Source organism: Burkholderia sp. Bp8986 (assembly GCF_003854225.1).
Taxonomy (GTDB): domain Bacteria; phylum Pseudomonadota; class Gammaproteobacteria; order Burkholderiales; family Burkholderiaceae; genus Burkholderia.
Genome location: NZ_QTQM01000003.1, coordinates 1 through 112331, shown reverse-complemented (window position 1 = coordinate 112331; position 112331 = coordinate 1). Strand labels below are relative to the sequence as shown.

The window sequence follows — 112331 nt, the reverse complement described above, 5'->3', positions numbered from 1 at the left end:
GCGGGCTGCGCGCCGCCCGGTGATCCGGTACCGCCTGCCGACACGCCACCCGTCGATGCAGTCCTCGCGTATGTCGCGCGCAGCCCGTCGCCGCTCGCGATCGTGCCGCTCGAGGATCTGCTCGCACTGGACGCCCAACCGAATCTCCCCGGCCCGCCCCGCGGCCATCCGAACTGGCTGCGCCGGCTGCCGCGCGCGGTCGACGCGCTGTTCGACGCCGACGTACGCAGACGCATCGCGGCGCTCGAGCGCGCACGCCGCGCCCGGGAGCAGGACGTATGATTCCGCGCGCGACCCTGCGACTGCAACTGCACGCCGGCTTCACGTTCGACGACGCGGCCGCGCACACCGACTATTTCGCGCGGCTCGGCGTGAGCCACCTGTACCTGTCGCCGATCACGACGGCCGAGCCCGGTTCGCTGCACGGCTACGACACCGTCGACCATCACACGATCAGCGCGGAACTCGGCGGCGCAGCCGGCTTCCGCCGCCTCGTCGACGCGTTGCACGCGCGCGGCCTCGGCGTGATCGCCGACATCGTGCCGAACCACATGGGCGTCGGCGGCGCATCGAACGGCTGGTGGAACGACGTGCTCGAATGGGGTCCGGCGAGCCCGTACGCGCGCTACTTCGACATCGACTGGCATCCGCCTGACGCGGCGCTCCACGGCAAGGTGCTGCTGCCCTGCCTCGGCGCGCCCTACGGCGACGCGCTCGCCGCCGGCGACGTCGCGCTCGGCGCCGAGCCGTCGAGCGGGCGTTTCTTCATCGCATGCGCGGGCAGGACGCTGCCGGTCGCCGCCGCGGCCTATGCCGAGATCCTGCGCATCGCCAACCGTGCGGACCTGAACGCGCTCGCCGAACGGTTCGCCGCCGCGCCGGTGCGCGGCAGCGCGCGGCTCGCGGACGCGCACACGGCACTGCGCGACTACGCCGCGGCACAGGGCCCGCATGCGTTCGACGCGATACTGCGCGGCGCCGATCCGCGCCGCGCACGCTCGCGCGCGTGCCTGCATCGATTGCTCGAACGCCAGCACTACCGGCTCGCGTGGTGGCGCACGGCCGCCGACGAGCTGAACTGGCGGCGCTTCTTCGACATCGCGACCCTCGCGGCCGTGCGCGTCGAGGACGAAGCGGTGTTCGACGCGGTGCACGCGCTGCCGCTGGCGCTTCATGCGGCCGGCTGCCTCGACGGCCTGCGCGTCGATCACGTCGACGGCCTCGCCGACCCGGGCGCGTACTGCCGCCGCCTGCAGGCGCGGCTCGCCGCGCAGCGCGACGAGCGGCCCTATCTCGTCGTCGAGAAGATCCTCGCGCCGGGCGAGACGCTGCGTGAAGACTGGCGCGTCGACGGCACGACCGGCTACGACTTCATGAACGACGTCGCCGCGCTGCTGCACGATCCGGCTGGCGCGGCGCCGCTCGCCGCGCACTGGGCGGCCGTGTCGGGCTCGGCGCGGTCGTTCGCGCAGGAGGCGGCGGCCGGCAAGCGGCGCGTGCTGAAGCGGCAGCTCGCCGGCGAGCACGAACGTGTCGCGCGGGCGTTGCACCGCATTGCGCGCGCGGCACCCGCGACGCGCGACCTCAGCCGGATCGCGATCCAGCGCGTGCTGGGCGAACTCGCGGTGCACCTTCCCGTGTACCGGATGTACCCGACACCCGGCAACGAGCCGACCGGCGCCGATCGTCGCGTGCTGGCGCACGCGTACGACGCGGCGTGCGCGACGATCGATCCGTCCGACCGCTACGCGCTCGATCGCGTCGCCGGCTGGCTCGGGCTGCCGGGCCTGCGCGCGCCGCGCGCGGATGCCGCGGCGCTGCACGCGGCGCGCGTCGCGTTCGCGCAGCTCACCGCGCCGCTCGCCGCGAAGGGCGTCGAGGATACCGCCAACTATCGCTACGGCCGGCTGCTGTCGCGCAACGAGGTCGGTGCCGATGCGGGCGATTTCAGCCTGTCGCGCGGGGCGTTCCATGCGCGCAACCGCCGTCGCGCGCGCACCGTTCCGCATACGCTCGTCGCGACCGCGACCCACGATCACAAGCGCGGCGAAGATGCGCGCGCGCGGCTCGCGGTGCTCAGTGAAGTGCCGGACCCGTGGCGCGCGGTGTCGCTCGACTGGTCCGCGCTGAACCAGCCGCGGCGCGGCGGCGCGCATCGCGATCTCGCGTGGGCGCCGGGGCCGGCTGCGGAAGCGCTGCTGTACCAGACGCTCGTCGGCTGCTGGCCGCCGGCGCTCGCGCCCGACGATGCGGCCGGGCTGGCTGCGCTTGCCGAGCGCGTGGTGCGCTGGCAGACGAAGGCGCTGCGCGAAGCGAAACAGCATACGGACTGGCTCGCACCCGACGCGGACTACGAGCGCGACTGCGAACGGTTCGTCGGCGCGATCCTGACGCCGCATGGCGCGGGCGATTTCGTGCACCGGCTGCATGGGTTCGTCGCACGGATCGCACCGGCCGGTGTCGTCAACAGCCTCGCGCAGGCGGCGCTGCGGATGGCGTCGCCGGGTGTGCCCGATCTGTATCAAGGTACGGAGTCGTGGGATCACTCGCTCGTCGATCCGGACAACCGGCGCGACGTGCCGTTCGCGCAGCTCGCGGCCGAGCGGGTCGACGAACCGGTCGCCGCGTACCTGCGGGACTGGCCCGACGCACGCGTGAAGCGCGCGCTTGTCGAGCGGATGCTCGCGCTGCGCGCCCGCTGGCCGGCGACGTTCTCGGATGGTGCGTATGTGCCGCTGCGCGTGCGCGGCAGGCTCGGGCGGCATGCGCTCGCGTTCGCACGCTGCGACGCGACGGCGACGGTCGTGGTCGTCGTGACGCGGCTCGCGTGCCGGTTGCTCGGCGAAGTGCCGGGGTTGCCGCGCATCGCGCCTGAGGAATGGGGCGATACCGCGATCGTGTTGCCGCGCGGCGCGAGCGAGCGGTGGATCGACTGGCTGAACGACGGGAGCGAAATCGAGGCGCCGGACGGCATGCTGCGGCTCGATCGCTGTCTTGCCGCGTTGCCGGTCGCGGCGCTGGTGGCAGCCGATACGATGAGCCGGTAGCGGTAATCGGATTTGTGCAAAGACGGTCGGCGCCCCGAGGCAAACCATCTCACCGCGTTCCAGCATTTCCGCTCAACACGCCAACAACATGGCAGTGGCAGCGTCCGGACACACGCCTTGAAACTGGCTGGGCGCCAGCAACGGGCGCGGTACATCCTCGCGGCCGACGCGCACGAAACCAAAACCGTCGAAATAGTCCTCCGCGGTCGTCGTCAGCAACCCGATCGCATGGACCGAGCGTGCGCGGTACGTCGCGATCAGCCGCGCAACGATCGCGCGGCCGACGCCGCTCCCTTGCGCGCGCGGTGCGACGGCGATCGACCGGATCAGCGCGAAGTCTCCGTGGAATTCCATACCGCCGCATCCGGTCAACGCGGGCGGATCGGCGAGCACGATGAAGTTTTCCAGATGCTCCGCGACACCCGTAGTCGGCAGGTTCGACGCGCGAAGCAATGCCTCGATCGCGGCCAGGTCGGATAACGCTGCAGAACGAAGTTGCATGACATCGATTCCCGATTGGATGAGCGGTACCCGTACGGTTCAAATCCCCCGCTGATTCACCCGCTTCGACAACGCCTCCGCGCTTTCCTTCCGTTCGCTGTACCGGTCGACCAGATACGGGCCGATGTCGCGCGTCAGCAGCGTGAACTTCACCAGTTCCTCCATCACGTCGACGACGCGATCGAAATAGGCCGACGGCTTCATCCGCCCCGCTTCGTCGAATTCCATGAACGCCTTGGCCACCGACGACTGGTTCGGGATCGTCAGCATGCGCATCCAGCGTCCGAGCACACGCATCTGGTTCACCGCATTGAACGACTGCGATCCGCCGCTGACCTGCATCACCGCGAGCGTCTTGCCCTGCGTCGGCCGCACCGCGCCGACCGACAGCGGAATCCAGTCGATCTGCGACTTCATGATGCCGGTCATCGCGCCATGTCGTTCCGGCGAGCACCAGACCATCCCCTCCGACCACATCACCAGCTCGCGCAATTCGACCACCTTCGGGTGCCTTTCGGGCGCATCGTCGGGCAGCGGCAGGCCGCTCGGATTGAACACGCGCACCTCGGCGCCCATCGCCGTGAGCAAGCGCTCGGCCTCCTCGACCAGCAGGCGGCTGAACGAACGCTCGCGCAGCGAGCCGTACAGCAGCAGGAAACGCGGCGGATGCGTCGACGGCGACGCCGGCCGCAAGCGGCTCGCGTCCGGCACGCGGAAGAGTTCGGCGTCGAGCTGCGGCAGGTCGGTCAGTCGGTCGGTCATGGATGGATTCCGTGGTTTGCTCAAGCGCGCTCGTACCAGCCCTTCGACCGGTTCACGATGCGCACCACCAGCAGCATGACCGGCACTTCGATCAGCACGCCGACGACGGTCGCGAGCGCCGCGCCGGAGTGGAAACCGAACAGGCTGATCGCGGCCGCGACGGCCAGCTCGAAGAAGTTGGACGCGCCGATCAGCGCGGACGGGCATGCAATGTTGTGCTTCTCGCCCACGGCGCGATTGAGCCAGTATGCGAGCGCGGCGTTGAAGAACACCTGGATCAGGATCGGCACCGCGAGCAGCGCGATCACCAGCGGCTGCTTCAGGATCGCTTCGCCCTGGAACGCGAACAGCAGCACGAGCGTGGCCAGCAGCGCGGCGATCGACCACGGGCCGATTTTCGTCATCGCGGCGTCGAACGCAGCTTGCCCGTTCGCGAGCAACACCTTGCGCCAGATCTGCGCGAGGATCACCGGAATCACGATGTAGAGCACGACCGACGTGAGCAGCGTCGCCCACGGCACGGTAATCGCGGACATCCCCAGCAGCAGCCCGACCAGCGGCGCGAACGCGATCACCATGATGCTGTCGTTCAGCGCGACCTGCGACAGCGTGAACAGCGGATCGCCGCCGGTCAGCCGGCTCCACACGAACACCATCGCCGTGCACGGCGCGGCGGCCAGCAGGATCAAACCGGCGATGTAGCTGTCGAGCTGGTCCGCCGGCAGCATCGGCGCGAACAGATGCCGGATGAACAGCCAGCCGAGAAACGCCATCGAGAACGGCTTGACCAGCCAGTTCACGACGAGCGTGACGCCGATGCCTTTGACGTGCTGACGCACTTCATGCAACGCCCCGAAGTCGACCTTGACCAGCATCGGGATGATCATCACCCAGATCAGCAGCCCGACCGGCAGGTTGACCTGCGCGTACTCCATGCGGCCGATCTGCTGGAACACGCCGGGCAGCACCTGGCCGAGCGCAATGCCGGCGACGATGCACAGCGCGACCCAGACCGTCAGGTAGCGTTCGAAGAAATTGATCGCGGGCTTCGCAATGGCATAGCGAGGCGGGATCGCGTTGGACGTGTTCATCGAAGAGGATTCCGTGCGGGAGCAACGCACGCGGCACGCCGTTTCACGCGCGCCGCCGTGCGAGCATTCAGTTTCGCGAGATGGCGGTCAACGCCGCCTGCAGTTCGGCGTCGCTCATGCGCTCGAGCGGCAGCGCCAGCAGTTGCAGCATCCGGTAGCCGAGCGCCTCGCGCGTCAGTTCGAACGCGAGCCGCTTGCCGGCATCGCCGCCCTCGGCGTTCGACGGGTCGGCGTAGCCCCAATGCACTCGCACCGGGCTGCCCGGCCAGTACGGGCAAGCCTCCGCGGCCGCGCTGTCGCATACCGTGATGACGACGCGCAGGCGCGGCGCGCCGTCGCCGACGAATTCGTCCCAGCTCTTGCTGCGGTATCCGGTGACGTCGACACCGGCGCGCGTGAGCGCATCCAGCGCGAACGGATTGAGCCGGCCGCTCGGCGCGCTGCCGGCGCTGTAGGCGCGCACGTCGCGGCCGAGTTTCCCGGCCCAGTGGTTGAGCATTCCCTCCGCGAGCACGCTGCGCGCGGAGTTGTGGGTACAGAGAATCAGGACGTTGGTGGTCATGGGCGGGCGGGTGAATGCGTGCTCAGGTTTGGCCGGAGCAGGACGTCGAACAGGCGGACACCGGCGTGCACGGATTGCCGCCGCAGCAGTTCTCGGTGAGGTAGCCGATCAGCCCGTTCATCGTCGCGAAGTTCGCGCAATAGAACACGAAGCGGCCTTCCTGGCGGCTCGTGACGAGCTGCGCATGGGCCAGTTCCTTCAGATGAAACGACAGCGACGACGGCGGCACGTCGAGCAGCGTCGCGATTTGCCCGGCCGGCAAGCCCGACGGGCCGGCCTGCACGAGCGCGCGAAAGACGGCGAGGCGCGACTCATGCGCGAGTGCCGCCAGCGCGGCGATGGTCTGGTTCGTTTCCATATTTCGATAATACTCGAAATATGGAAACGATGGCAGTAATGCATCGCTTCCCGCCGCCGCGCGTCACACCGTCACGACCATTCTTCGGGCGGCATCGCGCCGCCGTCATCCTCCCACTGCGGCTCGCCGGCCCCTTCCTTGCGGGTCGGCGCCACCGGCCCGTTCCCGCTGCTGCGTTCGTTTCGCCGCGTGCCGTCGCGGGACGTCGCCGCGCGCACGCGCGCCCGCGTGCGGGTCGGCGCGACGGTCCGCTGTTCGCTGCCGCGGCGCTCGTCGGTCGACGACGCGCCCTGGGTCTGTCGCGCATTCGAAGCTGCGTTCATGTGTGCCCTCCCGGCTCATTGAAAGAGACCTTCGTTGAAACGCGCAGCAATTCGGGTGCCGCCTGTCGGGCAAGCGCCTTGCTCCCCCGTTTCGTACCGCAACCCTTTCCGGAGCCGACCATGCCGATCGACCGCAGCACGCCGCCCGCAACGCGTCACCGTCTCGGCGAATGGATGGCCCGCGAGGAATCGCAGATGGCCGGGTACCGCGCGAACATCGCGAACGCAGCGCGCGCGCAGGCCGGCGAACAGCTGCGCACGCCGGCCGTGCAGGCGCTCGCGCGGCTGTTCGACGACAACGCGGTGCTGCGCATGAGCCTCACCCGCGCGATCGACGAGGCGCTCGAATCGGGCCGCATGCTCGGCTACGCATCGATCGGCGAACTGATGACCGTGATCGACCACCTGATGACCTACACGCCGCCGTTCAGCGAAACGAGCCTGGTCGTGTGCCCGCTGAACGCGTTTCTCGACTGGCCGATGTGCATGCCGTCGGGCCACGCGGTGTTTCGCGACGCGGCGGTCAACGCGCACCTGAAGCAGGTGCTGAACGTGTGGTGCGACTTCCTCGGCGGCCCGCATTCGCGCGCGCATCTCGATACGTCGTCGCCCGACGGCTGGTTCTGCGATGCAGCGCGCACGCGCCTCGGCCTGTCGCAGTTCCAGTATCGCGAGGACCAGCCGCACTGGGGCTTCGACTCGTGGAACGACTTCTTCACGCGGCGCTTTCGCGCGGGTGCGCGGCCGGTCGCGGCGCCGGACGATCCGCACGTGATCGTCAGCGCGTGCGAGGCCGCGCCGTATCACACCGAATCCAGCGTGAAGATCCGCGACAGGTTCTGGATCAAGGGGCAGCCGTATTCGCTGCGCGACATCTTCACGCCCGCGCGGCTGCCGCTTGCCGAGCGCTTCGTCGGCGGCGACCTCTACCAGGCGTATCTGAGCGCGTACAACTATCACCGCTGGCACGCGCCGGTGCGCGGCACCGTCACGCACGCGTACCGGGTCGACGGCACCTACTACTCGGTCGCGGAAGCGGAAGGCCCGGACCCGGCCGGGCTCAACGACTCGCAGGGCTACATGACGGCCGTCGCCGCGCGCGCGGTGGTCGCGATCGACTGCGACGACCCGGGGATCGGGACGGTAGCCGCGGTGTTCGTCGGGATGGGCGACGTGTCGTCGTGCGTGATCGAGGTCGTGCCGGGGCAGCGGATCGACAAGGGCGACGAGATCGGCTATTTCCAGTACGGCGGCTCGACCTGCTGCCTGCTGTTCGAACCGGGCGTGATCGACCGCTTCCAGTGCGCGCCGCCGTTCGACGGCGATACGCCGGCCGTGCAGGTCAACGCACCGGTCGCGATCGCGCACTGAGCCGCGCGGTTCGGCATCACGCGTCGGCACTGCCGAACCCGCGCCCGGCGTGCCGCAGCATGCGCTGCACGATCGACAGCCCGTCCGGCGTCAGGGCGAGCCGGCTCGCGCCCGATGCGTCGGCGCGCATCTCGATCAGGTGTTGTTCCACCAACGCGACGATATCTTCGCGGTCGGCCTGGATCTGTTCCGGCGCGCGATGGACCAGGAATAGTGCGGCAAATTCATGTGCGGTCAGCATGTTGTCTCCCCCATTTGACGGCTTGGCGCGATACGACGATGGCATCGCGCCGGCGCAGGCGCGAATCGTGCGCCGCGATTTGAGGAGACATGCAGGGAGTGTGCCAGTATCTGGGACGGAGCGGCCCGGCGCCCGGCCGGCGCGCGGCGTGATGTGTCACTTCAAGGCGCTCGGGGGCCGCTGCAAACTTTTCAACGGCGTGTAATGGCGCCCAATGGTGCGAATGGAACGGCACGGGCGCACTGCGGCACGCGCCGCATGCCCCACGGACTCACGACTTCCGCGAACGGAACATCCCGGCGCGGGCGGTTTTGCCCGCCGCCTTGTCGCGCACGCGGAAGTAGCCGCTGTGGAGTTCCACGCCGCCCTTGCCGTCGACCAGCACGTCCGCGCACGCGGCCTCGATGCGCGCACGGCCGCGCTCGAACGCGTCGCGCAAGTCGGCTTCGAGCGCGGAGCGCGCGCCGAAATGATCCTCGAGCGCTTCGACCGTGATCGTGCAGGTTTGCGGCTTCCCGTCGACCTCGACGACGAAACGCATCAGCAGCGCCGCGCCGTCGAACTCGGGCGGCGCGTCGGTCAGCATCACGTGGCGAACGGGTTCGGCCGGCATCGCTCAGGGCCCCCGCGACGCGAGGCACTGCACCAGCGCGCCGTTGAATGCAGGCAGGTCGGCCGGCTTGCGGCTCGTGATCAGGTTGCCGTCGCGCACGACCTCCTGGTCGACCCACTTGCCGCCCGCATTGCGGATGTCGTCCTGCAGGCTGGGCCAGCTCGTCATCGTGCGGCCGTCCACCAGCCCGGACGACACGAGCAGCCAGCCGCCGTGACAGATCGCGGCAATCGGCTTGCCCGCGCCGACGGCCGCGGTCACGAATTCGCGCGCGGCCGGCAGCATCCGGATCGCGTCGCCGTTGACCACGCCGCCCGGCAGCACGACCGCGTCGTAATCGCCTTCGCGCGCATCGTCGAACGTGCGGTCGACCTTCACGCGATCGCCCTTGTCGACGTGCCTGAACCCCTGGATCTCGCCGCGCTTCTGCGAAATCACGTCGACCTGCGCGCCCTCTGCCGTCAGCGCGCGCTGCGGTTCGACGAGCTCGGCTTCCTCGAAGCCGTCGACCGCGAGTATCGCTACCTTGCAATGATCCAGCTTGCCGATCATGAATCGCTCCCTTTCGTGTTGTGGCACCGGGTGTGCCGTACCCTGCCGTATCCATCGACGCAGCAACGGGCGTGCCGCACCCGTCGGGATGGCGGCCGGCGCGGTGCCGCCTTGATGGGGCGCGACCCGCGATCGGCGATCGGCGATCGGCGATCGGCGGTTGGCGGCGCGCACGCGCGTCGCGGCGTGATGCGTGCCACCATTGGATAGCGCCGCGCGGCGCCTGCAAAGATTTCAACGGGATGTAACGTGACGCCGGCAATACCCGCGACTATCGGCGGCAGCCGCCCGGTGGCCTGCATGCGGGGCCGTACCCGCCGCCGGCCGGTGCCGGCCCGCCGCGCTCACTGCAGGTGACGCGCGGCGTCGAGCATCGCGTCGGTCAACTCGATCGTCAGCGTCAGGTCCTCGGTGACGTCGGGCAGCGCGTCGAGCGTGGCCTGCACGCTGTCGTGCAGCATCGCGTGCACGCGCATCCGCGCGGGCTCGTCGAGGTCCGCATAGCGCTCCATCGTGTCGCAGTCGAGCGCGAGCACGACCGCGTGCCGCGCGGTATCGCGCGGCGCATCGGGCGCGAGCGCCCACGCCGCATGAAACATGATCCTGCCGGTCGCGACGTCGACATGAACCGTCGTATCGAGACCCTCGGTCTCGGCGGCGTCGGCGTCCAGCGCATCGTCGTCGAGCGAGATCCGGGAATTCGATTGCATGTTGTCCTCCTGCGTGGTGGCGACCGGCCGGCCTCGCGCGCGGCGTCCGCCAGCGCGCCGCGCCGGGGCGCCGGCGCGACGCCGAGATCGTCAATAGCTGCTGGAACCCGCGCTGCCCGTGCCACCGCCCGAGCCGGTCGCCCCCGGCAAGCGGCTAGTGCCGGCGCCCGCGCCGGTTCCGCCCGGGGCCGCACCGGCACCGCCCATGCCCGCGCTGCCGCCGGCACCGCTCGTACCGGTGCTGCCCGTACCGGGGGTGCCCATTCCGGTGCTACCGGTACCGCTGCCTGTGCTACCCATTCCGGTGCCGCCCGTCGCGCCGCCGCCCATGCTGCCGGTCCCGGCACCAGTCATGCCGCCGGGCTTGCTGCGCACGTCCGGTTGACCGCGCGGACCCGTGCCGCGCGGCGCCTGCATGCGGGTCGCGGGCGGCGGCGCCGCCGTGTTGCCGTTCGACAGGTTGCCGCCGCTGCCCTGCGCCGACGTGTCCGGCGGCGACAGGATCGGCGCGCCGGTGCCCTCGTCGGAACGTTGCGAATTCTGTGCCCATGCGGCCGGTGCGGCCGCGACGAGCGCGACGGCCGCGCACGCGAGGATCCGGCGCGCGGCAGATTTCGATTCGGATGCTGGCTTCATGGAGCGCTCTCCCTCAATGGAACCGCCGTAGTGGAATGGCCTGCGCCTTCGATTCAGCAAGGCCCGTGCCGCCACCGACAGGCGGCACGCGAATTGCGGCACCACCCGGACACCCGAGACCCGCGATCCATCCCGATTCGATAGGGAGAGCCCTGCCATGCCTTCAGCTTCCGCTTCCCATCCGCACGGCAAACGCGCGACGCGCCGCCCGGGCCGTGCGCGCAGCAACGATCCGCAGCACCGCAAGCGCTGGTCCGCCGACGTCATGCAAAGAAGCGATGCGCTCGACATCGAGCCCGAGATCTTCAAGTCCGACGACCCGGGCAAGATCGCCGCGTCGCTCAAGCGCTCGGCCGAACACAGCCGCCGACGCAAGGGGACGCCGTTCCAGTCGGCGATGTCGATGCTGAACTTCTACGTGAACCGCGCGGGCCGCAACCTGCCGAAAACGCGCCGCGCGACGCTCGAACGCGCGAAGCGCAAACTGCGCGAGGCGTTCGGCCGCAAGCCGTGACGGCCCCCGCCGGTTCACCGTCGACCTGCCCGGCCTGCCCGTATGCATGAAACGCTGTGGTATCTGATCATCGGCGCGGTGCTGATGGGCATGGGCATCGTGACGTCGGCGCTGCGTCATCTGCCGTGCAGCAGCGCGATGATCTATCTTGCACTCGGTGTCGCGCTCGGCCCGTCCGGCGCCGGGCTCCTGCATCTCGACATTCAGCGCGACGCGCCGCTGCTGCGCGAGATCGTCGAGGTCGCGCTGCTGGTATCGCTGTTCGCGATCGGGCTGCGGCTGCGCGTGCCGCTGTCCGACCCGCTGTGGCGCGTGCCGTGCCGGCTCGGCCTGCTCGCGATGATCGTCACGGTGCCGCTGCTCGCCGGCTGCGCGGTACTGACGCTCGGGCTCGGCTGGGGCCCCGCGCTGCTGCTCGCGGCGATCCTCGCGCCGACCGACCCGGTGCTCGCGCACGACGTGCAGGTGCATGATCCCGGCGACCGCGACCTGGTGCGCTTCGCGCTGTCCGGCGAAGGCGGGCTGAACGACGGCATCGCGCTGCCGTTCGCGCTCGCGGGCCTCGCGCTGTGCGGCGCGTCCGATGCGCCGCACGGGCCGCCACCGCTGTCGGGCACGTTTGCACTGGCCGCGCTGTGGGGCATCGCGGGCGCCGCCGCGATCGGCGGCATGCTCGGCGCGGCGACCACCACCGCGATCGGCTGGCTGCGCACCCGTCATGCGCAGGCACTCGGCTTCGAAGGCTTCTTCGCGCTCGCGTTGATCGTGCTGTCGTTCGGTGCCGCGCAGCTCGCGCATACGTTCGGCTTCATCGCGACGTTCGCCGCGGGCGTCGCGATGCGCCGCGTCGAGCATCGCGCGAGCGGTGACCGCCGGCCGCGCGAAGTGATCGGCCGGGTCGATTCGGAAGACGTGGTCGCGACCGAGAAGCACCCGGAGAAAGCGCACGCGTTCATGACCGAATCGGTGCTCGACTTCACGATCGAGCTCGAGCGGATCGCCGAGGCGCTCGTGATGACGATGATCGGCGGCGTGCTCGCCACGCTGACGACGCCGCTCTTCACGTGGGGCTCGGCCGCGCTCGCCGTCGCGCTGTTCGTCGCCGTGCGGCCGCTCGCGGTGCTGCCGGCGCTCGCCGGCTCGCGCGCGACGCCGGCGCAGCGCCGGCTGCTGGCATGGTTCGGGATACGCGGGATCGGCTCGTTCTACTACCTGCTGTTCGCGCTCGAGCACGGGCCGTCGAGCGCCGTGCGGCCGCTCGCGGCGCCGGTGCTGGCCGTCGTGTCGGCGTCGGTGATCGTGCACGGCGTGTCCGCGACGCCGCTGATGGACTGGTATCACCGTCTGCAGCAGCGTCGGCGCTGACGGCGCCGTCACGACATGCCGAGACGCGCACGCATCTGCGCGGTGATCCGCTGCCGCGTGCCGGCATAGTCTTCCCAAGGGTCGCGCTTCAGCCGGTCGAGCCGCTCGTGCAGCGTGTCGATCGTCCATTGCGCGCCGCCCGTGGTGGTTGGCACCTCGTCCCAGCGCAGCGGCACCGACACGCCCAGCCCGGGCCGCGCACGCACCGAATACGCGGCGATTGTGCTCGCACCGCGGCCGTTGCGCAGGTAGTCGATGAAGATCTTGCCGCGCCGGTGACGCGCGCCCATCGTCGCGGTGAAACGGTCGGGCAGCGCGCCCGCGACATGCCGCGCGAGCGCGCGCGAGAAGTCCTTCGCGTCGTCCCAGCCCAGGTGCCGCGCGATCGGCACGACGACGTGCAGCCCCTTGCCGCCGCTCGTCTTGCAGAACGACGCGAGGCCCAGTTCATCGAGCAGCCCGCGCACGAGCTGCGCGGCGTCGGTCATCGCGCGCCACGGCAGCGCCGGATCGGGATCGAGGTCGAACACGATCCGGTCCGGCCGCTCGATGTTCGACGCGTGCGCGTTCCATGTATGCAGCTCGATCGTGCCCATCTGCGCGGCGCCGAGCAGCGCGTCGACGCTGTCGAGCGACAGCAGCGGACCGTGGCCCGGATCGAGTCCTGCGTGCTGCGTGACGAACGGGATTTCGCGGCGCTCCGCGTGCTTCTGGAAGAACAGCTCGCCCGCGATGTCGCCGGGCGCGCGCACGAGCGCCACGGGCCGGCCCTTCAGGTCCGGCAGCAGCCACGGCGCGACCCATTGCCAGTAATGCGCGAGATCGATCTTGCGCGTGCCGCTCTGCGGATCGAGCACGCGCTCGGGATGGGTGATGCGCACGCGGCCGAGCATGTCGGAACCGATATCGTCGCGTGCTGCGTGGGGGGACGGGCGCGAACGTGCGTGGTGCTTGCGAGCGCTTGGATCGTGCTTGGCGCGATCTGCGCGATCTGCGTGATCGGCATGCTCGGCGTGCTCGGCGTGCTCGGCATGCGACGTATGCGACGTATGCGACGTGCGATCGACGTGCGCCGCGTGCTTGCGTTCGTGCTTTTCGTGATGCGTGGTCTGGCGTCGCTCCATCACCCCCTCCGTTTCCGGTTGCTTCGGCACTTCGCGGACGATCTGCGACGCCGGCTTGTCCTCGCGCAGCGCGATGAACGCGGCCTGCCGCACGATGCCGTCGCCGGTCCACTCGGCGAATTCGCATTCGGCGACGAGCGTCGGCTCGATCCAGTGCACGCGCGTGCGCGAGCGTTCGCGCGGCGGCGGATCGAACGGCGTCGTGTCGCGTTGCTGCTTGCGCAGGATCGGTGCGAGCCGGTCGAGCATCCGCGTGTCGAAGCCGGTGCCGACGCGGCCGACGTAGCGCAGCGGCGCAGGCCCGCGCCGCCGCTTGCCGGCCGCTGCCGGTTCGTGCACGCCGAGCAGCAGCGCACCGAAGCCGTGCCGGCTGCCCGACGGCTCGGTGTAACCGCCGATCACGAACTCCTGCCGGCGCCGGCATTTGAGCTTGATCCACGCGGGCGAGCGACCGCCGCAATAGCGCGATTCCGCGCGCTTGCCGATCAGCCCTTCGAGGCCGGTATCGCAGGCGCTCGCGATCAGCGATGCGACGTCGTCGCCGAGATCCGGCGAAAAGCGCAGCCGCGCGGGGTCGCTGTCGGCGAGCAGCGCTTCGAGCAGGCCGCGGCGCGCGGTGAGCGGTGCGTCGCGCAAGTCGTAACCGTCGAGACAAGGCAGGTCGAACACGAACAGCGTGATCGCATCCGAGTGTCCGGCGCCGATCGCGTTCTGCAGCGCCTGGAAGTCGGGGAGACCGTTCCTGCCGAGCACGACGGCCTCGCCGTCGAGCCAGGCGTCGTCGACGTCGAGCGCCGCGAGCGCGTCGCGCTGCGCGCGCAGCTTCGCGGTCCAGTCGCGGCCTTCGCGCGTCATCAGCTTCACATGCCGGCGGGCGCGCTTGCCCGCAATGCGCGCGAGGATCCGGTAGCCGTCGAATTTCAGTTCGTAGCGCCAGTCGCCCTGCGTCGGCGGGCCGTCGACCAGCGTCGCGAGTTGCGGCGCGACGCGCTCGGGCAGCGGCGCGCGTACCGCACCGTCGATCTCGGACGGATCGGCGGGCCGGCGGGCGCGGCTTTCTCTGCTTTCTCTGCTGTCTCGGCTGTCTCGGCCATGATCGTCATGCGCTGCGGCGCGCGTGTCGGTCGAGTCGCGCCGGCCGCGTTGCGCTCCGCGCGCGCGCGTCGAGCGGCCCGCGGCATCCGCACGCGTCGCCGACGCCGCCCCGTCATGCACACTCCCCGGCAGTTCGCCGACGACGTCGAATTCGGCCTCGCTGCGCGCGTCGTCGTCGCGCTCCTTGATCAGCAGCCACTGTACCTGCCGCCCCTCCTGCCGTCCGCTGCGCACGAGCGCCCAGCCGCCGTGCAGCTTTTCGCCGTCGAGCCGGAACGTCAGCTTGCCCGCGCGATAGCCGTCGCGTGCCTGCGCGAGGCCGCCGTCGGGCGTCCACGTGCCTTCGTCCCATACGATGACCGCCCCCGCGCCGTAATGCCCGGCCGGAATCTCGCCTTCGAACGACGCGTATTCGAGCGGATGATCCTCGACCTGCACGGCGAGGCGCTTCACCGACGGATCGACGCTCGGCCCCTTCGGCACGGCCCACGACTTCAGCGTGCCGTCGAGTTCGAGCCGGAAGTCGTAATGCAGGCGCCGCGCGTGGTGCTCCTGGATCACGAAGCGCAGCGGGTGGCCGGCACGCCGGGTCGCCCGCCCGGAAGGTGTCGCGTTCGCCTTCGCGCGCCGCCGCCCGTGCGCGCCTTCGGGTTCCGGCGTCGCGTCGAAGCGGCGTTTGCGGCGATAGGGATCGAGCTTGCCGGCCATCGTGTCACCTCGCGTCGCCGCGCATCATGCGGCGTGCTTGCGGCGCGCGGCGGTTTTCTTCGCCGCATGCTCGCCGGTCGCGGCACGTTTCGCGGCCGGCCGCTTCGCCGCCGGCGTCTTCTCGGCGGAGCCTTTCGGCGCGGCCTTCGAAGCCGGCTTGCGGCGCGCGCCGCCGCGCGACGACGCAGAAGAAGACGACGCGGAGGAAGACGACGCGTCCGCCTCCGCGCCCTCGTCGTCGCCCGCATTGCGCGGGCCCGCCGCGCGCGCGCCACCGCCGCCGCCCTTCAGGCTGCGTTTCAGCAGCTCGGTCAGGTCGACCACGTTGGTCGCCGCGCGGCCCGTCTGCGGTGGCCGCTCCTCGATCTCCTCGATCTTGCCCGCGCGCACCTTGCGCTCGACCAGCTCGAGAATGTCGTCGCGAAACGTGTCGTGATACTCGTCCGGCGTCCACTTGCCCGCCATCTCGTCGATCAGCTTCTTCGCCATCCCGAGCTCGCGCGCGGTCACGCCCGCGTGTTTCGCGTCGTCGGCCGGCACCGTCAGTTCGTCGAGCGGCCGCAGTTCTTCCTGCCAGCGCAGCGTGTCGAGCGCGAGTAGCGGCCCGACCGGAATCAGCGCGCCGAGATGCTGGCGGTCGCGCATCACCACGAGCGCGATGCCGATCTTGCCGCTGTCCTTAAGCGCGTCGCGCAGCAGCGCATAGACCTTCTCGCCCTTGCGGTCCGGCACGAGGTAGTACGGCGTGTCGAGATACAGGAACGATACCGCGTCCGCGTCGACGAACGTCAGGATGTCGACGGTTTGCGTCGATTCCGGATTGGCCGCGCGAATCTCCTCGTCGGTCAGCACGACGTAGCGTTCCTTCTCGTACTCGTAGCCGCGCACGATGTCCTCGCGCGCGACCTCCTTGCCGGTGCGCTTGTTGATCTGCCGATAGCCGACCGGGTCCATCGAGCGCTTGTCGAGCAGCCGGAACGACGGCTTCACGGTGCGCGTCGCGGGAAACAGCTGCACGGGCACGTGAACGAGCCCGAAGCTGATCGCGCCTTTCCAGATCATCCGCGATGCCATGCGTGTTCTCCTTTGCCGGGTGCGCGGGCGCGTGGCGGCACACACCAGAAGCCGTCACGGGCATGGATGCGCCGCACGGCGCGTGTCGCGACGGCGGCCAAAGCGTCGATGCGGGCTGCGTCGGTCAGGGCGCGCGCAACGCGCGGTCGAGTTCGGCGCGCGTCACGTCGAGCGCGACGCTGCATTCGATCTCGGCGTCCTCGACGCGCGGCTTGTGCTCGTCGACCGCGCGCCGCGCGAGGTCGCACAGCTGCGTGCGCACGCGCAGGCGATCGGCCGCGCCGAGCGACGCATAGCGCGTGAGCACGTCGGGATCGAAACGCAGGTCGACCGCGCAGCGCCATTGACGCGCGTCCTCATCGGACGGCACGCGCACCCACGACACCTGGATCGTCAGCCGCCCGGACGCGTCGTCCGCATGCACGACGACGGTCGACTGCGACGGAAAGCCGTTCGCGAGCGCATGCTCGATTTCCGCGATGCGCTGCGAACGGTCGGGGGCGGTCGTCATCGCCTGACAACCCCCAGCAGCAGCGTGACCAGGAAGATCACGACGAAGATGTAGAACAGGATCTTCGCGATCTCGGCCGCGCCGGCCGCGATGCCGCCGAAGCCGAACAAGGCGGCGACGAGCGCGATGATGAGGAAGATGATGGCGTAACGAAGCATGAATGCCTCCTGGAGTCCTGAAGAACGGTGATCGCCGATGCGTGTCGCCGTCGATCACGAATCGTGCTTGTGCCTGGGTTTGCCGTGGACCGGCGTCGAAGCCATTTTTTCGAGTTCCTTTTCGCTCATCGACTTGGCCATCGACTTCGCAGGCGGCTTCAGGTCCTTCATTTTCGTGTCGCCGCGCTTGGCCGACAGGGCGGCTCCTGCGGCGCGTTGCTGTGCCTGGGACTTGGCTGGCATGGCTTTCCTCCTCTCGGTGGCGCGCGACGTCCGTGCGGCTCACGGGCGAGCCGCGCGCGGTTCGGACGGTATCGTCATGCGGCGTCGCGCCGGCGCAGGTCGGCCGGCGGAATCTTCATCGCCTGGCGATACTTCGTGACGGTACGACGCGCAAGAAGGATGCCGCGGCCCGCGAGGTTCTGCGCGAGCGCGACGTCGGACAGCGGATCGTTATGGCGCTCGGCGGCGATCATGTCGCGGATCAGCACCTTCGCGGCGGACGCCGAGCACACGCCCTTGCCGGCCGCCTCCAGCTTGCGCGGGAAGAAATGCTTGAACTCGAACGTGCCGTGCGGCGTGGCCATGTACTTGTTGCCCGTCGCGCGCGAGACCGTCGATTCGTGCAGATCGAGCTCCTCGGCGATGTCGCGCAGCACGAGCGGCTTCATCGCGATCTCGCCGTAGCGGAAGAAGTCGCGCTGCCGGGCGACGATGCACTCGCCGACCCGCTGGATCGTGTCGAAGCGCTTCTGCACGTTGCGGATCAGCCAGCGCGCTTCCTGCAGCTGCTGGCCCAGCGGCGAATCGCGCTCGCCGCTCGACTGCGCGAACAGCGTCGCGTAGCGCTCGTGCAGCCGCGCGCGCGGCAGCACGGCCGGGTTGATCGTCACGATCCATTCGTCGCGCACCTGGCGCACGATCACGTCGGGTATCACGTAGTCGCCGCGCGTGCTGCCGTAGTGATTGCCGGGGCGCGGATCGAGCGCGCGCACCAGCGCGCAGGCGGCCTGCATCGTCGCCTGGTTGCAGCCGAGGCGCCGCTGGATCTCCGCCGTCTCGCGGCGCGCGAGCCGTTCGAGATGGTCGCGCGCGATGGCCTTCGCTTCCGCGAGCGCCGGCGTGCCGGCCGGAATCGCGTTGAGCTGCAGCAGCAGGCATTCGGACAGCGAGCGCGCGGCGATGCCCGGCCGGTCCAGCATCTGCACGAGCCGCAGCGCGACCGTGAGATCCTGTTCCGACAGCAGCCGCGCCGGATCGGCCGCGATCAGCAGCTCGCCCAGCTCCTGACGCAGGTAGCCGTCTTCGTCGAGCGCGTCGATCACGATGCGCGCGGCCTCGCGGTCGCGCCGGTTCAGCGGATAGAGCCGCAACGCGTCGTGCAGCTGCTGGTGCAGCGACGGCTCGGCGGCCATCCACTCGCCGGGCGACTGGTCGCCCGCGTCGTCGGCCTGTCGCCCGGTGCCTCGCGTGGTCGGCGCGGCCGTGTACGACACGTCGCCGTCCGGCGGGCGCACTTCCTCGTGCTCGGGTGGCGGCTCGGGCGGTGCGGCTTCGGCCTCGGGTTCGGGCGCGTCGGCGGCTTCTTCGTCGCCCTGCCCGTCTTCGAGAAACGGATTCGAGTCGAGCGCCTGTCGCAATTCCTGCTGGAATTCGAGCGAAGACAACTGCAGCAGGCGAAGCGACTGCTGAAGCCTCGGCGTGAGTGCCAGATGCTGTCGCATCTGGAGCGCAAGCGTGACGGACATCGATGCCCTCCTGACGGTGTGCGGAATGCGTTTATGCGAATCCATGCAGCTACCGTGCCAGGAAGGTGAAGCGCCGTCCGGCGGGGCTCTCGCGGGTTCGTACCCCGTCGGCCGCGGCCCCGGGCGCCCCCTTTTTTACAAGCGCCCGCAAGTTAGGGGGCACGGCATTCGCTCCGCGCGGATATGCCGTCGCCGTCGCGCGAATATGTCCTCGCAGGCAGTATCGTTGCGCGGCATCCGTGCAGGGTGCCGCGGTCAGTACTGCATCGGCGGCGGCGTGCCCGGCAGCGTTTGACCGCCCTGCACGCCGTTCGGCCCCGGCGGCGGCACGTCGACCGGCTCGCCGCCGGTCGCGCCCGGCGGCAGCGTGTTGTACGGCGACGGGCGCGTGTCGTAACGCGTATTCGCGTCCGGCATCGTCGTGGTCGGCGACGCGCCGTGGCCGTCCGGTGGCGCCGGCGGTGCGCCACGCGTGCCGTAGGGGCCCTGCGGTTGCGTGCATGCGCCCAGCGCGCACGCAGCGGCGAACGCACAGGCGCACACGCGTATCGTCTGGATCGGTTTCATCGGAACCTCCTCCGTGAAGTGCGCTGCGCGGCACCGGGCCGGCCGTGACGGCGCGGCTCAGAGCCGGTTGAAATGGAAATCGCCCGCATACGCGTTCGGTGCGCGACGGGCCATCATCGTGTCGAATTCGGCCGCGACGCGCATCAGTGCGCCGCGTTGCCGCTCGATACCGGCCTGCTCGAGCGCCGCGAACGCGTCGGCGTCGAAGGTCACGGTCAGCGACGCCGGATGACCGTCGACGCGAAAGCCGAAATGCAGCGCGCCGGCCGGCTGCTCCTCGGCATGGAACGGCATCGCGCGCGCCTCGAAATGACGGCCGAGCGTCTCGGCCACGTCGCGCAGCATGCCGGGTTTCACGCTGATGCTCATCGTGGGCTCTCCGTGGGTGGGATGGACGCAATCGGCGGCCCGCCGGTCGACGGCGTGTGGACCGGCGGCGCGTGAATGGGCCGCACAGGAATCGGCAGCCCGTGGTTCGGCCGCGCGTGAATCGGCGGCGCCCGCGTCGGCGGCTCACGCTCCGGCGGCGGATGCCCGGGCGGGTCGCCTTCCGGATCCTGATAAGGCTCCGGCGTGCCGGGCGGCAGGTCATCCGGCGCGGGCGGCTCGGGGTCCGGTTCGACGTCGGGGATCGGCGGTTCGGGCCGGTGCAGCGACTGGGCGGGGTCTCGGTTCATCGGGGGGCATTCGATCGTTGCGTCGTCCTCGCGGGGCCTGATCGATTGGCGCGGCGTGCGCCGCCCGATCGTCCACGAAAGGCAGGGCCGCAAGCTGCGTGCCGTCTGCGTGCCGGCGTGCACGCCGCCTCGCACGCCGCCTTTCCGCGCGCCGGCGCGCGGCCGCGCGCGCCACCCCGCCGTACGCCGTGCCTTCGCTACACCGCGCGCTGCAATTCTTTCAAGGGCAGCGCGCTACGCGTCGTACGCGGCCATCACGAGCCACAGCTCGTGGTCGTCGTCGCGCACCCGCGCGGCGAGCGCATACGGATCGGCCGGCTCGCACGCGCGCTGCAGCGCAAACCGCGCCGGCTCGGTCGAGCCGAACGTCTCGTCGCCGAGCGGCCGCACGTCGGCCTTGCCTTCGAACATCCGGCGATCGGGCCGGTAGATCAGCGGCTCCTGTTTCCACGCGCTGAAATGGCTCTTCACCGACTCGAACCCGCCGCCGCATACGTTGATCTCATAGCGCACCCCTGGCCGCCGTTTGGGAATCGTCATCGTGCCTCCCGCTTGATTTGCGTGTGTGTGTGCGGAGCATTGCACCGCGCGTTGTGGCCGGCATCCTGCGTCGTCGTCCTGCGTGGTCATCCATCGAAGAAGCGGCAAGTCCCGTGCCGCGCGGTCGCGACAGGCACGGCCGTTGCGCGATCACCGCGTCATCGTCACCGCCTCGGAGCCCCGCCATGAAGGAATCGACCCGAACCGGCCGCGACGCGCCGCACCAACCCCAGCGCGATCCGTCGCCGCCGTTGAAGGACCAGGATCAAACGAAGACGCGCCACTCGGAGCGCCATATCGACAAGCAACTCGAGGACACGTTCCCCGCGAGCGATCCGCCCGCGACCGGCGGCGTCACGCGCATCGAGCCCGACACGCCGCCGGGCACGCACGACGACGGCCCGTGGCAGGACCCCGCCCGACGCCGCGACGAATGACGGCCGGCACTCGACGGACACCGCTGCCGAACGGCACGCCGCTTGCTGCCCGCTTGTTGCCCCGCACGGCCCGGATTCAACCCGCAAGGAGGACTTCATGCAACGCGTCAACGAAATCATGTCGCAGGACGTCGTGCGCATCGCGCCGACCGACTCGATCCGTCATGCGGCGCAATTGATGGAGCGCTATGACATCGGCGCGCTGCCCGTATGTGACAACAACCGGCTGATCGGCATGGTCACGGACCGCGATCTCGCGGTGCGCGCGATCTCGGCCGGCAAGCCGCTGGAAACGCGGATCCACGAAGTCGCGTCGGGTCCGATCGAATGGTGTTTCGAGGACGATTCGCTGGAAGAGATCCAGCACTACATGGCCGACGCGCAACTGCGCCGCCTGCCCGTCGTCGATCACGACAAGCGGCTCGTCGGCATGCTGTCGCTCGCGGACATCGCGACGCGCACGGCCGGCCCCGCACGCGACGACGTCGCGAACACGCTCGAAGGCGTGTCGCAACCGAAGCAGACGTGACGGGGCCATTCGCGCCCCGCCCCGACTACCCGCGCGACCCGCAGGGCCCATCCCGGGCACGGTCGCGCTCCACGCAGCCAGGAGGACAACCATGCAGACTCAAGGACAGACCCGCATCGTCGGCAAGGGGGCCGCAACCGCGGCCGGGCCCGGCCCGGACGTGATGGCAGCCGACACGCTGGAAGGCGACAAGGTCTATACGACCGATGGCGACGACGTCGGCAAGATCAAGGACATCATGCTCGATGTGCGCTCGGGCCGCGTCGCGTACGCCGTGCTGTCGAGCGGCGGCCTGCTCGGCATCGGCGACAAGCTGCTTGCGATTCCGTGGAGCGCGCTCACGCTCGATACCGAGCGCAAGTGTTTCCTGCTGTCGGTCTCATCCGAGCGAGTCCGCAACGCGCCGGGCTTCGACAAGGATCACTGGCCGGCGATGGCCGACCCGCAATGGGCCGAGCCGCTGCACGAGTACTACGGCAGCACGCCGTACTGGAGCGCGGGCGACGAGCTCGGGCTGACCGATCCGACCGAGGACCTGAACGATCCGCGCGCGCGCGACCAGCATTGATCGCTCTCGATTTGCCGGTGTATTAGCCGACGTGCCCCGCGAAAGCGGGGCATTTTTTTGGGCTTTCTTCGTGACGGATCGCCGGGCCGGCCCGGTGCTGTGAAGCCGGCGTCGCGGCCACCTGCCGGACGCGCGACAGTCGTGGCGCGCGCCGCCCGATTGATAACCAAACAACATCAATCCTTCCAAAATTCGCACTTAACGTTTCCCCGTCTCCGGGCGAACATTGCCAAAACGACAATCGGTCGCGCCCCGCGCCATTCCCGCATTCTCTGGAGACACCCTGATGCACCCCTCGCCCAGCCTTTCGACCGGACGTTCGAAGGCCGCCGCGGTATTCCGCGTGACGGCCGGCAACTTCCTCGAGCAGTTCGACTTCTTCCTGTTCGGCTTCTACGCGACGCAGATCGCCGCCGTGTTCTTTCCCACCGCGAACGAGTTCGCCTCGCTGATGATGACCTTCGCGGTCTTCGGCGCCGGCTTCCTGATGCGGCCGCTGGGCGCGATCGTGCTGGGCGCGTACATCGACGACGTCGGCCGCCGCAAGGGCCTGATCGTCACGCTCGCGATCATGGCGAGCGGCACCATCCTGATCGCGTTCGTCCCCGGTTATGCGACGATCGGCCTGCTCGCGCCCGCGCTCGTGCTGATCGGGCGACTGCTGCAGGGCTTTTCGGCAGGCGCGGAACTGGGCGGCGTGTCGGTCTATCTCGCCGAAATGGCCACGCCCGGCCGCAAGGGCTTCTTCACGAGCTGGCAGTCGGCCAGCCAGCAGGTCGCGATCGTCGTCGCGGCCGGCCTCGGCTTCGCGCTCAATCAATGGCTGAGCGCATCGGCGATCGCCGCGTGGGGATGGCGCGTGCCGTTCTTCGTCGGCTGCATGATCGTGCCGTTCATCTTCATGCTGCGCCGCAACCTCGAGGAAACGCAGGAGTTCAAGGCGCGCCGGCACCGCCCGAGCATGAAGGAAGTGTTCGGCACGCTGGCGCACAACTGGGGTGTCGTGGTCGCCGGCATGATGCTGGTCGCGATGACGACCACGAGCTTCTACCTGATCACCGTCTACGCGCCGACGTTCGGCAAGACGGTCCTGCACCTGAGCACCGCCGACAGCCTGCTCGTCACGCTGTGCGTCGGCGTGTCGAACTTCGTGTGGCTGCCGATCGGCGGCGCGCTGTCCGATCGCATCGGCCGCCGGCCGCTGCTGGTCGGCATGACGCTGCTCGCGATCGCCACCGCGTACCCCGCGCTGTCGCTGCTCGCGCATGCGCCGTCGTTCATCAACATGCTGCTCGTGCTGCTGTGGCTGTCGTTCATGTACGGGATCTACAACGGCGCGATGGTTGTCGCGCTGACGGAAGTGATGCCGGTCGAGGTGCGCGTGGCTGGCTTCTCGCTCGCCTACAGCCTCGCGACGGCCGTGTTCGGCGGCTTCACGCCTGCCATCTCCACGGCGCTGATTCACATGACCGGCGACAAGGCCGCACCCGGTTACTGGATGAGCCTCGCCGCGGTGTGCGCGCTGCTCGCGACGTTCGTACTCTATCGCCGCCATCCGGCGACGCTGACACCGGCGCACTGACGCCGCATTCCGAACCCCTGCCCCGACTTCGCACGACCCAGGCCACGACCCGACCATGAAGAACCTGCTCCTGAAACTGTGCGCGACCGCACTCGTCGCCACCTCCGCAATCGCCGCGAACGTGCAGGCCGCCGAGCTGCACGTGATGAGCTCGGGCGGCTTCACCGCCGCCTACAAGCGGCTCGGCCCGCAGTTCGCGGCCCGCACGGGCAACACGCTCGACACCGCGCTCGGCCCGTCGATGGGCAAGTCGCCCGAAGCGATTCCGAACCGGCTGGCGCGCGGCGAGCCGGCCGACGCGGTGATCATGGTCGGCTACGCGCTCGACGACCTGATCAAGCAAGGCAAGGTGATCCCCGGATCGCGCGTCGAGCTGGCCGATTCGCGGATCGGCATGGTCGTGCGCGACGGCGCGGCGAAACCCGACATCAGCTCGGCCGACGGCCTCAGGGAAGCGCTGCTGCATGCGAAGTCGATTGCCTACTCGGACAGCGCGAGCGGCGTCTACATCGAGCGGGAATTGTTCAAGAAGCTCGGCATCGAAGACCAGGTGAAATCGAAGGCGAAGATGATCCCGCGGATCCCGGTCGCCTCCGTGGTCGCGAACGGCGACTACGAAATCGGCTTTCAGCAGGTGAGCGAACTGCTGCCCGTGAAGGGCGCGACCTTCGTCGGCAAGATTCCCGAAGCGCTGCAGTCCGTCACGCGCTTCGCGGCCGGCATCCCGGTCGGCGCGCAGCATCCGGAGGAAGCGAAGGCGCTCCTCGACTATCTCGCGTCGCCCGACGTGCAGGCGGAAGTCAAATCGACCGGGCTGGATTCCGTCTCCGCGCATTGAGCCCGCAACCCGGGAAGGCGCGCGTCAGACCGCCTTCCCGTCGCGCCCGGCGCCGGCCCCGGCATCGTCGGCGCCATTCGGGCCTTCCGGCCCGGCCGCGTTCAGCACCCGCACGAGACGCGCACGATCGCACGCCCCTTCCCACGACGATACGAAGATCACCGCGCACGCATTGCTGATCACGCTCGTCAGCGCACGCGCCTCGGACATGAAGCGATCGATGCCGACCAGCAGCGCGACCCCGGCAACCGGCAGGTCGGGCATCACGGCAAGCGTCGCGACGAGCGCCACGAGCCCGCTGCCGGACACGCCGGCCGCGCCCTTCGACGTCAGCAGCATGACGGCCAGCATCGCCGCGATCTGCGGCGCGGACAGCGGCACGTCGCACGCCTGCGCAATGAACAATGCCGCGAGCGTCAGATAGATCGCGGTGCCGTCCAGGTTGAACGAATAGCCGGCCGGCAACACGAGCCCCACCACGCCCTTGTCGCAACCGAGCGACTCCAGCTTGACGATCAGCCGCGGCAATACCGGCTCCGTCGACGAGGTCGCGAGGACGATCAGCAGCTCCTCGCGCAGGTAGCGCAGCAGCCGCCACAACGCGAATCCGTGCAACCGCGCGAGCGGTGCGAGCACCAGCGCGACGAACAGCCCGCAGGCCATGTAGAACGACATCATCAGCCGCGCGAGCGAGCCGACCGAGCCGATGCCGAAGCGGCCCACCGTGAAGGCCATCGCGCCGAATGCGCCGAGCGGGGCGAGCCGCATGATCATCGCCAGCACGCGAAAGACGATCTGCGCGACGCCGTCGATCAGCGCCAGCACGGGGCGGCCGGCCTGCGGAGCCGCATTGAGCGAAAAGCCGAACAGCAGCGCCAGCAGCAGCACCGGCAGCACCTCGCCCTGCTGGAACGCGCCGAGCATCGTGTCCGGGATCACGCTCAACGCAAACTCGACCAACCCGCGCGGCGGCGCATGCCGCGTATAGGGCGCAAGGACGCTCGCGTCGAGATGGCGAACGTCCACGTGCATGCCGGCGCCCGGCTGCAGCACGAACGCGGCGACGAGCCCGAAGGCGAGCGCGGCGGCGGTCAGCAGATAGAACAGCACCAGCGCGCGGACGATCGTGCGCCCGATGGCGGTCCCGTTCGCCAGCGACGTGATGCCCGACACGATCGTGCAGAACACGACCGGCGCGATCATCATCCGCACGAGGCCGACGAAGGCATCGCCGAGCGGCTTGAGCATCGCGCCCGCCGACGGCCAGAAATGGCCGACGCTCACGCCGAGCACCATCGCCAGCAGAACCTGCACGTAGAGCGAACGAAGCGGTCTTGCCAGCGTCACGATGCGGTCTTGCACGATGTTCCGGCCGCATTCGCCGCATGCGCCACCTGTTTCGATCCATCGCCGCGCTTCGCATCGACGACCGCCTGGTGGAACGCTTCCGCGGCCGGTGTGAGCGGGCGTCCGCGCCGTTTCACGATGCCCACGCGGCGCTTGACCGCCGGCTCGACGAGCGGCACGCTCGTGAGCAGCGGATGGTCGTGCCCGGGCATCGCCATCGACGGTACCGCGGCGACGCCGAGCCCTGCCTCGACCAGCCCGAGCATGGTCGTCACGTGGCGCGTCTCGCACACGCTCGGCGCCCGCGGCGCGACGCTCGTCAGCGCCTGGTCGAGCAACAGGCGGTTGCCGGACGTCTTGTCCACCGACACATACTCGTACTCGTAAAGCTCGTTCCAGGTCACGCGCTTCTTGCGCGCGAGCGGATGGTCGCGCCGGCACGCGGCGACGAACCGCTCCTGCAGCAGCAGCTTGAACTCGACCTCGGGCTCCTGGCTGCCCATGAAGCTCACGCCGAAATCGGCCTCGCCGCTGATGACGGCGCTCAGCACCTCGTTCGCGCTCGCGTCCAGCAGCTTGACCCGGATGCGCGGAAAGCGGCGGTGATAGCTTGCGATCACGTTCGGCAGAAAGTAGTAGGCGACCGACGGCACGCACGCGATCGTCACGTGACCGAGCCGGCTCGACGAAACGTCGCGGATGCCGAGCAGCGCGACGTCGAGATCGTCCAGCAACTGCTCGGCGCTCGGCGCGAACACGCGGCCGACGGTGGTCAGCGAGACGCTGCGCGTGGTGCGCTCGAACAGACGCACGCCGAGCGCTTCCTCCAGTTTGTCGATCCGGCGGCTCAACGCGGGCTGCGAAATGCTGATCGCCTCGGCGGCCTTCCGGAAGCTGCCCAGCTCCACCACCGCGCGAAACGCCTGCAAATCGGTCAAATCGAAGTTGATTCCCACGGGCCGTGTCTCCGCATCTCGAATGCCCGGTATTTTGCATGATTCGGGCAGCCACACCCAGCCCGGAGATGCCCGGCTCCGCCGCCCCGCTACGCGCGATGCCGCAACGCATCGATCACGATCGAAAACGCGCGCGACGCCTGGCGGCGGCTCGGGTAGTACGCGTGATAGCCGGGAAAGACCGGGCACCAGTCCGGCATCACGATGCGCAGCCTGCCGGCGTGCACGTGGTCGAGCACGATGTCCTCGGTGACGAACGCGATGCCGAATCCGTCGAGCGCCGCCTGCAGCATCTGCGGCTGCGTGTTGCAGGTGATCCGCCCGTTCACGCGCGCCTGGATCTCGTTCCTGCCCTTCTTCAGCTCCCATGCGTAGATGCCCTTCGCGGTCGCGAGCCGCAGCGTCACGCAATCGTGATCGAGCAGGTCCTGCGGCGTCTTCGGCGGCTTGCGGCCGTCGAAATAGGCCGGCGACGCAACCATCGCCATCCGGATGTCCGGGCTGATGCGCACCGCGATCATGTCCTTCGCGACCTGGTTGCCGTAGCGCACGCCGATGTCGTAGCGCTCCTCGACGATGTTCGACAGCCCGTAGTCGACCGAGAACTCGACGCGGATGTCGGGGTAGTCGGGCAGCACCTTCCTGAGCTTCGGCCAGATGATCGTGTCGATCGGATGCTCGGTGGCCGTGATCCGCACGACGCCGGCCGGCTTGTCGCGGAAATCGGCCACCGCGGCGAGCTTCGTTTCGATCTCGTCGATGCGCGGCGCGACGGTCCGGAACAGTTCCTCGCCCGCTTCGGTCGTCGCCACGCTGCGCGTCGTGCGCGTCAGCAGCCGCACGCCGAGCCGCGCTTCGAAATCGCGCACCGTCTGGCTCAGCGCCGATTGCGACACACCGAGGCGCGCCGCCGCGCGCGTGAAGCTCCGGTCGCGCGCCACCGCGAGAAACGCCAGCAGATCGTTGAGGTTTTCGCGCGGCATGTCGGACGGCTCCTGTCGAAACGGACGCCCATCCTAGCACCGACGCCGCCGCGCGCCACGCGGTACGGCCTCCGTCGATTCATTAGACTGACTTATAAGTCCAAGCGCAGTGCGCTACTTAATCGATCGATCGTGGGTCGATAGACTGCGAAGCCTTCGGGTCCCCATGCGGCCGTAGCCGCCTTTGGGGATCTCCCCTGCATTCCTTTCCGGAGTCCGTCTCGTGAAATCCGCTCTTCGCCTTCTCGTCGCCGCACTCGCCGTGTCCGGCCCGTTGTTCGCCCATGCGCAGGGCCTGACGCGCGAGCAGGTGCGCGAAGACATGATTCGCTACGAAGCCGCCGGCTTCAATCCGGCACGCGCGAATCCGCGCACGTGGGTGGACGATGCCCAAGCCGCGTCCGTACGCGTCATGGCCGCGCACGATGCCGGCGCCCGCACGCATCTGGCCGATCGCGGCGCGGCCGCCGCGCGCTGCGACTGACCGACGCCGCCCCTTCGCCCACGATCCGCACCGCTTCAACGATGCAAGCCGTTGCCACTTCCGACCGGCGCCCCGCGCCCGTTCAAACCGCCGCATGGGGCGCCGTCCTCGCGATGGCGCTCGGCGCGTTCGCGCTCGTCGCGTCCGAATTCATGCCGGTCAGCCTGCTGACGCCGATCGCCACCGACTTGCACGTCAGCGAAGGCCAGGCGGGCCAGGCCATTTCCGTGTCCGGCGCCTTCGCGCTCGTGACGAGCCTGTTCATCGCGTCGCTGGCCGGGCGGCGCGATCGCAAGCGGCTGCTGCTCGTGCTGACGCTGCTGACGATCGTCTCCGGCACGATCGTTGCGTTCGCACCGAATTACGTTGCCTTCATCGCGGGGCGCGCACTGATCGGTGTTGCGATCGGCGGGTTCTGGTCGATGTCGGCCGCGACCGCGATGCGGCTGGTGCCCGATGGCGAGGTGCCGCGCGCGCTGGCGATCGTGAACGGCGGCAACGCGCTCGCGACCGTCGTCGCGGCGCCGCTCGGCAGCTTTCTCGGCGGCATCGTCGGCTGGCGCTGGGCATTCTTCTGCGTCGTGCCGGTCGCGGCGCTCGCGTTCGGCTGGAAACTCGTCAGCCTGCCGCCGATGAAAGCCGCATCGCACGCGGCGCCCGCCAATGCGCTCGCACTGCTCGGCCGCGTGCCGGTCGCGCTCGGCATGGCGGCCGTCAGCCTGCTGTTCATGGGACAGTTCGCGCTGTTCACGTACCTGCGGCCGTTCCTCGAAACGGTGACGCACGTCGGCAATGCCACGCTGTCGCTGATGCTGCTCGCGATCGGCGTGGCCGGGGTCGCGGGGACGATCCTGATCGGTGCGCGCCTGAAGAACGGGCTGTACCGCACGCTCGGCGTCATCCCGCTGCTGATGGCCGCGATCGCCGTCGCGCTCGTGTGGTGCGGCGCGTCGACCGCCGCCACCGCGGGCCTGCTTGCCCTGTGGGGACTGACCGGCACGGCCGCGCCCGTCGGCTGGTGGACGTGGCTCGCGCGCACGCTGCCGCATGACGCGGAAGCCGGCGGCGGCCTGATGGTCGCGGTCGTGCAGCTCGCGATCGCGCTCGGCGCGACGACGGGCGGCCTGCTGTACGACCTGCACGGCTATCGCGCGACCTTCGCGATGAGTGCGGCGCTGCTCGTTTGCGCCGGCGTGGCGGCGTTCGCGGCGGGACGCGCCGCCGCGGCGCGCACGGCAGGCGGCTGAGCACCGCACGACGGCGCTCTAGGCCGCTCCGGGCCGCTCGATGCCGTTTTGCAAGTCGTACCGTGCAAGGCGGCTGGAGCATCGCCTGGGGCTGCTTGGATCCCCTGTCCCCTGCCATCACCGGATGCGGCTCCGACACACGACGCGTCCATCTCGACCGCACGCGGCATGCCGGTTGCTGCATGTCGTCGATATCGTCGATACGGGAGCCGCCGATGCACACACTGCCGATGTTCCGCCCCGGCAACGCCTTCGATCGGCCTGTCGCGCGCGCCCGAGCATGCCGCTTCGCGCGCGCGGCGTCGGCCTGCACCGGAGGACTGGCATGAAGCGCGACGCGAGCACGAAACCGGCGGCGGTCCCGGCCGCCGCCGACACACCGGCCACGCTCGACGCATGCCGCCGCTGCGGGCTGTGGGAACATGCGACACAGCCGGTGCCCGGCGCCGGGCCCGCCGACGCGCGCATCATGCTGGTCGGCGAACAGCCGGGCGACCAGGAGGACCGCGCGGGCATCCCGTTCGTCGGCGCGGCGGGCCGCATGCTCGACCGCGCGCTCGACGAGGCCGGTATCGCACGCACGAGCGTCTACCTGACCAACGCGGTCAAGCACTTCAAATGGGAACCGCGCGGCAAGCGGCGGCTGCACAAGACGCCCGCGCAGCGCGAGGTCGCCGCCTGCCGCTACTGGCTCGAACGCGAGCTCGACGCGGTGAGCCCGCGCGTGATCGTCGCGCTCGGCGCGACGGCGCTGCGCGCGGTGCTGCAGGACAACGACGCGACGGTGGAGCGCACGCGCAAGCCGGTGCGCTCGCCGGACGGCTGTCTCGTCGTCGCGACCTATCACCCGTCCTACGTGCTGCGCACGCGCGGCGCCGATTCGCGCGAGCATGCGTACCGGACGCTCGTCGACGCGCTGCGCACCGCGTCGCGCCTCGCGCGCGGCAACGGCGGCGCGCACGAGGCATCCGGAGACGCCGAATGAGCAACCTGCGCGGCGGCGCGTCGCGCGACACCCCGGCCGCCACCACCGCCGCGAAGCCCTGGTACCGTCGGCTCGGCCCCGGCCTGCTCGCGGGCGCGTCCGACGCCGATCCGAGCAACGTCGCCGTCTATGCGCAGGCCGGCAGCCAGTTCGGCTTCCACATGCTATGGATGATCGTGATCACGCTGCCGATGATGGTGGCCGTGCAGCTCGCGGCGGCATTCATCGGGCGCGCCAACCGCGAAGGCCTCGTGGCCGGCATCCGCGAGCAGTTCTCCGTCCGCCTCGCCAAGGCCCTGATCGTCATGGTGGTGATCGTCAATGTCGTGAACGTCGGCGCCGACCTCGCCGCGATGGGTGATGCGACCGCGCTCGTCGCCGGCGGCCGCAGCTACTGGTATGCGCCCGTCTACGGCATCGCGTCGCTCGCGCTGCAGGTGCTGCTGTCCTACGAACGCTACGCGCGCTGGCTCAAATGGATGACGTTCGGCCTGCTCGCCTACGTGCTCGAACTCGGCTTCGTGCACATCGACTGGCGCGGCCTGCTGCACGCGATCGTCCTGCCGCACATCGCGTTCACGCACGACTATGCGACGACGGCGGTCGCGGTGCTCGGCACGACACTGAGCCCGTACCTGTTCGTATGGCAGGCCGCGCTCGAAGTCGAGGAAACCCAGGCCGAGCGCCGCAACGGCGACACCGCGTGCACGCCCGGCGCGCGCCGTGAAACCGGGCGGCGCATCACGTTCGACACCTGGACCGGGATGATCGTCACCAACGCGGTGTCGTTCTGCATCATGGTGATCGGCGCGGCGGTGTTCTTCTCGCACGGCAAGCACGACATCGGCTCCACTGCGCAGGCTGCCGAGGCGCTGCGCCCGATCGCCGGCGAGGCGGCATTCGTCGTGTTCGCGTTCGGCATCGTCGGCTGCGGGCTGCTCGCGATCCCCGCGTTCGCGGGCAGCGCCGCATACGGCTGCGCGGAGGCGTGGCGGTTCCGTGAAGGGCTGAACGAGCCGGTGCGGCGCGCACCCGCGTTCTATGCGGTACTGGCCGGCTGCGTGATCGTCGGCATCGCGATCTGCTTCAGCCCGGTCGATCCGATCAAGGCGTTGTACTGGAGCGCGGTGCTCAACGGCGTCGCGGCGGTGCCGATGCTGGTGCTCGTGATGCTGCTGTCGCAGCGGCGCGATGCGGCCGGCCAGCCGGGCAGCGGCATCGCGTCGAAGGTATTCGGGTGGCTGGCGGTCGCGCTGATGGCGGCATCGGTGGTCGTGATGGCCGCGAACATGCTGAGCTGACCAGGGCGGCATGGTTGCGCCTGCAACCGTTCACGCGTGACGGACGGCGTGGAAAGCGAACGACCCTGACGATCGGGTGACAACCGGGCACGCCGCGCGAGCGGCGTCGCCCGGTTGCCCGACCGGCAGCGTCACATCATCTTGCCGCGCGACTTTTCGGCCCGCGCCGCATCGGCCGCCGACTCGACCTTCTTCACTTCCTCCGGCGGCGGCAGCACCGCCTTGAAGCCCATCGAGTCGATCCACATCTCGCGCGCCCAGCCGCGGGTGTGATACAGGTGATGGTCCTCGTCCGCCTCCACCTCGTCGTGCGCGGCCTTCAGCGCCTTCGCCGCGTCGCGATCGCGCAGCTGGTCGGCCGCATAGCCGATCAGCTCCCAGTTCAGGTGGTCCTTCGTCTCGGCGAGGACCACGCACTCGGCCGCGACGATCTGCGCGACCGCCGGGTCGGCCTGCTTCTTCGCCTGCTCGATCACCTGGACGAGCGACTTGCCGGTCGCCGCCACGGCGGCGCGCCCCGGCGACTGCGTATCCGGATCGAGGCCGAGCGTGTCGAATACCTTGCGCAGCACTTCCTGGTGATGCATCGTTTCGCGGTGGTACTTCTCCCATTCCTTGTGCAGGTCCTCGTCGGTCGCACACTTGAGCGCGGCCTCGTAGATCTTCGCGCCGCCGAGCTCGGTTTCGTATGCCTGGCACAGCAACGCCAGGATGCCTTCGTGCTTCGATTGCCGTTGGCCCATGACTGCTTCTCCGAAAAAACGGGCCGCCCGCGCGGCCCTGGGGTTGAACCGGGCACGCGTTACTGCGCGCCCACCTTGCGCTGGAGTGCTTCCGCCATGCTCAGGTGATGCCTGAGCGTCGGCAGCGCCGCGGTCGCGAACGCCCGCAGCTGCGCGTCCTGGCCGCCGCGCGCCTCGTCTTCGAACAGCGCGACCGCCTTCTTGTGCGCGTCCGGGCCGGCCGCGGCCACATACGCCGTGTCGAAGTCGTGTCCGCTCTTGCCGCGCAGCGCTTCGACGTCCGGGTCGTGGATCTGCTCGACCTGCGGCTTCATGCCCGCGCGCGCGGCGACCTCGTCGAGCTTCGCGTTCGCCTTGCCGTGGTCGGCCACCATGCGTTGCGCGAACGCGCGCACGTCCGGCGACCGCGCCTGCTTCAACGCGAGCTGGCTCGCCTGCACTTCGGCCTTGCCGGCCAGCGCGGCCTTGTCGACGAATTCCGCATCGCCGCGCTGCGGCGCCTTCGCGATGCCCGGATCGCCCGCGCCGGCGGCGCCCGACGACGGGTTGATCACGCCGCCCGGCACATGCGAATTCGACGCGGGCGGCTCGCTCGGCGCCTGTGCCTGCGCGAGCCCCGCCATGGCGAGTACGCCCGCGGCGAGCGCCGCGATCGTCCAGTTGGGTTGTTTCATGCGCTTTCTCCTGGTGTGGCGGGAGTCGTCACCCGCCGACGATCGAGCCGCCGTTCGGATGCAAGGTCTGTCCCGTCATGTAGCTCGCGCCGTCCGACGCGAGCAGCACATAGCAGCCGATCAGCTCGTCCGGCTGCCCCGGCCGCTTGAGCGGCACGTTCGAGCCGAACGTCGCGACCTGTTCGGCGGTGAAGGTCGACGGGATCAGCGGCGTCCAGATCGGCCCCGGCGCGACGGCGTTCACGCGAATGTCGCGCTCGGCCAGCTCGATCGACAGAGAACGCGTGAACGCGACGATCGCGCCCTTGGTCGCCGAGTAGTCGGGCAGCTTCGGGCTGCCGTGATACGCGGTCACCGACGCGGTGTTGACGATGCGCCCGCCCGCTTTCATGTGCGGCAGCGCGGCCTGCGTGCAGAAGAACATGCCGTACACGTTCGTGCGGAACGTGCGCTCGAGCTGCTCCTCGGTCACGTCCTCGATGCCCGGCTGCGGGTGCTGTTCGCCCGCGTTGTTGACCAGCACGTCGAGGCGCCCCAGCCGCTCGACCGTGCGCGCGACGGCGTCGCGCGCCTGCCGGCGGTCGCCGACGTCGCAAGCGATGGCCTCGCAGCGCCGACCCGCCTGCTCGATCAGGCGCTTCGTGTGCGCGGCATCGTCGGATTCGTTCAGGTAGACGATCGCGACGTCCGCGCCTTCCTTCGCGAAACCGATCGCGACCGCGCGGCCGATCCCGCTGTCGCCGCCCGTCACGAGCGCGACCTTGCCGGCGAGCCTGCCGCTGCCGACGTAGTCGGCCGCCTCGTCGCGCGGCTTCGGATGCATGTCCCGCTCGGTGCCCGGCTGCCGGGCCTGTTCCTGGGGTGGCAGGGTCTTTGCCGTCGTCATGGGTTCCTCCTTGAACGGGTGTCGGCGAGACGTCGCAAGCGGCATGCCGCGCGGCGGCCCGGCCCGGTGCACGCGCGATGCCCGCGCGCCGCGCGCCGCGTTGCAAGCGCGTGCAGAAACGGCATGCTCAGCGCGGCGTGCCCTGCGTCGTGCCGTCCGGCCGGCGCACCGGATCGAAGTCGCGCCATTCGCCGTCCTGCCAGTCGCCTTCGACACGTTCGATCGCTTGCGCACCGGTCGCACGCAGCACGTCTTCCGCGGTGGCCGCGGTCGTCGACGTCACGCGCGCGGCCAGGATCACGCCGGTTTCGGTCTTCGCGAGCGCGCCCTTGCCTTCGGCCTGCTCGCCGCGCATCCGGCCGAGCGCGCCGCCGAACGCACCGAGATAGGCACCGGCGAGCGCACCGGCGGCCGGCACGAACCAGTAGCGCACGCCGAACGCATAGACGATCAGCCCGACGATCGCGCCGATCAGCAGCCCGCGCAGCGCGCCGACCAGCGCGCCGCGCCCGCCGGGCTTCGCGGCCGTATCGGCATACACGTCGCCGCCGATCGGAAAGCGCGCGTGCTGGCCGCCCGGGTTCAGGAAGAAGATCGACACGTCGTCCGGGCCGAACGCGCGCTCGTAAAGGTGGCGCGCCCCACCTTCCGCTTCATCGAACGTCGTGAAGCGGCCTGCGACGATCATCGCCATGGTCGTGCTCCTCGTGGCCGTAGGGTGCCGCGCACGCGAGCGCGGGCGCGACGCGACGCGGGCGCGCTCACATCAGCCGCCCGAGCTCCTTGGATACCGATGCCGGCGTGCCGTATTCGCGATCGGGGATCTGCCTGAGCATGTCGAGTACGCGCGGATCGGCATGCGAGCGCTCCGCGCACTCGACCACCTCCGCCTTGCTCGCCGGATAGTCCATCCCCTTCAGCGCCTTCTGCACGTCGACCGGGCTCGGCGCCTTGCCGTGCCCGCTCTGGTGGCCGCCCTTGTCGTGATCCTGCTGCTCGCGCTCGCCTTCATGCGCACGCGCGTGGCTGTATTCGTGGCCCGTATGTTGTCGGGATGACATGGAAACCTCCTTCGAATGAAAAACGGAAAGGCACGCCATTACGTCGGGGTGCGCCGCGACCGCGCGAACGCGGCCACCATCAGCGCCGCCGCGCCCAGCGCGACCGCGCCCGCGACCTTCGGCCGCTGCACCACCGCGTTGTATGCGCAAGCGCGCAGCACGGGCCCGTCCATCCCTTCGCGCTCGTGCAGCGCATGGCGGGACTCGTATAGCGCGTTGTCGTCGCGCGGCCGCGCGGGGCGCACCGTGCGCTGGCCGCGCGAGAACAGCGTGGCCGCGATGCGATCGAACAGGCGCGGCGCGTGATACGCGCCGGCCGACGTGAGCTTCGCGGCACCGCCGACGAACAGCGCGCGGCGCGGGTGCGCCGCCGCGAACAGGATCGCGTCGGCGACGAGCTCCGGGTCGTAGATCGGCGGCGGCAGCCGCGCCTCGACATTCATGTAGTTCTTCGCGTGCATCACGAACATCGTGTCGATCGCGGCCGGCTTGATCAGCGTGACGGACACCGGCAGGCGATCGGACTCGAGCTCGAGGCGCAGCGAATCGGTGAAACCCTTCACCGCGTGCTTCGATGCCGCATACGCGCTCTGCAGCGGCACCGGCGCGTCGGACGCCTCGCTGCCCATGTTGATGATCGCGCCGCCGTGGAAATCGCTCTTGCGCCGGAAATGATCCGACGCGACGAGCGAGCCGTGCACGACACCCCAGTAGTTGGTGTCGAACAGCCTGCGCTGATCCTCGAGCGGCACCGCCGCCGCCGTGCCGAAGATCGACACGCCCGCGTTGTTGACCCAGGTGTCGAAGCCGCCATAGGTATCGGCCGCCGTCGCGGCCGCGCGCTGCAGATCCTCGAGAATGCCGACGTCGCCGGCGACCGGCACCGCGAGGCCGCCGTGCTGGCGGATTTCCTCGCACAGCGTGTTCAGCGCGTCTGCGTTGCGCGCGAACAGCACCAGCTTCGCCCCGCGCCGTGCCGCCTTGCGCGCGGTGACGAGGCCGATGCCGCTGGTGGCGCCCGTGATCACGATCGTCTGCTCGCCGACCGGTTTGAGCATGCAGTTCATCACTGGACTCCTTCTGCGGGGCCGGTTATTTCGGGCGGATGGTCAGCTGGTCGCGCACGTCCTGCACGCCGTCGATCTGCCTGACGACACCGACGGCCTGCGTGCGCTGCTGCTCGTCCGGCACGCTGCCGGTCAGCATCACGACGCCGTGACGCGTCTTCACGTGAATGTCGCCGGCCGACAGGCCGCTCGTGCCGACCAGCTCGGCCTTCGCCTTGGTCGTGATGGTCGCGTCGCGGATCTTCGTGCCGGTGCTCGAATGCGTCATCGACGACGATGACGACGACGACATGGATGACGATGCCGAGCCGTCGTCTCCGGCGGCGAACACGTTCGGCGCGACGGCGATACAGGCGGTGGCCGCGGCGATCGCGACCGCCATGCCGAGACGGCTGGCGGGATGACGGCGGAATCGCGGTGCGCGGGCTTGCAGCGGGAATACCTTCATCGTGACCTCCTATCGTGAGGCCGGCGTGGCCGGCGGACGTCCGGGTGTCGCAAATCGCGTGCCGCGCGCAACCGGCCGCATCCACGCGCGGCCCGCCGATCGGACGCCCTTTCATCCAACCCGTTGTAATTTTTTCGGCACCTGGGCGGGGCGTGCCGCCCGCAAAGTGACGGGCATGGCGATTGCCGCAGAGGGACGCAACGGGGCTCGCCGGCGCGGCCCCGACCTCGGGAGCAATACCATGCAAAGAATCGCGTTGATCAGTGAACATGCGTCACCGCTGGGGGTGATCGGCGGCGTGGACGCGGGCGGCCAGAACATCTACGTCGCGAACGTCGCGAAGCAGCTGGCCGAGCGCGACCTCGACGTCGACGTCTACACCCGCTGCGACGATCCGCACCTGCCGGAAGTCGTGCAGATCGGCCCGCGCATGCGCGTGATCCACGTACCGGCCGGGCCGCCCGCCGCCGTGCCGAAGGAACGGCTGCTGCCGTACATGGGTGCGTTCGCGGACTACATGACCGCGCGCATGCGGCGCGAGCCCGACCCGGTCGACGTGATGCACGCGAACTTCTTCATGTCGGGCGAGGCCGCGCTGCGCGTGAAGCAGCGTCTCGGGATTCCGCTCGTCATGACGTTCCATGCGCTCGGCCGCGTGCGCCGGCTGCATCAGGGCGCGGCCGACGGTTTCCCCGACGAACGCTTCGCGATCGAGGACACGCTCGCGCGCCGCTCGGACCGGCTGATCGCCGAGTGCCCGCAGGATGCGCTCGACCTGACCACGCACTATCGCGCCGATGCCGCGCGCATCGAGATCGTGCCCTGCGGGTTCGATGCGGGTGAATTCCGGCCGGTGCCGCGCGTCGATGCGCGTGCGCGGCTCGGCTGGCCCCACGATGCATTCGTCGTGCTGCAGCTCGGGCGGCTCGTGCCGCGCAAGGGCATCGACACCGTGATCGACGCGCTCGCGCGGATGCCACGTGACCCGAACCGGCCGACGCGGCTCTACATCGTCGGCGGCAGCCACGCGACGCCCGACCCGGCGCGCGATCCGGAACTCGCACGCCTCGCCGCGCTCGCGCACGACGCCGGCATCGCGGAACGCGTGACGTTCGTGGGCCGGCGCGAGCGCGACGCGCTGCACCTGTACTACAGCGCGGCGGACGTCTTCGTGACGACGCCGTGGTACGAGCCGTTCGGCATCACGCCGGTCGAGGCGATGGCATGCGCCGCGCCGGTGATCGGCAGCGACGTCGGCGGCATTCGTACGACGGTCGACGACGGCGTCACCGGCTACCTGGTGCCGCCGCGCGACCCGGCCGCGCTCGCCGGGCGGCTCGTGCAGCTGCGCGCGCAACCGGCGCTGTGCGATGCGCTCGGCCGGGCCGGTTATCTGCGCGCCCACCGCTTCTACACATGGCGCGGCGTGACCGATCGCCTCGTCGACATCTACCGCGACGTCGCGCATCCGCAACGTGCCGGCACGGCGGCCGGCAGCCGCCGCACGCCCGTCGCGACCACGCCGGGCGTACTCGCCCACCGCAAGGAGAATGCATGATGAAGGGCTACGATCGCAAACGGGTACTCGTCACCGGCGGCGCCGGGTTTCTCGGTTCGCATCTGTGCGAACGCCTCGTGACGGCCGGGCACGACGTGCTGTGCGCCGACAATTTCTACACGGGGGCGAAGGACAACATCGCGCACCTGCGCGATGCGCCGAACTTCGAGCTGATGCGGCACGACGTGACGTTTCCGCTGTACGTCGAGGTCGATGAAATCTACAACCTCGCATGCCCTGCGTCCCCCGTGCACTATCAGCGCGACCCGGTGCAGACGACCAAGACCAGCGTGCATGGCGCGATCAACCTGCTCGGCCTCGCGAAGCGCGTGAAGGCGCGCATCCTGCAGGCATCGACGAGCGAAGTGTACGGCGACCCCGACGTGCATCCGCAGGACGAGCGCTACTGCGGCCGCGTGAACCCGATCGGCATCCGCGCGTGCTACGACGAAGGCAAGCGCTGCGCGGAAACGCTGTTCATGGACTATCACCGCCAGTACGGCGTCGACGTGCGGATCGCGCGGATCTTCAACACGTACGGGCCGCGCATGCATCCGGCCGACGGGCGCGTCGTGTCGAACTTCATCACGCAGGCGCTGGCCGGCGAAGCGTTGACCGTCTACGGCGACGGCAAGCAGACGCGCTCGTTCTGCTATGTCGACGACATGGTCGATGCGCTGATCCGGCTGATGGACGAACCCGGCGACGCCTGCGAGCCGGTGAACCTCGGCAGCGACGACGAGATCGCGATGATCGACGTCGCGCGCGAGGTCGTGAGGATCGTCGGCGCGACGGTCGCGATCGAGTTCCGTCCGTTGCCGTCCGACGATCCGCGTCAGCGCCGGCCCGATCTCGACGCCGCGCACCGGCGCCTCGGCTGGCGCGCGACGACGCCGCTCGCGAGCGGGCTCGCGCATACCGCGCGGTATTTCATCCATCGGCAGGTCGCGAATCACACGCCGGGCGATCTCGTGCGCAGCACGCGGATCGCGTCGCACATGCTCGCGCAGATCAGCACACAGAACCGGCCGGGGGCGGCGACGTGAACGGCACGACGTGACACGACGCTGCGTCGTCGCGTGCCCGGGGCGACGGGCGCCGCGCATCAGCCGACGCGCATCAGCCGTCGCGCGTCGTCACGCGCGCGATCCGGCGGGCCAGCTCGCGCACGTCGACCGGCTTGCACAGATAGCCGTCGAAGCCCGCTTCGAGCGCGCGGCGTTCGTCGCCGAGGCCCGCGTGCGCGGTGACCGCGAGCACGCGCAGGTTGGGCGGGCTGCCGCCGTTCGCGCCGCCGCGGCGCAATGCATCGAGCAGCCAGAAGCCGTCGCCGTCGGACATCGCCAGATCGGACAGCACGACGGTCGGCTTCACCTCCGCGACGATGGCGAGCGCGTCACGGCCCGACGACGCGACCGCGACGACCGCACCGAGCGTCGCCAGCGCGGCGGTCAGGCTCGCACGCGTGGTCGGGTCGTCGTCGACGATCAGGATGCGCTGCGACTCGAGCATCGGCGTACCGCGCGCGACGTCATCCGGCGTGACGCTCCACGCCATCGCCCCCGCCGGCTGCCAGCCGGCCGGCAACGTCACGGTGAACGTGGCGCCGCGATTGCGGCCCGGGCTTGCGACGCTGACCGTGCCGCCGTGCAGCTCGGCGATATGCCGCACGATCGACAGGCCGAGCCCGAGCCCGCGCCGCGACGAGGCAGGCGACTCTTCCGCGCGGCGGAACATGTCGAACACGTACGGGATGAAATCCGGCGCGATGCCTTGCCCGGTATCGGCGACGGTCAGCATCGCGTGCCCGGCGTCGCGCGACAGCGTGACCGTCACCGCGCCGCCGGCCGGCGTGAATTTCAGCGCGTTCGACACGAGGTTCGACAGCATCTGCCGCAAGCGCTCCGCGTCGCCCGACACCACGCATGCGGACGTGGCGCAGTCGAATTCGAGCGCGATGCCGGCCGACGACGCGGCCGTCTGGAACGTGCCCGTCGCATCGGCGAACAGCCGCACCACGTCCACCGGCATCGAATCGATCCGCAGCTTGCCGGTCGCGAGCGACGATGCGTCGAGGATGTCGCCGACCATGCGCGTGAGCGAACGCGCGCTGCGATCGATCGCGTCGATCGCCTGCTGCTGCAATCCGTCTTCGCGCGAATTGCGCAGCACCTCGACCCAGCCGTAGATCACGTTCAGCGGCGTGCGCAGTTCGTGCGACACGGTCGCGAGCAATTCGTCCTTCAGGCGGTTCGACGTATCGGCCTGGTCGCGCGCGCCCTGCAGCGAGCGGTGCGCGCGAAGGTCGCGGCGGCGCTGCGCGCCGGTCTCGCGCAGCGTCAGCGACAGCGCGACGCTGGCGCGCAGGTCGCCGCGCACCGGGCATGCGGACACCGTTGCGCGAAAGCGCCGGCCGTCGCGGCGCACGCACAGCAGTTCGAGCGGGCCGACCGGTTCGCGCATCGCGTCGAACGTTTCGGCCAACGGATTGCGCTGCAGCCAGCGCATCGCGACGAGCGATTCGAACGGGCGCCCGTAGGCCTCGGACTCGTCGTACCCGAAGATCTGCTGCGCGGCCGGGTTCCAGCTGACGATGCGGCCCTGGCCGTCGACCCCGACGATCGCGTCCGGCGATGCCTCGACGACCGCGAGCTGCAGCCGCGACTTGTCGGCGCGTGCGCGCGCCACGCCGGCATCGCAGAACAGCAGCACCGCGCCGTCGATGTTGCCGTGCGCATCGGCGATCGGCGCCGCCGCCTCGGCGATCGGCACCGGCGTGCTGCCGGCGGCGCCGTGCAGCCAGTGCCGGTCGGACAACGCATGCACGCCGCCGAGCGCCCGCTCGAGCGGCGTCGCCTGCACGCGCCGGCCGTCGTGATCGAACAGGCGCAGCACGTCGCTCACGGGCCGGCCCGTCGCCTCGTCCACGCCGCAGCCTGCCAGCTCGGCCGCCACCGCATTCAGGTAAGTCACCCGGCCTTTCCCGTCGGTCGCGATCACACCGTGCGGCAGCGACTGCAGCACGGCTTCGAGCTGCCGCCGCGCGGCCGCGTCACGCCGGCGCGCGACGTCGTTCGTGAGCCGCGCGTGGTGCAGCATCGCCGCGCCCGCGCAGACCAGCATGCCGACCAGCAGGAAGACGAAGAGCTGCACGAGCCGGGCCGACAGCGGCCCGGTGTACGCGGCCGGATCGGACAGGAACAGCGTCCAGATCAGCAGCCCGCTGACCACGGTCGACACGATCCCGAACAGGAACGACGTCACCCAGGCCGCGCCGGCCAGCATCGGGTAGTACAGGATCAGCGACAGGTTCACGCCGCCGAAGCGGATCGCCAGCGCCTGCAGCACGGTGGCGATCGCGACGAACATCACGGCGGTTGCGTAATTTCCGACCTGCGGCCGTGCAAATTCAAACATCGGACACGCTCCTGCCGGCCCGCCGGCGGCGGCCGGCCACGCGCAGCCGGACGGGCACGTCACCTGCTCGGCCGCCTGTGCTGACCTGGGAGACCTTCATACCATGACCGCTCCGACACGCTGGCTCGTCGTCTCGCCGCACCTCGACGACGCCGTATTCAGTTGCGGGCAGCTGCTCGCGCAGGCACCGGGCTCGGTCGTCGTCACGGTGTTCGCGGGCATTCCGGAACACGGTACGGCCGCGCCGCCGTGGGACCGTCGCGCGGGATTCCGCACGGCCGACGACGCGATGCGCAGGCGCCGCGACGAGGACCGTCATGCGCTCGCGCTGCTCGATGCGCGGCCCGTCTGGCTCGACTTCCTCGACGACCAGTACGGCACGCCGGCCGCGTCGGCGGCAATCGCCGCGCGCGTGGCCGACGTGATCGACGCGCACCCGGGCTTCGGCGTGCTGGCGCCGGCCGGCCTGTTCCATCGCGATCACCTGCAGGTTCAGCAGACCGTGCTGGCGCTGCTGCGCGATCACGACCGGGCCGGCGACGCAGCGCGCGTGTGGCGCTTCTACGAGGATGTGCCGTACCGGCGGATCGACGGGTTGATGGCCCGGCGCGTGACCGGCTGGCGCGAGCACGGCTGGATCGGCCACCCGGTCGGCGCGCCGGCCGGCAACGGCATGGACACGGCGGCTGCGAAGGCCGCCGCCGTCGCCGCGTATGCGAGCCAGATTGCGCTGTTGGAGCCTCATATGCGTGCCGATCTCCGTGAACCCGAAACATACTGGCGGCTCGAATGCGACGGCACGTCCGCGTGACGCCCGCGCGTGTCGTGCTGCCGCCGCGCGAACCACGCGTGACCGCGGTGGTGCTGACCTGCCGGCGCTCGATGGAGCTCGCGCGCACGCTGGCGCGGCTCTCCGCGCTGCCCGACCGGCCGGCGATCGTCGTCGTCGACAACGGCTCGGACGACGCGACCGCGGCACTCATGCACAGCCGCTTTCCTCATGCGACGCTGGTGCATGCGCCGGCCAATCTCGGGGCCGCCGGCCGCAATCTCGGCGCGGCCGTCGCCCGCACGCGCCACGTCGCGTTCTGCGACGACGACACGTGGTGGGCGCCCGGCTCGCTCGCCGAAGCCGCGAACCTGCTCGATGCGTACCCGCATGTCGCGGCCGTCACCGCGCGCGTGCTGGTCGGCCCCGACCGGCGCGAAGACCCGACCTGCCGGCTGATGGCCGACAGCCCGCTCGATGCGCCCGTCGCGCTGCCGGGCCGCCCGATCCTCGGGCTGCTGGCCGGCGCGAGCGCATTCCGGCGCGACGCGTTCGTGGCCGCGGGCGGCTATCATCCGCGCTACTTCCTCGGCGGCGAGGAAGCGCTGCTCGCGCTCGACCTGTATCGCGCGGGCGCGTGGCTCGTCTATGCACCGCGTCTGACGGTTCATCATTACCCTTCGAAGCAACGCGACGTGCAGACGCGCGCGAGCGTGTCCGCCCGCAACGCGGTGTGGACCGCGTGGCTCAGATGGCCGGCCCGCGCCGCGCTCGCGCATACCGTCCGCATGCTGCCGCGCCTGTGGCGCGAACGCGGCATCGTGCCCGCCTTCGCGGGCCTGCCGTGGATCCTGCGCGAACGGTGCGCGCTGCCGCCGCACGTCGAACGCATGCGCCGCCGGCTCGACGACGACGCGCGTCGCCGCGCGGGCAGGCGCGCATGAGCGCGCCCGGCATGACATCAGGAGTCCGGTTTTTCCGCTTCGTCTTCCAGTTGCGCGAGCCGGTTGTAGATCGTCTTCAGGCTCACGTCCAGCACTTCGGCCGCCTGCGCCTTCCCGCCGCCGCATTTCGCGATCGTGCCGAGAATCAGCTTGCGGTCGACTTCCTCGAGCGGCGTGCCGAACGGCACCGTCACGCGATCCTCGTGCGCGTCGACCATGTTCGACAGTTCGTCCATGATCGGCGGCGGCAGCGTGTCGATCACGTCCGCGTCGGCGAAGATGCTCGCGCGCTGCACGAAGTTGCGCAGCTCGCGCACGTTGCCGGGCCATGCGTAGGACTTCAGCGCTTCGCGCGCGGCGGGCGCAAAGCGCAGATTGCGGCCGCTTTCCTCGTTGTAGTGCTGCAGGAACGCGTCGGCGAGCATCGGGATGTCGTCGCCGCGCTCGCTCAGCGACGGCAGCGGAATCGGGAACACGTTGATCCGGTGATAGAGGTCGGGCCGCAGCTTGCCGTCGGCCATCGCGGCTTCCGGATCGCGGTTGGTCGCCGCGACGATGCGCACGTCGACGTCGATCTCGCGCGTCGAGCCGAGCCGCGTGAGCCGCCCGGTTTCCAGCACGCGCAGCAGCTTGACCTGCGATTCGACCGGCATCTCGGTGATTTCGTCGAGGAACAGCGTGCCGCCGTCCGCGCGTTCGAAGAAGCCCTTGTGCTGCCGCTCGGCGCCGGTGAAGCTGCCGCGGTCGTGGCCGAACATCTCGCTCTCGACGAGATTCGCGGCGATCGCGCCGCAGTTCACCGCGAGGAACGGACCGCGGCGGCGCAGGCTCAGGTCGTGCACCGTCTGCGCGGCGAGTTCCTTGCCGGTGCCCGACTCGCCGGTGAGCAGCACCGACGCCTCGGTGCGCGCGACGCGACCGATCGCATCGTAGACGGCCTGCATCGCGGGCGAGCTGCCGAGCATCCGGCCGAAGCGGCCGAGACGCTTCAGTTCGGAGCGCAGTTCGGCGATTTCCTCATGCAGTGCGGTGGTGCGCGGCACGCGCGCGAAGATGCTGTTCAGCCGCTGCATGTTGATCGGCTTCACCAGATAGTCGGTCGCGCCGCGCCGCAATGCGTCGATCGCGGTTTCGAGGCTCGCGTGACCGGTGGTCAGCACCATTTCGCAATGCGCGCGCTTCGGCAACGCATCGAACAGATCCATGCCGTTGCCGTCCGGCAGCACGAGATCGCACAACACGAGATCGGGGGTGTGCGTCGAGACGAGCGTGCGCGCTTCCTCGAGGGTCGCGGCCGTGTCGCATGCAAGCTGCTGCGCTTGCGCGAGCGTCGCGAGCATCGTGCGCGTATCGGCGTCGTCTTCGACGATCAGGACATAAGGCATCGAAGCTCCTGGTGGGTGCGGCCCGGGCGCAAGGCGTCGGCCGAAACCGCGGCGGGCGTGCGATGCGGGGTACGACGCCGGAACCCGGCGGCACATCCGCACCGCACACGAATGAGCAAATTAGCTGTCCTGCAGTGACAAACGCGTGCCTAGAAGTATAGAAGAAGTGCGTCGTGCCTTCGCCGATCATCGAATAAATCTATCTGTCGTCGACCACCGCATTGCCAGATTCAATCCGGCGAAACGGGCATAAAAGGTATGCTTTCCACATGAAAAAATGATGCGTGGCGGTCATTTTTTCGCCTGCTCCTCGACGGTTTCGGTCAATACTTCCAACTCGATACACTCATGTCGAAATCCGACGATGACGGCGCGCGGCTGTTCGGCCGCTCGCCAACGATTCAGGACCTGCTGCTGAAGGTAGCGCGTGTCGCCGCGACGCGCGTCAGCGTCCTGGTGGTCGGCGAGAGCGGCGCCGGCAAGGACATCGTCGCGCGGCTCATCCACGACATGAGCCCGCGCCGGCGCGGGCCGTTCGTGCCCGTCAACTGCGGGGCGATTCCGAAGGACATCGCGGAATCCCATTTGTTCGGACATGAAAAAGGCAGCTTCACCGGCGCGATCGCGCAACATGTGGGCATGTTCGAAGCCGCGCGCGGCGGCACGCTGTTTCTCGACGAAATCGCGGAAATGCCGGCGGAATTGCAGGTGAAACTGCTGCGCACGCTGGAGACGAACACGATCGTGCGCGTCGGCGGTCACGAAGCGATTCCGCTCGACGTGCGGATCGTCGCGGCCACCCATCACGATCCGGTCGAGGCCGTGCGCAGCGGCCGGCTGCGCGAGGATCTGTTCTACCGGATCGCGACGATCGCGCTGCACGTGCCCGCGCTGCGGCAGCGCGAGGACGACGTCGGCGACATCGCGCTGCAGATCGTCGAGCGGCTGAATGCGCGGCATCGCACGCGCAAGCGTCTGTCGCTGCAGGCGATGAAGGCGCTGCGCGCCTATACGTGGCCCGGCAACGTGCGCGAGCTGCGCAACGCGCTGGAGCGCGCGTTCATTCTCGCCGACGAGCAGATCGAACTGCAGCTGCCGCGCCGCCAGCCGCCGCGCGAGGAGGTGCGTCACAACGCGATGACGCTCCATATCGGCACGACGCTCGCGCATACGCAGCAGCGCTTCATCGTCGCGTCGCTGCGCCATTTCAACGGCGACAAGCCGCGCACCGCGAAGGCGCTCGGCATCAGCCTGAAGACGCTGTACAACCGGCTCGCGCTGCTGCCCGAACACGAGCGCAACGCGGCGAGCGGCGCGGCTGCGCCGACGCCCGCCGCGGGCAGCGCAAGCGGCGCCAGCGGCACCGCCGGTGCCGACGGTGCGGCCGGCAGCCCGAGCGCGGGCATGCCGCCGGGCGCAACGAACCCGTAAGCGGGCCGCGCCGGCGGCCGCACGGTCTACGCCGCGACGTCGCACAACGCGCTGTCCCACTCGCGCACGAACCGCTCGATCCCGAACCGCTCGCACGCGTCGCGCTTCGCCGCCGCGCCCCACTCGCGCGCGAGATCCGGATCGCGGAGCAGCATGCGCATCGCGTCGATCAACACGGCAGGCCGCGTATCGGCGACCCCGTTGCAGCCGCTCCTCACGAGCTGCGCCATCTCCGTCGTTGCGAGCGCAACGATTGGCAGCCCGATCATCATCGCCTCGATCACCGCGAGCCCGAGGCTCGTGTAGCGGATCGGATTGAAGAAGAAGCGGTAGTGCGACAGGAACTGCGGGAGCGCCGGATTCGGCACCTCGCCGATGCCGCCGAGTTCGGCCGAGCCCATCCCGACCAGATCGAGCGGCACGCTGTGACGCACGGTCTCGAACAGGTCGGCGCCGAGACGCCGCCCGCGTCGCGCGAGGTGGTTCACGACCGTCACGCCCTTGGGCAGCGTGCCGCGATACTCGACACCGTCGGGCAGCAGCACGCCGTGCTCGATCACGCGCGTCGGCGTGACGCCGCTGTCCCACATCAGCGCGTTGAACGGCGTCACGTGCACCAGCAACACGTTCGGGTCCTGCACGGGGTGCAGCGTGTCGGTCGGGTGCTCGCGCGGCGGATCGTGTTCGACGAACAGCGCCGGCAGCGCGCGTTGCGCGTCGCTCAGGAGCCGCAACCGGTCGTGCGCGTAGTGATTGTGATGCTGGTACAGCACGCAGTCGAACTCGGTGTCGCGCACGCACTCGACGGGCACCTCGTACACGTTGTCGCCCCACGGCAGGTGCCCGACCCGACCGGCGTAACCGGGCGGATGCTGCGGCTTCGTCACGATGTAGAAATCGTGCGGCACCTGCGACAGGTAATACAGATAGTTGCCATGCACGTGCCAGGTGAGCACGCGCAAGCGCTTACGTGACATGACGTCTCTCCTCCGCGAGCAGCTTGCCCGCCCGCTCCATCACGTCGTCGACGCCGATCGCCGTCGCGCACTCGTGCCCGTACGGGCAGGTGTCGAACGCGCACGGCCGGCAGGCCGGATAGTGCGCGAGCACGCGATGGCGTTCGGCGTCGAGCGGCGCCCAGCGGGCCGTGTCGCTGCCGCATGCGACGACGATGCTCGGCGTGCCGAACGCCGCCGCGACATGCGACACGCCCGTGTCGTTGCACAGCACGAGCCGCGCGCGGCCGATCAGCGCGGCCAGCGCGCCGAGCGGCGTGCGCCCGCACAGGTTCACGCACGGCCGCGCGAGATGTTCGACGAACGCGCCGGCCAGCGCGAGTTCCGCGCGCGTGCCGGTCAACACGATCTGCCAGCCGTCGTCCGCGAGCTGGCGTGCCGCGCTCGCGAAACGCTCGACCGGCCAGCGCCGCGACGCCATCCGCGCGCCCGGATGAACGATCACGTAGCGGCCCGGATCGAGCGCATGCTCGTCGCACAGCACGTGCCACAGCGCGTAGTCGAGGCCGCCCAGCGGAAACTCCAGGTAGTCGCCCCAGTCCGGATAGCCGAGCTTGCGGGTCAGCGCCAGGTAGCGCGTGACCTCGGGCTCGCCGTCGCGCCAGACGAGCGCACAGTCGAGCGCGGTCGTGCCGCCGTCGGGCGGCACGAAACCGGCGGTGCGCGTCGCACCGAGCGACGCGACGATCGCGTTGGTCTGTACGCCGCTGCCGTGCAGCTGGATCGCGAGATCGAAGTCGCGCGCGCGGCATTCCGCGACGAACGCCTCGCGCGCGGCCGGCTCGGCGTCCGGCTGCTCGCCGAGGCCCGGCGCGCCGGGAAACGCGATGAAGTTGTCGATGTAGTCCGAGAAGCGCGATGCGAACTCGCGCGCCCACGGCAAGCCGATCAGCGTGATGCGCGCATCCGGCTCGCCGCGCCGCAGCGCGCGCAGCGCCGGCACCGCGCACAGCATGTCGCCGAGCTGCAGCGCGCGGAACACCGCGATGCGCATCGGACCGGACGACGAAACGGATTCGAGCATCATAGGAAGAACACCCGGAAGTGGAGCGCACCGCGCACGCGCCAGTACAGCGACACGGGCGGAATCGCGATCGACGTGACGATCATCTCGGCGACATGCGACGGCGTGAGCCGCGTGCCGCGCAGCCGCTTCGCGCAGAATGCGGCCGTGATCACGGCCCAGGCCGCCGCGCATGCGATGCCCGGCACGCGCCATCCGGCCGCGAAACAGCCGAGCGCGCCGAGCGCGAACAACACGGCCGCGTAGTAATTCCACGGCGGCATCGCGCGGATATGACGCCGGTAGGTCGCGCGATGCTTCTTGTACAGCAGCGCGTCGAAATACACCTTCGACTGCTGGCCGATGCTCGCGCCCCAGCGCGCGGGACGCACCGGATGCACGATCCGCGCGGCATCGACGCCGACGATCGGCCCCGCGTGCTCGCGCAGCGCGAACATCAGGTCGGCGTCCTCGCGCCAGGCGCGCGTGAAGCGCTCGTCGAACCCGCCGACGCGCTCCAGCGCCGCACGCCGCACGAAGCAGTTCGCGGTCGCGAATTCCGCATGCGCGAGGCCGGCCGCGTCGCGCTCGTGGTCGGTCGGGCGCGCTCGCAGCGGCACGTCGATGCGCCCGGCCGCGGCCGCCGCCGACGGTTCGGCCAGCAGTGCGGCCGCGCCGTGGCGCAGCCAGGTCGGATCGGGAATCGTGTCGTCGTCGGTGAACGCGATCAGCGCGCCGCGCGCGCTGCGCCAGCCGATGTTGCGCGCGCCCGCCGGCCCCTGCGTATCGGGTGCGGTCATGTAGCGGATCACCGGCACGTCGGTCACCCGCGCACGGCACGCGTCGACGGTTTCCCATGCGCTGCCGGCCGGGTCGTCGTCGACGACGACGATCTCGTAGGTGGTCGGATCGAACACCTGCGCGCACAGCGCGTCGAGGCAGCGTTCGAGCAGGCGGGGCCGCCGGTACGTCGGCACGACGACCGACACGACCGGCGGCAACTGCGTGTCGCGCATGTTCATCTCGGCTTCTCCAGCAGGAACGAACCGATCACGAGCGCGTCGAGCGGCGAAGTCCAGAAGCACTCGAGCGCGTCGCGCGGCGTGCAGACGATCGGTTCGCCGCGCGTGTTGAACGACGTGTTGACGAGCACCGGCACGCCGGTCAGCGCGTCGAACTCGGACAGCAGCGCGTGCAGCAGCGGATGCTGGTGTGCGTCGACGGTCTGCACGCGCGCGGTGCCGTCGATGTGGCGCACCGCCGGAATCGTCGCCTCGGCGCCGGGCGCGATGTCGTACACGAACAGCATGAACGGCGCGCGCAGCGGCGTGCGCCGCCCGCCGTTGAACCAGTGGTGTGCGTGGCTTTCGAGCACGACCGGCGCAACCGGCCGGAAGTCCTCGCGATCCTTGATCCGGTTCAGCTTGCGCTGCATGTCCGGATCGATCGGCGACGCGAGGATCGAGCGCGCACCGAGCGCGCGCGGCCCGAACTCCATGCGGCCCTGGAACCAGCCGATCACGCGGTTTGCCGCGAGCAGCGCGGCCGTCTGGCTGGCGACGTCCGCGAGCCGCCGGTACGGCAGCCGCGCTTCCTTCAGGAACGCCTCGATCGCATCGTCGCCGTATGACGGCCCGAGATACGCGTGATCCATCCGCCAGTCGCCGCGCATCCCGCGCATCCGGAAATCGGTCCACAGCGCGGCGCCGAGCGCGGTGCCCGCGTCGCCTGCCGCCGGTTGAACCCACACGTCGTCGAACGGGCCGCGATCGCGGATCTTCGCGTTCATCACGCAGTTCAGCGCGACGCCGCCCGCCATCGCCAGTTGCTGCTCGCCGCTCTCGGCCGCGAGCCAGTCGACCGCCTGCAGCGTCGTTTCCTCGAGCACCAGCTGCAGCGCATGCGCGATGTCGCAGTGATGCGGCTCGATCGGTCCGCCGCGCTCGCGCGGCGCGCCGAACAGCGCGACGAGATCGCCGTCGGCAACCTCGTAGCGCCCGTCGCCGTTGTAGCTCACCAGCTTGCGCATCGCGTCCGCGAACACCGGCTTGCCGTACGACGCGAGCGCCATCACCTTGTACTCGTCCGACGAATGCAGGAAGCCGAGGTAGCGCGTCACGCGCTCGTACAGCAGGCCGAGCGAATGCGGCAGGTTGACCTGGCCGAGCCGCCGGTACGACTGGCCGTCGAACACGCCGTAGCTCGTCGTCGCGCGTTCGCCGCGCCCGTCCATCGTCATCACCGCGCAGTGCTCGTACGGCGCCGCGAGAAACGCGCTCGCCTCGTGCGCGAGGTGGTGCTCGATGAAATGCCAGCGAAACGGCCCGTCGTGCGCGACGCCGCGAAAGCGCCGCTGCAGGTGGTGCGGCGCGCCGCCCGCGAGCTGGCGCGGCGCGTTCACGATCGACGACAGGAACAACGGATGCCACGGCGATGCGCCGTCGGCACGCCGCGCATGCGCGGACGGTGCGAGCGGCAGCGTCAGCTCGGGCGCGTCGCCGTGACGGTCCAGTTCGAGCCACGGATCGTACGAATACGCGACATGGTCGACGTCCGCGAGCGTGATGCCCGCTTCCGCCAGACAATAATCGATCGCGTGAAACGGCAGCTCCCAAGTCGAGAACGGCACCGGCCGCTTCGCGTGCTTCACGTGCGTGAAGCGTTCGTCCTCGGCCGCCGCGATCACCGCGCCGTCGCGCACGAGGCACGCGGCGCTGTCGTGAAAGGCGGCATTGATGCCGAGCGTATAGGTCGGAGCAGGCATGCGTCAGGTCCTCGTGATGACTTGCGCGAACGGAATCACGTTCGACACGCTCGACGCGTTCGCCGCGACCGGCTCGGCAGCGTGCAACGTGGCGCGCGCGGCCGCGTGTTGCGCATGGCGCGCGCTACGGCGCAACAAGCCGTGCGTCGCCTCGACGACATCGTCGACGCTCACGCCGAGCAGGCACGGATGGCCGGGCTGGTTGCACACGCTGCGGTAGCAGTTGCGGCACGGCACGTCGACGTTCAACGCGCGGTGCGGCACACGCCACGGCGTATGCTGCGGATTGGTCAGCGCGTACAGATCGACGACCGGCGTGCCGAGCGCGGCCGCGAGATGCACGGGGCCGCTGTTGTTCGTCAGCAGCAGGTCGGCCGTCTCGATCAGCGCGCCGAGCTCGCCGAGCGGCAGCACGCCGGCGAGCGGCACGGCGCGCGGCCCCGCGCGTTCGCACACGGCATCGACGAGCGCGCGCTCGTCGGCGCCGCCCGTCACCGCGATGCCGTCGAACAGCGGCGCGAGCCGCGCGGCCACGTCGCCGAAGCGCTCGGCCGGCCAGCGCCGCGATGCCGCGCTCGCGCCCGGATGCACGACCAGCCAGCGCGTGCGCGCCGGCGCCGGCCGGCGCGGGCCGCCGATGCGCAGCAGCGCCGCGCGCAAGCGCGAGTGCAGCGCGCGTCGCGCCGCATCGCCCGGCTCGAACGCCATGCGCCAGTCGCACGTCTTCGCGCCGATCGCGCGGACCAGCGCAAGCTGGCGCGCGACTTCGTGGCGCACGCGCGAATCCGGCTCGGTCTCGGGCACGCGGTCGGTCAGCAGTTCGTAGGGGTTCTCGCGGCAATGCGCGAGCCGCAGCGGGATGCCCGCGAGCCAGCACATCATCGCGGCCGGCAACGGACTCTGGCTGTATACGGTGAAGATCACGGCCGCGTCGAAGCGGCCGGCCAGCAGCCGGTCGATCATGTCGAGATCGACGACCGGATCGCCGCGCACGTCCGGATGCTTGACCCACGGCGCGTCGTACGTCCACACGTCGTCGACCATCGGCAGGTGTTTCGCCAGCGCGGCGCCGGTGCGCGACGTCAGCAGCGTGAGCCGGCGGCCGCGCCCGCTCTCCTTCAGCGCGCGCAGCGCGGGGGTCGTCATCAGCACGTCGCCGAGGCTGTCGAGGCGCACGCACAGAATGCGCCGCGCGCGATCCCAGGCGGCGCTCATCGCCGCACCCACGAGCCGTGGCGGCGCACGGCCTCGCGCGCGACGAGGTCGGCGGCGAGGTCGAGCCGGTCGACCACATGGTGCGGCGTGCGCGCGGCATCGAGCCGCCATTGCGTCTCGTTGCCGCGGTCGACGAGTATCGTGCCGCAGCGCGCGGCGCGGCCGGCCTCGACGTCGTCGAGAATGTCGCCGATCATCCAGCTCCACTCGGCGACCGCGCCGAGCGTGGCGATCGCGCGGCGCACCATCCCCGGGCGCGGCTTGCGGCAGATGCAGTCGCAGGTGTAGCGCGGCACGCTGCCCGCCGGGTGATGCGGGCAATAAAAAAAGTCCGCCAGCACCGCGCCGTTCGCTTCGAACAATTCGGCGAGACGCTGACGGACCGCGCCAAGCTTCGATTCGGCAAAGTAGCCGAGCGCGACACCCGGCTGGTTCGACACGACCGCGATCGGCATGCCCGTCGCGCCGAGCGTGCGCAATGCGCGCGCGGCGCCCGGCGCAAGCTGCATCCGCGCGGGGTCGACGTTGTACGGCAGGTCCTCCAGCAGCGTGCCGTCCTTGTCGAGCAGCACCGCGCCGGGCAGCCGTCGCGCGCGACTCACGGCCATGACGTCTCCTTCATCGGCAGCACCATCAGTTCCGGCACGACGGTGCCCGGCGGCTGCGTCAGCACGAAACGCACGGCCGCCGCGACGTGTTCCGGCGGCTGCAGCGTGTCCACGTCGATGTCAGGGAAGCGATCGAGCAGGAACGGCGTGCGCATCCCGCCCGCGACGATCGCCGACACGCTCACGCCGGCCGGCCGAAGCTCCGCATGCAGCGCATGCGACAACCCGAGCAGCCCCCACTTGGTCGCGTGATACGCGGACGCATTCGGCCATGCGCGCTTCGATGCGGTCGACGCGATGTTGACGATGTGGCCGCTGCCGCGGGCCTTCATCATCGGCACGGCCGCGTGGCACATCAGGTACGGGCCGAACAGGTTGGTCATCATCACCTGCTGCCAGGCGGCGACGCTGACGTCGTCGATCGGCGCGGTCACGTCGATCGCCGCGTTGTTGACGATCACGTCGACGTCGCCGAGCGCCTCGCGCGCGTCGTGCATGACCTGCAGCACCGACGCCTCGTCGCGCACGTCGAGCGGCCGTCCGACCGCGCGGCCGCCATGCCGCTCGAGGCGCTGCGCAACGGCCGCCGCGCGATCGCCGTCGAGATCGGCAACGATCACGTGTGCGCCGTGTCGCGCCAGTTCCTCGCAGATGGCCTCGCCCAGGCCGCGACCGCCGCCCGTCACGAGCGCGGTGCGACCGGCGAGCGACGCTCGCGCTGGATCGTGAGTCGCGTTCAACATGCACCTCCTGTAAGCGTCCGGAATATCGAGGCGTTGACACTTGTCGTGACAAACGTCGTACCAGAGGTACAGCGAAAACCGTGCCATTGCGCGAATGCCCGCGCCACATCGCGCTCCCCCCGCGCGCCCGCTGGCTTTTTTATAACCGGCTGTAAAAACGGGCCCGCTCGCCTGCGCTCAGATCGCGAGCGCGTCCGGCGTCGCCTGCGCGCGGTGTTTCGCGAGCGCACGCAGGCAGTGCGCGATGCAGCCCGCGAACGCCTCGTCGAACCAGGGCTGCGCACCCGACACGCCGACCACGATGCCGTGCTGCGCGACGCCGCCCCACAGGTTCGTGTCGCCCGCGCGCAGCCGGTACGGCTCGAGCGCCTGCACGACGTGGCCGTCGCAGCCGGTTTCCCACGACAGCCGCGCCTTCGCGCGGGCGTACGCACGATAATCGGCATCCCAGTCCTTCGGATCGGGCAGCGAGAACTCGTACAGGATCGCATCCTCGAACGCCGCGTCGCGCGGCCCGAGCGCCGGATCCATGATCACGACGTGCAGGCAGCCGCTGTCGCCGACGAAGTCGCTCTGCAACGCGGCCGACAACGTCGGCAACAGCAGCTCGACGGCGGCGACCGCGGCCTGGCGGTCGGCGAACGCGCTACCGGCGCGGCGCTCGGTCAGGACTTCGGGGGGCGTCGGATTCGAAAGGTTCGGCATGGATATCTCCGGAGGAAAGCGCGAGCGCCCGCAGCGTCGCGATCAGGTCGGCCGCTGCCGCGGGCTTGGTCAGATAGGCGTGGAAACCCGCTTCGACCGCGCGCGTGCGGTCGCGCTCGCGGGCATGGCCCGACAACGCGAGCGCTTCGAGCGGCGCCCGGCCGTCGCGCGCACGCTCGGCGTCGAGCTGGCGCACGCGGCGCATCACCGTGTAGCCGTCTTCCTCGCCGGCGCCAAGGTCGATGTCGCATACCAGGAGCGCCGGCCAGTCCGCGCGGCGCGTGTTACGCATCTCGTCGAGCAGCGCGTGGCCGGACGCGAACACACGCACGTCCGCACCGGCGACCTGCAGCAGCGCGGCAAGCGCTTCGCGCGCCTCGTCGTGATCGTCGACGCACGCGATGCGCACGCCGTCGAGCGGCTTCGCGGCCGCAACGGCGCCCGGCCCGGGATTCGGCGCGGCAGCGTCGGCCGGTTGCAGCGACGCCGGCGCAACCGCGCACAGCGGCAGCGACAGGTGCAACGTCACGCCGACGTCGTCGCGCTCGCGAACGACGTAGCCGCCCGCGTCCTCGATCGCGCCCTGCAGCCGTTCGAGATCGGCCAGCGACAGCTCCGGCGCGTCGACGCCGGTGCACGTGATCGTGATCCGCGCGTCGGGGTCGTGCCGCGCGGTGCGCACCTCGACCCGCCCGCCGCCGCTCGTGTCGATCCCGCCGCGGCACAGCTCCCACACGAAGCGCCGCAGTGCGGCCGGATCGGCCTTGACGACCAGATCCTCGTTCGACAGCTCGCGGAACACCGGCACGCCGCGGCGCGCGGCGGCTTCCGCCAGCGCATCGAGCACCTGCGCCACCAGCGGGTTGATCCGCACCGGCTGCAGCGCGAACTTCGCCTCGGTGCGCTCCAGTTCGCGCTGCTTCGCCTGCAGCGACCACATCTGCGCATACACGCCGTCGCTCGCCAGCAGTTCGTCGTGGGTGCCCTGCTCGACGAGCCGGCCATGCTCCATCACGAGGATCCGGTCCGCGTCGACGATCGTCGACAGCCGGTGCGCGATGACGAGACTCGTGCGGTGCCGCGCGACGCGCATCAGTTCCTGCTGGATCGCGCGCTCCGAGCGCGTATCGAGCGCCGACGTCGCCTCGTCGAACACGACGATCGGCGGCGCCTTCAGCAGCGCGCGCGCGATCGCGACACGCTGCCGCTCGCCGCCGGACAGCCGCACGCCGCGCTCGCCGACACGCGTGTCGTACGCATCGGGCAGCCGCTCGATGAACGCGTCGAGTTGCGCGCCGCGCGCGGCCGCGATCACGTCGCCGCGCGTCGCGTCGCGCTTGCCGTATGCGATGTTGTAGGCCAGCGTGTCGTTGAACAGGATCGTGTCCTGCGGCACGATGCCGAGCGCATCGCGCAGGCTGCGCTCGGTCACGAGGCGCAGGTCCTGGCCGTCGATCCGGATCGTCCCCGCATCGGGCTGGTACAGCCGGAACAGCAGCCGCGCGAGCGTCGACTTCCCCGAGCCGCTCCCGCCGACCACCGCGACCGTCTGTCCCGGCTCGACCCGAAACGACACGTCCCACAGAATCTGGCGGCTCGGCTCGTAGCCGAAGTCGACGTGCTCGAACTCGATCGCGCCGCCGCGCACCGCGAGCGGCTGCGCGCCGGGCGCGTCGCCCTCCTCGCCCGGCTTGCCGCGGGCGTCGAGCAGCCCGAACAATCGTTCGATGTTCGTCATCGCGTCGTGCGCCTCGCGGAACACGAAGCCGAGCGCATTCAGCGGCAGGCTGATCTGGATGATGTACGCGTTGATCAGCACCAGATCGCCGACCGTCATCGTGCCGCGCGCGACATGCTGGCCGGCGAGCAGCATCACCGCCGCGATGCCCGCGCCGATGCATGCGCTCTGCCCGATATGCAGCGTCGACAGCGCGTACTGGTTGTCGACGCCGGCCTCGCGCCATGCGTCGAGCACGCGTTCGAGCCGGCTGCGCTCGACGTCCTCGCGCGCGAAGTACTTGACCGTATCGACGTTGAGCAAGCTGTCGACCACGCGCGCGTTCGATTCGGCCTCGAGCACGTTCACGCGACGCTGGTAGCGCATCCGCCGGCGCGTGAAGACGGTCGTGTAGGCCGCATAGACGGCGAACGTGACGAGGATGATCGCGGTGAAGCCGCCGCCATACTTGCCGATCACGATCACCAGCACCGAGCCGATCTCGATCGCGGTCGGCACGACGGTAAACACCGCGACGCCGAGCAGGTAGCCGATCCCGGCCGTGCCTTTCTCGAGGTCGCGCACGACGGCGCCGGTCTCGCGCTGCGAATGAAAGCGCGCGCCGAGCCGGTGCAGATGACCGAACGTGCGGACCGTAAACGACGCGACCGCGTGCTGCGTGACCTGCACGAACGTCATGTCGCGCACTTCGTTCAGCGCGTTCGCCGCGAAGCGCACGACCGCATACGCGAACAGCAGCAGAACCGGCAGCGCGACCGGCTGGCCGGCCGCGCGGCCCAGCCCGTCGACGATGTCCTTCAGCAGCAGCGGCACCGAAACGGCCGCCGCCTTCGCGAGCAGCAGCAGCGCCAGCGCGGCCAGCACGCGCGCGCGGTAATGCCGGATCGCGCGCCACAGCTCGACCGCGATGCGCGCGCGCAGGCCACGTGCGCCGCGGCCACGACCGTCGCGCGGCGCGCTGGCGCTCGAGTCGCGATCGTCGCGAATGTCGCCGTCGTCACGCGGTCCGTCGTCAGAGCCGGTCGTCATGCGCGCATTGGCTGTGTCCGTGGCCTTGGCCGGGTCGTCCCGCGCATCGGCCGTCAACGGCGCGGATCGCGTTCGCGGCCGGCGCCGCTACCCGGTTCGGGATCGCGCGCCGCAGGTTGCGTCGGCGTGACCGTGCGTTGGGACGGATGCAGCACCATGCCCGTATCGGGTTGTTCGCCGTCGCGGCGCACGCGCACGCGGTTCTCGACGTCGCGCACGCCCATGCAGCCGTCGGCGATGTCCTCGATGTCGTGCTTCATCCAGCGCTGCGGCACGGTGCCGTCGAGTTCGACGCGGCCGTCGCGCACCTGCACGGAGACATCGCTCACGTCGATGTCGAGCGCATGCGCGAGCCGCTCGCAGACGTCCTCGCGAATCCGCTCGTCCGAACGCGTATAGCCTTTCGGGCCGCGCCGATGCCGCATGGCCTCGCGTTGCGCGGCGTCGCCGAAGCGCGACAGGCCTGACGCATCGGCACGGCGCTGGTCGCGCCCGTTGTAGGCGTCGTAGTCGCCCTCGCCGCCATGCCAGCCCGTCCGGTGCTGGCCGCGGAACCGCGGCTGATCGGCATGGGCGCCTTCACGTCCCTGGCCGCCTTCCGCTGTGCGGCCGCGGTTGCCGTAGCCGCGCCCGGACTCCCACGCCGGATCGCGCGAACCGCCGGGGCCGCCCGGCCCGCCCGGCGCACCGCGCCAGTCGGCGCCGGCGTCTGCGCCGCGCTGTTCGGCCGACGAGCGGGCCGAGCGCTCGCTCCATTCGCTGCCCCAGTCTTCGGGGCCGACGTCCTCGCTCGCGAAGCGCCGGTACGCGGATTCGTAGTCGGCATCGTGGCGCCGGGATTCGTCGCCGCGAAAATCGCGCTCGCCGGTGTCCCGGTACGCGCGTTCGCCGCGCTCCTGCCAGTCGGGCGGGCCGCTCCGTTCGGCTTGCCGTCCGGGAGATCGTCGTTGCATCGTGTCCCTCCTTGATCGCGCCTGTGCCTGATCGCGCCTGTGCCGCGTGCGGACCGGGACCCATGTCGCGTCGCGGCGCACGTCGGTCAGGTCGATGCAAGTCGCGTGCCGCCCGTTGGCCAGCACACCGCGGGGGCGCGGCGAAGCCCAGGCGGCACGCCCGCGCCGACGATCGCGGTCCACGTCGCGATCGCCGCGCAGCGCGCTGACGGGGGCAATGCGGATCGTCGCGCCTCGGCGGGTGTCCCTGGCCGGGCGCACCTGGCCGGGCACCCTTTGCGCGGTGCCCCTGGCCGGACGCCCCTATCTGCAACGCAATTGCAGTTTTTGCGCGGAGGGTCGCCGTGCAGCGATCCTATGCGCCGCCCGCACCCGGTTCGTCCGGCGCATCCGGATCCTCGGTGCCGCCGGGCTCGCTCAGCCGTTCCGTGCGATCCGGCTCGATATCGGCGCCTTCCTCGAGCCCCGCGTCGCCGTCCGCCGACGCGCGCTCGCCGGTGCCCGCGCGGTCCGTATCGCTGTCGAGGGCCGCGTCGCCGCGCTCCAGCGCGTGCTCGTCGAGCGGCGAATCGACGTCGAACGGATGGCGCCGCGCGCCGGCCGTGTCGCTGCCGCTGTCGGACGAATCGCTCGGACCCAGCGCGCGGCCGTCGCGGCCGCGCCGTGCGTTGTCGTCGTCCGGGCCGGCCGGTTCGTTGTCGGGGTTCAGTGTGCTGTTCATGTCGATGCCCTCGGGTAGCCGTGAAGCGGCGCGCCGCCGCCGGAGGCCGGCTTTCGCGCCGGGCCGGCCGCGGCGTGCGGACCGGAGGGCGACGCAATCGGCATGCCGCGCCGCCGTCGCCGGGCCGCCACCGGCAGGATTTCGCACTGCGGGCGCGACGCGGCACAGGCCATGCGCCCCCATTGATCAGGCGATTCGACCTCCCTTATGCTTTCGGGGTGTCAATCCGATTTGAATGGCCGCAGCCGGCGCGTCCGGCCGCGGCGGGGCGGCGTTCCTCCGCCCGCATCCGACTTGCCGTTCCGATGAAGAAAGACGACGCCATTTCCGATCTCGACCCGCCGCTCGGGCCTGCCGATGCACGCGACCTGCTGCACCGCTTCGCCGAGTTCCGTTTCGAGACCGTCGTCGGTGCGATCACCGACTATGCGGTGTTCATGCTCGACGCGCACGGTAACGTCGCGACGTGGAACGCGGGCGCGGAGCGCATCAAGGGCTATCGCACGGCCGACATCGTCGGCCACCATTTCTCGCGTTTCTATCCGCCCGATGCGATCGCCGCCGGGCGGCCCGCATTGGGGCTCCGCGAAGCCGTCGCGCACGGCCGCTTCGAGGACGAAGGCTGGCGCGTGCGCAAGGACGGTTCGCTGTTCTGGGCCAGCGTGACGATCACGGCCGTGCACGACCATGCGGGCCAGCTGGCCGGCTTCATCAAGATCACGCGCGACATGACCGAGCGCAAGCGGCTCGCCGAACTCGAGGTGTCGACGCACCGGCTCAGCGTGTTCATCGCGATGCTCGCGCACGAGCTGCGCAACCATCTCGCGCCGCTGCGCAATTCGGTCGGCGTGCTGCAGAGCCTGCCCGATCCGGCGCCCGCGCTCGCGCAATGCCGCGACGCCGTGCATCGCCAGGTCGGACAGCTGACGCGGCTGGTCGACGACCTGCTCGACGTCGGGCGCATCACCGCCGGCAAGGTCGAGCTCGACCATGCGCCGGTGACCGTGCGCGACGTCGTCTGCCGCGGCGTGGAAAGCGTCCAGCCGAAGCTGGCCGCACGCGAGCAGAACATTCGCGTCGACCTGCCGGCCGATCCGCTGGTGGTGCGCGGCGACGCCGCGCGGCTCGTGCAGGTGCTGCACAACCTGCTCGACAACGCGTCGAAATTCTCGCCGCAGGGCGCGCGCATCGACGTCAGCGCGAGCGCCGAAGGGTCGGTCGTCGCGATTCGCATCACCGATCACGGCGTCGGTATCGCGCCGGGTTCGCTCGAATCGATCTTCGACCTGTTCGAACAGGAAAGCGTGCCGGGCCGGCGCGCGTCGGACGGCTTCGGGCTCGGTCTCGCGATCTGCCGGTCGTTCGTCGAACTGCACGGCGGTAGGATCGCCGCGGAAAGCGCCGGCCCCGGCCACGGCGCGACGTTCACGGTGCGGCTGCCGCTCGAGCCCGCGATGCGCCCGACGCCCGGCGACGTGCCGGCGCCGGCGCCGCGCACGACCGAGCCGCCGGCCGGCGCGCCGCTGCGCATCGTCATCGTCGACGACAACCGCGACTCCGCCGACACGCTCGCCGTGCTGCTGCAGATCAAGGGCCACGCGCCGCGCGTCGCGTACCACGCGGACGACGCGCTGGCGCTCGCGCGCGACATCGTTCCGCACCTGATGCTCGTCGACTTGTCGATGCCCGACGTCGACGGCTTCACGCTGCTGCGCGAACTGCGCGCGATCGATGCGCTGGCCGGCACGACCTGCGTCGCGTTGTCCGGCCATGCGAGCCCGGCCGACTTCGCACGCACCGCGAGCGAGGGCTTCGACGATCACCTCGTGAAGCCCGTGGAGATGGCGGTGCTCGACGCGCTGCTGGAGCGCGTCGCGCGCAAGGTTCACGGCGCGCCGTAGCCGCTCATGCCATCGCGCGGCACATCGCCGCGCACGCATCGCATGCCAGCGCGCAGCGCCGGCAATGGTCGTGCGCATGCAGCAGGCACTCGGCCGCGCACACCTCGCACGCACGCGCGCACAGGGCGCACACCTGCGGCGCGAGCACGCTGTCGCGCGCCATCGCGGCCGAGGCAAGGCGGCACAGCTGCGCGCACTCGATGTCGAGCGCGATGCAAGCGGCCAGCGCGTGCGTGTCGGGGTCCGCCAGGCACCCCGCCGTACACGCGTCGCATGCATGCGCGCACGCATCGCACGCGGCCATGCAGTTGTCGTAGAGATCATGGAACTCGTTCATGGCAGCACTCCTCGTTGCGGTTCGCAGCGTCATGGCGTCAGCTTCACTTTCAGCCAGCCCGGCTCGCGCACGTCGAACGCGCGATACGCGTCGATCGCGTTCGTCAGCGGCTCGCAGCGCGTCAGCACGGACGCCGGGTCGAACGCACCGCTGCGCACGAGCTCGATCAGGTGCGGCGTGACGGTCCGGTGATTGCAGTTGCCCATCTTGATCGTGAGGTTCCGGTTCATCGCCTCGCCGACCGGAAACACGCGCGCCTGCGGCGGATACACGCCGATCACCGCGACCGTGCCCGCCTTCGCGACCGCGCGCACCGCCCATTGCAGTACCTGCGAGGGTCCGTCGCCGGGCGTCCAGTAGCGGCCGTCCGGCTTGCGGCGCGGCGCGACGGCGTCGACTTCCGCATCGAACGCACGCGCCGCGTCGTGGTCGGCGGCGGCCGGCCCATGCGTCGCGCGCATCGCGTCGACGCCCACCGCATCGATCGCACGATCGACCCCGATCCCGCCGGTGAGTCGCAGCACCGTGTCGACGGGGTCTTCCTCGGAGAAGTCGATGGTCTCGGCACCTTGCGCGCAGGCCATCTCGAGCCGCGACGCGATGCGGTCGATCGCGATCACGCGCCCGGCGCCCATCAGCTTCGCGCTCGCGATCGCGAACTGGCCGACCGGCCCGGCGCCGAACACGGCCACCGTGTCGCCCGGCTTCACTTCCGCGAGCTGCGCGCCGAAGTAGCCGGTCGGAAAAATGTCGGACATCAGGATCGCCCGGTCGTCGTCGATCGCGTCCGGCAACCGGATCAGGCTCGCGTTCGCGAGCGGCGTGCGCGCGTATTCGGCCTGCAGCCCGTCGAACGGCCCCGTATCGGCCGGGCCGCCGTAGAACGCGGTGCCCGCGCGCGGCAGTACACGCAGCTGCCGCACGCGATCGTCGACGGAATCAGCACGCGATCGCCGCGCCGCAGGTTGCGCACGTCGCGCCCGACCGTCTCGACGATGCCGACACCCTCATGGCCGAGGATCGTGCCGGGCTTCATCCCGCCGAGCGTGCCGCGCACCATGTGCAGGTCGGTGCCGCAGATCGCGCTGGCCGTCAGGCGCACGACCGCATCGGTCACGTCGACGACTTGCGGGTCGGGTACCGTATCGATGCGAATGTCGCCGATGCCGTGAAATACGACTGCTTTCATGTCAGGCCCTCCTTGTCGAAAGCGGTAACGGTGCAAGTACCGTCACACTGTTCGAGCAAGGCGCGCGCCCGTGCGCGCAGGGGTCGGTGCGGTGCGTGGTCAGCCGGCCGGTGCGTCGTCGTCGATCGACATGCCGATCGCGGCCGGCAGCGCGGCCGTGCGGCGCATCGTGTCGACTGCACCTCCATGTCGGCACCGGAAATGCCGGATTGTTCGCGCTCGGGTTCATGATCGCGAATAGCGCCGCGATCACCTCGGTCGAGAAACCGCAGTCGAGAGTCACGGGAGTCTGTCCGGCTCGGCGGTCTCTGCGCAAGCCGCGACGATGCGATGACAGTTGTGTGCGCAACTCTTTTTTTCAGAGCGTGTACCGGTCAGCGCACAGTCGGCAGCCCGTTCACGCGCGCGTCGTGCCCTGCTGCTCGAGCGCCGCTTCCGCGCGCAGGCAGTCGAGATCGCGGCCGATCGTCGCGACCGCGAGCCGTGCGTTGCCGCGCCAGAACGCGACCGAAGCGTCATGCGCGCGCAGGTCGCCGTCGATCTCGACGCGGTCCCATTGCTCCGCATGTCCGACATAACGGACCGTCAGGTCGTAGTGCTGGCTCCAGAAGAACGGCACCGCGTCGAACGGCCGCTGCTGGCCGAGCATGTTGCGCGCCGCGGCGATGCCCTGCCGCTGCGCGACGACCCAGTGCTCGACGCGTATGCGTTCGCCCGTCAACGGATCGGGCCAGCGCGCGATGTCGCCGGCCGCGTAGATGTCCGGTGCGCTCGTCCGCAGGAAACGGTCGACCGTCACGCCGCGATCGACGGCGAGCCCCGCCTCCTGCGCGAGCACGACGTCCGGATGCACGCCGATGCCGACCACCACCACATCGGCCGGCAGCGTGTCGCCGTTCGACAGCGTCACGCGGTCCGGCGCGATCTGCGTGGGCGTCGCGCCGAGATGGAACACCACGCCGTGCGCTTCGTGCAGCGCGCGGATCGTGTCGCCGAGCGCTTCGCCGAGCACGCGCGCCATCGGATGCGCGTCGGGCGCGACCACCTGCACGTCGAGCCCGCGCGTGCGCAGCGCGGCGGCCGCTTCGAGGCCGATGAAGCTCGCGCCGACCACGACGCAGCGCCGCGCCGTCTTCAACTTGCCGATCAGCGCATCGCAATCGGCGCGCGAACGCAGCACGCACACGTGCGGCAGATCCGCACCCGGCACGGTCAGCCGGTTCGGCTCGGCGCCGGTGGCCAGCAGCAGCGCGCCGTAGCCGACGCGGCTGCCGTCCGCGAGCTCGACCGCGTGCTGCGCGGCATCGATCCGCGTGACGCGCGTGCCGCAGCGCACGTCGATGCGCTGCTCGGTATAGAACGATGCGCCGCGCAGCGGCAGCCAGTCTGCTTCGGCCGTGCCGGCCAGATAGTCCTTCGACAGGTTCGGCCGGTCGTACGGCGGCTCGCTGTCCGCGCTCAGCAGCGTGATCGCATGCGGATAGCCTTCCTGGCGCAGCGTCACGGCCGCCGCGATCGCGGCCGCACCGCCGCCGACGATCACCACCGATGCGGGCAGCCCCGCCGCGTTCAGCGCGGGCGGCGATGCGGCTGGCCGCGCATCGAGCACGACCGCGCGGCCGTCGCGCTGCTCGACGCGCCAGCACGTCAGGCCGTCGAGCGCCGGCGCGCGCAACAGCTCGCCGGTGCGCAGGCAGAACGCCGCGTGATGCCACGGACAGCGGATCGTATCGCCGACCAGCAGCCCGTCGGCGAGCGGCGCGCCGTAGTGCGGGCATTGCGCACCCACGGCAAACAGTTCGTCGGCGCGGCGCACCAGCAGCACCGTGGCATCGCCGACCTGGCCCTCGATCATCGCGCCGTCGGCGAGGTCGTCGAGCGCGATCCCCTGCGCGAGATCGGGACGTGAAGACGAGGCGTCGCTTCCGGACATGGCGTGGCTCCCGGAGTGTGGGGTAACGATCCCATTATCGGCGTCCTTCCCGAAAAGAACAGGTACAGACGACCCCGCAGCGCACGCAAACACGGACTGTGGCTTGTACGCGATCCGCGACCGGCGTAGAACGTCATCGACGTTGCGGCGCAACACGCCGGATGCGCGTGCGCGGGGGGCCGGCGAGCCGAGCAATCCGCGTACCGCCCCGCCTTCATCCCGTCACGAGGAGCGACCCGATGGCGACCGTTCTATGCGTGCTCTATCCCGACCCGGTCGACGGCTAGCCGCCGCATGGCGTGCGCGACGCGATTCAGGTCATAACGCGAGCTTCCCGACCGTGACGATCGCGCGTTCGATCTCCGGCGACCACGGGCTGCTGTAGTTCAGCCGAATGAAATTGCGGTAGGTGTCCGCGATCGAGAACATGTAGCCGGGTCCGATCGTGATGCCCTGCTCCAGCGCGAGCTGGTACAGCCGCATCGCATCGACCTGCGCCGGCAACTCGACCCACAGCACGTAGCCGCCCGCCGGGCTCGAGATGCGCGTGCCTTCCGGAAAGAACCGCGACACCATCGCGCGCATCAGGTTCGCTTGCTGCGCATACGCCTTGCGCAGGCGCCGCAGGTGATGCTCGTAGCCGTCGCGTTCGAGAAACTCGGCGATCGCCAGCTGCGGCAGCGACGGCGTCGCCAGCGTGTTCAGGAACTTCAGCTTCTCGACCTGTTCGCGATAGCGGCCCGGCAACGCCCAGCCGATCCGGTACGCGGCCGTCAGGCTTTTCGAGAACGACGCGCAGTGCAGCACGATCCCGTTGCGGTCGAACGCCTTCAGCGCACTCGGGTGCGCATTGCCGAAATACAGTTCGTTGTATACGCCGTTCTCGATCACCGGCATATCGGCTTTCGTTGCGAATTCAACCAGTTCGCGCTTGCGCTCGTCGGGCATCTGGAAGCCGAGCGGATTCTGGAAGTTCGGCATCACCATGCATGCGGCGATCGGCTGCGACTTCGCGATCGCCGCCAGCGCCGCGATGTCGATTCCGTATTCCGGATGCGTCGCCACTTCGATCGCCTTCATCCCCATCCGCTCGATCGCGTGCAGCATCGCGTAGAACGTCGGCGACTCCACCGCGATCGTGTCGCCCGGTTTCGCGACCGCCTGCAGGCACAGGTTGATCGCCTCGGTCGCGCCGACCGTCACGATGATCTCGTTCGGGTCGACCGACATCCCGTTTTCCAGGTAGCGTCGTGCGATCTGCCGGATCAGGCGCGGATGGCCCGGCGGCAGCCCGTCGGTCACGCCCCACAGCGACTTTTCGCGGCCGGCCGCGTACGCGTAGCGGTTCAGCTTCTCGAACGGAAACAGGCTCGGGTCCGGATACGGCGAGCCGAGCGGCACCGCGTCGTCGGTACCGATCGAGCGCAGCGTGGACAGCACGAGCCGGCTCACGTCGACCGACGACGAGATCGCGATCGGCTTCGACGGCCGCAGCTCGCGCACCGGCGCGTGCCCGTCGTCGTTGCGCAGGTTGACGAAGTACCCCGACTGCGGACGGCTCTCCAGCAGCCCGCGGCTTTCGAGCAGCAGGTACGCATGCAGCACGGTCGTGATGCTGATCCGGTGCTGCTGGCTCGCCTGCCGCACCGACGGCACACGATCGCCATGTCGATACACGCGTTGCCGGATGAGTCTCTCTATGTCGTTCGCGAATTTCTCGTAGAGCTTCATCCGCCTCGCCCCGCCAGCGGTGAACCAGCCTGCGACGCGCAGGTGCGCGTGCCGTGCCGCTGCACGAGGCCGCATAGCCGTGTCCGGCCGCGGGCGTTCCGGTGCGAGCCACGTCCATTACCGAAATTGAAGGCGGATAGCAATGCGAAATCCATCATGAGAAGGATCGGCATCCTACTGCGTCATTTCGGCGAATGTAAGTGACAGTTTGGCGATCAAACCTCAAATCGCACACGTGTGGTGAACAGATGGAAACGCGGCAGCCGCGAGTCGGCGCCGCACCGAATCAATCTCGGTATAACGAAATGAACTACCGAACCGACACCCCCATCGATCGGCCCCGCACACACACGCATCACCGACGCGCATGCACATCGTCCTCGACGTCGTCGACCTCCGCCGGAAAGCGATGCTGGCCGAAGCTGAGGATCAGCACGCCTACCGCGAGCAGCACGATTCCGAACGTGGTCATCAGCATCCGCTCGGGGCTGTCGGTGGCGCCGCGCAGGATCAGGTCGCGCGCGAGCGACGTCATCGCAATGAACAGCGGAAAGCGCACCGGCAGCCGGCCGAGCCGCAGGTAACGCACGTTCATCGCGAGCACTTCGAGATAGAGGAACATCAGCAGCAGGTCGGTCAGCGACACCTCGCCTGCGAGCACGACCTTCCACGCTTCCTGCGTCATCGCGAACGCGGTCGCGAGACCGATCACGATCAGCCCGGCCAGCTCGGCCGCGTGGAGGAAGTGTCCGAAGCGGCGGCGGATGCGCTCGGCGGCCGTATCGGCGGAAACAGTGGACGTATTCAAGGCGATGACCGGTGCAATGAGGGTTGTGCCGCGATCGACGCTGCGTCGACACGGCGGATGGTTTCGGGCGGCGGAAAGCCCGCGACGCGCGCATCGGGAAAGGTTGCGCACGCACCGGCCGCGGTGGTGGCCTGCGCGACCGCGGACAGCGTGCGCCGGCAGCACTGGTGGAACGCGACGCCCGCATCGGTACACGCCACGTCGCCGCCCGCACGCGCCAGCAACAGCCGGCAGCCGAGATACCGTTCGAGGCGGTCCAGCCGCTCGCTGACTTGCGCGCGGCCGAGCTTCAGTTCGGACGCCGCGGCGGACACCCCGCCATGCTCGACCACCGCGACATAAATACGCATCGCTTCCAGCAGGTTCATCATGATGGTCCTCGTCGGCGGGCGGAGCGAACCTAATCTACTGCACGCGCCACGCCCGCTCAAGAGCACAGCGCCGCGGGTTTCAGGAGTACAGCTGCACGCCCGCGACGCAGAATCGGACCCCGATCAACCCATTCGAATGACAGATTGGCGATACGTGTTCCAAAGACCCGCCGAAGCTGCTAGATTGCATGCTCGACGACGTTACGCGGTGCGGCGAGGTCGCGCGCCGGGCGAACGCGCGGCCACCGAGCCTGCCTCCCCCTTGCGCGCCCGGGCGGCAGGCCGCCGCCGCTGCGGCCTGTTGCGCGATGCCCGCGCAACGTCCTTCATCCGCATGTCACAAAGAGAACAGTCGCATGACACAGTCCAACCGTTCGTCTTCGCGCGCCGCGGCATCCGCGGCCCGTCCGTCCCGACATGACTGACCGGCAGGCCGCGATGCAAACCCGTCCCCCGCTTTCCCAGGCCGTTCACAGCCCGGTCACGCGCAGCGCGATCTTCCTCGTTGCCACCGTCAACCCCGGCGCCGAGCGCGCCGACACGATCCGCGCGTGGTGCGGCGACATCGCCGCGCTCGTGCGCTCGGTCGGCAAGCGCGTGCCGGACGGCAACCTGTCCTGCGTATGCGGCTTCGGCGCCGACGCCTGGGATGCGCTGTTCGGCGATCCGCGCCCCGCGTCGCTGCATCCGTTCCGCGAATTCGGCGCCGGCCAGCGCGTCGCGATCGCGACGCCCGGCGACATCCTGCTGCACATCCGCGCCGACGCGATGGACCTGTGCTTCGAACTCGCGACCCAATTGCTCGGCGCGCTCGGCGACGCGGTCAGGGTCGTCGACGAGGTGCACGGCTTCCGCAACTTCGACCAGCGCGCGATGATCGGCTTCGTCGACGGCACCGAGAACCCGGAAGGCCGCGAGGCGGTCGACTTCACGGTGATCGGCGACGAAGATGCCGAATTCACGGGCGGCAGCTACGTGATCGTGCAGAAGTACCTGCACGACATGGCAGGCTGGAATGCGCTCGCGGTTGAGACACAGGAGCGCATCATCGGGCGCACCAAATTGTCCGACATCGAGCTCGCGCCGGACGTGAAGCCGTCGTGCTCGCACAGCTCGCTGACCACGCTCGACGAGAACGGCCAGGAAGTGAAGATCCTGCGCGACAACATGCCGTTCGGGCGCCCCGGCTCCGGCGAATTCGGCACCTACTTCATCGGCTACGCGCGCTCGCCGGCGCCGATCGAGCAGATGCTCGAGAACATGTTCGTCGGCCGCCCGCCCGGCAACTACGACCGGCTGCTCGACTACAGCCGCGCGGTCACCGGCTCGCTGTTCTTCGTGCCGTCGGCCGACCTGCTCGAGGCGCTCGCCGATCGCCCCGCACCGGGCGCTGAAGCCACCGCCACCGCCGTGCAGCCGGCCCCCGCATCGCCCGAGTCGCGTCGTGACGGCTCGCTGAACATCGGATCGCTGAAAGGAGCCAAAGCCTATGAATAACCTGCACCGCGAACTCGCGCCGATTTCCTCGTCCGCCTGGGAGCAGATCGAGGAAGAAGTCGCACGCACCTTCAAGCGCTCGGTGGCCGGGCGCCGCGTGGTCGACGTCGAGGGCCCGGCCGGCCCCGAGCTGTCGGCCGTCGGCACCGGGCATCTGCGCGAGGTCGCCGCGCCGCGCGAGCTGGTCGGCGCACGGCTGCGCGAAGTCCGCACGATCGTCGAGCTGACGGTGCCGTTCGAGCTGAGCCGCGACGCGATCGACAGCGTCGAGCGCGGCGCGCGCGATGCCGACTGGCAGCCGGCGAAGGATGCCGCGCAACGCCTCGCGTTCGCGGAAGACGGCGCGATCTTCGACGGCTATCCGGCCGCGGACATCGTCGGCATCCGCGAAGGCACGTCGAACCGCAAGCTCACGCTGCCGGCCGACGTCAGCGCGTATCCGGACGCGATCAGCGACGCGCTGGAAGCGCTGCGGCTCGCCGGCGTGGACGGCCCGTACTCGGTCGTGCTCGGCTCGGACGCCTACACGGCGCTCAGCGAGGCGCGCGACCAGGGCTATCCGGTCCTCGGCCACATCAAGCGCATCGTCAGCGGCGAGATCATCTGGGCGCCGGCGATCAGCGGCGGCTGCGTGCTGTCCACCCGCGGCGGCGACTATGAACTGCACCTCGGCGAAGACGTGTCGATCGGCTACACGAGCCATACCGACAAGGTCGTTCGCCTTTACCTGCGCGAAACGTTCACGTTCCTGATGCTGACGAGCGAGGCATCGGTGGCCGTGGCGCCGCAGGGCAACCCGGCGACCTGACGTTCCGCCCGCGCGATGCCCGACCGGCATCGCGCCCACCGGCCGCATGGCCGGCCGCACGTTCGTCGCCGATCGAACCATCCTGCATGGAGCGAGAAATGAGCGAATCGAATGAAGCACTACAGGCACTGCAAGCGTCGATCGACAGCCTGAAGCAGGCCGTCGACGCGAACGCGAGCCGCCAGGCCGGCGACACCGCCGTATTGTTCACCGTGGTGGCGCTGATGCTGGCCGAACTGCCGCCCGACACCCGCAACCTGATCGAGGATTCGTTCTCCGTCTGGGCCAATGGTCTGCAGAATGCGGCACTGTCAACCGACGTGAAGCAGATCGCACGGCAGAAACTTGCGATGACGCTCTCCGACTGACGCCGCCGCCTCGTCACGGTTGGGCCATGTCCGGCCCGCACCGTGCAACCCGCCCGCTTCGCCAGCGGCCGCGCGCCACGCACCGGTTGCGGTGCGCGCGCGGCCCGGCCTGACCCGTGCGCGCACGCTGCCGCGCTGCGCGCTCGCGCCGATGCGCGCGCGCCGCGTTGCGTCGCGCGTCCCCCTTCCCGTTGGCTCCCTGCCGGCGCCCTGCGCGCCGATGTCGCACCGCGCTTCGCGCGCGTCGCACGCCGCCACGTTTGCGCAGCCCGCGCGCCGCACCCGCATGCGCGCTCGTCTGTACTCCTTGCGTCTCATGCTCGCACGCTTGTGAGGGTGCAATTCCCGGCCGGGCCGATGCGGAACTGTGTCTTGGAGGCCCCGGGCCGATTCGCTATTTTGAACGCAGTCGAAGTGATGGCGCAGGCGCCGCGAAGCAACGGTATTGCCGGCGTCGAGCACGGCAGGTCGCCATGCCTGCGCGTGTGGCGCAAGGGCGCCGGCATGGCGCGCGCGCCGCCGGTCGCGTCGTGCGGCAGGCACGCCCCGGCGCCCTCGCGCGTTGGGACTTCCCTTTCGATTCACGTTCATTGACAGGAGCCAGACCACCATGCCCGCACTTTGCGACATCTGTCACGCCCGGCCGGCCGTCGCGCGCGCCACCGTGATGCAGGACGGCGAGCGCAAGACGATCTCGATCTGCGACTACCACTTCCGTCAGCTGATGCGGCATCAGAGCATGCTGAACCCGTTCGACTCGCTGCTGGGCGGCGGCGCGTCGTCGCTGTTCGGCGAGTCCAGCGACACGTCGCCGCTTGCCGCGGAGATTCCGCGCGAGTCGGTCGACCCGACCGACGCGTTCAGCGAGCAGACGCTCGAACTGCTGCAGCGCGCGGCCGAGAAGGCGCACGAGCTGCGCCGCAGCGAACTCGACACCGAACACCTGCTGTACGCGCTCGCGGACACCGACGTGTGCGCCGCGCTGCTGAAGGAACTGAAGCTGTCGCCGCAGGACATCAAGTCGTACATCGACGAGCACGCGCACACCGGCACGGCCTCCCCCGATGCGTCGCTCGACAAGCTGTCGATCTCGCCGCGCGTGAAGAAGGCCGTGCAGTACGCGTTCCAGGCGTCGCGCGACCTCGGTCACTCGTACATCGGCCCCGAGCACCTGCTGATCGGTCTCGCGTCGGTGCCGGACAGCATCGCCGGCACGCTGCTGAAGAAATACGGCGTGACGCCCGAGGCGCTGCGCCAGAAGGTCGTGAAGGTCGTCGGCAAGGGTGCGGAAGACGGCCGAGTCGATGCGCCGACCGGCACGCCGAACCTCGACAAGTTCGGCCGCGACCTCACCGCGATCGCGCGCCAGGGCAAGCTCGACCCGGTGCTCGGCCGCGCGCAGGAAATCGAAAGCACGATCGAGGTGCTCGCGCGCCGCAAGAAGAACAACCCGGTGCTGATCGGCGAGCCGGGCGTCGGCAAGACCGCGATCGTCGAAGGCCTCGCGCAGCGGATCGTGAACGGCGACGTGCCCGAAGTGCTGCGCGGCAAGCGGCTCGTCGAAGTCAACATCAACTCGATGGTCGCCGGCGCAAAGTATCGCGGCGAATTCGAGGAGCGCGCGAAGCAGCTGATCGACGAAGTGACCGCCAAGCATGACGAACTGATTTTGTTCATCGACGAGCTGCATACGATCGTCGGCGCGGGCCAGGGCGGCGGCGAAGGCGGGCTCGACATCGCGAACGTGCTGAAGCCGGCGCTCGCGCGCGGCGAGCTGAGCCTGATCGGCGCGACCACGCTGAACGAATACCAGAAGCACATCGAGAAGGACGCGGCGCTGGAGCGGCGCTTCCAGCCGGTGTTCGTGCCGGAGCCGAGCGTCGAGCAGACGATCGTGATCCTGCGCGGGCTGCGCGACAGCCTCGAGGCACACCATCAGGTGACGTTCGCCGACGACGCGTTCGTCGCGGCCGCCGAGTTCGCCGACCGCTACATCACCGCGCGCTTCCTGCCCGACAAGGCGATCGACCTGATCGACCAGGCCGCCGCGCGCGTGCGGATCGGCGCGACCTCGCGCCCCGTCGACATCCAGGAAGGCGAAGCGCAGATCGCGCAGCTGAAGCGCGAGCAGGACTACGCGACGTCGCGCAAGCGCTTCGACGAAGCGAAGCAGTTCGAAGAACAGATCAACGAGAAGCAGAAGTCGCTCGACGAAAAGATGGAAGCGTGGCAGCGCAAGACCGGTTCCGAGACGCTCGAGGTGACCGTCGAATCGGTCGCCGAGGTCGTGTCGCGGCTGACCGGCATCCCGGTGTCCGAGCTCACGCAGGAAGAGCGCCAGAAACTGCTGAAGATGGAAGAGCAGTTGCGCGAGCGCGTGGTCGGCCAGAACGACGCGGTGGTCGCCGTCAGCGACGCGGTGCGGCTATCGCGCGCCGGGCTCGGCCAGACGCACCGGCCGATCGCGACGTTCCTGTTCCTCGGGCCGACCGGCGTCGGCAAGACCGAGCTCGCGAAGGCGCTCGCCGAGACCGTGTTCGGCGACGAGCAGGCGATCATCCGCATCGACATGTCCGAGTACATGGAGCGGCACGCGGTCGCGCGGCTGATCGGCGCGCCGCCCGGCTACGTCGGCTACGACGAAGGCGGCCAGCTCACCGAGCGCGTGCGGCGCCGCCCGTACAGCGTGATCCTGCTCGACGAGATCGAGAAGGCCCATCCGGACGTCTACAACGTGCTGCTGCAGGTGTTCGACGACGGCCGGCTGACCGACGGCAAGGGCCGCGTGGTCGACTTCAGCAACACGATCATCATCGCGACGAGCAACCTCGGCGCCGCGATCATCATGGACAACCTCACGCAGCCGGAAGCCGCGCGCAAGACCGACAAGGCGATCCGCGAGCAGCTGATGCAGGTGCTGAAGGGCCATTTCCGCCCCGAGTTCCTGAACCGGATCGACGAGGTAATCGTGTTCCATGCGCTGTCGAAGGAGAACATCCGCTCGATCGTGCAGATCCAGCTCGACCGCGTGGTGCGCACCGCCGCCGCGCAGGACATCACGCTCGTGATGGGCGACTCGCTCGTCGAACACCTGACCGAAGCCGGTTACCAGCCGGAGTTTGGCGCGCGCGAACTGAAACGCCAGGTGCGGCAGATCATCGAGACGAAGCTCGCGAAGGAGATCCTGGCGGACAAGCTTACGTCCGGCGATCGCGTCGAGGTCGACTACGACAAGGCCAGCGACGAAGTGAAGTTCAACAAGCTGGCGCCGCCTGATGCGAAGGACGCGAAGCAGGACGCCGACGGCAAGGCCAGGCCGAACGGCAAGGCCACGAAGGCATCGGCCAATGAAAAGGATGACGAAGCAAAGGCCGATACGCCACCGCCCGTCGCGAAGGCATCCGGCAAGAAGTCGTCCGGTGCGAAGAAGGACGCGCACTGATACCACGCGGGCCCGGATGCCTGGGCCCGCATGACCGGCGCCGTCCGCCGGACGGCGCCGCCCCACGCCGCGACGCGGCGCAACCCGAGCCACCCCGCAGCGGGCCCGGCTCATGGAGATTCACATGACAAATCGACGCGAAGTGCCAGGCATCAGGAAGTACGATGGGCCCGCCGGCGGTTGGGGCGCGCTTCGCGCGACAGCCGAGGCCGTGCGCACGCAGATGGAAACCATCGAGGCGCCGATCGTGCTGATGCGGACCAACCAGCCCGACGGTTTCGACTGTCCCGGCTGCGCGTGGCCCGACAAGGAACACAAGTCGACGTTCCAGTTCTGCGAGAATGGCGCGAAGGCCGTCACGTGGGAGGCCACGACCAAGCGCGTGACGCCCGAGTTCTTCGCGGCGAACACCGTGTCGTCGCTGCTGCGGATGTCCGACTACGAGCTGGAGAACATGGGCCGGCTCACGCATCCGCTCGTCTACGATCGCGCGACCGACACGTTCCGCGCGGTCGAATGGGACGACGCGTTCGCGCGCATCGGCGAGGTGCTGCGTGCGCTGCCGCCCGAGCAGGTCGAGTTCTATACGTCGGGGCGCGCGTCGAACGAAGCCGCGTACCTGTATCAGCTGTTCGCGCGCGAGCTCGGCACCAACAACTTCCCTGACTGCTCGAATATGTGCCACGAACCGACCAGCGTCGGCCTGCCGCAGTCGATCGGGATCGGCAAGGGCACCGTTTCGCTGGAGGATTTCGACCACTGCGAGCTGATCATCTCGATCGGCCACAACCCCGGTACGAACCATCCGCGGATGATGGGCACGCTGCACGAGTGCTCGCGCCGCAACGTGCCGATCATCGTGTTCAACCCGTTGCGCGAGCGCGCGCTCGAACGCTTCGCCGATCCGCAGGACATGATCGAGATGGCGTCGTTCGGTTCGACGCGCATCGCGTCGACGTACTACCAGGTCGACGCGGGCGGCGACGCGGCCGCTCTGAAGGGCATCATGAAGGCGCTGCTGCAGCTCGAGGCCGAGCGCGGCGACGTGCTCGACCGCGACTTCATCGCGCAGCACACCAGCGGCTTCGACGCGTTCTCCACCGACCTGCAGGCCACGTCGTGGGACGACATCGAGCGCGCGAGCGGCCTGAGCCAGGCGCAGCTCGAGCAGGTCGCGCTCGCCTATGCGAAATCGAACGCGACGATCGTCACGTACGGGATGGGCGTCACGCAGCACAACAAGGGCACCGCGACCGTGCGGCTGATCGCCGACCTGCTGCTGATGCGCGGCAACTTCGGCAAGCCCGGCGCGGGCGTGTGCCCGCTGCGCGGCCACTCGAACGTGCAGGGCAACCGCACGGTCGGCATCACCGAGAAGCCGTCGGCCGAGTTCCTGCAGAAGATCGAGGACGTGTGCGGCTTCAAGCCGCCCGCGCATCACGGGCACGACGCCGTGCAGGCCATGCAGGCGATGGTCGACGGCCAGGCCAAGGCGCTGCTGTGCCTCGGCGGCAACTTCGCGGTCGCGCTGCCCGATCCCGAGCTGTCGTTCCCCGCGATGGCGAAGCTCGATCTCAGCGTGCATCTCGGCACGAAGCTGAACCGCTCGCATCTGCTGGTTGCGAAGGAAACCTACATCCTGCCCGTGCTCGGCCGCACCGAGCTCGACATGCAGGCGAACGGCCGGCAATCGATCACCGTCGAGGATTCGATGTCGATGGTCCACGCGTCGGCCGGCAAGCTCAAGCCGGCGTCCGACGCGTTGCGCTCGGAGCCCGCGATCGTCGCGGGGATCGCGCATGCGACGCTGCCGAACAGCAAGGTCGCGTGGCTCGACCTGATCGCCGACTACGACCGCATCCGCGACCTGATCGACAAGACGGTGCCCGGCTTCGAGGCGTTCAACGAGCGGATCCGCACGCCAGGCGGCTTCCGCCTGCCGCTGCCGCCCACCGAGCGCGTGTGGCCCACGCCGACCGGCAAGGCGATGTTCTCGGTCTACACGGGCGTGAAGGAAGACGCGGACGTGCTCGGCGCCGAACAGGTGCTGCGGCTGATCACGCTGCGCAGCCACGACCAGTACAACACGACGATCTACGGGCTCGACGACCGCTATCGCGGCGTGTTCGGGCGGCGCGACGTGCTGTTCATGAACGCGGCCGATCTCGCGAAGTACGGGCTCGAACACGGCGACCTCGTCGACATCGAGACGATCACCGCCTCGGGCCGCACGCTGCGCCTCGAGAAGATCACCGCGATCGAGTACGACATCGCGCCGGGCTCGGTCGGCGCGTATTACCCGGAAGCGAACGTGCTCGTGCCGCTCGACTACATCGACAAGGAAAGCGGCACGCCGTCGTACAAGTCGGTGCCGGTGCGGGTCGCGCGTTCCGCGGTCGTGTGATCCGCGGGCGGGCGGGTTCGCGACGTACGGCACGCATGCGACATGCCGTGACGCCGAGAACCTGCCTGCCGCCCCGCCTCCCCGCTCTCCCGGCCGCTGCATCGCCTCCGATGCGGTGGCCGCTTCGTTTTCACGTGGCGAACGGCACGCGCCTTACCGCGCCGGCGACGGCGGCAGACGCGCGCCCGTCTGCCGGCGACGGTACGCGCTGTCGCGCGTCGCGAGCCAGTAGTACAGCGGCGACGTCAGCGCGAGCCCGACGAGCCAGGACAGGTCGGCGCCGCCGAGATGCGCGGGAATCGGGCCCGCATACATCGGCGTGTTCATGAACGGGATCTGCACGACGATCCCGATCGCATACGCGAGCAGCGCCTGCGGATTGAATTCAGGGTCCGCGTCGAAGGCTGAGCAACACGAAACACTTTACATGGCGTCCACCCATTCACGGTCGCCGCAAGGCAAACCGTGAATGAACAGGCGCTCGACTCAATGCCCGCCGTTGATTTCCGTGTCTTCGAATGCCAGATGCTCGAAATAGCTACCCGTGAAATCCACGTCCAGCCCCTTGAGTCCATGGGCTTCGACCGTGCTTCCCGTGCAGTCCAGCACCTGCACCGAATGCCACGTGTTGTCGTCGAACCGAACGCCGTTCCACTTGCATCCGAGAAATTTCACGCTATTGAACGTACTGCCCTGAAAGGCGGCCTCATCGAAGGAGCAATCGACGAACGTGCATCCGGAAATTGCAATCCCCGAAAAATCGCAACTGGCAAACGTACAAGCAGAGAACCGGCAGCCTGTCCAGCCGGCCTGCCGGAATGACGTGCCGCTGAACCGGCTGCCGCTGAAGCTGCTGCCGGAGAATTGCGCAAGACCCAGATCCAGGCCGGCATAGGCCGAACTATCCGTCTGACCTGAGAGTCCTGCCGGCATTCCACCGGCACCCTTGCGCCACAGGTCGTGCTTGTAGATGATTTCAGAACTGCTCATGAGTCTGCGTCTCGATGCGCCTGAGCAGACGATTCGCCTTCGCCGTTGCCGGCCGTCTGTTCGTCATCGGCGTCGGACGCCGCCGAGTCGCGGCTGGCGAACCAGGCGACAAGGCCGCCCAACGCAATCAGCGAGCCGAGGAAGAGGAAATTCTCGATCGCAAAATCGCTCACGTCATGCGAACCGTAGCTGCCTCCACTGATCTGGGACACCGCCCCCAAGGATGCGATGACAGCCCAGGCAACCAGTATCAGGCCGCCGGCCACTACGATCGCGGCCATTGTCGACTTGCGCATTCTTCGCTCCGTCAAGCGTCACCGGACGCGTTGCCTACACTGACTTCCGGCAGTTTCGCGAATCCGAGGCGATTGGCCTCGTTCCACCACGTCCAGGTCACGTCCGCCGGCGATACATCCAGATGCATGTCCTGCGGATCAGGGAACGAATCACCCTGGGCGACATAGGCCTGGCGGTACCACTGATTGAACGTCGCGGCTCGAGGATGGTCATCCGTCACACTGGCCTGCCATATACCCGTCACCGGGCACGCGCGTGTGCCTCGACACTGGATCAGCGGATCGGGAAAATGCGCGGTGCGCGCGATGCCCTGCGCCACGCGGGGTTCCGATACCGGTTGTTGTACTGCCACCGGAATCGCATCGCCGACGTAATGAAAGAAGATACGTCCATCTTCCAGAACAAGACCGGGACGACTGCGATCGAATAGTTCGTCCTTGCTGTAGTGCATCGGCACCTGCGCCAGATTCCAGGCGAAATGACGTTCGGCAGTCGGATACTTGAGCTGTGCGAGCCAATAACCGCCCACCGGTGCAGCGGTGGTTTCAGCCTGCGGAGGTACGGTGACAGGCGGCTTCTCCGGCAACGTATAGCCATCGGGTACATGCGCGCGACCGGTACGTAGTGAGACCGGATGAGCGGCGGGTTTGGAAGGTGACGCCGGTGCCGACATCACGGCCTTCGCCGCATTGATCAGCGTCTCCTTGTTGCCGTCCCACTTGGGCAATTTGGATGGCGGCAGCGGCACCATCTTGTCGAGGTTCGGCAGGCGAAGGTCGGGATCGCGCTCGAGGCGGTCGGCGAGAATTCCGTAGCGTTCGGCGCGTGCCTCGTCCTTGACATGGCCGACCAACGGATCACCCTTGCCAAACGAAGCGCTCAACCATCCGGCACTCTCGGCGCTCCCGAATTTCACACCGGCATGCAAGGTCTTGAGTGCGCGTTCATTGTTCTCGCCCAATTCTGCGCGATCACCTACGATCGTCGTCCCAAGTTCATATGCTGCACGCCCGTTTCCCTGTGCGACGCCGCATTCCAGCATCTGGAGAGCAATCTTGCGATTGCCCCAAAAGCCTGCCTTCGGGTCGTCATAGAGCGCGTCCATTTTGCCCCCCAGATATGCCATCGCACTCGGGCTACCCATATCCGCAGCCAGTTGCCAGAATGCATAGGCTCTGCTCGCATCCTGCTTCACCCCCATCCCGTCCATGTAATACGTGCCCATCAGATCGTAGGCCGCCGGAATGCCGAGTTTCATCGCCTGTTCAGCGATTTGAACAGCATGTTCGGAATCACCATCCACGCCTTCGCCGCGAGCGTACGCATTCGCCAGATTCAGCATCGCCTTCCAGTGTTTGCGCTCGGCGGCCTTCGCCCATAACTCGACGGCCCCCCTATAGTCGCGCTGATCCGGCCACAGCAACGAACTGGTGAGCGCGATCGCTCGCGTATTCCAACGATCTGCCTCTGGATCGATCCGAGGAACAACGTCGGCTTCATGCTTGCATTCGAACGCTTCGCGGTGCGGATTGAACGCAGTCAGCGACATGTTGCGAGGAAGCGAATCGTTCCTTGAACAGGCGGCACATCCAACGATCAGAAGAACGGAAGCCAATCGGATCAACCGGCCACGGTCCGCGGTAATCAGACGCAATCGAATTCGCACGATATCGAATACCTTGCACGACAAGAAATGAATGCACAGTCACGTGCGCAGTATGGAACGGCACAAACGGCCTGGTGACAAGGCCCTCATCCGGCAATTTCTTGGGCCATCGGCAATGGCCCGCAGTCGGGACAGCATCTCCGTTCATATGCCGCTGATTTTACGTTGCGTCCCTTTAACCTGTCCCTACCCCACAATTCTTGACTATGCGCACGCCGTCGAACTGGTAGGATGCGCATCACCAGGCGATGACGCATCCGGCGCACCTGATCGTTCCCCTTTTCGATCTCCCGCACGCGATCCCTTGCCGCGCCGAGCCACCGGCTCAGCCCCCCGTCGAACCCCGCAACACTCCGGCGTCGGCCCCACCCGACCCGTTGCAGCAACCGTTGGAGTAGCGCACGTTGCGCCTGCAAGCATGAAGAAACTGAAGCAGCACATCCGCATCCTGGGCGAGATCGACCGCACGCCGCTGGTACGCGCCGGCGCGCTGCTGTTGATGGCCGGCCTGCTGTACCTGCTGTGGCCGTCGGCCGAAACCGCCTACCTCGCGATGGAGTCGGTCATACGCTGACGCAGCACGCCCATCCCCGCACTACGCTATACTCGCGTAATGGAAACCAAACCCGCCTCGCCGAACGTGCATCGCTGGTGGCGCGCCTGACCCAGGCGGCCCGTTTCCTTTTGCATGTCCCGAACGTGATGCCGCCAGCCATGGCGGCATTGTCGTTTCTGCGCCCGAATCATGGCTGGTGGCTTCGATAACCCGGAGCCAATCCACACCATGACGCACCCGACCCGACCGACCATCCTCACCGGCGACCGCACGACCGGCCCGCTGCATCTCGGCCACTACATCGGCTCGCTGCGCGCGCGCGTGCAGATGCAGCACGACGCGACGCAGTTCCTGCTGCTCGCCGACACGCAGGCGCTGACCGACAACATGGGCCGTCGCCAGCGCGTCACCGAAAACGTGATCGAGGTCGCGCTCGACTACCTGGCCGTCGGCATCGACCCGGCGATCTCGACGATCGTCGTCCAGTCGCAGGTGCCCGAGCTCGCCGAGCTGTCGCAATACCTGCTCAACCTCGTCACGGTCGCGCGCCTCGAGCGCAATCCGACCATCAAGGAAGAGATCCGCCTGCGCGGTTTCGAGCGCGACATCCCGGCCGGCTTCCTGACCTATCCCGTCAGCCAGGCCGCCGACATCACCGCGTTCAAGGCGACGCACGTGCCGGTCGGCGACGACCAGCTGCCGATGATCGAACAGACCAACGAACTCGTGCGCCGCTTCAACGCGACGGTCGACAAGCCGGTGCTGGTGGAATGCGAGGCCGTGCTGTCGGCGGTCACGCGGCTGCCGGGCATCGACGGCAAGGCGAAGATGAGCAAGTCGCTCGGCAACGCGATCACGCTCGGCTCGACGCCGGACGAGATCACGCAGGCCGTGAAGGACATGTACACGGATCCGAACCACCTGCGCGTGAGCGATCCCGGCCAGGTCGAAGGCAACGTCGTGTTCACATTCCTCGACGCGTTCGAGCCCGACGTGCAGAAGGTCGACGAACTGAAGGCGCACTATCGCCGCGGCGGCCTCGGCGACAGCGTCGTCAAGCGCGTGCTGAACGAGCGGCTGCAGGCGCTGATCGAGCCGATCCGTGCGCGCCGCCGCGAATTCGAGGCGGACAAGGCGGAGGTAATGGGGATCCTGAAGCGCGGCACGATGCATGCGCGCGAGGTGGCCGGCGCGACGCTGGCCGAGGTGAAAGGCGCGATGGGGCTCACGTATTTCGATTGAGCCGTGCGCGGCAAACGCGGCCGGGCGGCGTGGCGTGGCGCGATGCCGGCGCCGCGCTTACCCCGATGTCCACCGGCACGCCGCGAAGCCGCGGTCAGTCGCCCGCAAGCACCGTCACGACCGCTCGTGCGCCGACGGCGCTACGTGGCACACGGCCTCGATCCGGTTGCCGGCAGGGTCGACGAGAAACGCCGCGTAGTAGTCGGCGTGATAATGCGGCCTCAATCCGGGATCGCCGTCGGACTGGCCGCCCGCGCAGAGCCCTGCCTCGAAAAATGCATGTACCTGCTCGCGAGAAGCGGCCTTGAAGCACCAGTGCCGCTTGCTCGTTCCGACTTCGGCGGGATCGAGATAAACGGCCAGGAAAGTCGAGGTGGTGTCGTTTGCATTGCAGCGTTCGCCGTAACCGAGTGCGGCGGGCCGGTCGTAAACCTTGGCCGCGCCAAGTGCGGCCATGACGCCGTCATAGAACGGGCGCGCCTGGTCGATATCAGGAACGCCGATGGACACGTGGTCGAGAAGTTGCATGGGATTGGCTCCGTTGAACGAGTACGAGTCTACACAAACATGTCACTTCGAACCGGCTAGCGGTACAACCGGATCGCAAAACCGGAGGACAGGATTCCATGACGGACGACCGCCACATTTGGGAAGCACTGGAAGCATTCGTTCGCGAGGAGGCGGCAGTATCGAGCAAACAGCGGATTACCGCGGAGACCTCGATCGCCGACGATCTCGGACAAACCGGAGACGACGCGGACATCTTCATGGAGCGCTTCTTCGCCCGATTCGGTGTGGATCGTGGCGACTACGATTTCGGGCGTTACTTCCTGATGGAGGGTGAAGGGCTCCTGTATCACCTGGTTCGCAAGTTCATTCTCAGGAAGCCCCATACGTTCGATCGAGACGCGTTGACCGTCTGCATGCTGGGCAAAGCTATAGCGCTGGGTGCGTGGGACGCCGATGCGATCAGGAACTGATGCTCACGCAGCGTCACCGACGCTTTGATCGGCACGTCGAACACCGCGCCCGCCACGCGTCACTTCATCTGCATCAGCTGCACGAGGTTGCCGCACGTATCGTCGAGCACCGCGACCCGCACGGGCCCCGCGTCCATCGGCGCCAGCGTGAAGCGCACGCCGAGCGCGTCGAGCCGCGCGAACTCCGCGTCGAGATCGTCGACCTGGAACGACGCCGCCGGAATGCCGTCCTCGTAGAGCGCCTGACGAAAAGGCCCGACCGCGCGATGATGGCTCGGCTCGAGCATCAGCTCGGTGCCGTCAGGCTGGTCCCTCGACACGACCGTCAGCCAGCGGTACTCGCCCACCGGCACGTTGTTCTTCAACCGGAAGCCGAGGGTGTCGGTATAGAACGCGAGTGCCTTGTCCTGATCGTCGACAAAGATGCTCGTCACGTAGATGCGCATGTGATGTTCTCCGAATCACGCGTGCCGTCGCGCGCGTCGTCGCCGTGCCGCTCACGTGATCTGATACGTCGATGCCGGCACGAATTCCTCCGGCATCGCGCGATCGCCCAGCTCGAGCACCGACCGTTCGATCGTGCGCGCCATCGCATCGAGCGCGAGCGCGTTCGGCGCGAGGCCGAACGGCTCCGCGACCTCGTTCGCGATCGCTTCGAGCGCGATCAGCGTGTACGAAATGAACACGCAAATCAGCGGCGTGAAAAACTCCGTCGAATCGACGAGGCCGAACGGCAGCAGCACGCAATAAGCATAGACGGTGCGATGCAGCAGCACGCTGTACGAGAACGGAATCGGCGTCGTCAGGATCCGCTCGCAGCCGCCCACCGCCTTGCCGAGTTCGACCAGCTGCGCATCGAACATCCAGCACGTCGCATCGCTGCCGGGCGCGCGGCCCAGCGCGCGGACGATCCCGCCGCGCAGTTCGTCGAGAATCGCGACGGGCTGGTAGCACTTGTGCGCGAACGCGGCGGCGCGCTCGGCGCCGAGGACGCGCTGCAGGTCTTGCGCCGGATCGGTATGACGCAGCTGATGCTTCAGCGCATACGTGAACGCGATCAGCAGATCGGCGAGCCGGTTGCGCTCCGCGTCGCCGACGCTGTCGGGCAGGTAGCGCCGCAGTTGCGACGTGACGGTGCGCGCGGCGATCAGCAGGTTGCCCCACAGAAGCCGCGCCTCCTTGAAGCGCTCGAAGCTCGCGTTGTTGCGAAACGCGAGAAAGATCGCGAGCGCGAGCCCGAACAGCGTGAACGGCGCGGTGTTCAGCGGAATCTTCTCGCCGAAGATGCGCCCGTTCGTGAAGACCGCCAGCGTGCTGACGACCGCCATGAACACGAGTTGCGGAATGATCGACTGCAGCACGGAGCCGTTCCACACGAACAGCATCCTGAGCCAGTTTTGTCGTGGTCTGACGATCATGGTGTTGTCTCGACTGCCAAGGGAATACGCAATGCGGCGCGCCGCCGCCCGATGTGCGACGGCCCGCGCGTGGCGGGCCGCTGTCCGATCGATACCGGGCCGGGTGACGAGCCGCACGGCGGCTGCGCGAGATGATACGCCCGCGCACGCCGCACGCCGCGCGCCGTCACCGGCCGCGCCGGTCAGTGATAGCCGGCGTCGCCCTCGCGCACCTTGCCGCGGAACACGCGGTACTGCATCGCGTTGTACACGAGGATGATCGGCAGCACGATCACGGTGCCGACGAGCGCGAACAGCTGGCTCGAATGGCTCGACGACGCATCCCAGATCGTCAGCGACGGCGGCACGATGTTCGGCCAGATGCTGATCACGAGCCCGGTATAGCCGAGGAACACGAGCGCGAGCGTCAGCAGGAACGGCGTTGCCTCGTGCCGGCGCTTCAGCGTATGGAAGATGCCCCACACGCATGCGACGACGAGGACCGGCACCGGCAGGAACCAGCCGAGGTAGCCGCTGCCGAACCAGCGGTGCGCGACGGCCGGCAGCCCGATCACGGTCCACAGGCTGACCACGCCCATCACGGCGAGCAGCACGCCCGCGAGCGGCTTCATCAGCACGCGCATCTTGCGCTGCAGTTCGCCGTCGACCTTCAGGATCAGCCAGCCGCAGCCGAGCGTCGCATAGGTGACGAGCACGCCGATCCCGCAGAACAGGCTGAACGGCGACAGCCAGTCGAACGGCCCGCCCGCGAACTGGTTGTTCACGATCCGGATGCCCTGCAGCAGCGAACCGAGCGTGACGCCCTGGCAGAACGCGGCCAGCGCGGAGCCGCCGATGAACGCGAGATCCCACAGGTGTTGCGTGCGGTTCGCCTTCGCGCGCAACTCGAACGCCGCGCCGCGGAAGATCAGCCCGACCACCATCAGGATCAGCGGCAGGTAGTTCGCCGGCAACAGCGTCGAGTAGACGACCGGGAATGCGCCGTACAGGCCCGCGCCGCCAAGCACCAGAAAGGTCTCGTTGCCGTCCCACACCGGCGCGACGGTATTCAGCATGACTTCGCGTTCGACCTTGGCGTCGAAGAACGGAAACAGCAGGCCGATGCCGAGGTCGAAGCCGTCCAGCATCACGTAGATGAACACGCCGAGGCCGATGATCGCGGCCCACACGACAGGAAGATCGATCTGCATGGCTTACTCCGCTTCGGTGACGTTCAGCGGCGTGGACAGCGCGCTCTTGCGCAGCCCCGGATGCCGGTGCAGCTCGATGTATCCGGCGTGGGCAGCCGGTCCGCGCTTCATCAGGTTCAGCATGTAGTAGATACCCGTTCCGAACACCAGGAAATACACGACCACGAAGATCAGCAGCGACACGCCGACCTGCTGCGCGCTGAGCGGCGCGACCGAATCGACGGTGCGCAGCACGCCGTAGACGGTCCACGGCTGCCGCCCGACCTCGGTCGTGATCCAGCCGGCCAGCAGCGCGACGATGCCCGACGGCCCCATGCACACGACGAACCACTGGAACCAGCGCGTTTCATACAGGCGTCCGCCCTTTCTCAGCAGCAGGCCGAGCAGCGCGGTGAGCAGCATCAGCATCCCGAGGCCGGCCATGATCCGGAAGGTCCAGAACACGATCGGCGAATACGGACGGTCCTGCGCCGGGAATTCCTTCAGCCCGCGAATCTCGCCGCTCCAGCTGTGCGTGAGGATCAGGCTGCCGAGGTGCGGCACCTGGATCGCATAGCGCGTCGTCTCGGCCTGCATGTCGGGCAGGCCGACGAGGTTCAGCGCGGTGCCGCCCTTCTCGGTTTCCCACAGCCCTTCGATCGCCGCGATCTTCGCCGGCTGGTATTCGCGCGTGTTCAGCCCGTGCGCGTCGCCGACGACGATCTGGATCGGCGCGAGCAGCAGCAGCATCCACAGCGCCATCGAGAAGCTGCGCTTGACCGGCTCGTCGCGGCGCCCCTTCAGCAGGTGCCACGCGCCGCACGCGGCGACGATGAAGCCCGCGACGATGAAGGCGGCGATCGTCATGTGCACGAGGCGATACGGGAACGACGGGTTGAAGATGATCTTGAACCAGTCGACCGGCACGACGAGGCCGTTCTCGATCTTGTAGCCCTGCGGCGTCTGCATGAAGCTGTTCGACGCGAGGATCCAGAACGTCGAGATCAGCGTGCCGACCGCGACCATCAGCGTCGCGAAGAAGTGCGCGCGCGGGCTGACGCGCTGCCAGCCGAACAGCATCACGCCGAGGAAGCCGGCCTCGAGGAAGAAGGCCGTCAGGACTTCGTACGTGAGCAGCGGGCCGGTGATGTTGCCCGCGACGCGCGAGAAGCCCGCCCAGTTCGTGCCGAACTCGTAGGCCATCACGACGCCGGAGACGACGCCCATCCCGAAGCCGATCGCGAAGATCTTCGACCAGAACTGGAACATGGATTTGTAGGCGGCGTCGCCGGTGACGAGATAGCGCCATTCCAGCACCGCCAGGAAGCTCGCCATGCCGATGCTGATCGCCGGAAACACGATGTGGAACGACACCGTGAACGCGAATTGCAATCGGGCGAGATGGAACGCATCGAAGATTTCCATGACCGTAATTTGCTCGTGGTTGTGAGGACGTCAGCTCGAAGCAGGAAATCGCGCGACGGCTTCGCGACGGCACGTGCACACAACGACGGATCGCAGTGCACGGCAACGAAGCGTGAATGACGATATCGCGTTTCAGACGATACTCGCAATCGCGCGGACGTGCGCTGAAACTGTGCTTTCCCCGGGGCCGAAGATGTGTGTACGGAAAACCCGTTTCGGCGCCGCGAGGCCCTCGGCTGTACTGCTTTCCGTTCTGCAACGCTGTGCATCCGCGGCACCGCCGAACGCCCGTACCATCGGCTCCTGGCCTGCCCGTGGCGAGCGAGCGCGACCCCGCGCACCGCCCCCGCAGAATCCGTTTCGATCGCCCGGCGCCCGCGCCGGCCGATCCCCCTGGAGAAACCCGCATGGAGCCCAGCGACCGCACCGACGATCCGGCCGGCACCCGCGCGTGTCATGTGACGCGTCATCGTGCCGGCGACGCGCGGGACACCGTCGATCGCGTCGTCGACGAAACGCCGGTTGCACTCGTATTCAACGGCATCGCGCACACGGTGATGATGGCGACGCCGATCGACCTCGACGCGTTCGGCCTCGGCTTCGCGCTGAGCGAAGGGATCGTCGAGCGCGCGTCGGACGTCTTCGATATCGAAAGCGAATGCCGGCCCGGCAGCGCCGAAGTGCGGCTCACCGTGGCGCAGCAGGCGTTCATGGCGCTGAAGGCGCACCGGCGCGCGCTGGCCGGCCGCACCGGCTGCGGCGTCTGCGGGATCGAGAGCATCGCGCAGCTCGACCTGCATCCGCCGCGCATCGCGGCCGCGGGCGCGGCGGCCGGCATCGGCGCCGACGCCGTCGCGCGCGCCGCCCGCGCGCTGCCGCAGCGGCAGCCGCTGATGCACGCGACCGGCGGCATCCACGCGGCCGCGTGGTGCGAGCGCGACGGCACGGTGCTGGAAGTCGTCGAGGACGTCGGCCGCCACAACGCGCTCGACAAGCTGATCGGCCGGCTCGCGCGGCGCCGCGCCGACCTGGGCGCGGGCTTCGTGTTCCTGTCCAGCCGCGCGAGCTACGAGCTCGTGCGCAAGGCCGCACGCGTCGGCATCCCGATGATCGCGACGATTTCTGCGCCGACCTCGCTCGCGATCGACGTCGCCCGCGAAGCCGGCGTGCGGCTGCTCGGCTTCTGCCGCAACGACGGCTTCGTCGAATACGTGTCGCCCGACCCGCTCCCGTTACCCGAACCGACGCCTGCGCAACCGCAGGCGCTCACCGCTTGATGAAACCCCTGACCGATTTCGACACCGCCCAACGGCAGTTCGCCGGCGTATTCGCGCCGTCGCATGCGGCCGTCTCCATCCCGGTCGCGCAGGCGGCCGGCCACGTGCTCGCCACGCCGCTCACCGCGGTGCTCGACCAGCCGCCCGCCGACCAGAGCGCGATGGACGGCTACGCGGTCCGTCACGCGGACCTCGAATACGGCGAGCCGCTGCGCGTCGCGCAGCGCTGCTATGCGGGCGACGCGCCGGCGCCGCTCGCGCCGCGCACCGCCGCGCGCATCTTTACCGGCAGCCTGATTCCGCCGGGCGCCGACACCGTCGTGATGCAGGAGCACGCGCACGAACAGGATGGCTGGGTTGCGTTCGACACACCGCAGCGCAGCGGATCGCATATCCGCCGCCGCGGCGAGGAAGTGCGCGCGGGCGACCTGCTGATGCCGGCCGGCGTGCGGCTCGGCGCGATGCACGTCGGCGCCGCCGCCGCGCAGGGTTGCGCGCGCATCGACGTGCGCCCGCCGCTGCGGGTCGGCATCCTGATGACCGGCGACGAGCTCGTCCCGTGCGGCCAGCCGCACGCGCCGCAGCAGATCTACAACAGCAACGCGCCGATGCTCGCCGCGCTGGTGTCGGGAACCGGTGCCGGCGTCGCGGCGAGCGAGCACGCCGCCGACACGCCGGCCGCCGTGGAACAGGCGCTGCGCGGCATGGCCGCGCGCTGCGACCTGGTCGTCTGCGTCGGCGGTGCATCGGTCGGCGACAAGGACCTGCTGCGTCCCGCGCTGACCGCGCTCGGCGCCGCGTTCGTGGTGTCGGGCGTGCGGATGAAACCCGGCAAGCCGGTCGCGCTCGCGCGGCTCGACGAACGGCCCGTGGCGCTGCTGCCCGGCAATCCGGGCGCCGCGATGACCGCGTTCGCGCTGTTCGTCACGCCGCTGATCCGCTGCCTGCAGGGGCGCGACGACTGCCTGCCGGCCGTGCCGTCGCTGCCGATCGACATCGACGTCGAACCCGATGCGCAGCGCGAGCGCTTCGTCCGCGTGCGCCGCACCCTCGACGCCAACGGCGCGCCCGTACTCGATACGCTGCGGCAACAAGGCGCCGGCACGCTGCAATCGCTCGTTCAGGCGAGCGGCCTCGCGCGGCTGCCGGCCGGCCGACGCATCGCGCGCGGCGACGCGGTGCCGTATTACGATTTCGCGCACTGGCTCGCGTGAGCATGCCCATGCGCGTCATGTCCGCCTTGCGTGCCGGCAGGATCACGAACTGTATTCCTGCATTTCGGGCGGGATTGTGTCCCTGTCGGAAAAATCCGGCGGACTATCCTCACGAAGAGGCTCGTCACGACCCGTGCGCCGACACGTCGGCACACAGGCGGCCGACCGGCGACGCCGTTCCGCTCACTTCATGCAGGTCGAAAAACCGATCGTGAATGCCATCGCTCCCGCACCGGCCGCCACTGCATCCGGCGGCGCATCGCCCGGCGCCTTCCCCCGCCCGCTCGACACGCTCGCGCGGCCGCTGCGCGATCTGCGGCTGTCCGTCATCGACCAGTGCAACTTCCGCTGCGGCTATTGCATGCCGCGCGACAGCTTCGGGCCCGACTATGCGTTCATGCCGTCGTCCGAGCGGCTGTCGTTCGCGCAACTGGAGAAGATCGCGCGCGCGTTCGTCTCGCTCGGCGTCGAGAAGATCCGCCTCACCGGCGGCGAGCCGCTGCTGCGCCGCAATCTCGAAGCGCTGATCGAACGGCTCGCGACGCTGACGACCGTCGACGGCAAGCCCATCGAAATCGCGCTGACGACCAACGGTTCGCTGCTCGCCGCGAAGGCACGCACGCTGCGCGATGCGGGCCTGTCGCGCGTGACCGTGAGCCTCGACGCGATCGACGATGCCGTGTTCCGCCGGATGACCGACACCGACGTGCCGGTCGCGCGCGTGCTGGCCGGCATCGAGGCTGCGCAGGCGGCCGGGCTCGCGCCCGTGAAGGTCAACGCCGTGATCGAGCGCGGCGCCAACGACGACCAGATCCTGCCGCTCGTGCGCCACTTCCGTCATAGCGGCGTGGCCGTGCGCTTCATCGAATACATGGACGTCGGCGGCGCGAGCGCGTGGTCCGGCGACAAGGTCGTGCCGGCCGCGCGGATGCGCGAACGCATCGACGCGAGTTATCCGCTCGTGCTCGTCGGCGAACCCGGCCACGACGCCACCGCCATCCGCTGCCGGCACATCGACGGCGCGGGCGAGGTCGGCTTCATCGCGAGCGTGTCGCATCCGTTCTGCGGCACGTGCTCGCGCGCCCGCGTGTCGGCCGACGGCCAGCTCTATACGTGCCTGTTCGCGATGCAGGGCACCGACCTGCGGCCGTGGCTCGACGACGGCGCATCGGTCGACCACCTCGCCGACGCCGTGCGCGCGCGATGGACGCGACGCGACGACCGCTATTCCGAGCGGCGCGCCACGCGTGCGGCCCGGCCGTCGGGCAAGACCTATCCGACCGTGCGCATGTCGCTCGTCGGCGGCTGACGGCTGCCGCGCTCGGCGGCGCGCACCGCTTACTGGAGAACCGTCATGACGAGTTTCACCGAATCCCGTGCCGCGTCACCCGACGATCCGTCGCGTGACGCCACCCATGCCGAACCCGCCGAGCCGCACGCCGAGCCGCCGCCGGCGATTGCCGCCGGCTTCGAGGTGCGTGTGCAGTACGCGGCGATCGACGCCGGCACCGAGATCGCACCGATCGTTCGGAATCCGAATGTCGGCGCGGTCGTGAATTTCCTCGGTGTCGTGCGCAACGAGGGCGACGTCGACGACGTGATCGCGCTCGAAGTCGAACACTATCCGACGATGACCGAGCAGGCGCTCTGGAGCATCGTCGAGGAAGCCAGTGCGCGCTGGCGGCTCGAAGCGGTCAGGATCGTGCATCGCGTCGGGCGCATTCCGCTCGGCCAGCCGGTCGTGATCGTCGTGGTGGCCGCCGCGCATCGTGCGTCGGCATTCGATGCGTGTGAATTCATCATGGACTTCCTGAAGACGCATGCGCCGTTCTGGAAGAAGGAGATCCGGCACGACGGCGTGGCCGGCTGGGTCGAGCCGAAGGCGCACGACGATCAGGCGATGCGGCGGTGGGGTTGAGCGTGCCGGTCAATGCGTTGCCGATTCCGCCCATTCCGCCGATTTCGCCCGGGACATTTCAATGAAACTGACGATCAAATACTTTGCGAGCATTCGCGAACAGCTGCATATCGAACAGGAAGTCGTCGAGATCGATGCGCACGAGGTCACCGTCGACGCGCTGCGCGGCACGCTCGCCGCACGCGACGCGCGCAGCGGCGAAGCGTTGCGGATGGACCGGCCCGTGCGGGCGGCCGTGAATCTCGAGATGGTGACCGGGGGATTCGTCGTGCGGGAGGATAGCGAGGTGGCATTTTTCCCGCCGGTGACGGGCGGGTGATCCGTTCGCATCGGGCGGCGACCGGCGGGCTTAGGCTGCCCGATGCCTGACTGGCGGCTAGACGAACTCGCGAAGAAAATCCGGGACGGGTGGTCGATCGACGTCGGGTAGCCGGCCGGCGCGCCGGCCACTTTCCGCACGGCCGGACGCGCGGGCATCCGTTCGCGCCAGGCGAGCCGGTTCGGTGTTTCGGCCGTCGTCGGCGCGCCCTTGCGCGCGCCGAACAACTGCGTCATGTCGAACGCGATGTGCGCGTACGAAAAGGCTGCATCCAGCCCCCAAATTGGGGTCGACTACATCTCCGGTCGCAACGAAGTTGTCATGAACCCCGCCCACGAAACAGGCAAATGGATCATCAAGCCACGCGACTTGCCGTGACCTGCATCCAGCCTCATTTCTCCTGATTTTTATATTCAGAGTATTTTCGCGAGTCGCCCCTCACTCTGTCAGCCGGATACTTTGCCCGGTTGAGCTCCATCTTCTCAAGCACCGCCTGAAAAAGATCGACATCCATCTTGTCCGCGAGGCGAACCAGATACACCAATACGTCGGCCATCTCGTGACGAACGGCCGTCAGGTTGGCTTCGCCAAGTTCGCTCTTGTCGCCCGAAACGAGCCATTGAAACGGCTCCAGCAATTCACTCGCTTCGATGCTGAGCGCTGTCGCCAGGTTCTTCGGCGTGTGGAATTTGTCCCAGTCGCGCTCGTCGACAAACTGGCGGACGAGTTCGCGCAACTCCACTAGATCATTCCGCAACTCTGACTTTTCCACGTAGCGACTCCTGGTGCATATCCAAAATCTATCGATGCCTTCGACGGCATGCGGGCATGAGAAATCCGCCCTTCGGCCTGCAAGTACAGCTCCCCCGCACGGACAGACCCGAATGATATAGGAGCTGGAAGCTGCCACGGCAAGCGTCGCACCAAGGGCAAGCGAAATGCCGTCCCGCCGTCAGGGCATCATAGCGACGGCCCAAATTCACGATCACGCCCCTGCGTCGAACCGTCCCGCTCCGGCCCACGCAGGTCGCAATGTTCCGCCCCCTTCGCATCCAGGCTTCGATGCGCTCCGCCGGATACCCGGCACGACGGCTCACCCGCCATCCGCCGCAACTCTTATATAAGACATAAGACATTTGACGCCTGACCATATTGCGACTAGAATCCCGTCCAAGCAGTGAAGCAGTGTCCGGAACAGCAGCCTCGGCGTGCCTGGAAAGCCCTTCCCCTGAAACGCAATCTCAGCAGGTCCCCCCATGCTTGAAAACTTTCGTGCTCACGTGGCCGCCCGCGCCGCGCTCGGTATTCCCCCCCTGCCGCTGACGGCTCAGCAAACCGCCGAACTGGTGGAACTGCTGGCGCACCCGCCCGCAGGCGAAGAGCAGACGTTGCTCGACCTGATCACCCACCGCGTGCCCGCCGGCGTCGACGAAGCCGCGCGCGTGAAGGCCGGCTTCCTGGCCGCCGTCGCGAAGGGCGAGACGGCCTGCCCGCTGATCTCGCGCGAGCGCGCGACCGAGCTGCTCGGCACGATGCTCGGCGGCTACAACATCCAGCCGCTGATCGAGCTGCTGTCCGACGAAGCGGTCGCGGCCGTCGCTGCCGACGCGCTGAAGAAAACCCTGCTGATGTTCGACCAGTTCCATGACGTGAAGGAACTCGCCGACCAGGGCAACGCACACGCGAAGGCCGTGCTGCAGAGCTGGGCCGACGCCGAATGGTTCACGAGCCGTCCGGAAGTGCCGGAAAGCCTGACCATCACCGTGTTCAAGGTCACGGGCGAAACCAACACCGACGACCTGTCGCCGGCCCCGGACGCCACCACCCGCCCGGACATCCCGATGCACGCGCTGGCGATGTTGAAGAACGCGCGCCCCGGCATCACGCCGGAAGAAGACGGCAAGCGCGGCCCGGTCAAGTTCATCGAATCGCTGAAGGAAAAGGGTCACCTGGTCGCCTACGTCGGCGACGTGGTCGGCACCGGCTCCTCGCGCAAGTCGGCCACCAACTCGGTGCTGTGGTTCACCGGCGAAGACATCCCGTTCGTCCCGAACAAGCGCTTCGGCGGCGTGTGCCTCGGCGGCAAGATCGCCCCGATCTTCTACAACACGATGGAAGACGCCGGCGCGCTGCCGATCGAACTCGACGTGTCGCAGATGAACATGGGCGACGTGGTCGAACTGCGTCCGTACGAAGGCAAGGCGCTGAAGGACGGCAACGTGATCGCCGAATTCCAGGTCAAGTCCGACGTGCTGTTCGACGAAGTGCGCGCCGGCGGCCGCATTCCGCTGATCATCGGCCGCGGCCTGACCGCGAAGGCGCGTGAAGCGCTCGGCCTCGCACCGTCGACGCTGTTCCGCCTGCCGCACCAGCCGGCCGACAGCGGCAAGGGCTTCTCGCTCGCGCAGAAGATGGTCGGCCGTGCATGCGGTTTGCCGGAAGGCCAGGGTGTGCGCCCGGGCACGTACTGCGAACCGAAGATGACCTCGGTCGGCTCGCAGGACACCACGGGCCCGATGACCCGCGACGAACTGAAGGATCTGGCGTGCCTCGGCTTCTCGGCCGACCTCGTGATGCAGTCGTTCTGCCACACCGCCGCTTATCCGAAGCCGGTCGACGTGAAGACGCACCAGACGCTGCCGAACTTCATCAGCACGCGTGGCGGCATCGCACTGCGTCCGGGCGACGGCGTGATCCACTCGTGGCTGAACCGCATGCTGCTGCCCGACACCGTCGGCACCGGCGGCGACTCGCACACGCGCTTCCCGATCGGCATCAGCTTCCCGGCAGGCTCGGGCCTGGTCGCGTTCGCGGCCGCCACCGGCACGATGCCGCTCGACATGCCGGAATCGGTGCTGGTCCGCTTCAAGGGCAAGATGCAGCCGGGCGTCACGCTGCGTGACCTCGTCAACGCGATTCCGCTGTACGCGATCAAGCAGGGCATGCTGACGGTCGCCAAGCAAGGCAAGAAGAACATCTTCTCGGGCCGCATCCTCGAAATCGAAGGCCTCCCCGACCTGAAGGTCGAGCAGGCGTTCGAACTGTCGGATGCGTCGGCAGAGCGTTCGGCCGCCGGTTGCACGGTGCGCCTGAACAAGGAACCGATCATCGAATACCTGAACAGCAACATCACGCTGCTCAAGTGGATGATTGCGCAGGGCTACCAGGATCCGCGCAGCCTGCAGCGCCGTATCGCGGCGATGGAGCAATGGCTGGCCGACCCGCAACTGCTCGCTCCGGATGCCGACGCCGAATACGCGGCCGTCATCGAGATCGACCTCGCCGACATCCACGAGCCGATCGTCGCCTGCCCGAACGACCCGGACGACGTGAAGACGCTGTCCGACGTGGCTGGCGCCAAGATCGACGAAGTGTTCATCGGCTCGTGCATGACCAACATCGGTCACTTCCGTGCCGCGTCGAAGCTGCTGGAAGGCAAGCGCGACATTCCGGTCAAGCTGTGGGTCGCGCCTCCGACCAAGATGGACCAGAAGCAACTGACGGAAGAAGGTCACTACGGCGTGTTCGGCACGGCCGGCGCACGCACCGAAATGCCGGGCTGCTCGCTGTGCATGGGTAACCAGGCACAGGTGCGCGAAGGCGCGACGGTGATGTCGACGTCGACCCGCAACTTCCCGAACCGCCTGGGCAAGAACACGAACGTGTACCTCGGCTCGGCGGAGCTGGCGGCGATCTGCTCGCGCCTGGGCAAGATCCCGACCAAGGAAGAGTACATGGCCGACATGGGCGTGCTCACGGCAAACGGCGACAAGATCTACCAGTACATGAACTTCGACCAGATCGAAGACTTCAAGGAAGTCGCCGACACCGTGCAGATCTAAGCATGCTGTCGCGCTGCGGCGGGTGATGCCCGTCGTGGCGACACGCAATGGCGCCGCGGGCTGAATGGCCGCGGCGCCATTTTTTTTGGATTTTTGGATGTCGCCGGCGCTATAAAACGGTCCGGCTCACACGTCAGGCCATCCCCTTCAGCCAGCCGAGCAGATCCGACTGCGCGCTTCCGTCCTTCACGGGCTCCGGCGTCAGCAGGCAATAGTGCGAGCCGTCCTCGACGAAACCCATCGGCGCGACCAGCACGCCGCTTTCGAGGTCGTCGCGAACGAGATGCCACGGCCCGATCGCGACACCCAACCCCGCGACGGCCGCCTGAAGGCTGAAATAGAAATGGTCGAACGCCTGCCCGCGTCCGCTTCCCGCCGGCTGATGCGCGGCCGCCGCCCATTCCTTCCATGCGTCCGGCCGCGTCCGGGTATGCAGTCGCGGCGCGCCCCGCTTCAACGCGCGGTCATGCCGACTGCCTGAAAACCACGCATCGACCTTGTCGGGCCGGCACACGGGACCGACCTTCTCCGCGAACAGTCGCTCCGCGTGATAGCCGGCGGGCCACGCAAAGTCATTGCGGCGGATCGCCATGTCGATGCCGTTGTCGAACGAGAACGCGCCGCCCGCCGCGGCGAGATGGATATCGACGCCCGCGTAAGCCGCCTGGAAATCCGGCCAGCGCGGAATCAGCCAGCGCATCAGCAGCGTCGGTTCGCACGACAGCACCCAACGCTGCGCGCGGGCCGCCTCGGTCCGCAATTCGTGCGCGGCCTGTTTCATCAGATGCAGGCCGTCATGAACGGCCTGCGCCAGCTTGCGGCCCGCGTCGGTCAGGAAGACCCGACGACTGCGCCGCTCGAACAACGCCACACCGAGATCGTCTTCGAGCAGACGCACCGCGCGACTGACGGCGCCGTGCGTCAGATGCAGTTCATCGGCGGCACGGCTGAAATGCTCATGGCGCGCCGCCGCCTCGAAGCAGCGCAGGGCCATCAACGACGGCAGATTGGCTCGAACCTCATGTGAGTCAGGCTCACCATCCTGGTCAGAAAACATCGCTTTTCCTCACGAATCGTGATCCCTAATATTCGCTCATCACGATGAATTTCAAAAGGACGATGCAATGACGGAATGGATAGTCGTAGTCACCATCACGCTGCTGGCCGTCATCAGCCCGGGGCCGGATTTCGCGATGGTCACGCGCAACAGCCTGCTGCTGTCGCGCCGCTCGGGCCTGCTCACCGCGTGGGGAATCGGGCTGGGTGTGACGGTTCACGTGAGCTACACGCTGCTCGGCGTCGGCCTCCTGATCCGCCAGTCGCTGTGGCTCTTCAATGCCGTGAAGCTCGTCGGCGCGCTCTACCTGATCTACCTCGGCACGAAGATGCTTGCGGCCAAACCCGTGGACGGCCGCCCCGCGACGCAGGCCGCGCCCCTGTCGGATCTGGCGGCGCTGCGCACCGGCTTTCTGACGAACGCGCTGAATCCGAAAACCACCGTGTTCATCGTCAGCCTGTTCATGCAGGCGGTCCGCCCCGACACGCCATTACCGGTGCAGATCGGCTACGGCCTGTTCATCGCGCTGGCGCACGCGGGCTGGTTCAGTCTCGTGGCGCTCTGTTTCTCCGCCGACGCCGTCCGCGATCGCTTGCTGTCCCTGCGTCACTGGATCGATCGCACGTTTGGCGTGTTGCTCGTCGGCTTCGGCGTGATGTTGGCCATTGCGCGCGGCAGCCGCTGATCGCCGCACGCCGACACCCGGGCGCGCAGTTCAACCCGCATATCGCCATCGAGCAGGCCGGCGCACGCGACGCGCACCGGCCGTCCCCTCACCGCATGCACGACGCCGCGAGCTTGCCGACCGCGATCACCGCCTGCTCGATCTCCGGCGACCACGGGCTGCTGTAGTTCAGCCGGATGAAATTGCGGTAGTTGTCGGTGATCGAGAACATGTAACCCGGACCGATCGTGATCCCCTGCTCCAGCGCGAGCTGGTATAGCCGCATCGCATCGACCTGCGCCGGCAACTCGACCCACAGCACGTAGCCGCCCGCCGGGCTCGAGATGCGCGTGCCTTCCGGGAAGAACCGCGACACCATCGCGCGCATCAGGTTCGCCTGCTGCGCATACGCCTTGCGCAAGCGCCGCAGGTGATGCTCGTAACCGTCGCGTTCGAGAAACTCGGCGATCGCCAGCTGCGGCAGCGACGGCGTCGCCAGCGTGTTCAGGAACTTCAGCTTCTCGACCTGATCGCGATAGCGGCCCGGCAACGCCCAGCCGATCCGGTAGGCGGCCGTCAGGCTCTTCGAGAACGACGCGCAGTGCAGCACGATCCCGCTGCGGTCGTAGGACTTCAGCGTGCTCGGATGCGACTCGCCGAAATACAGTTCGTTATACACACCGTTCTCGATGATCGGCATGTCGATTTTAGTTGCGAACTCAACCAGTTCGCGCTTGCGCTCGTCGGGCATCTGGAAACCGAGCGGATTCTGGAAGTTCGGCATCACCATGCACGCGGCGATCGGCTGAGACTTCGCGATCGCCGCCAGCGCCGCGATGTCGATTCCGTATTCCGGATGCGTCGCCACCTCGATCGCCTTCATCCCCATCCGCTCGATCGCGTGCAGCATCGCGTAGAACGTCGGCGACTCCACCGCGATCGTGTCGCCCGGTTTCGCGACTGCCTGCAGACACAGGTTGATCGCCTCCGTCGCGCCGACCGTCACGATGATCTCGTTCGGGTCGACCGACATCCCGTTTTCCAGGTAGCGCCGTGCGATCTGCCGGATCAGGCGCGGATGGCCGGGCGGCAGCCCGTCGGTCACGCCCCACAGCGACTTGTCGCGACCGGCCGCATACGCATAGCGGTTCAGCTTCTCGAACGGAAACAGGCTCGGGTCGGGATACGGCGAGCCGAGCGGCACCGCGTCGTCGGTGCCGATCGAGCGCAGCGTCGACAGCACGAGCCGGCTCATGTCCACCGACGACGAGATCGCGATCGGCTTCGACGGGCGCAGTTCGCGCACCGGCGCATGGTTGTCGTCGCGCCGCAGGTTCACGAAGTAGCCCGACTGCGGGCGGCTCTCCAGCAGCCCGCGGCTTTCGAGCAGCAGGTACGCGTGCAGCACGGTCGTGATGCTGATCCGGTGCTGCTGGCTCGCCTGCCGCACCGACGGAATCCGGTCGCCGTGCCGGTACACGCCCTGGCGGATCAGGCGTTCGATGTCGTCCGCGAGTTTTTCGTAGAGCTTCATCGCATGCTCCCAGCCGGCCTGCGTATGCGCGCCGCTGCTCCGTGCGCGTCCGAAGCGCGCGTGTTCTGCCCGCCGACCGGGCTGTCGTGACGCCTGATTGCTCCCTCCGGTTTTGCCTTTTCCATCGCCGTGGCTCGCTTTTGAAGATGCGCCGGGCGGCCCGTGACGTCTGGGCTTGCGGCACTGTGCACTTGATGTACGCATCTTAAAAGCAGAACAGTTGGCGCGGAGTACACACATCGGATACGCACACAAGAGTACAGTTCGGCGCGAATTGGCGATTTCGGGCGAACTGTACGTCTTATCAATTGGCGTAGAGGCTGGAAAATTGATGCGGCGGCCGCGATTCGAGGGGGTACGGGTGACCGCGCAGTTCGCGGTTGCGTCCGCGGCATCCGGCAATGCAGTACAGGCCCGGCAGGGATGGGTTGCGCCGACCCGCGATCGTCCCGCCGTGAAAAATCACGCCAGAACGCCGCGGCGATTGGCACGCGCGTCAGCGCGTGTCTCGATGGTCGGGGAATCGGGCCCGGACGAGATGCGGCCGCGCTCCGGTGAGGACAAGGCAGGCGGGCCGTTCGCCAACGCCTGGGCTGAGGATCACCATCGGCCGGCCCGATACAGGAAGCGAACCGCCAGACGCCAGCCGCCACCGCCGCACGCGATGTCGCGCCTGCGTGACGGCACAGCGCCGCTGCCGCGGCGGATCGTCGAAGTCGTTGCGGGTTGGCTCGGCGCGAACGGCGCGCGTCAGATCGACCCGAACAGCGCGCGCGGCCGGTCCTTCAGCGTGCCGGCCAGAATCCGCAGCCCGTTCACGAGCTCGTCGCGGGTCGCCGGACACGCGAGATTGATGCGCACGCCGTGCTCGATTTCCGCGCGATCGACCGCGAACGTCGACGACGGCATCACGATCACGCCGCGCGCCTTCGCGTTCGCGGCGAAGTCGTCGGCCCGCCACGGCGGCGGCAGCCTCAGCCACACGAACATGCATGCGGGATCCGACTTCAGGTGACCGGCCGGCAGCAGTTCCCGCGCCAGATCGACGCGCGCACGGATCTCCGCCAGCTGCGCGCTCATGATCCGCTCGGCAGTGCCGTTCTCGATCCACACCGTAGCGATCAGCATCGACGTCGGCGCGGGCATCCACGCGGTGGTGCGCACCGCTTCCGCGCACAGCGCGACGCTGTCGCGCGGGCAGCTCAGGTAGCCGAGGCGCAGCCCGGGCGCGAGGATCTTCGACGTCGCGCCGATATGGAACGTGAGCTCGGGACACAAGCCCGCGATCGCCGGCAGCCGGTCGCGCACGAGCGGCCCGTACACGTCGTCCTCGATGATCGTCACGTGATGGCGGCGCGCGACGTCGACGAGCGCCATGCGGCGCGCGAGGCTCATCGTCGTCACGGTCGGGTTCTGCAGGTTCGGCACGACAAAGATCGCCTTGACGGGCATGCGCTGGCAGATCCGCTCGATCTCGTCGGGCAGCAAGCCGTCGTCGTCGGCCGGCGCGCTGACGATCTCGAACTGGAACACCGGCGCGAGCGCCTTCAGGCCGTAATACGTGAGCCGGTCGGCGACGATCACGCCGTCGGTGCCGATCAGGCTGTTCAGCACCGCATAAAGCCCGTGCTGCGCGCCGCTCGTGACGACCACCTGGTCGCGCGACGGCATGAAGCCCGGCGCGGCCAGCCACTGCGCGCCCGTGGCGCGCGCCCAGTCGGGGCCCTGCGGCGGCTGGTATTCCTGCAGCGAGGCGAACCGCGGATCGGCCGGCAGCGTGCCGAACGTCTGCGCGAGGCACGCCAGAAACTCGCCGGTCGCCGGCCGGTTCACCGTCAGGTCGATCACCCCGTTGCCCGCCACGAGCGACGCGCGGGCCGGCTCGATGCTCGGCATCGCGCCGCCGGTGACGAGCGACCCGCGCCGCTTGCTGCCGATCACGAGGCCGCGCAGCTGCAGCTCCTTGTACGCGCGCGACACGGTCGACACGTTGATGCCGAGCTCCGTCGCGAGCTGGCGCTGCGGCGGCAGGCGGCTACCCGGCGGGTACATGCCGTTGCGGATTTCCGCCTCGATCGAGCTCGATACCTCGACATAGGTCGGCCGCTTCGCCTGCGCCGGCGCGTCGCCGTCGCGCTCACCGGAAAATTTGTCTGCTGCCATTCGTCGCCTGTATCCACACAAAAAGCGTTTGTCTGCCGTTCAAGCCTGCCCAGCGATTGTATATGACATCCCCTTCCGGTCAAACGTCAGCCGAAAGGTCAGTCAAAACAGTGACTTGAAATCGGGTAAACGCTAGCGCCATACAATCGCTTTTTGATTGCACACAAAAAATTACTGTGTGATTCTTTATCCCATCTTTGTGTGAATCACGCGTGCCGGAGGAGAGGCGACATGGCGAACATCGCCATCGTGGGTGCAGGTTTCATCGGACTCGGCGCGGCGGCCTGGCTGCAGCGCGACGGGCACCGCGTCACGCTGTTCGATCCGGCCGGCGTCGGCCATGGCGCGTCGTTCGGCAACGCCGCGACGTTCGCGCCGTATGGCTGCGTGCCCGTCAACGGCCCGTCCGTGTTCCGCGACATGCCGCACTTCCTGTTCGGCGCCGACAGCCCGCTGCGCATCCGCTGGCCTTACCTGCTGCGCGGCGCGCCGTGGCTCGCACGGTTCCTGGTCGCGTCGACGCCCGCGCATCACGCGCGCAGCGCGAGCGCGCTGGCCGCGCTGCTGACGCGCGCCGCCGACGGCTATGCGCCGTTGCTCGCGCCGTCGCGGCTCGCGGCATTCGTGCGGCCGCGCGAATGCCTGTATCTGTACGCACGGCAGGCGTCGTTCGACGCCGCGCAGCCGTCGCTCGCGCTGCGGCGCCGGCTCGGCGTACCGTTCGACACGCTCGACGCGGACGCGATCCGCCGGCTCGAGCCCGCGCTCGCGCCGATCTTCACGCGCGGCGTGCTGTTCCACGGGAGCTGGCATTTCTCCGATCCCTGTGGGTTCCTCGGCGAACTGTTCGCGCACCTGGCAACCGGCGGCGCGACGCTCGAACGCGCGCGGGTCGAACGGATCGAGCCCGTCGGCGACGGCGTGAGCCTGCATGCGGGCGGCGCCGTGCGCCGCTTCGATCATGTGGTGATTGCCGCCGGCGCCCGCTCGCGCGCATTCGCCGCCGCGTGCGGCGACACCGTGCCGCTCGACACCGAGCGTGGCTACCACGTGCAGTTCGCCGCGCACGAGCAGATCGTCACGCGGCCGGTCGGCTGGGCCGAGCGCGGGTTCTACATGACGCCGCTCGACGAAGGATTGCGCGCGGCCGGCACCGTCGAACTCGGCGGCTTCGACGCCGGCATGAACCGCTCGCTGGTCGCGCTGCTCACCCGCTCCGCGCGCGAGGCACTGCCATCGCTCGGCGCGCCGACGCGCAGTTGGCTCGGCTTTCGGCCCACGCTGCCGGACGGCGTGCCCGTGATCGGCCGCGCGCGGCGCAGCGAGCGCGTGATCCACGCGTTCGGCCACCAGCATCTCGGCGTCACGCTCGCCGGCATCACCGGGCGGATCGTCGCCGATCTCGTCGCGCAACGCGCGCCGCCGCTGGATCTCACCCCCTACCGGGCCGCGCGATTCTGACGCGCGCCACCACTTCCACCACTGCAAGGAGGCATCATGAATCGTCGTAACTGGCTGGCATGGCTGGCCGTCTGCTCGATCGGCACGGTCACCGCGTCCGCGCAGGCCGCGGACCCGGAAACCGTCAAGATCGGCTTCGCCGGCCCGCTGACGGGCCCGGTCGCGCGCGTCGGCAAGGACCTGCAATACGGCGCGCAGCTCGCGCTCGACGAGGAGAACGCGAAACACCCGACCATCGGCGGCAAGCCCGTGCGCTTCGTGCTCGACGTGCAGGACGACCAGGCCGATCCGCGCATCGCGATCCAGGTCGGGCAGAAGCTCGTCGACGACGGCGTGGTCGGCGTGGTCGGCCACTACAACTCGGGCTGCAGCATCCCCGCGTCGGCCGTCTACAGGCAGGCGAACGTCGCGATGATCACGCCCGGCTCGACCAATCCGCAACTGACGATGCAGGGCTTCAAGAACGTGTTCCGCACGATGGGGCACGACGGCGTCGGCGGCGTGGTCGCCGGACGCTTCGCGGTCGAGCAGCTGAAGGCCAAGCGGATCGGCATCATCGACGACCGCACCGCATTCGGCCAGGGGCTCGCGGACGCATTCGAGAAAGGCGTGAAGGACGCGCACGGCACCATCGTCGGCCGCGAATACACGAACGACAAGGCGGTCGATTTCCGCGGCATCCTGACCACGATGAAGAGCAACAACATCGACCTGCTGTTCTTCGGCGGCCTCGACGAACAGGGCGCGATGCTCGTCAAGCAGATGCGCTCGCTCGGCATCCGCGCGCAGCTGTTCGGCGCCGGCGCGCTGAAAAGCAATGCGTTCCTGAAGATCGCCGGCAATGCGGGCGAAGGCACGCAGGATCTCGAGCCGGGGCCGGCGCTCGACAAGCTGCCGTCGGCGATCGCGTTCGCGCAGCGCTACAAGGCGCGCTTCAACCAGGACGTCGAGCTGTATGCGCCGTTTGCGTACGACGCGGCGCTCGCGATGATCGGGGCGATCCGCAAGGCCGATTCGCTCGACCGCAGCAAGATCGTCGCGAGCCTGCCGGGCGTGTCGGTCACGGGCGTGACCGGGAAGATTTCGTTCGACGAGCGCGGCGACCTGATCAAGCCGCCCTACACGCTGTTCCGCGTCGAACAGGGGCAGTGGCACAGCATTCGCACGGTCGGCGGCGCGTCGAACTGATCGACGCCGGGCAGCGCGCGGCAGGCGGCGTCATCGCGCCGTCTGCTGCCGCTGCACCTCCTGCGCCTTCATCTGCAGATACGCGCCGCGCTCGACTTCGTGCAGTTGCTGCGGATACTGCTCGGTCGCGTCGAACCAGCGCGCGAGGCGCTGGTCGAGCGGCTTGTCGAGCGTCGCGAGATAGGTGTCGATCGCGAGGTAGTAGCGCATCGTGTTGCGCTCCAGCAAGCCGCGCACGCCGCCGATGTATTGCGGCTGCGCAGCCGACGCGCCGCTCGCGGCCGTGAACCCGACCTTGTCGCTGCCGACCGTCGCGAGGTAGGTCTTCATCGCCATGCGGCCGACCGTGCCGAAGCCGTACGAATACGTGAGGTGCAGGAACGTGCGCGACGCGCCGACCGGCACGGCCTCCAGCGCAATCCGGTAATCCTTCGTGCCCATCGGGCCGCTGTCGGCGGTCAGGTCGACCTGGAAGTAGTCGGGCGTCGCGGCGGCCACGCGGTAGCGGAACTGCACGCGGTAGGTGTCCGACAGCTTCTGCTCGATCTTGCGGCCGAGGTTCACGTCGAGCACCGGGCCGTTGCCGCCGGTCGACGCGTGACAGTACTTCGTGTTCAGGTGCAGGATCAGCACCGCGCACCAGTTCGCGGGGCCCTGCGCGGGATCGTTCAGCTTGCCGTTCACGACGGCGAACGGATAGTCGACGACCGCGTAGATATCGCCCTTCAGCGATGAAGATGCCTCGGACGATTCGAGGTACAGCGGGCGGTGGAACGGGTTGTTCTTCAGTTGCTCGCCGAGGCTGTGGTAACGGTCGAGCAGGGCCGCCGCGCCTTCGGCGCCGTCCGCGCCGAACGACAGCGCGCTCCAGCCGACGCATAGCGCCGCGACGAGCGCGTGCCAGGCGCGGCGGGCGTAGCGCGGGGCTTGCGGGGAGGTGGATGTCTCCATTCTTGTGCTCCAGCGGGGGCGCGGGGGAAGCGCGCATGGTTCACAGAATACGCCGACCGCTATCGGCTCCGCTTCACCGGCACCGGCAGTTGCGCGGCCGTGATCCGGATCAGCGTCGACAGCCATTCGCGGTCGTCCCAGCGCTCTCCTCCGATGACGAGATGCGGCTTCGCCGACGGATAGGGCGGACCTTCCTCGCACGCACCGAGAAACGCACGCCCGTCGGGCGTCGGCTTGACGAACAACCGGTCGTCGCACACCAGCGCGACCATCTTGCCGTCGCAGTAGATGCCGTATTCGCCGAACATCTTGCGGGCCGACACGGCGCCCGCCGCAGCCATCTGCTCGACGATGAAATCGACGGTTCCCTGACTCGATGCCATTCATGCGCTCCGTGATCGAATAACCGTTCTGACCGTCACCGATGCGGTGTCGTTCCGTTCAATCGTCGCGCAATCGCTCGTGCACCGTGCTCCCCCCTGCTCCCCCCTGCTCCCCAGCTCAATTGTCAGCCGAAAACGCACTCGACATCTGCCGCGCCCGCTTCACGTCGTCCCCATGCAGATAGATCGACGTCGTCGAGATCGACGCATGCCGCAGGTTGTCGCGCACCGTCGTCAGCTCCGCGCCGCGCGCGAGCGCATGCGTCGCGTGCGTATGGCGCATCCAGTGCGGGCTGGCCTGCCGCAGCTTCTGCGCGAGCGCAGGATTGTCGTCATCGACGAGCGCGGCCGTCTGCGCGAAGAACCGCTGCATCACCTTCCACAGCCGCACGCTCGTGATGCCGGCCGCGCCGTCTTCCGCGAGGCTCGGAATCAGCGGCGTATCCGGCCGCCAGCGCGCCGGCGTCACCGGCAGCCGCCGCGCGACCAGATGCCGGTCGAGCGCCGTGCGCGCGAGCGGCGGCAGCGCGACACGCGCGGCCTTGCTGCCTTTGCCGATCACCTTCAGCCATGCATCGCCGTGCGCGTCCGTTTCGATGTCGCCGAGCGTCGCGCCGACCAGCTCGCTCGCACGCAGCCCGGTCGCATAGCCGAAATCGAGGATGAAGCGCAGCCGTTGCGCGGCGGCCGCCGTCCAGCCGGACCGCGGCGCGCCGGAGGGTTTGTCCTTGCGGAACTCGAGCCCGTCCGCGATCGTGCGCACGAGCAGCCACTCGCCTTCGGTGAACGCATGCGACGTGTCGAGCGCATTCGCGCCGCGCGTGTCGCGCACCTTGACGCCGGCGAACGGATTCGCGAGCAGGTGGCGCTGCTCGATCAGCCAGCGGAACAGCGCGCCGAGCACCGACAGCGTGTACGCGGCCGAGCGCGCGGACAGCCCGCCCGAAAACGGCCGCCAGTCCGGCGCGCCGCGCGGCCGCACCGGCCCGACCCAGCGCTCGTGCGGCGCCGGGTTGCGCAGGAACGCGCGATACGCGACCGCATCCTCGGTGGTCAGCGACGACAGCGCGCGCCCGCGCTCGACGATCGCCCACAGGATCAGCCGCTCGGCTTCCTTCCGGTACGCGCGGCGCGTCGCGGCCGATTCGTGCAGCGACAGCCACGCGTGCACGGCCGCGTAATCGTTGTCCGCGTCGAGCGTGCTGGTTGCGCGCGGCGCGCGGAACGTGCCGTTCGATCCGTCGACTTCGTGCGGCAGCTTCAGCTGCTCCCACGGCACGATGCCGCTGCGCGGCGTGGCCGCGATCAGCGCGCGCGCCCGCTCGGTCAGGTCGGGATGCGCGGAAAAGAACGCCTCGATATGCCGTGCGCTCGCCATGCCGAGCCCCGCGATCGCGCGCCACCACTGACGCCGCCGCGGAATCCGCACGGTCAGGTCGGCCAGCGTCGCGATCCCATGCGCACGCAGCGCGACGACGGCGCGCGCCGGCAGCCACAAGCCGACGTCGTCGCTGATCTGCGGCACCGGCGCGCGCGCATGGCGCAGCACGCCGATCGCATCGGTCGCGGCCTTCGCCATCTGGATGCGCGCACTGTCGGCATGACCGAGCTGCTCCGCGAGGTCGGGTCGCCCGGCCTGCCGCGCGACGCGCACGAGGCCGCGACGAATCCCGCCGATCACGCCGCGCGCCGACCGCCCGTCGCCAAGACGATCGGGTAGGTAGCGCTCGACGGCCTGGCGCACGGTCATGCCCGCATACCACGCTCGCAGCGCGGCCAGTTCGTCGGCATCGGGAAAGCCTGCGGGCGCAGGCGCGGAATCGGAGGAAGGCGGTGAGGCGAGGCGCGGTGTCATGGGCGCCAGTTTGACAGAACTGCCGACGCTCGAAAACGCCTCGAGCGCTGCGAGACACGCGCGCGATGCCGGGGTTTACGGCTTCGCGCGGGAACGGTCAGCCTGTCACAGGCATGCGCCGCATGGGCACAACCGACGCCGGCCGCGCGTCACCCCTCGCCCTTCGGCCCCGGGTTGAGCATCACGACAAAGCAGGCCACGCCGACGATCAACGCGATCGCACCGCCGCGCAGCGCGATCGTCGTGTCGAACAGCAGCCCGGTCACGACGGCCATCATCCCCGCAAGCGACACGAACACGGCGATCGCCGCGACGACGATCCGGTACTGGCGACGTATCATCGCGCGCTCGCGTCAGGCTGCCGCGGCGGACGCCGGCTCGCCGGCATCGTCGCCGCGAATCAGCAGCACCGGGCACTTCGCGCCGCGCACGAAGCGCTCGGCGACGCTCCCGAGCAGCACGCGCCGGATGCCGCGCCGCCCGTGCGTGCCGACCACCGCGAGATCGATCCCACGCTCCGTCACGTAACGCTGCAGGCGTTCCGCGACGTCCTCGCCGATGCTCTCGGTTTCGACGAGCTCGCCTTCGCCCTTCGCGCCGGCCAGCGCGATGATCTGTTCGGCTTCACGCAGCACCTTGCGCCCGTCGTCGCGGATTTCCTCGATGAGCGCGTGCGGGTCGAAACGGCCCGCGTACGTGAACAGCACCGACTTGTCGACCACATAGACGGCGCTGACGTGCGTGTCGCCCGCCAGTGCCACCTTCACTGCCTCGGCAAGCGCCTGTTTCGACGAAGCGCTGCCGTCGACGGCCACCATGATCTTCTTGTACATGCGAACCTCGCTGGGGTGAGTTGCCGGGCGCGGTCGCGCGCGGCCATGTGCCCATCATCGGCGGACGGCCGGTTCGAAGGTTGACGGCGATCAAGATTCCCCGACAGCGGGTCGTGCGGCAAAGCGCCACGCGGAGCAGCCGGGGCGCCGTCCCGGTGGCCGAACCGTGCTGCCGAGCGGCCATGCCGCCGAAGGCGCTATCATCGACATTACGACCTTCGTCCGGCCCTTTTTTGCCGGCTCACTTTCAACTCGCTCAACCGACATGACAACGACTACCGAACGCGTGGACGGCGCCGCCCAGCATCTCGTCGCCGCCCGCCATGCCGGCGTGCCCGGCCCGCTGCTGCCCGACGCCTTGCGCCCCGAGAACGTCGATACCGCACTCGCGATCCAGCATCGCGTCGCCGACCTGCTCGGCGAATCCATCGGCGGATGGAAATGCGCGCTGCCGCCGCCCGACCGCGTGATCGTCGCGCCGATCTTCGCGTCGACGATCCGCGCGGCCGATGCGCCGTACCGCGTCGTCGGCGGCCCGATCGTGCGGATCGAGCCGGAAATCGCGTTCGTGCTCGATCGCGACCTGCCCGCCCGCGCGCAGCCGTACGACGAGCACGACGTGCGCGGCGCGATCCGCGAAGTGCGCATCGTGCTCGAGGTGCTGGGTTGCCGCTATGCGGAGCCCGCACGCGCATCGAAGTTCGAACTGCTCGCCGACGGGCAGTTCAACCAGGGATTGTGCGTGGGTCCCGTCGTGCCGGACGGATTGAACGTGCCGCTCGAGACGCTCGCGCTGTCGTTCGAGGGTGCGCTGAATCGCACGATCGACGGCCGCCATCCGGACGGCGATCCGCTCAAGCCGCTGGTATGGCTGGTCAATTTCCTCGCATCGCGCGGCGACGGCGCGCGGGCCGGCCAGATCGTGACGACCGGTTCGTATGCGGGTGCGATCGACGTGCCGCTCGGCGATGCGCTGATGGTGCGCTTCGGTGAACTCGGCAGCCTGTCGGTGACGCTGACGGCTTGATGGGCTGACGGCCTGACGTTCAGCGGCGGGGGCGGCTCGCGACGAACGCGGCGCCCGCCCCGCCTGCCGACGCTGCGTGATACCGTTGCACAACGCCCGTCACGCTTGAACCGCGTGCCTTTCCGTCATTCGCCATGCCGCCGACACCGTTGCCCGCCCTGCTGGACGAAGTCCTGCGCACCGTCGATCGCCGCTACCGGTTGCCGCCGCTCGTGCACGCGCCGTCGCTGGCCGACGCCGCGAACCCGGCCGTCGTCATCGCCGTCGCGATCGAGGAAGCGCGCCGGATGCAGGCCGACGGCCGCACGCCCGACCCCGCATTGCAACGCCGCTTCATCGATGCGCTCGCGCGGATGATCGGCGACGCGATGGACCCGCAATCCGGCGACCCCGCCTTCCAGGCCGCGGTGCTTCGGCATCGCGCGGCGGCCGTGCGCGAATACGCATCGCTCGCCGCGCATGCCGAGCAGGACCGGCGCGCGCTGCGCTCGGCCGTCAACACGATCGCGCATCCGGCCCGGCTCGAACGGCATGCGCAGGCATGGCAACGCGAGCCGCTCGCGCGGCTGCATGCGGCCGCGGCCGGCGCGTCGTGGGACGATCTCGACGCCGCGCTGCGGCAGCTGCTCGCGCGACCGGAGATGGCGACCGACACCGCGTTCGAACAGGACGTCGCCAGACTGAAGGACAGCGCCGCGCTCGCCCGGCTGCGGCGTCTCGATGCGCTGGCGCCGGATCCGGACGTCCGGCAGTACCGCACGCTGTGGAGCCGCCAGGGTCCGCTCGAAGGCAGCGCGCTCGCCGTCGCGCAAGGTGTCACGTCGCAACAGCGGGGCGCGGCCGTCGAGGCGCTGGCCGCGCAGGCGCTCGAGGCCCTGGCCGCGCAGCTCGACGCGAGCGATGCGCAGCGCACGTATCGCGTGGTCACGTCGATGCGCGTGCCGGCCTCGATACCGGCCAAGCACGACCGCGCGAAGACCGAGTGGGATGCGGTGCTGCTCGGGCGCGCGCGCGGCGACGATCCGTCGGCCGCGTGGCACGTCGTGTTTCTCGTCGAAGCGAAAGCGTCCGCGGATGCGGCGACGACCGATCTGCCGCGCCTGCTGCGCGGCCTGAGCCTGCTCGCGCAAGCCGATCCGGACACCGTCTATGCGTTCGACACGCGCGAAGGCACGGTACGCCTGCACGGCGCGTCGCTGCGCGCGCTGACGATCGACGACGCGGCCTTGCAGCGCGAAGTGCTGTACTGCTGCGATGCGTCGGCAGACCCGGCGCCGCGCCTGCTGGGCGCAGCAAGTCGGATGCAGTTGCTGTCGGCGCCGGCGAGCCTCGAATACGCGAGCGCGCTCGCGCAATGCACGGATGCCGATCCGCACGGCCTCGGCGCCGTCTGGCAAGCGCTGCTGGAACTGCCGTCATGGCGCACGGTGCTGCATCAGTACGAATCGCTGCGGCAGGTTCGGGCGCTGATGGTGAGCGTCGACGATCTGATGGCCGCGATCGAAGGCGACCTGGGCGACAGCGCTGCGAACGAGGCGTGACGTGCGAGCGCGAATGGAACGAATGGCGGGACTTCCGCGTTGAATCGTCACGCGACATCCGCTCAGTTGTTGAGTACCCCGAACGGTAGCGTCCACCCCTTCAGTCGCCCGCCGTCTCCCCAGCGGCTTTCATCGTCCGCGCCGAACGGCAGCAGAACCGGCGCCGCCGCGCATGCCGGCGTTTCCTTCGGCGTATGGCCGAACTCGGCCTTGAACAGCCGATGGAAGTACTTCTCGTCCGGAAAGCCGTGCGCCCATGCAATCTCCGCGATACGCTGGTGCCGGCGCTGCGGATCGCCGAGCACGTGGTACGCGTGACGCAGCCGCCTGCGCGTGAGCTGCCGCATCACGCCGCCCTCTTCCTTGAACAGCTGATAAAGCCGCGCCCGCGACACGCCGATGTCCCGGCAGATCCGCTCGGGTGCGAGGTCGGGCTCCAGCAGGTGCGCGTCGATATAGCGCCGCACGCGCTCGATCAGCGCGGTGTCGATCGGGCCGCGCGCCTCGTCGAACGCCTGTGCGCTCGGGGCGACGGCCGCGCTCATGAGCAGCAGCAACGATTGCACGACGCTCGGCAATTCGTGCGTGCGCAGGTTCGGCAGGTTGCGGTGCAGCGACAGCATCTGGTCGCCGAGCAGCCGCCCGACACCGCTCGCCAGCGTCTGCCCGTGCGCGTTCGCCGCATGGGCCGGCAGCAGATAGCGCGGCACCACGAGGCTGATCACGTCGCCGGCCTCGACCCGGCAATCGTTGACCTGCGCGACGTCATAGACGAACAGGTCGCCCGCGCGCTTGACCAGCTCCGGCCCGCCGGTGCGGCACGTGAGATGCCCGCCCAGCAGCAGCGTGAAGCGGATCGAATCCTGGCCGTCGAGCCGGATCCGCCGCGTCGTTCGGTGCACCGAGTAGGTCGGCGCGCGCGACCGCCAGCGCCGGCTCGAGAAGATCAGCGGGCCGAGCGCCGCGCCGGTCGCTTCCGCGTTGAACGCGCCATAGCCGCCGACGTCGTCCAGCCGGTAGTCGCAGAGCATGTCCTTGACCCACACGTGGAATCGGTCCCGAACGGGATAGTCGGTGGTACGAAACTTGAAGACGGGGATGGCATCCGCTTGATCCATGGCAGTTTTCATTCGAGCCGACAGGAAAGGAAGGGATCGGTTCGTCGATTATCGGACCAAAATACGGCAGTGGACAGCGGGTTCGTCGCAGTGCCCGCCGCGCCGTCGATCGACATGCGCGCGGCGGGCAGCGCGGGCGTCAGCGACGCGGGTGGCATTCCCAGTCGTTGTACGTCGGCCGGTCGATCGGCGTGAGACCGGGAATCATGAACACGGTGCAGGTGAAGCGCCGTCCCTTGCCGGTGGTCGCGTCGTAACTCACCTGCTGGCCGCCGAGCCCGTTCTTCTTCCCGTACTGCACGTTGGCGATCGTGATTTCGTCCGACGACGCAAGGCCGATCGTCTTCGCGGTCGATGTCTGCACGTCGGTCATGTTCATCTGCGTCGTGCCGCAACCGGCCAGCGCGAGGCCGGCGGCCGCGGCGCCCAGCGCGGTCCGTACGGTGCAAAGCAAGGTCTTCTTCATGGCTTCTCCTTCGGTTTCCCGCGCAACGCGATCACGAGCCCGGGGTATAGAAACTGGACTGCAGCTGGCTGCCGATACTCGCGACGTACGATTGCCAGAGGAGTGCCATCGCCCCCGTCGCGTTGACGGCCAGCGCCGGCCACGATGCGCTCTGTGGCGCCACCGTCGACGCGCTCCACGCCCCGTCCCGGTAGCGGGCCGCGATGACGGCCGACGCGCCCGGCAAGCCCGTGTCCTGCCATGCGACCGTCACGTGGCCCGCCGCGTCGATCACCAGCGGCGGGTACTGGGCGGCCGCCCCGTTCAGGTGTTCCGTCAGCCGCTGCAGCGGCCCCCAGTTTCCGCTGGCATCGGACACGCTCGCCTGCAGCACCGCGCCGCCCTCCGCCCACATCACGGCCGCGATGCCGTTGTCGTTGACGGTCAGCATCGGCGTCGCGATGAAGCCGGTCGGCTCCGTGATCGCCGGCGCCACCGGCGCGGCCGGCTGCCACCCGGTGCCGGCGACGAAGCGTTGCGCCATCGTGGTCGTCTCGAGATGCCCGCCGGTCACGTCGAGCTGCCCCCACACCAGCGTGATGTTGCCCTTCGCGTCCATGCCGGCCGCCGGCGAGATGATCGTCGTAAACAGGCTCGTGTTCGACACGGCCTGGTTGACGTCGGTCCAGCCGTTGGTCGGGTCGTACGTGGCCGTCCACAGCGCCGAATGCGTATGGTTGGTCTGCCGCCACGCGAGCACTGCGCGGCCGGACGACAGGACCGACATCATCGGCCTCACGTTGTCCGTATCGCCGGTCACCGCACCCGGCCCGGTCTGCACCGGCATCTGGATCAGCGCCGTGGGCGACCACTGTCCCGCCTGCGTATAACGCGTCCAGGCGATGCGCGTATCGAGCAGGCTGATCGACTGCGTCCAGGCGACGAGCGCATTGCCCTGGCTGTCGATCCCGGCCGTATAGGACGAACCGCTCATGTCCGCTGCCAGTTCGGACGCCGTGCCCCAGCCGGCGCCCGGGCTGTACGGGCGCGCCCACAATGCGTACGTGTTGGGGCCCGGCATCCATTCGGTCCAGAACGCGACCGCCTGGCCGCTCGCATTGCCGACCAGCTGCGGCGGAACGCCGGTCAACCCGTTCATCGAATGCGTACCGTCGCTCGTGTCGAGCCGCGTCGCGCTTTGCCAGCCCGAACCGGGGACATAGCGCGTGCCCCACATTTCGTTGCCGTACGGACTGGCCGGGTCGACGGTCATCCAGGTGGCGAGTGCATTGCCGCTCGCGTCGATCGTCACGCTCGGGTCGCCTTCCGGCCCCTTGCCGTCCACCGCGACGGCCGTCGACCAGCCGGCCTGCGGCTGCGTGGTTCCGCCGCCGGTCGGCCCGCCATTCGAGCCGCCGTTCGAGCCGCCGCCGGGCGATGTCGTGCCGGAAGGTGATCCGGGGGAGGTCGGTGTCGACTGCGACGCACCGCTCTTGGTCGAGACGTCGTCGCCGCCGCATGCGGTCAACGCGAGAACGACGGCCATGGCCGTCCAGGTAACGGGTTTCATCACAATCCTCTTGTTCTGGATTGACGGCATGTGCTTGCCCGCGCAGCAGGTCGAACCTGCCGTGCATATTGATAAGCAGTGCCATTCAATGGATATGGAATGCCGCGCTTTCGTCGAGCCTCGCCCGATTCGATCGCGCGGACGGCCTTTGCTTCCGGTACGGACGACGGCTTGCGTACTGCCTCTGTCGCCCAACGCCGGACACCCCGAAGTGCCGGCTGCATCTTAATTCATACGATCCGGAATCAAGGTGGGGTTGCGTCTACAGTGAGTGGAGATGCATTTCGCCGGGTGTCGGCACGCGCATGAGCCGGTGATGCGCGGATGCGGATTGCCGCGTCGGCCGCAGGGTGCGGGGTGCGGGGTGCGGGGTGCGGGGTGCGGGGTGCGGGGGGCGGTGGGGGGCGGGCCGAGGGCCGCGGGCCGAGGGCAGCGGTCAGGGGGTGCAGGGCTGAG

At 69.0% G+C, this 112331-nt stretch carries 108 protein-coding genes and 2 pseudogenes (1 of these 110 running past the window's edge); 39 read left to right on the top strand and 71 right to left on the bottom strand.

Features of this window, described 5'->3' with window-relative positions:
- Together malQ and treY are read left to right on the top strand one after the other, a co-directional pair.
- Positions 1-282 carry the final stretch of a 4-alpha-glucanotransferase gene (malQ, locus tag DID99_RS04410; RefSeq protein ID WP_124666154.1) on the top strand. It extends 2025 nt beyond the left edge of the window, so only the last 282 of its 2307 coding nucleotides appear in the window; its start codon lies beyond the left edge, outside the window; it ends in the stop codon at positions 280-282.
- A complete protein-coding gene (gene treY, locus DID99_RS04405; protein ID WP_124666153.1) occupies positions 279-3047 on the top strand; it encodes a malto-oligosyltrehalose synthase in 2769 nt (922 codons plus the stop codon). The genes malQ and treY overlap by 4 nt, the downstream gene beginning before the upstream one ends.
- Before the next feature lie 72 nt (positions 3048-3119).
- Here treY and arsN2 read toward each other — a convergent pair whose 3' ends face one another.
- The 6 genes from arsN2 to DID99_RS04375 all read right to left on the bottom strand — a co-directional run bounded on the left by arsN2 (position 3120) and on the right by DID99_RS04375 (position 6644).
- Entirely contained in the window at positions 3120-3548 is a 429-nt protein-coding gene (gene arsN2, locus DID99_RS04400) for an arsenic resistance N-acetyltransferase ArsN2 (RefSeq protein WP_124666152.1), read from the bottom strand.
- A gap of 39 nt (positions 3549-3587) precedes the next feature.
- Positions 3588-4310 carry an arsenical resistance protein ArsH gene (arsH, locus tag DID99_RS04395; RefSeq protein ID WP_124666151.1) on the bottom strand — a complete coding sequence of 241 codons (723 nt, stop codon included), beginning with the start codon at positions 4308-4310 and terminating at the stop codon, positions 3588-3590.
- A 20-nt stretch (positions 4311-4330) separates the two neighbouring features.
- Positions 4331-5401, bottom strand: a complete 1071-nt coding sequence (gene arsB / locus DID99_RS04390; RefSeq protein WP_124666150.1) for an ACR3 family arsenite efflux transporter — start codon at positions 5399-5401, stop codon at positions 4331-4333.
- 67 nt (positions 5402-5468) lie between these two features.
- Positions 5469-5963, bottom strand: coding sequence for an arsenate reductase ArsC (locus DID99_RS04385; protein ID WP_124521731.1), 495 nt, complete (start codon positions 5961-5963; stop codon positions 5469-5471).
- A gap of 22 nt (positions 5964-5985) precedes the next feature.
- On the bottom strand, positions 5986-6321 hold the full coding sequence (locus DID99_RS04380) for a helix-turn-helix transcriptional regulator (RefSeq protein WP_124521825.1): 336 nt from the start codon (positions 6319-6321) through the stop codon (positions 5986-5988).
- A gap of 71 nt (positions 6322-6392) precedes the next feature.
- Positions 6393-6644, bottom strand: a complete 252-nt coding sequence (locus DID99_RS04375) for a hypothetical protein (RefSeq protein ID WP_124666149.1) — start codon at positions 6642-6644, stop codon at positions 6393-6395.
- A 120-nt stretch (positions 6645-6764) separates the two neighbouring features.
- On the opposite strand from DID99_RS04375, the gene DID99_RS04370 reads away from it, so the two are divergent.
- Positions 6765-8015, top strand: a complete 1251-nt coding sequence (locus DID99_RS04370; RefSeq protein ID WP_124485805.1) for a phosphatidylserine decarboxylase family protein — start codon at positions 6765-6767, stop codon at positions 8013-8015.
- A gap of 16 nt (positions 8016-8031) precedes the next feature.
- Here the strand turns inward: DID99_RS04370 and DID99_RS04365 are convergent, their stop codons facing one another.
- The 5 genes from DID99_RS04365 to DID99_RS04345 all read right to left on the bottom strand — a co-directional run bounded on the left by DID99_RS04365 (position 8032) and on the right by DID99_RS04345 (position 10767).
- Entirely contained in the window at positions 8032-8256 is a 225-nt protein-coding gene (locus DID99_RS04365; protein ID WP_044843397.1) for a hypothetical protein, read from the bottom strand.
- A 271-nt stretch (positions 8257-8527) separates the two neighbouring features.
- Entirely contained in the window at positions 8528-8869 is a 342-nt protein-coding gene (locus DID99_RS04360) for a DUF1488 domain-containing protein (RefSeq protein WP_124666148.1), read from the bottom strand.
- Between the two features lie 3 nt (positions 8870-8872).
- The gene (locus tag DID99_RS04355; RefSeq protein WP_044843395.1) at positions 8873-9421 is read right to left on the bottom strand and encodes a type 1 glutamine amidotransferase domain-containing protein; all 549 of its coding nucleotides are present in this window, start codon (positions 9419-9421) and stop codon (positions 8873-8875) included.
- A 344-nt stretch (positions 9422-9765) separates the two neighbouring features.
- The gene (locus tag DID99_RS04350; protein ID WP_124485804.1) at positions 9766-10131 is read right to left on the bottom strand and encodes a DUF3022 domain-containing protein; all 366 of its coding nucleotides are present in this window, start codon (positions 10129-10131) and stop codon (positions 9766-9768) included.
- 90 nt (positions 10132-10221) lie between these two features.
- Positions 10222-10767: a hypothetical protein gene (locus DID99_RS04345; protein WP_124666147.1), complete on the bottom strand. Its 546-nt coding sequence runs from the start codon at positions 10765-10767 to the stop codon at positions 10222-10224.
- Positions 10768-10924: 157 nt separating this feature from the next.
- On the opposite strand from DID99_RS04345, the gene DID99_RS04340 reads away from it, so the two are divergent.
- Together DID99_RS04340 and DID99_RS04335 are read left to right on the top strand one after the other, a co-directional pair.
- The gene (locus DID99_RS04340) at positions 10925-11281 is read left to right on the top strand and encodes a DUF3175 domain-containing protein (protein ID WP_044843392.1); all 357 of its coding nucleotides are present in this window, start codon (positions 10925-10927) and stop codon (positions 11279-11281) included.
- Positions 11282-11323: 42 nt separating this feature from the next.
- On the top strand, positions 11324-12646 hold the full coding sequence (locus DID99_RS04335; RefSeq protein WP_124666146.1) for a sodium:proton antiporter: 1323 nt from the start codon (positions 11324-11326) through the stop codon (positions 12644-12646).
- An 8-nt stretch (positions 12647-12654) separates the two neighbouring features.
- On the opposite strand, the gene ligD is transcribed toward DID99_RS04335, so the two are convergent.
- The 10 genes from ligD to DID99_RS04285 all read right to left on the bottom strand — a co-directional run bounded on the left by ligD (position 12655) and on the right by DID99_RS04285 (position 20848).
- Entirely contained in the window at positions 12655-15573 is a 2919-nt protein-coding gene (gene ligD / locus DID99_RS04330) for a DNA ligase D (protein WP_124666145.1), read from the bottom strand.
- 24 nt (positions 15574-15597) lie between these two features.
- A complete protein-coding gene (locus tag DID99_RS04325) occupies positions 15598-16647 on the bottom strand; it encodes a Ku protein (protein WP_124666144.1) in 1050 nt (349 codons plus the stop codon).
- Between the two features lie 124 nt (positions 16648-16771).
- Positions 16772-17158: a DUF3022 domain-containing protein gene (locus tag DID99_RS04320; protein ID WP_044843388.1), complete on the bottom strand. Its 387-nt coding sequence runs from the start codon at positions 17156-17158 to the stop codon at positions 16772-16774.
- Positions 17155-17316, bottom strand: coding sequence for a DUF1328 domain-containing protein (locus tag DID99_RS04315; protein WP_044843387.1), 162 nt, complete (start codon positions 17314-17316; stop codon positions 17155-17157). Before DID99_RS04315 ends, DID99_RS04320 begins: the two co-directional genes overlap by 4 nt.
- Before the next feature lie 54 nt (positions 17317-17370).
- Positions 17371-17559 (bottom strand): DUF3008 family protein, encoded by a 189-nt coding sequence (locus DID99_RS04310; protein WP_044843386.1) that lies wholly within the window; start codon positions 17557-17559, stop codon positions 17371-17373.
- A 74-nt stretch (positions 17560-17633) separates the two neighbouring features.
- Positions 17634-19064, bottom strand: a complete 1431-nt coding sequence (locus DID99_RS04305) for an RNA polymerase factor sigma-54 (RefSeq protein WP_044843385.1) — start codon at positions 19062-19064, stop codon at positions 17634-17636.
- Between the two features lie 255 nt (positions 19065-19319).
- Positions 19320-19631 (bottom strand): hypothetical protein, encoded by a 312-nt coding sequence (locus DID99_RS04300; RefSeq protein WP_124485798.1) that lies wholly within the window; start codon positions 19629-19631, stop codon positions 19320-19322.
- Positions 19632-19688: 57 nt separating this feature from the next.
- Positions 19689-20000, bottom strand: coding sequence for a hypothetical protein (locus tag DID99_RS04295; protein WP_044843383.1), 312 nt, complete (start codon positions 19998-20000; stop codon positions 19689-19691).
- Complete coding sequence (locus tag DID99_RS37730) at positions 19997-20308, bottom strand: hypothetical protein (protein WP_260444541.1); 312 nt, start codon at positions 20306-20308, stop codon at positions 19997-19999. Before DID99_RS37730 ends, DID99_RS04295 begins: the two co-directional genes overlap by 4 nt.
- 234 nt (positions 20309-20542) lie before the next feature.
- The gene (locus DID99_RS04285; protein WP_044843382.1) at positions 20543-20848 is read right to left on the bottom strand and encodes a hypothetical protein; all 306 of its coding nucleotides are present in this window, start codon (positions 20846-20848) and stop codon (positions 20543-20545) included.
- Positions 20849-21033: 185 nt separating this feature from the next.
- Between DID99_RS04285 and DID99_RS04280 the strand changes: the two genes are divergently transcribed.
- The 5 genes from DID99_RS04280 (at position 21034) to DID99_RS04260 (ending at position 24802) form a co-directional block, all read left to right on the top strand.
- Positions 21034-21285: a hypothetical protein gene (locus DID99_RS04280; protein WP_124521710.1), complete on the top strand. Its 252-nt coding sequence runs from the start codon at positions 21034-21036 to the stop codon at positions 21283-21285.
- 97 nt (positions 21286-21382) lie between these two features.
- Positions 21383-21814 carry a CBS domain-containing protein gene (locus DID99_RS04275; RefSeq protein ID WP_124666143.1) on the top strand — a complete coding sequence of 144 codons (432 nt, stop codon included), beginning with the start codon at positions 21383-21385 and terminating at the stop codon, positions 21812-21814.
- A 91-nt stretch (positions 21815-21905) separates the two neighbouring features.
- Positions 21906-22382, top strand: a complete 477-nt coding sequence (locus tag DID99_RS04270) for a PRC-barrel domain-containing protein (protein WP_124666142.1) — start codon at positions 21906-21908, stop codon at positions 22380-22382.
- 286 nt (positions 22383-22668) lie between these two features.
- Positions 22669-23964, top strand: coding sequence for an MFS transporter (locus tag DID99_RS04265; RefSeq protein WP_124521708.1), 1296 nt, complete (start codon positions 22669-22671; stop codon positions 23962-23964).
- A gap of 55 nt (positions 23965-24019) precedes the next feature.
- Positions 24020-24802: a substrate-binding domain-containing protein gene (locus tag DID99_RS04260; protein ID WP_124666141.1), complete on the top strand. Its 783-nt coding sequence runs from the start codon at positions 24020-24022 to the stop codon at positions 24800-24802.
- Between the two features lie 24 nt (positions 24803-24826).
- Here DID99_RS04260 and dctA read toward each other — a convergent pair whose 3' ends face one another.
- The 3 genes from dctA to DID99_RS04245 all read right to left on the bottom strand — a co-directional run bounded on the left by dctA (position 24827) and on the right by DID99_RS04245 (position 28088).
- The gene (dctA, locus tag DID99_RS04255) at positions 24827-26149 is read right to left on the bottom strand and encodes a C4-dicarboxylate transporter DctA (RefSeq protein ID WP_082088427.1); all 1323 of its coding nucleotides are present in this window, start codon (positions 26147-26149) and stop codon (positions 24827-24829) included.
- Complete coding sequence (locus DID99_RS04250) at positions 26146-27105, bottom strand: LysR family transcriptional regulator (RefSeq protein WP_124666140.1); 960 nt, start codon at positions 27103-27105, stop codon at positions 26146-26148. Before DID99_RS04250 ends, dctA begins: the two co-directional genes overlap by 4 nt.
- Positions 27106-27194: 89 nt before the next feature.
- Positions 27195-28088 carry a LysR family transcriptional regulator gene (locus tag DID99_RS04245; RefSeq protein WP_124528740.1) on the bottom strand — a complete coding sequence of 298 codons (894 nt, stop codon included), beginning with the start codon at positions 28086-28088 and terminating at the stop codon, positions 27195-27197.
- Between the two features lie 223 nt (positions 28089-28311).
- Here DID99_RS04245 and DID99_RS04240 point away from each other — a divergent pair, with 223 nt between their 5' ends.
- From DID99_RS04240 to DID99_RS04225, 4 genes are all read left to right on the top strand, one after another.
- Positions 28312-28572 (top strand): DUF4148 domain-containing protein, encoded by a 261-nt coding sequence (locus DID99_RS04240; RefSeq protein ID WP_124521700.1) that lies wholly within the window; start codon positions 28312-28314, stop codon positions 28570-28572.
- Positions 28573-28613: 41 nt separating this feature from the next.
- Positions 28614-29819 carry an MFS transporter gene (locus DID99_RS04235; protein ID WP_124666139.1) on the top strand — a complete coding sequence of 402 codons (1206 nt, stop codon included), beginning with the start codon at positions 28614-28616 and terminating at the stop codon, positions 29817-29819.
- Between the two features lie 325 nt (positions 29820-30144).
- Positions 30145-30804 (top strand): UdgX family uracil-DNA binding protein, encoded by a 660-nt coding sequence (locus DID99_RS04230; RefSeq protein ID WP_124485788.1) that lies wholly within the window; start codon positions 30145-30147, stop codon positions 30802-30804.
- A complete protein-coding gene (locus tag DID99_RS04225) occupies positions 30801-32105 on the top strand; it encodes an NRAMP family divalent metal transporter (RefSeq protein WP_124666138.1) in 1305 nt (434 codons plus the stop codon). Before DID99_RS04230 ends, DID99_RS04225 begins: the two co-directional genes overlap by 4 nt.
- Positions 32106-32236: 131 nt before the next feature.
- Here the strand turns inward: DID99_RS04225 and DID99_RS04220 are convergent, their stop codons facing one another.
- The 7 genes from DID99_RS04220 to DID99_RS04190 form a co-directional block, all read right to left on the bottom strand.
- Positions 32237-32848 (bottom strand): DUF892 family protein, encoded by a 612-nt coding sequence (locus tag DID99_RS04220; RefSeq protein WP_044843370.1) that lies wholly within the window; start codon positions 32846-32848, stop codon positions 32237-32239.
- A gap of 59 nt (positions 32849-32907) precedes the next feature.
- Positions 32908-33522: a DUF4142 domain-containing protein gene (locus DID99_RS04215; protein WP_124666137.1), complete on the bottom strand. Its 615-nt coding sequence runs from the start codon at positions 33520-33522 to the stop codon at positions 32908-32910.
- Positions 33523-33550: 28 nt separating this feature from the next.
- Positions 33551-34408, bottom strand: a complete 858-nt coding sequence (locus DID99_RS04210; RefSeq protein WP_044843368.1) for an SDR family oxidoreductase — start codon at positions 34406-34408, stop codon at positions 33551-33553.
- Positions 34409-34535: 127 nt separating this feature from the next.
- On the bottom strand, positions 34536-35102 hold the full coding sequence (locus tag DID99_RS04205; protein ID WP_124485785.1) for a hypothetical protein: 567 nt from the start codon (positions 35100-35102) through the stop codon (positions 34536-34538).
- A 67-nt stretch (positions 35103-35169) separates the two neighbouring features.
- Positions 35170-35469, bottom strand: coding sequence for a DUF2795 domain-containing protein (locus DID99_RS04200; RefSeq protein ID WP_044843366.1), 300 nt, complete (start codon positions 35467-35469; stop codon positions 35170-35172).
- 38 nt (positions 35470-35507) lie between these two features.
- Positions 35508-36536, bottom strand: a complete 1029-nt coding sequence (locus tag DID99_RS04195) for an SDR family oxidoreductase (protein ID WP_124666136.1) — start codon at positions 36534-36536, stop codon at positions 35508-35510.
- 25 nt (positions 36537-36561) lie between these two features.
- Complete coding sequence (locus DID99_RS04190) at positions 36562-36984, bottom strand: BON domain-containing protein (RefSeq protein ID WP_044843364.1); 423 nt, start codon at positions 36982-36984, stop codon at positions 36562-36564.
- A 241-nt stretch (positions 36985-37225) separates the two neighbouring features.
- Here DID99_RS04190 and DID99_RS04185 point away from each other — a divergent pair, with 241 nt between their 5' ends.
- Both DID99_RS04185 and DID99_RS04180 read left to right on the top strand, forming a co-directional pair.
- Positions 37226-38542 carry a glycosyltransferase family 1 protein gene (locus tag DID99_RS04185; protein WP_044843363.1) on the top strand — a complete coding sequence of 439 codons (1317 nt, stop codon included), beginning with the start codon at positions 37226-37228 and terminating at the stop codon, positions 38540-38542.
- Positions 38542-39588, top strand: coding sequence for a UDP-glucuronic acid decarboxylase family protein (locus tag DID99_RS04180; RefSeq protein WP_124666257.1), 1047 nt, complete (start codon positions 38542-38544; stop codon positions 39586-39588). The genes DID99_RS04185 and DID99_RS04180 overlap by 1 nt, the downstream gene beginning before the upstream one ends.
- A gap of 73 nt (positions 39589-39661) precedes the next feature.
- Here DID99_RS04180 and DID99_RS04175 read toward each other — a convergent pair whose 3' ends face one another.
- Positions 39662-41959, bottom strand: coding sequence for an ATP-binding protein (locus DID99_RS04175; RefSeq protein WP_124666135.1), 2298 nt, complete (start codon positions 41957-41959; stop codon positions 39662-39664).
- 103 nt (positions 41960-42062) lie between these two features.
- Here DID99_RS04175 and DID99_RS04170 point away from each other — a divergent pair, with 103 nt between their 5' ends.
- Both DID99_RS04170 and DID99_RS04165 read left to right on the top strand, forming a co-directional pair.
- A complete protein-coding gene (locus tag DID99_RS04170) occupies positions 42063-42770 on the top strand; it encodes a PIG-L deacetylase family protein (protein WP_124666134.1) in 708 nt (235 codons plus the stop codon).
- Positions 42749-43672 carry a glycosyltransferase family 2 protein gene (locus DID99_RS04165; protein ID WP_124666133.1) on the top strand — a complete coding sequence of 308 codons (924 nt, stop codon included), beginning with the start codon at positions 42749-42751 and terminating at the stop codon, positions 43670-43672. Before DID99_RS04170 ends, DID99_RS04165 begins: the two co-directional genes overlap by 22 nt.
- Before the next feature lie 17 nt (positions 43673-43689).
- On the opposite strand, the gene DID99_RS04160 is transcribed toward DID99_RS04165, so the two are convergent.
- Entirely contained in the window at positions 43690-45057 is a 1368-nt protein-coding gene (locus tag DID99_RS04160; RefSeq protein WP_124666132.1) for a sigma-54 dependent transcriptional regulator, read from the bottom strand.
- A gap of 348 nt (positions 45058-45405) precedes the next feature.
- Here DID99_RS04160 and DID99_RS04155 point away from each other — a divergent pair, with 348 nt between their 5' ends.
- The gene (locus DID99_RS04155) at positions 45406-46488 is read left to right on the top strand and encodes a sigma-54-dependent Fis family transcriptional regulator (protein ID WP_124666131.1); all 1083 of its coding nucleotides are present in this window, start codon (positions 45406-45408) and stop codon (positions 46486-46488) included.
- Between the two features lie 26 nt (positions 46489-46514).
- Here DID99_RS04155 and DID99_RS04150 read toward each other — a convergent pair whose 3' ends face one another.
- From DID99_RS04150 to DID99_RS04100, 11 genes are all read right to left on the bottom strand, one after another.
- Positions 46515-47465, bottom strand: a complete 951-nt coding sequence (locus DID99_RS04150) for a glycosyltransferase (RefSeq protein ID WP_124666130.1) — start codon at positions 47463-47465, stop codon at positions 46515-46517.
- Positions 47455-48531, bottom strand: a complete 1077-nt coding sequence (locus DID99_RS04145; RefSeq protein WP_124521679.1) for a glycosyltransferase family 9 protein — start codon at positions 48529-48531, stop codon at positions 47455-47457. The genes DID99_RS04150 and DID99_RS04145 overlap by 11 nt, the downstream gene beginning before the upstream one ends.
- The gene (locus DID99_RS04140; protein ID WP_124570289.1) at positions 48528-49529 is read right to left on the bottom strand and encodes a glycosyltransferase family 2 protein; all 1002 of its coding nucleotides are present in this window, start codon (positions 49527-49529) and stop codon (positions 48528-48530) included. Before DID99_RS04140 ends, DID99_RS04145 begins: the two co-directional genes overlap by 4 nt.
- Entirely contained in the window at positions 49526-51271 is a 1746-nt protein-coding gene (locus tag DID99_RS04135) for a carbamoyltransferase C-terminal domain-containing protein (RefSeq protein WP_124570288.1), read from the bottom strand. The genes DID99_RS04140 and DID99_RS04135 overlap by 4 nt, the downstream gene beginning before the upstream one ends.
- 3 nt (positions 51272-51274) lie before the next feature.
- Positions 51275-52486 (bottom strand): glycosyltransferase family 9 protein, encoded by a 1212-nt coding sequence (locus DID99_RS04130; RefSeq protein ID WP_124485775.1) that lies wholly within the window; start codon positions 52484-52486, stop codon positions 51275-51277.
- Positions 52483-53094 carry an HAD-IIIA family hydrolase gene (locus DID99_RS04125; protein ID WP_044848165.1) on the bottom strand — a complete coding sequence of 204 codons (612 nt, stop codon included), beginning with the start codon at positions 53092-53094 and terminating at the stop codon, positions 52483-52485. The genes DID99_RS04130 and DID99_RS04125 overlap by 4 nt, the downstream gene beginning before the upstream one ends.
- Positions 53085-53837: an SDR family oxidoreductase gene (locus tag DID99_RS04120; protein ID WP_124666129.1), complete on the bottom strand. Its 753-nt coding sequence runs from the start codon at positions 53835-53837 to the stop codon at positions 53085-53087. Before DID99_RS04120 ends, DID99_RS04125 begins: the two co-directional genes overlap by 10 nt.
- 177 nt (positions 53838-54014) lie before the next feature.
- On the bottom strand, positions 54015-54542 hold the full coding sequence (locus DID99_RS04115) for a hypothetical protein (RefSeq protein ID WP_124528770.1): 528 nt from the start codon (positions 54540-54542) through the stop codon (positions 54015-54017).
- On the bottom strand, positions 54484-57309 hold the full coding sequence (locus DID99_RS04110) for an ABC transporter transmembrane domain-containing protein (protein WP_185733729.1): 2826 nt from the start codon (positions 57307-57309) through the stop codon (positions 54484-54486). Before DID99_RS04110 ends, DID99_RS04115 begins: the two co-directional genes overlap by 59 nt.
- 53 nt (positions 57310-57362) lie before the next feature.
- The gene (locus DID99_RS04105; protein ID WP_124485773.1) at positions 57363-58262 is read right to left on the bottom strand and encodes a BON domain-containing protein; all 900 of its coding nucleotides are present in this window, start codon (positions 58260-58262) and stop codon (positions 57363-57365) included.
- Positions 58263-58617: 355 nt separating this feature from the next.
- On the bottom strand, positions 58618-58983 hold the full coding sequence (locus DID99_RS04100) for a chemotaxis protein (RefSeq protein WP_124666128.1): 366 nt from the start codon (positions 58981-58983) through the stop codon (positions 58618-58620).
- A 305-nt stretch (positions 58984-59288) separates the two neighbouring features.
- Between DID99_RS04100 and DID99_RS04095 the strand changes: the two genes are divergently transcribed.
- Positions 59289-60884 (top strand): ATP-binding protein, encoded by a 1596-nt coding sequence (locus tag DID99_RS04095; protein WP_124666127.1) that lies wholly within the window; start codon positions 59289-59291, stop codon positions 60882-60884.
- Between the two features lie 4 nt (positions 60885-60888).
- Here DID99_RS04095 and DID99_RS04090 read toward each other — a convergent pair whose 3' ends face one another.
- The 6 genes and pseudogenes from DID99_RS04090 to DID99_RS04065 all read right to left on the bottom strand — a co-directional run bounded on the left by DID99_RS04090 (position 60889) and on the right by DID99_RS04065 (position 67253).
- Positions 60889-61221 carry a four-helix bundle copper-binding protein gene (locus DID99_RS04090; RefSeq protein WP_124485770.1) on the bottom strand — a complete coding sequence of 111 codons (333 nt, stop codon included), beginning with the start codon at positions 61219-61221 and terminating at the stop codon, positions 60889-60891.
- A gap of 29 nt (positions 61222-61250) precedes the next feature.
- Positions 61251-62410 (bottom strand): annotated as a pseudogene (locus DID99_RS04085) (alcohol dehydrogenase catalytic domain-containing protein).
- A 397-nt stretch (positions 62411-62807) separates the two neighbouring features.
- Positions 62808-64343: an FAD-dependent oxidoreductase gene (locus DID99_RS04080; protein ID WP_124666126.1), complete on the bottom strand. Its 1536-nt coding sequence runs from the start codon at positions 64341-64343 to the stop codon at positions 62808-62810.
- Positions 64344-64661: 318 nt separating this feature from the next.
- The gene (locus DID99_RS04075) at positions 64662-66074 is read right to left on the bottom strand and encodes a PLP-dependent aminotransferase family protein (protein ID WP_124666125.1); all 1413 of its coding nucleotides are present in this window, start codon (positions 66072-66074) and stop codon (positions 64662-64664) included.
- Positions 66075-66429: 355 nt separating this feature from the next.
- Complete coding sequence (locus DID99_RS04070; RefSeq protein WP_044848158.1) at positions 66430-66882, bottom strand: phosphate-starvation-inducible protein PsiE; 453 nt, start codon at positions 66880-66882, stop codon at positions 66430-66432.
- Positions 66879-67253, bottom strand: coding sequence for a LysR family transcriptional regulator (locus DID99_RS04065; protein WP_260444540.1), 375 nt, complete (start codon positions 67251-67253; stop codon positions 66879-66881). The genes DID99_RS04070 and DID99_RS04065 overlap by 4 nt, the downstream gene beginning before the upstream one ends.
- Before the next feature lie 417 nt (positions 67254-67670).
- Between DID99_RS04065 and DID99_RS04055 the strand changes: the two genes are divergently transcribed.
- The 5 genes from DID99_RS04055 to DID99_RS04035 all read left to right on the top strand — a co-directional run bounded on the left by DID99_RS04055 (position 67671) and on the right by DID99_RS04035 (position 75772).
- Complete coding sequence (locus tag DID99_RS04055; protein ID WP_124666123.1) at positions 67671-68750, top strand: Dyp-type peroxidase; 1080 nt, start codon at positions 67671-67673, stop codon at positions 68748-68750.
- Positions 68743-69558, top strand: coding sequence for a family 1 encapsulin nanocompartment shell protein (locus DID99_RS04050; RefSeq protein WP_124666122.1), 816 nt, complete (start codon positions 68743-68745; stop codon positions 69556-69558). Before DID99_RS04055 ends, DID99_RS04050 begins: the two co-directional genes overlap by 8 nt.
- A 98-nt stretch (positions 69559-69656) precedes the next feature.
- Positions 69657-69926 carry a hypothetical protein gene (locus DID99_RS04045; RefSeq protein ID WP_124521663.1) on the top strand — a complete coding sequence of 90 codons (270 nt, stop codon included), beginning with the start codon at positions 69657-69659 and terminating at the stop codon, positions 69924-69926.
- Between the two features lie 610 nt (positions 69927-70536).
- Positions 70537-73368, top strand: coding sequence for an ATP-dependent Clp protease ATP-binding subunit (locus tag DID99_RS04040; RefSeq protein ID WP_124666121.1), 2832 nt, complete (start codon positions 70537-70539; stop codon positions 73366-73368).
- Positions 73369-73492: 124 nt separating this feature from the next.
- Positions 73493-75772 (top strand): FdhF/YdeP family oxidoreductase, encoded by a 2280-nt coding sequence (locus tag DID99_RS04035; RefSeq protein WP_124666120.1) that lies wholly within the window; start codon positions 73493-73495, stop codon positions 75770-75772.
- A gap of 153 nt (positions 75773-75925) precedes the next feature.
- Here DID99_RS04035 and DID99_RS04030 read toward each other — a convergent pair.
- The 4 genes and pseudogenes from DID99_RS04030 to DID99_RS04015 form a co-directional block, all read right to left on the bottom strand.
- Positions 75926-76156, bottom strand: a pseudogene (locus DID99_RS04030) (cytosine permease); the annotation flags it as partial.
- 102 nt (positions 76157-76258) lie between these two features.
- Positions 76259-76762 (bottom strand): pentapeptide repeat-containing protein, encoded by a 504-nt coding sequence (locus DID99_RS04025; protein ID WP_124666119.1) that lies wholly within the window; start codon positions 76760-76762, stop codon positions 76259-76261.
- Positions 76759-77058, bottom strand: a complete 300-nt coding sequence (locus tag DID99_RS04020) for a hypothetical protein (protein WP_124666118.1) — start codon at positions 77056-77058, stop codon at positions 76759-76761. Before DID99_RS04020 ends, DID99_RS04025 begins: the two co-directional genes overlap by 4 nt.
- A gap of 11 nt (positions 77059-77069) precedes the next feature.
- Positions 77070-78608: a DUF6396 domain-containing protein gene (locus tag DID99_RS04015; RefSeq protein ID WP_124666117.1), complete on the bottom strand. Its 1539-nt coding sequence runs from the start codon at positions 78606-78608 to the stop codon at positions 77070-77072.
- Between the two features lie 535 nt (positions 78609-79143).
- Between DID99_RS04015 and DID99_RS37125 the strand changes: the two genes are divergently transcribed.
- Complete coding sequence (locus tag DID99_RS37125; protein ID WP_185715783.1) at positions 79144-79299, top strand: hypothetical protein; 156 nt, start codon at positions 79144-79146, stop codon at positions 79297-79299.
- Between the two features lie 210 nt (positions 79300-79509).
- Positions 79510-80523 (top strand): tryptophan--tRNA ligase, encoded by a 1014-nt coding sequence (trpS, locus tag DID99_RS04010; protein WP_124666116.1) that lies wholly within the window; start codon positions 79510-79512, stop codon positions 80521-80523.
- Between the two features lie 114 nt (positions 80524-80637).
- On the opposite strand, the gene DID99_RS04005 is transcribed toward trpS, so the two are convergent.
- A complete protein-coding gene (locus DID99_RS04005) occupies positions 80638-81051 on the bottom strand; it encodes a VOC family protein (RefSeq protein ID WP_124666115.1) in 414 nt (137 codons plus the stop codon).
- A gap of 98 nt (positions 81052-81149) precedes the next feature.
- Here DID99_RS04005 and DID99_RS04000 point away from each other — a divergent pair, with 98 nt between their 5' ends.
- The gene (locus DID99_RS04000) at positions 81150-81503 is read left to right on the top strand and encodes a DUF1493 family protein (RefSeq protein ID WP_124666114.1); all 354 of its coding nucleotides are present in this window, start codon (positions 81150-81152) and stop codon (positions 81501-81503) included.
- 59 nt (positions 81504-81562) lie between these two features.
- On the opposite strand, the gene DID99_RS03995 is transcribed toward DID99_RS04000, so the two are convergent.
- The 4 genes from DID99_RS03995 to DID99_RS03980 form a co-directional block, all read right to left on the bottom strand.
- Positions 81563-81949 (bottom strand): VOC family protein, encoded by a 387-nt coding sequence (locus DID99_RS03995; RefSeq protein WP_124572133.1) that lies wholly within the window; start codon positions 81947-81949, stop codon positions 81563-81565.
- A 51-nt stretch (positions 81950-82000) separates the two neighbouring features.
- Complete coding sequence (locus tag DID99_RS03990; RefSeq protein WP_124666113.1) at positions 82001-82921, bottom strand: bestrophin family protein; 921 nt, start codon at positions 82919-82921, stop codon at positions 82001-82003.
- 182 nt (positions 82922-83103) lie between these two features.
- Positions 83104-84111: a cytochrome d ubiquinol oxidase subunit II gene (cydB, locus tag DID99_RS03985; protein ID WP_124572132.1), complete on the bottom strand. Its 1008-nt coding sequence runs from the start codon at positions 84109-84111 to the stop codon at positions 83104-83106.
- Between the two features lie 3 nt (positions 84112-84114).
- Positions 84115-85515 (bottom strand): cytochrome ubiquinol oxidase subunit I, encoded by a 1401-nt coding sequence (locus DID99_RS03980; RefSeq protein WP_044848141.1) that lies wholly within the window; start codon positions 85513-85515, stop codon positions 84115-84117.
- Between the two features lie 407 nt (positions 85516-85922).
- Here DID99_RS03980 and fdhD point away from each other — a divergent pair, with 407 nt between their 5' ends.
- The 5 genes from fdhD (at position 85923) to DID99_RS03945 (ending at position 90243) form a co-directional block, all read left to right on the top strand.
- Complete coding sequence (gene fdhD, locus DID99_RS03970; RefSeq protein WP_124666112.1) at positions 85923-86792, top strand: formate dehydrogenase accessory sulfurtransferase FdhD; 870 nt, start codon at positions 85923-85925, stop codon at positions 86790-86792.
- The gene (glp, locus tag DID99_RS03965; protein WP_124666111.1) at positions 86792-88006 is read left to right on the top strand and encodes a gephyrin-like molybdotransferase Glp; all 1215 of its coding nucleotides are present in this window, start codon (positions 86792-86794) and stop codon (positions 88004-88006) included. The genes fdhD and glp overlap by 1 nt, the downstream gene beginning before the upstream one ends.
- A 190-nt stretch (positions 88007-88196) precedes the next feature.
- Complete coding sequence (gene moaA / locus DID99_RS03955; protein ID WP_124666110.1) at positions 88197-89315, top strand: GTP 3',8-cyclase MoaA; 1119 nt, start codon at positions 88197-88199, stop codon at positions 89313-89315.
- Between the two features lie 45 nt (positions 89316-89360).
- Positions 89361-89924, top strand: a complete 564-nt coding sequence (locus DID99_RS03950) for a molybdenum cofactor biosynthesis protein MoaE (protein ID WP_124666109.1) — start codon at positions 89361-89363, stop codon at positions 89922-89924.
- 61 nt (positions 89925-89985) lie between these two features.
- Positions 89986-90243 (top strand): MoaD/ThiS family protein, encoded by a 258-nt coding sequence (locus DID99_RS03945; protein WP_124666108.1) that lies wholly within the window; start codon positions 89986-89988, stop codon positions 90241-90243.
- Positions 90244-90634: 391 nt separating this feature from the next.
- Here the strand turns inward: DID99_RS03945 and DID99_RS03935 are convergent, their stop codons facing one another.
- On the bottom strand, positions 90635-91015 hold the full coding sequence (locus tag DID99_RS03935) for a nucleotide pyrophosphohydrolase (RefSeq protein WP_044848135.1): 381 nt from the start codon (positions 91013-91015) through the stop codon (positions 90635-90637).
- 484 nt (positions 91016-91499) lie between these two features.
- Here DID99_RS03935 and acnB point away from each other — a divergent pair, with 484 nt between their 5' ends.
- On the top strand, positions 91500-94085 hold the full coding sequence (gene acnB / locus DID99_RS03930; RefSeq protein ID WP_124521645.1) for a bifunctional aconitate hydratase 2/2-methylisocitrate dehydratase: 2586 nt from the start codon (positions 91500-91502) through the stop codon (positions 94083-94085).
- 133 nt (positions 94086-94218) lie between these two features.
- Here the strand turns inward: acnB and DID99_RS03925 are convergent, their stop codons facing one another.
- Positions 94219-95142: a LysR family transcriptional regulator gene (locus tag DID99_RS03925; RefSeq protein ID WP_124666107.1), complete on the bottom strand. Its 924-nt coding sequence runs from the start codon at positions 95140-95142 to the stop codon at positions 94219-94221.
- Positions 95143-95209: 67 nt separating this feature from the next.
- Between DID99_RS03925 and DID99_RS03920 the strand changes: the two genes are divergently transcribed.
- Positions 95210-95827, top strand: a complete 618-nt coding sequence (locus tag DID99_RS03920) for a LysE family translocator (RefSeq protein WP_124666106.1) — start codon at positions 95210-95212, stop codon at positions 95825-95827.
- Between the two features lie 88 nt (positions 95828-95915).
- On the opposite strand, the gene DID99_RS03915 is transcribed toward DID99_RS03920, so the two are convergent.
- Complete coding sequence (locus DID99_RS03915; RefSeq protein WP_044848131.1) at positions 95916-97340, bottom strand: PLP-dependent aminotransferase family protein; 1425 nt, start codon at positions 97338-97340, stop codon at positions 95916-95918.
- Positions 97341-98090: 750 nt separating this feature from the next.
- Entirely contained in the window at positions 98091-99503 is a 1413-nt protein-coding gene (locus DID99_RS03910) for a PLP-dependent aminotransferase family protein (protein WP_124666105.1), read from the bottom strand.
- A gap of 231 nt (positions 99504-99734) precedes the next feature.
- Here DID99_RS03910 and DID99_RS03905 point away from each other — a divergent pair, with 231 nt between their 5' ends.
- Together DID99_RS03905 and DID99_RS03900 are read left to right on the top strand one after the other, a co-directional pair.
- Positions 99735-100964 carry an FAD-binding oxidoreductase gene (locus DID99_RS03905; RefSeq protein WP_124666104.1) on the top strand — a complete coding sequence of 410 codons (1230 nt, stop codon included), beginning with the start codon at positions 99735-99737 and terminating at the stop codon, positions 100962-100964.
- 36 nt (positions 100965-101000) lie between these two features.
- Positions 101001-102152 (top strand): branched-chain amino acid ABC transporter substrate-binding protein, encoded by a 1152-nt coding sequence (locus DID99_RS03900; RefSeq protein WP_124666103.1) that lies wholly within the window; start codon positions 101001-101003, stop codon positions 102150-102152.
- Between the two features lie 30 nt (positions 102153-102182).
- On the opposite strand, the gene DID99_RS03895 is transcribed toward DID99_RS03900, so the two are convergent.
- From DID99_RS03895 to DID99_RS03875, 5 genes are all read right to left on the bottom strand, one after another.
- Positions 102183-103103 (bottom strand): hypothetical protein, encoded by a 921-nt coding sequence (locus tag DID99_RS03895; protein ID WP_124666102.1) that lies wholly within the window; start codon positions 103101-103103, stop codon positions 102183-102185.
- A 59-nt stretch (positions 103104-103162) separates the two neighbouring features.
- Positions 103163-103486 (bottom strand): TfoX/Sxy family protein, encoded by a 324-nt coding sequence (locus tag DID99_RS03890; protein ID WP_044848126.1) that lies wholly within the window; start codon positions 103484-103486, stop codon positions 103163-103165.
- Between the two features lie 118 nt (positions 103487-103604).
- A complete protein-coding gene (locus DID99_RS03885) occupies positions 103605-105341 on the bottom strand; it encodes a site-specific integrase (RefSeq protein WP_124666101.1) in 1737 nt (578 codons plus the stop codon).
- Positions 105342-105490: 149 nt separating this feature from the next.
- Complete coding sequence (locus DID99_RS03880; protein ID WP_124485744.1) at positions 105491-105682, bottom strand: DUF2964 family protein; 192 nt, start codon at positions 105680-105682, stop codon at positions 105491-105493.
- 12 nt (positions 105683-105694) lie between these two features.
- On the bottom strand, positions 105695-106174 hold the full coding sequence (locus DID99_RS03875; RefSeq protein WP_124485743.1) for a universal stress protein: 480 nt from the start codon (positions 106172-106174) through the stop codon (positions 105695-105697).
- Between the two features lie 265 nt (positions 106175-106439).
- On the opposite strand from DID99_RS03875, the gene DID99_RS03870 reads away from it, so the two are divergent.
- Both DID99_RS03870 and DID99_RS03865 read left to right on the top strand, forming a co-directional pair.
- Entirely contained in the window at positions 106440-107201 is a 762-nt protein-coding gene (locus DID99_RS03870; RefSeq protein ID WP_124666100.1) for a 2-keto-4-pentenoate hydratase, read from the top strand.
- A gap of 134 nt (positions 107202-107335) precedes the next feature.
- Positions 107336-108742, top strand: coding sequence for a 3-deoxy-D-arabino-heptulosonate 7-phosphate synthase (locus DID99_RS03865; protein ID WP_124666099.1), 1407 nt, complete (start codon positions 107336-107338; stop codon positions 108740-108742).
- Between the two features lie 62 nt (positions 108743-108804).
- Here DID99_RS03865 and DID99_RS03860 read toward each other — a convergent pair whose 3' ends face one another.
- The 3 genes from DID99_RS03860 to DID99_RS03850 all read right to left on the bottom strand — a co-directional run bounded on the left by DID99_RS03860 (position 108805) and on the right by DID99_RS03850 (position 111875).
- A complete protein-coding gene (locus DID99_RS03860; protein ID WP_124485741.1) occupies positions 108805-109860 on the bottom strand; it encodes a helix-turn-helix domain-containing protein in 1056 nt (351 codons plus the stop codon).
- Positions 109861-109999: 139 nt separating this feature from the next.
- Positions 110000-110326 carry a hypothetical protein gene (locus tag DID99_RS03855; RefSeq protein ID WP_044848119.1) on the bottom strand — a complete coding sequence of 109 codons (327 nt, stop codon included), beginning with the start codon at positions 110324-110326 and terminating at the stop codon, positions 110000-110002.
- A 31-nt stretch (positions 110327-110357) separates the two neighbouring features.
- The gene (locus tag DID99_RS03850) at positions 110358-111875 is read right to left on the bottom strand and encodes a hypothetical protein (protein ID WP_124666098.1); all 1518 of its coding nucleotides are present in this window, start codon (positions 111873-111875) and stop codon (positions 110358-110360) included.
- Positions 111876-112331 lie beyond the last annotated feature (456 nt).

Coding starts and splice junctions, on each gene's coding strand:
- treY (WP_124666153.1), top strand. CDS start 279: ATGATTCCGCGCGCGACCCTGCGACTGCAACTGCACGCCGGCTTCACG.
- arsN2 (WP_124666152.1), bottom strand. CDS start 3,548: ATGCAACTTCGTTCTGCAGCGTTATCCGACCTGGCCGCGATCGAGGCA.
- arsH (WP_124666151.1), bottom strand. CDS start 4,310: ATGACCGACCGACTGACCGACCTGCCGCAGCTCGACGCCGAACTCTTC.
- arsB (WP_124666150.1), bottom strand. CDS start 5,401: ATGAACACGTCCAACGCGATCCCGCCTCGCTATGCCATTGCGAAGCCC.
- DID99_RS04385 (WP_124521731.1), bottom strand. CDS start 5,963: ATGACCACCAACGTCCTGATTCTCTGTACCCACAACTCCGCGCGCAGC.
- DID99_RS04380 (WP_124521825.1), bottom strand. CDS start 6,321: ATGGAAACGAACCAGACCATCGCCGCGCTGGCGGCACTCGCGCATGAG.
- DID99_RS04375 (WP_124666149.1), bottom strand. CDS start 6,644: ATGAACGCAGCTTCGAATGCGCGACAGACCCAGGGCGCGTCGTCGACC.
- DID99_RS04370 (WP_124485805.1), top strand. CDS start 6,765: ATGCCGATCGACCGCAGCACGCCGCCCGCAACGCGTCACCGTCTCGGC.
- DID99_RS04365 (WP_044843397.1), bottom strand. CDS start 8,256: ATGCTGACCGCACATGAATTTGCCGCACTATTCCTGGTCCATCGCGCG.
- DID99_RS04360 (WP_124666148.1), bottom strand. CDS start 8,869: ATGCCGGCCGAACCCGTTCGCCACGTGATGCTGACCGACGCGCCGCCC.
- DID99_RS04355 (WP_044843395.1), bottom strand. CDS start 9,421: ATGATCGGCAAGCTGGATCATTGCAAGGTAGCGATACTCGCGGTCGAC.
- DID99_RS04350 (WP_124485804.1), bottom strand. CDS start 10,131: ATGCAATCGAATTCCCGGATCTCGCTCGACGACGATGCGCTGGACGCC.
- DID99_RS04345 (WP_124666147.1), bottom strand. CDS start 10,767: ATGAAGCCAGCATCCGAATCGAAATCTGCCGCGCGCCGGATCCTCGCG.
- DID99_RS04340 (WP_044843392.1), top strand. CDS start 10,925: ATGCCTTCAGCTTCCGCTTCCCATCCGCACGGCAAACGCGCGACGCGC.
- DID99_RS04335 (WP_124666146.1), top strand. CDS start 11,324: ATGCATGAAACGCTGTGGTATCTGATCATCGGCGCGGTGCTGATGGGC.
- ligD (WP_124666145.1), bottom strand. CDS start 15,573: ATGGCCGGCAAGCTCGATCCCTATCGCCGCAAACGCCGCTTCGACGCG.
- DID99_RS04325 (WP_124666144.1), bottom strand. CDS start 16,647: ATGGCATCGCGGATGATCTGGAAAGGCGCGATCAGCTTCGGGCTCGTT.
- DID99_RS04320 (WP_044843388.1), bottom strand. CDS start 17,158: ATGACGACCGCCCCCGACCGTTCGCAGCGCATCGCGGAAATCGAGCAT.
- DID99_RS04315 (WP_044843387.1), bottom strand. CDS start 17,316: ATGCTTCGTTACGCCATCATCTTCCTCATCATCGCGCTCGTCGCCGCC.
- DID99_RS04310 (WP_044843386.1), bottom strand. CDS start 17,559: ATGCCAGCCAAGTCCCAGGCACAGCAACGCGCCGCAGGAGCCGCCCTG.
- DID99_RS04305 (WP_044843385.1), bottom strand. CDS start 19,064: ATGTCCGTCACGCTTGCGCTCCAGATGCGACAGCATCTGGCACTCACG.
- DID99_RS04300 (WP_124485798.1), bottom strand. CDS start 19,631: ATGAAACCGATCCAGACGATACGCGTGTGCGCCTGTGCGTTCGCCGCT.
- DID99_RS04295 (WP_044843383.1), bottom strand. CDS start 20,000: ATGAGCATCAGCGTGAAACCCGGCATGCTGCGCGACGTGGCCGAGACG.
- DID99_RS37730 (WP_260444541.1), bottom strand. CDS start 20,308: ATGAACCGAGACCCCGCCCAGTCGCTGCACCGGCCCGAACCGCCGATC.
- DID99_RS04285 (WP_044843382.1), bottom strand. CDS start 20,848: ATGACGATTCCCAAACGGCGGCCAGGGGTGCGCTATGAGATCAACGTA.
- DID99_RS04280 (WP_124521710.1), top strand. CDS start 21,034: ATGAAGGAATCGACCCGAACCGGCCGCGACGCGCCGCACCAACCCCAG.
- DID99_RS04275 (WP_124666143.1), top strand. CDS start 21,383: ATGCAACGCGTCAACGAAATCATGTCGCAGGACGTCGTGCGCATCGCG.
- DID99_RS04270 (WP_124666142.1), top strand. CDS start 21,906: ATGCAGACTCAAGGACAGACCCGCATCGTCGGCAAGGGGGCCGCAACC.
- DID99_RS04265 (WP_124521708.1), top strand. CDS start 22,669: ATGCACCCCTCGCCCAGCCTTTCGACCGGACGTTCGAAGGCCGCCGCG.
- DID99_RS04260 (WP_124666141.1), top strand. CDS start 24,020: ATGAAGAACCTGCTCCTGAAACTGTGCGCGACCGCACTCGTCGCCACC.
- DID99_RS04245 (WP_124528740.1), bottom strand. CDS start 28,088: ATGCCGCGCGAAAACCTCAACGATCTGCTGGCGTTTCTCGCGGTGGCG.
- DID99_RS04235 (WP_124666139.1), top strand. CDS start 28,614: ATGCAAGCCGTTGCCACTTCCGACCGGCGCCCCGCGCCCGTTCAAACC.
- DID99_RS04230 (WP_124485788.1), top strand. CDS start 30,145: ATGAAGCGCGACGCGAGCACGAAACCGGCGGCGGTCCCGGCCGCCGCC.
- DID99_RS04225 (WP_124666138.1), top strand. CDS start 30,801: ATGAGCAACCTGCGCGGCGGCGCGTCGCGCGACACCCCGGCCGCCACC.
- DID99_RS04220 (WP_044843370.1), bottom strand. CDS start 32,848: ATGGGCCAACGGCAATCGAAGCACGAAGGCATCCTGGCGTTGCTGTGC.
- DID99_RS04215 (WP_124666137.1), bottom strand. CDS start 33,522: ATGAAACAACCCAACTGGACGATCGCGGCGCTCGCCGCGGGCGTACTC.
- DID99_RS04210 (WP_044843368.1), bottom strand. CDS start 34,408: ATGACGACGGCAAAGACCCTGCCACCCCAGGAACAGGCCCGGCAGCCG.
- DID99_RS04205 (WP_124485785.1), bottom strand. CDS start 35,102: ATGGCGATGATCGTCGCAGGCCGCTTCACGACGTTCGATGAAGCGGAA.
- DID99_RS04200 (WP_044843366.1), bottom strand. CDS start 35,469: ATGTCATCCCGACAACATACGGGCCACGAATACAGCCACGCGCGTGCG.
- DID99_RS04195 (WP_124666136.1), bottom strand. CDS start 36,536: ATGAACTGCATGCTCAAACCGGTCGGCGAGCAGACGATCGTGATCACG.
- DID99_RS04190 (WP_044843364.1), bottom strand. CDS start 36,984: ATGAAGGTATTCCCGCTGCAAGCCCGCGCACCGCGATTCCGCCGTCAT.
- DID99_RS04185 (WP_044843363.1), top strand. CDS start 37,226: ATGCAAAGAATCGCGTTGATCAGTGAACATGCGTCACCGCTGGGGGTG.
- DID99_RS04180 (WP_124666257.1), top strand. CDS start 38,542: ATGAAGGGCTACGATCGCAAACGGGTACTCGTCACCGGCGGCGCCGGG.
- DID99_RS04175 (WP_124666135.1), bottom strand. CDS start 41,959: ATGTTTGAATTTGCACGGCCGCAGGTCGGAAATTACGCAACCGCCGTG.
- DID99_RS04170 (WP_124666134.1), top strand. CDS start 42,063: ATGACCGCTCCGACACGCTGGCTCGTCGTCTCGCCGCACCTCGACGAC.
- DID99_RS04165 (WP_124666133.1), top strand. CDS start 42,749: ATGCGACGGCACGTCCGCGTGACGCCCGCGCGTGTCGTGCTGCCGCCG.
- DID99_RS04160 (WP_124666132.1), bottom strand. CDS start 45,057: ATGCCTTATGTCCTGATCGTCGAAGACGACGCCGATACGCGCACGATG.
- DID99_RS04155 (WP_124666131.1), top strand. CDS start 45,406: ATGTCGAAATCCGACGATGACGGCGCGCGGCTGTTCGGCCGCTCGCCA.
- DID99_RS04150 (WP_124666130.1), bottom strand. CDS start 47,465: ATGTCACGTAAGCGCTTGCGCGTGCTCACCTGGCACGTGCATGGCAAC.
- DID99_RS04145 (WP_124521679.1), bottom strand. CDS start 48,531: ATGATGCTCGAATCCGTTTCGTCGTCCGGTCCGATGCGCATCGCGGTG.
- DID99_RS04140 (WP_124570289.1), bottom strand. CDS start 49,529: ATGAACATGCGCGACACGCAGTTGCCGCCGGTCGTGTCGGTCGTCGTG.
- DID99_RS04135 (WP_124570288.1), bottom strand. CDS start 51,271: ATGCCTGCTCCGACCTATACGCTCGGCATCAATGCCGCCTTTCACGAC.
- DID99_RS04130 (WP_124485775.1), bottom strand. CDS start 52,486: ATGAGCGCCGCCTGGGATCGCGCGCGGCGCATTCTGTGCGTGCGCCTC.
- DID99_RS04125 (WP_044848165.1), bottom strand. CDS start 53,094: ATGGCCGTGAGTCGCGCGCGACGGCTGCCCGGCGCGGTGCTGCTCGAC.
- DID99_RS04120 (WP_124666129.1), bottom strand. CDS start 53,837: ATGTTGAACGCGACTCACGATCCAGCGCGAGCGTCGCTCGCCGGTCGC.
- DID99_RS04115 (WP_124528770.1), bottom strand. CDS start 54,542: ATGCCGAACCTTTCGAATCCGACGCCCCCCGAAGTCCTGACCGAGCGC.
- DID99_RS04110 (WP_185733729.1), bottom strand. CDS start 57,309: ATGACGACCGGCTCTGACGACGGACCGCGTGACGACGGCGACATTCGC.
- DID99_RS04105 (WP_124485773.1), bottom strand. CDS start 58,262: ATGCAACGACGATCTCCCGGACGGCAAGCCGAACGGAGCGGCCCGCCC.
- DID99_RS04100 (WP_124666128.1), bottom strand. CDS start 58,983: ATGAACAGCACACTGAACCCCGACAACGAACCGGCCGGCCCGGACGAC.
- DID99_RS04095 (WP_124666127.1), top strand. CDS start 59,289: ATGAAGAAAGACGACGCCATTTCCGATCTCGACCCGCCGCTCGGGCCT.
- DID99_RS04090 (WP_124485770.1), bottom strand. CDS start 61,221: ATGAACGAGTTCCATGATCTCTACGACAACTGCATGGCCGCGTGCGAT.
- DID99_RS04080 (WP_124666126.1), bottom strand. CDS start 64,343: ATGTCCGGAAGCGACGCCTCGTCTTCACGTCCCGATCTCGCGCAGGGG.
- DID99_RS04075 (WP_124666125.1), bottom strand. CDS start 66,074: ATGAAGCTCTACGAGAAATTCGCGAACGACATAGAGAGACTCATCCGG.
- DID99_RS04065 (WP_260444540.1), bottom strand. CDS start 67,253: ATGATGAACCTGCTGGAAGCGATGCGTATTTATGTCGCGGTGGTCGAG.
- DID99_RS04055 (WP_124666123.1), top strand. CDS start 67,671: ATGACTGACCGGCAGGCCGCGATGCAAACCCGTCCCCCGCTTTCCCAG.
- DID99_RS04050 (WP_124666122.1), top strand. CDS start 68,743: ATGAATAACCTGCACCGCGAACTCGCGCCGATTTCCTCGTCCGCCTGG.
- DID99_RS04045 (WP_124521663.1), top strand. CDS start 69,657: ATGAGCGAATCGAATGAAGCACTACAGGCACTGCAAGCGTCGATCGAC.
- DID99_RS04040 (WP_124666121.1), top strand. CDS start 70,537: ATGCCCGCACTTTGCGACATCTGTCACGCCCGGCCGGCCGTCGCGCGC.
- DID99_RS04035 (WP_124666120.1), top strand. CDS start 73,493: ATGACAAATCGACGCGAAGTGCCAGGCATCAGGAAGTACGATGGGCCC.
- DID99_RS04025 (WP_124666119.1), bottom strand. CDS start 76,762: ATGAGCAGTTCTGAAATCATCTACAAGCACGACCTGTGGCGCAAGGGT.
- DID99_RS04020 (WP_124666118.1), bottom strand. CDS start 77,058: ATGCGCAAGTCGACAATGGCCGCGATCGTAGTGGCCGGCGGCCTGATA.
- DID99_RS04015 (WP_124666117.1), bottom strand. CDS start 78,608: ATGTCGCTGACTGCGTTCAATCCGCACCGCGAAGCGTTCGAATGCAAG.
- DID99_RS37125 (WP_185715783.1), top strand. CDS start 79,144: ATGAAGAAACTGAAGCAGCACATCCGCATCCTGGGCGAGATCGACCGC.
- trpS (WP_124666116.1), top strand. CDS start 79,510: ATGACGCACCCGACCCGACCGACCATCCTCACCGGCGACCGCACGACC.
- DID99_RS04005 (WP_124666115.1), bottom strand. CDS start 81,051: ATGCAACTTCTCGACCACGTGTCCATCGGCGTTCCTGATATCGACCAG.
- DID99_RS04000 (WP_124666114.1), top strand. CDS start 81,150: ATGACGGACGACCGCCACATTTGGGAAGCACTGGAAGCATTCGTTCGC.
- DID99_RS03995 (WP_124572133.1), bottom strand. CDS start 81,949: ATGCGCATCTACGTGACGAGCATCTTTGTCGACGATCAGGACAAGGCA.
- DID99_RS03990 (WP_124666113.1), bottom strand. CDS start 82,921: ATGATCGTCAGACCACGACAAAACTGGCTCAGGATGCTGTTCGTGTGG.
- cydB (WP_124572132.1), bottom strand. CDS start 84,111: ATGCAGATCGATCTTCCTGTCGTGTGGGCCGCGATCATCGGCCTCGGC.
- DID99_RS03980 (WP_044848141.1), bottom strand. CDS start 85,515: ATGGAAATCTTCGATGCGTTCCATCTCGCCCGATTGCAATTCGCGTTC.
- fdhD (WP_124666112.1), top strand. CDS start 85,923: ATGGAGCCCAGCGACCGCACCGACGATCCGGCCGGCACCCGCGCGTGT.
- glp (WP_124666111.1), top strand. CDS start 86,792: ATGAAACCCCTGACCGATTTCGACACCGCCCAACGGCAGTTCGCCGGC.
- moaA (WP_124666110.1), top strand. CDS start 88,197: ATGCAGGTCGAAAAACCGATCGTGAATGCCATCGCTCCCGCACCGGCC.
- DID99_RS03950 (WP_124666109.1), top strand. CDS start 89,361: ATGACGAGTTTCACCGAATCCCGTGCCGCGTCACCCGACGATCCGTCG.
- DID99_RS03945 (WP_124666108.1), top strand. CDS start 89,986: ATGAAACTGACGATCAAATACTTTGCGAGCATTCGCGAACAGCTGCAT.
- acnB (WP_124521645.1), top strand. CDS start 91,500: ATGCTTGAAAACTTTCGTGCTCACGTGGCCGCCCGCGCCGCGCTCGGT.
- DID99_RS03925 (WP_124666107.1), bottom strand. CDS start 95,142: ATGTTTTCTGACCAGGATGGTGAGCCTGACTCACATGAGGTTCGAGCC.
- DID99_RS03920 (WP_124666106.1), top strand. CDS start 95,210: ATGACGGAATGGATAGTCGTAGTCACCATCACGCTGCTGGCCGTCATC.
- DID99_RS03915 (WP_044848131.1), bottom strand. CDS start 97,340: ATGAAGCTCTACGAAAAACTCGCGGACGACATCGAACGCCTGATCCGC.
- DID99_RS03910 (WP_124666105.1), bottom strand. CDS start 99,503: ATGGCAGCAGACAAATTTTCCGGTGAGCGCGACGGCGACGCGCCGGCG.
- DID99_RS03905 (WP_124666104.1), top strand. CDS start 99,735: ATGGCGAACATCGCCATCGTGGGTGCAGGTTTCATCGGACTCGGCGCG.
- DID99_RS03900 (WP_124666103.1), top strand. CDS start 101,001: ATGAATCGTCGTAACTGGCTGGCATGGCTGGCCGTCTGCTCGATCGGC.
- DID99_RS03895 (WP_124666102.1), bottom strand. CDS start 103,103: ATGGAGACATCCACCTCCCCGCAAGCCCCGCGCTACGCCCGCCGCGCC.
- DID99_RS03890 (WP_044848126.1), bottom strand. CDS start 103,486: ATGGCATCGAGTCAGGGAACCGTCGATTTCATCGTCGAGCAGATGGCT.
- DID99_RS03885 (WP_124666101.1), bottom strand. CDS start 105,341: ATGACACCGCGCCTCGCCTCACCGCCTTCCTCCGATTCCGCGCCTGCG.
- DID99_RS03880 (WP_124485744.1), bottom strand. CDS start 105,682: ATGATACGTCGCCAGTACCGGATCGTCGTCGCGGCGATCGCCGTGTTC.
- DID99_RS03875 (WP_124485743.1), bottom strand. CDS start 106,174: ATGTACAAGAAGATCATGGTGGCCGTCGACGGCAGCGCTTCGTCGAAA.
- DID99_RS03870 (WP_124666100.1), top strand. CDS start 106,440: ATGACAACGACTACCGAACGCGTGGACGGCGCCGCCCAGCATCTCGTC.
- DID99_RS03865 (WP_124666099.1), top strand. CDS start 107,336: ATGCCGCCGACACCGTTGCCCGCCCTGCTGGACGAAGTCCTGCGCACC.
- DID99_RS03860 (WP_124485741.1), bottom strand. CDS start 109,860: ATGGATCAAGCGGATGCCATCCCCGTCTTCAAGTTTCGTACCACCGAC.
- DID99_RS03855 (WP_044848119.1), bottom strand. CDS start 110,326: ATGAAGAAGACCTTGCTTTGCACCGTACGGACCGCGCTGGGCGCCGCG.
- DID99_RS03850 (WP_124666098.1), bottom strand. CDS start 111,875: ATGAAACCCGTTACCTGGACGGCCATGGCCGTCGTTCTCGCGTTGACC.